Annotated in this window: 84 protein-coding genes and 1 riboswitch; of the genes, 44 read left to right on the plus strand and 40 right to left on the minus strand. The window is 70.1% G+C overall.

Annotated elements, in window-relative coordinates; translation table 11 throughout:
- A partial coding sequence (locus tag VH914_01795; GenBank protein HEX4489912.1) for a bifunctional diguanylate cyclase/phosphodiesterase occupies window positions 1-1351 on the plus strand: 1351 nt, incomplete at its 5' end.
- 257 nt (window positions 1352-1608) lie between these two features.
- Here the strand turns inward: VH914_01795 and VH914_01800 are convergent.
- On the minus strand, window positions 1609-3324 hold the full coding sequence (locus VH914_01800; protein HEX4489913.1) for a S8 family serine peptidase: 1716 nt from the start codon (window positions 3322-3324) through the stop codon (window positions 1609-1611).
- Window positions 3325-3472: 148 nt separating this feature from the next.
- A riboswitch (cyclic di-GMP riboswitch) is annotated at window positions 3473-3555 on the minus strand.
- 205 nt (window positions 3556-3760) lie between these two features.
- On the opposite strand from VH914_01800, the gene VH914_01805 reads away from it, so the two are divergent.
- The 5 genes from VH914_01805 to VH914_01825 are packed head-to-tail and all read left to right on the plus strand — an operon-like array spanning window position 3761 to window position 9633.
- Window positions 3761-4735: a DUF5666 domain-containing protein gene (locus VH914_01805; GenBank protein HEX4489914.1), complete on the plus strand. Its 975-nt coding sequence runs from the start codon at window positions 3761-3763 to the stop codon at window positions 4733-4735.
- Window positions 4736-4785: 50 nt separating this feature from the next.
- Window positions 4786-6066: a biotin/lipoyl-binding protein gene (locus tag VH914_01810; protein ID HEX4489915.1), complete on the plus strand. Its 1281-nt coding sequence runs from the start codon at window positions 4786-4788 to the stop codon at window positions 6064-6066.
- Window positions 6063-6767 (plus strand): ABC transporter ATP-binding protein, encoded by a 705-nt coding sequence (locus tag VH914_01815; protein HEX4489916.1) that lies wholly within the window; start codon window positions 6063-6065, stop codon window positions 6765-6767. Before VH914_01810 ends, VH914_01815 begins: the two co-directional genes overlap by 4 nt.
- The gene (locus tag VH914_01820) at window positions 6764-7999 is read left to right on the plus strand and encodes an ABC transporter permease (protein ID HEX4489917.1); all 1236 of its coding nucleotides are present in this window, start codon (window positions 6764-6766) and stop codon (window positions 7997-7999) included. Before VH914_01815 ends, VH914_01820 begins: the two co-directional genes overlap by 4 nt.
- Before the next feature lie 2 nt (window positions 8000-8001).
- Entirely contained in the window at window positions 8002-9633 is a 1632-nt protein-coding gene (locus VH914_01825; protein ID HEX4489918.1) for a biotin/lipoyl-binding protein, read from the plus strand.
- A gap of 3 nt (window positions 9634-9636) precedes the next feature.
- On the opposite strand, the gene gcvP is transcribed toward VH914_01825, so the two are convergent.
- From gcvP to VH914_01840, 3 genes are all read right to left on the minus strand, one after another.
- A complete protein-coding gene (gene gcvP / locus VH914_01830; GenBank protein ID HEX4489919.1) occupies window positions 9637-12501 on the minus strand; it encodes an aminomethyl-transferring glycine dehydrogenase in 2865 nt (954 codons plus the stop codon).
- A gap of 116 nt (window positions 12502-12617) precedes the next feature.
- Window positions 12618-14534, minus strand: a complete 1917-nt coding sequence (locus VH914_01835; protein ID HEX4489920.1) for an ABC transporter ATP-binding protein — start codon at window positions 14532-14534, stop codon at window positions 12618-12620.
- A 118-nt stretch (window positions 14535-14652) separates the two neighbouring features.
- On the minus strand, window positions 14653-16476 hold the full coding sequence (locus VH914_01840; GenBank protein HEX4489921.1) for an ABC transporter ATP-binding protein: 1824 nt from the start codon (window positions 16474-16476) through the stop codon (window positions 14653-14655).
- A 107-nt stretch (window positions 16477-16583) separates the two neighbouring features.
- Between VH914_01840 and msrA the strand changes: the two genes are divergently transcribed.
- From msrA to VH914_01855, 3 genes are read left to right on the plus strand one after another with little or no spacing between them, the layout of a single operon-like run.
- Window positions 16584-17234, plus strand: coding sequence for a peptide-methionine (S)-S-oxide reductase MsrA (gene msrA / locus VH914_01845; GenBank protein HEX4489922.1), 651 nt, complete (start codon window positions 16584-16586; stop codon window positions 17232-17234).
- A gap of 25 nt (window positions 17235-17259) precedes the next feature.
- Window positions 17260-18048: a glucose 1-dehydrogenase gene (locus tag VH914_01850; GenBank protein HEX4489923.1), complete on the plus strand. Its 789-nt coding sequence runs from the start codon at window positions 17260-17262 to the stop codon at window positions 18046-18048.
- Window positions 18049-18064: 16 nt separating this feature from the next.
- Complete coding sequence (locus VH914_01855) at window positions 18065-18976, plus strand: haloalkane dehalogenase (GenBank protein HEX4489924.1); 912 nt, start codon at window positions 18065-18067, stop codon at window positions 18974-18976.
- 254 nt (window positions 18977-19230) lie between these two features.
- Here VH914_01855 and VH914_01860 read toward each other — a convergent pair whose 3' ends face one another.
- From VH914_01860 to fdh, 4 genes are all read right to left on the minus strand, one after another.
- Window positions 19231-20307 carry a hypothetical protein gene (locus VH914_01860; GenBank protein HEX4489925.1) on the minus strand — a complete coding sequence of 359 codons (1077 nt, stop codon included), beginning with the start codon at window positions 20305-20307 and terminating at the stop codon, window positions 19231-19233.
- Between the two features lie 119 nt (window positions 20308-20426).
- Window positions 20427-21296, minus strand: coding sequence for an NrfD/PsrC family molybdoenzyme membrane anchor subunit (nrfD, locus tag VH914_01865; protein ID HEX4489926.1), 870 nt, complete (start codon window positions 21294-21296; stop codon window positions 20427-20429).
- Between the two features lie 32 nt (window positions 21297-21328).
- Complete coding sequence (locus tag VH914_01870; protein ID HEX4489927.1) at window positions 21329-22231, minus strand: 4Fe-4S dicluster domain-containing protein; 903 nt, start codon at window positions 22229-22231, stop codon at window positions 21329-21331.
- A complete protein-coding gene (gene fdh, locus VH914_01875) occupies window positions 22228-25440 on the minus strand; it encodes a formate dehydrogenase (protein HEX4489928.1) in 3213 nt (1070 codons plus the stop codon). Before fdh ends, VH914_01870 begins: the two co-directional genes overlap by 4 nt.
- A gap of 108 nt (window positions 25441-25548) precedes the next feature.
- Here fdh and VH914_01880 point away from each other — a divergent pair, with 108 nt between their 5' ends.
- The 3 genes from VH914_01880 to VH914_01890 all read left to right on the plus strand — a co-directional run bounded on the left by VH914_01880 (window position 25549) and on the right by VH914_01890 (window position 29046).
- The gene (locus tag VH914_01880) at window positions 25549-26733 is read left to right on the plus strand and encodes an amidohydrolase family protein (GenBank protein ID HEX4489929.1); all 1185 of its coding nucleotides are present in this window, start codon (window positions 25549-25551) and stop codon (window positions 26731-26733) included.
- A 373-nt stretch (window positions 26734-27106) separates the two neighbouring features.
- The gene (locus tag VH914_01885) at window positions 27107-27586 is read left to right on the plus strand and encodes a SigE family RNA polymerase sigma factor (GenBank protein HEX4489930.1); all 480 of its coding nucleotides are present in this window, start codon (window positions 27107-27109) and stop codon (window positions 27584-27586) included.
- Entirely contained in the window at window positions 27583-29046 is a 1464-nt protein-coding gene (locus tag VH914_01890; GenBank protein ID HEX4489931.1) for a serpin family protein, read from the plus strand. Before VH914_01885 ends, VH914_01890 begins: the two co-directional genes overlap by 4 nt.
- A gap of 9 nt (window positions 29047-29055) precedes the next feature.
- On the opposite strand, the gene VH914_01895 is transcribed toward VH914_01890, so the two are convergent.
- The gene (locus VH914_01895; GenBank protein HEX4489932.1) at window positions 29056-30021 is read right to left on the minus strand and encodes a TIGR03557 family F420-dependent LLM class oxidoreductase; all 966 of its coding nucleotides are present in this window, start codon (window positions 30019-30021) and stop codon (window positions 29056-29058) included.
- Between the two features lie 86 nt (window positions 30022-30107).
- Between VH914_01895 and VH914_01900 the strand changes: the two genes are divergently transcribed.
- The 3 genes from VH914_01900 to VH914_01910 are packed head-to-tail and all read left to right on the plus strand — an operon-like array spanning window position 30108 to window position 31271.
- Window positions 30108-30236 (plus strand): hypothetical protein, encoded by a 129-nt coding sequence (locus tag VH914_01900; GenBank protein HEX4489933.1) that lies wholly within the window; start codon window positions 30108-30110, stop codon window positions 30234-30236.
- Window positions 30233-30826: a PRC-barrel domain-containing protein gene (locus tag VH914_01905; GenBank protein ID HEX4489934.1), complete on the plus strand. Its 594-nt coding sequence runs from the start codon at window positions 30233-30235 to the stop codon at window positions 30824-30826. The genes VH914_01900 and VH914_01905 overlap by 4 nt, the downstream gene beginning before the upstream one ends.
- Window positions 30813-31271 carry a hypothetical protein gene (locus VH914_01910; GenBank protein HEX4489935.1) on the plus strand — a complete coding sequence of 153 codons (459 nt, stop codon included), beginning with the start codon at window positions 30813-30815 and terminating at the stop codon, window positions 31269-31271. The genes VH914_01905 and VH914_01910 overlap by 14 nt, the downstream gene beginning before the upstream one ends.
- Window positions 31272-31295: 24 nt before the next feature.
- Here VH914_01910 and VH914_01915 read toward each other — a convergent pair whose 3' ends face one another.
- Window positions 31296-32597 carry an SRPBCC family protein gene (locus VH914_01915; protein ID HEX4489936.1) on the minus strand — a complete coding sequence of 434 codons (1302 nt, stop codon included), beginning with the start codon at window positions 32595-32597 and terminating at the stop codon, window positions 31296-31298.
- Between the two features lie 192 nt (window positions 32598-32789).
- On the opposite strand from VH914_01915, the gene VH914_01920 reads away from it, so the two are divergent.
- From VH914_01920 to VH914_01930, 3 genes are all read left to right on the plus strand, one after another.
- The gene (locus tag VH914_01920) at window positions 32790-34451 is read left to right on the plus strand and encodes an acyl-CoA synthetase (GenBank protein HEX4489937.1); all 1662 of its coding nucleotides are present in this window, start codon (window positions 32790-32792) and stop codon (window positions 34449-34451) included.
- Between the two features lie 85 nt (window positions 34452-34536).
- Window positions 34537-34920, plus strand: coding sequence for a hypothetical protein (locus VH914_01925; protein ID HEX4489938.1), 384 nt, complete (start codon window positions 34537-34539; stop codon window positions 34918-34920).
- 149 nt (window positions 34921-35069) lie between these two features.
- Window positions 35070-35690: a hypothetical protein gene (locus VH914_01930; GenBank protein HEX4489939.1), complete on the plus strand. Its 621-nt coding sequence runs from the start codon at window positions 35070-35072 to the stop codon at window positions 35688-35690.
- Window positions 35691-35778: 88 nt separating this feature from the next.
- On the opposite strand, the gene VH914_01935 is transcribed toward VH914_01930, so the two are convergent.
- Together VH914_01935 and VH914_01940 are read right to left on the minus strand one after the other, a co-directional pair.
- Window positions 35779-35985, minus strand: coding sequence for a hypothetical protein (locus VH914_01935; GenBank protein ID HEX4489940.1), 207 nt, complete (start codon window positions 35983-35985; stop codon window positions 35779-35781).
- A gap of 13 nt (window positions 35986-35998) precedes the next feature.
- Window positions 35999-36382, minus strand: a complete 384-nt coding sequence (locus VH914_01940) for a MerR family transcriptional regulator (GenBank protein ID HEX4489941.1) — start codon at window positions 36380-36382, stop codon at window positions 35999-36001.
- An 80-nt stretch (window positions 36383-36462) separates the two neighbouring features.
- Between VH914_01940 and trxA the strand changes: the two genes are divergently transcribed.
- The 4 genes from trxA to VH914_01960 are packed head-to-tail and all read left to right on the plus strand — an operon-like array spanning window position 36463 to window position 38491.
- Window positions 36463-36795 (plus strand): thioredoxin, encoded by a 333-nt coding sequence (gene trxA, locus VH914_01945; protein HEX4489942.1) that lies wholly within the window; start codon window positions 36463-36465, stop codon window positions 36793-36795.
- A gap of 18 nt (window positions 36796-36813) precedes the next feature.
- Complete coding sequence (locus VH914_01950; GenBank protein ID HEX4489943.1) at window positions 36814-37776, plus strand: zinc-binding alcohol dehydrogenase family protein; 963 nt, start codon at window positions 36814-36816, stop codon at window positions 37774-37776.
- 2 nt (window positions 37777-37778) lie between these two features.
- On the plus strand, window positions 37779-38345 hold the full coding sequence (locus VH914_01955) for a nucleotidyltransferase family protein (GenBank protein HEX4489944.1): 567 nt from the start codon (window positions 37779-37781) through the stop codon (window positions 38343-38345).
- 5 nt (window positions 38346-38350) lie between these two features.
- The gene (locus VH914_01960) at window positions 38351-38491 is read left to right on the plus strand and encodes a hypothetical protein (GenBank protein ID HEX4489945.1); all 141 of its coding nucleotides are present in this window, start codon (window positions 38351-38353) and stop codon (window positions 38489-38491) included.
- A gap of 45 nt (window positions 38492-38536) precedes the next feature.
- Here VH914_01960 and VH914_01965 read toward each other — a convergent pair whose 3' ends face one another.
- A complete protein-coding gene (locus VH914_01965) occupies window positions 38537-39517 on the minus strand; it encodes an aldo/keto reductase (protein HEX4489946.1) in 981 nt (326 codons plus the stop codon).
- A gap of 100 nt (window positions 39518-39617) precedes the next feature.
- On the opposite strand from VH914_01965, the gene VH914_01970 reads away from it, so the two are divergent.
- The 4 genes from VH914_01970 (at window position 39618) to VH914_01985 (ending at window position 41421) form a co-directional block, all read left to right on the plus strand.
- The gene (locus tag VH914_01970) at window positions 39618-39830 is read left to right on the plus strand and encodes a DUF6457 domain-containing protein (protein HEX4489947.1); all 213 of its coding nucleotides are present in this window, start codon (window positions 39618-39620) and stop codon (window positions 39828-39830) included.
- Window positions 39831-39846: 16 nt separating this feature from the next.
- On the plus strand, window positions 39847-40311 hold the full coding sequence (locus tag VH914_01975; protein HEX4489948.1) for a 2,4'-dihydroxyacetophenone dioxygenase family protein: 465 nt from the start codon (window positions 39847-39849) through the stop codon (window positions 40309-40311).
- A 121-nt stretch (window positions 40312-40432) separates the two neighbouring features.
- Window positions 40433-40846, plus strand: coding sequence for a DUF5655 domain-containing protein (locus tag VH914_01980; protein ID HEX4489949.1), 414 nt, complete (start codon window positions 40433-40435; stop codon window positions 40844-40846).
- Between the two features lie 41 nt (window positions 40847-40887).
- Window positions 40888-41421: a hypothetical protein gene (locus tag VH914_01985; protein ID HEX4489950.1), complete on the plus strand. Its 534-nt coding sequence runs from the start codon at window positions 40888-40890 to the stop codon at window positions 41419-41421.
- Between the two features lie 107 nt (window positions 41422-41528).
- Here VH914_01985 and VH914_01990 read toward each other — a convergent pair whose 3' ends face one another.
- Both VH914_01990 and VH914_01995 read right to left on the minus strand, forming a co-directional pair.
- Window positions 41529-43055, minus strand: a complete 1527-nt coding sequence (locus tag VH914_01990; GenBank protein ID HEX4489951.1) for an ATP-dependent DNA ligase — start codon at window positions 43053-43055, stop codon at window positions 41529-41531.
- Between the two features lie 8 nt (window positions 43056-43063).
- On the minus strand, window positions 43064-43903 hold the full coding sequence (locus VH914_01995) for an enoyl-CoA hydratase/isomerase family protein (GenBank protein ID HEX4489952.1): 840 nt from the start codon (window positions 43901-43903) through the stop codon (window positions 43064-43066).
- Window positions 43904-43969: 66 nt separating this feature from the next.
- Between VH914_01995 and VH914_02000 the strand changes: the two genes are divergently transcribed.
- The gene (locus tag VH914_02000) at window positions 43970-45289 is read left to right on the plus strand and encodes an inositol-3-phosphate synthase (GenBank protein ID HEX4489953.1); all 1320 of its coding nucleotides are present in this window, start codon (window positions 43970-43972) and stop codon (window positions 45287-45289) included.
- Between the two features lie 70 nt (window positions 45290-45359).
- Complete coding sequence (locus tag VH914_02005) at window positions 45360-45899, plus strand: DinB family protein (GenBank protein HEX4489954.1); 540 nt, start codon at window positions 45360-45362, stop codon at window positions 45897-45899.
- On the opposite strand, the gene VH914_02010 is transcribed toward VH914_02005, so the two are convergent.
- The gene (locus tag VH914_02010) at window positions 45896-46660 is read right to left on the minus strand and encodes a Clp protease N-terminal domain-containing protein (GenBank protein HEX4489955.1); all 765 of its coding nucleotides are present in this window, start codon (window positions 46658-46660) and stop codon (window positions 45896-45898) included. The genes VH914_02005 and VH914_02010 overlap by 4 nt on opposite strands.
- Before the next feature lie 64 nt (window positions 46661-46724).
- Here VH914_02010 and VH914_02015 point away from each other — a divergent pair, with 64 nt between their 5' ends.
- Genes VH914_02015 through VH914_02025 form a run of 3 tightly spaced genes read left to right on the plus strand, consistent with a single transcriptional unit; the run spans window position 46725 to window position 49064 of the window.
- Window positions 46725-47111, plus strand: coding sequence for an MmcQ/YjbR family DNA-binding protein (locus tag VH914_02015; GenBank protein ID HEX4489956.1), 387 nt, complete (start codon window positions 46725-46727; stop codon window positions 47109-47111).
- Between the two features lie 47 nt (window positions 47112-47158).
- Entirely contained in the window at window positions 47159-47770 is a 612-nt protein-coding gene (locus tag VH914_02020; GenBank protein HEX4489957.1) for a winged helix-turn-helix domain-containing protein, read from the plus strand.
- On the plus strand, window positions 47751-49064 hold the full coding sequence (locus VH914_02025; GenBank protein HEX4489958.1) for an MFS transporter: 1314 nt from the start codon (window positions 47751-47753) through the stop codon (window positions 49062-49064). Before VH914_02020 ends, VH914_02025 begins: the two co-directional genes overlap by 20 nt.
- On the opposite strand, the gene VH914_02030 is transcribed toward VH914_02025, so the two are convergent.
- Window positions 48971-50005, minus strand: a complete 1035-nt coding sequence (locus tag VH914_02030) for an AI-2E family transporter (protein ID HEX4489959.1) — start codon at window positions 50003-50005, stop codon at window positions 48971-48973. The two genes, VH914_02025 and VH914_02030, sit on opposite strands and share 94 nt — an antisense overlap.
- 19 nt (window positions 50006-50024) lie before the next feature.
- Here VH914_02030 and VH914_02035 point away from each other — a divergent pair, with 19 nt between their 5' ends.
- Window positions 50025-51194 carry an AI-2E family transporter gene (locus VH914_02035; protein ID HEX4489960.1) on the plus strand — a complete coding sequence of 390 codons (1170 nt, stop codon included), beginning with the start codon at window positions 50025-50027 and terminating at the stop codon, window positions 51192-51194.
- A gap of 81 nt (window positions 51195-51275) precedes the next feature.
- Here VH914_02035 and VH914_02040 read toward each other — a convergent pair whose 3' ends face one another.
- From VH914_02040 to VH914_02075, 8 genes are all read right to left on the minus strand, one after another.
- Window positions 51276-52073 carry an enoyl-CoA hydratase/isomerase family protein gene (locus VH914_02040; protein ID HEX4489961.1) on the minus strand — a complete coding sequence of 266 codons (798 nt, stop codon included), beginning with the start codon at window positions 52071-52073 and terminating at the stop codon, window positions 51276-51278.
- Window positions 52070-52723 (minus strand): HAD family phosphatase, encoded by a 654-nt coding sequence (locus VH914_02045; GenBank protein ID HEX4489962.1) that lies wholly within the window; start codon window positions 52721-52723, stop codon window positions 52070-52072. Before VH914_02045 ends, VH914_02040 begins: the two co-directional genes overlap by 4 nt.
- A 166-nt stretch (window positions 52724-52889) precedes the next feature.
- Complete coding sequence (gene hutI, locus VH914_02050) at window positions 52890-54056, minus strand: imidazolonepropionase (GenBank protein ID HEX4489963.1); 1167 nt, start codon at window positions 54054-54056, stop codon at window positions 52890-52892.
- On the minus strand, window positions 54053-55399 hold the full coding sequence (locus VH914_02055; protein ID HEX4489964.1) for a formimidoylglutamate deiminase: 1347 nt from the start codon (window positions 55397-55399) through the stop codon (window positions 54053-54055). The genes hutI and VH914_02055 overlap by 4 nt, the downstream gene beginning before the upstream one ends.
- Window positions 55396-55971 carry a peptide deformylase gene (gene def, locus VH914_02060; GenBank protein ID HEX4489965.1) on the minus strand — a complete coding sequence of 192 codons (576 nt, stop codon included), beginning with the start codon at window positions 55969-55971 and terminating at the stop codon, window positions 55396-55398. The genes VH914_02055 and def overlap by 4 nt, the downstream gene beginning before the upstream one ends.
- On the minus strand, window positions 55968-57623 hold the full coding sequence (gene hutU / locus VH914_02065; protein ID HEX4489966.1) for a urocanate hydratase: 1656 nt from the start codon (window positions 57621-57623) through the stop codon (window positions 55968-55970). Before hutU ends, def begins: the two co-directional genes overlap by 4 nt.
- On the minus strand, window positions 57620-59137 hold the full coding sequence (hutH, locus tag VH914_02070) for a histidine ammonia-lyase (GenBank protein ID HEX4489967.1): 1518 nt from the start codon (window positions 59135-59137) through the stop codon (window positions 57620-57622). The genes hutU and hutH overlap by 4 nt, the downstream gene beginning before the upstream one ends.
- Window positions 59134-59532 carry a DUF1003 domain-containing protein gene (locus VH914_02075; GenBank protein HEX4489968.1) on the minus strand — a complete coding sequence of 133 codons (399 nt, stop codon included), beginning with the start codon at window positions 59530-59532 and terminating at the stop codon, window positions 59134-59136. The genes hutH and VH914_02075 overlap by 4 nt, the downstream gene beginning before the upstream one ends.
- Before the next feature lie 103 nt (window positions 59533-59635).
- Between VH914_02075 and VH914_02080 the strand changes: the two genes are divergently transcribed.
- The 3 genes from VH914_02080 to VH914_02090 all read left to right on the plus strand — a co-directional run bounded on the left by VH914_02080 (window position 59636) and on the right by VH914_02090 (window position 62503).
- Window positions 59636-60583: a pyridoxal-phosphate dependent enzyme gene (locus VH914_02080; protein ID HEX4489969.1), complete on the plus strand. Its 948-nt coding sequence runs from the start codon at window positions 59636-59638 to the stop codon at window positions 60581-60583.
- A gap of 109 nt (window positions 60584-60692) precedes the next feature.
- Window positions 60693-61688, plus strand: a complete 996-nt coding sequence (locus tag VH914_02085) for an ornithine cyclodeaminase family protein (protein ID HEX4489970.1) — start codon at window positions 60693-60695, stop codon at window positions 61686-61688.
- Window positions 61688-62503 carry an alpha/beta fold hydrolase gene (locus tag VH914_02090; GenBank protein ID HEX4489971.1) on the plus strand — a complete coding sequence of 272 codons (816 nt, stop codon included), beginning with the start codon at window positions 61688-61690 and terminating at the stop codon, window positions 62501-62503. Before VH914_02085 ends, VH914_02090 begins: the two co-directional genes overlap by 1 nt.
- A 299-nt stretch (window positions 62504-62802) precedes the next feature.
- Here VH914_02090 and VH914_02095 read toward each other — a convergent pair whose 3' ends face one another.
- Window positions 62803-63630, minus strand: coding sequence for an amidohydrolase family protein (locus VH914_02095; GenBank protein HEX4489972.1), 828 nt, complete (start codon window positions 63628-63630; stop codon window positions 62803-62805).
- Between the two features lie 64 nt (window positions 63631-63694).
- Here VH914_02095 and VH914_02100 point away from each other — a divergent pair, with 64 nt between their 5' ends.
- From VH914_02100 to VH914_02110, 3 genes are all read left to right on the plus strand, one after another.
- Window positions 63695-64939, plus strand: coding sequence for an amidohydrolase family protein (locus VH914_02100; protein HEX4489973.1), 1245 nt, complete (start codon window positions 63695-63697; stop codon window positions 64937-64939).
- Between the two features lie 83 nt (window positions 64940-65022).
- Window positions 65023-66381: a flavin monoamine oxidase family protein gene (locus VH914_02105; GenBank protein HEX4489974.1), complete on the plus strand. Its 1359-nt coding sequence runs from the start codon at window positions 65023-65025 to the stop codon at window positions 66379-66381.
- A gap of 60 nt (window positions 66382-66441) precedes the next feature.
- On the plus strand, window positions 66442-67584 hold the full coding sequence (locus VH914_02110; protein ID HEX4489975.1) for a multicopper oxidase domain-containing protein: 1143 nt from the start codon (window positions 66442-66444) through the stop codon (window positions 67582-67584).
- Between the two features lie 57 nt (window positions 67585-67641).
- On the opposite strand, the gene VH914_02115 is transcribed toward VH914_02110, so the two are convergent.
- Entirely contained in the window at window positions 67642-68679 is a 1038-nt protein-coding gene (locus tag VH914_02115) for a hypothetical protein (GenBank protein HEX4489976.1), read from the minus strand.
- A gap of 638 nt (window positions 68680-69317) precedes the next feature.
- Here VH914_02115 and VH914_02120 point away from each other — a divergent pair.
- Together VH914_02120 and VH914_02125 are read left to right on the plus strand one after the other, a co-directional pair.
- Window positions 69318-70166, plus strand: coding sequence for an endonuclease/exonuclease/phosphatase family protein (locus VH914_02120; GenBank protein ID HEX4489977.1), 849 nt, complete (start codon window positions 69318-69320; stop codon window positions 70164-70166).
- A 101-nt stretch (window positions 70167-70267) separates the two neighbouring features.
- A complete protein-coding gene (locus VH914_02125) occupies window positions 70268-71350 on the plus strand; it encodes a ResA-like WAxxUGC motif-containing protein (protein ID HEX4489978.1) in 1083 nt (360 codons plus the stop codon).
- 53 nt (window positions 71351-71403) lie between these two features.
- Here VH914_02125 and VH914_02130 read toward each other — a convergent pair whose 3' ends face one another.
- Window positions 71404-72270 carry an ABC transporter permease gene (locus tag VH914_02130; GenBank protein HEX4489979.1) on the minus strand — a complete coding sequence of 289 codons (867 nt, stop codon included), beginning with the start codon at window positions 72268-72270 and terminating at the stop codon, window positions 71404-71406.
- The gene (locus tag VH914_02135; GenBank protein ID HEX4489980.1) at window positions 72267-73217 is read right to left on the minus strand and encodes an ATP-binding cassette domain-containing protein; all 951 of its coding nucleotides are present in this window, start codon (window positions 73215-73217) and stop codon (window positions 72267-72269) included. Before VH914_02135 ends, VH914_02130 begins: the two co-directional genes overlap by 4 nt.
- A gap of 111 nt (window positions 73218-73328) precedes the next feature.
- Between VH914_02135 and VH914_02140 the strand changes: the two genes are divergently transcribed.
- A complete protein-coding gene (locus tag VH914_02140; protein ID HEX4489981.1) occupies window positions 73329-74252 on the plus strand; it encodes a TetR/AcrR family transcriptional regulator in 924 nt (307 codons plus the stop codon).
- Between the two features lie 42 nt (window positions 74253-74294).
- Here VH914_02140 and VH914_02145 read toward each other — a convergent pair whose 3' ends face one another.
- The 10 genes from VH914_02145 to efeO form a co-directional block, all read right to left on the minus strand.
- Entirely contained in the window at window positions 74295-75506 is a 1212-nt protein-coding gene (locus tag VH914_02145; protein HEX4489982.1) for a cytochrome P450, read from the minus strand.
- A 16-nt stretch (window positions 75507-75522) separates the two neighbouring features.
- On the minus strand, window positions 75523-76971 hold the full coding sequence (locus VH914_02150; protein ID HEX4489983.1) for an aldehyde dehydrogenase: 1449 nt from the start codon (window positions 76969-76971) through the stop codon (window positions 75523-75525).
- A 103-nt stretch (window positions 76972-77074) separates the two neighbouring features.
- Window positions 77075-77899: a phytanoyl-CoA dioxygenase family protein gene (locus VH914_02155; GenBank protein HEX4489984.1), complete on the minus strand. Its 825-nt coding sequence runs from the start codon at window positions 77897-77899 to the stop codon at window positions 77075-77077.
- Window positions 77896-78720, minus strand: a complete 825-nt coding sequence (locus VH914_02160; protein HEX4489985.1) for an SDR family NAD(P)-dependent oxidoreductase — start codon at window positions 78718-78720, stop codon at window positions 77896-77898. Before VH914_02160 ends, VH914_02155 begins: the two co-directional genes overlap by 4 nt.
- Window positions 78721-78727: 7 nt before the next feature.
- Window positions 78728-81145, minus strand: coding sequence for a phosphotransferase (locus VH914_02165; GenBank protein ID HEX4489986.1), 2418 nt, complete (start codon window positions 81143-81145; stop codon window positions 78728-78730).
- Between the two features lie 10 nt (window positions 81146-81155).
- Window positions 81156-82079 (minus strand): thioesterase family protein, encoded by a 924-nt coding sequence (locus tag VH914_02170; protein ID HEX4489987.1) that lies wholly within the window; start codon window positions 82077-82079, stop codon window positions 81156-81158.
- Window positions 82080-82091: 12 nt separating this feature from the next.
- A complete protein-coding gene (locus VH914_02175) occupies window positions 82092-82583 on the minus strand; it encodes a pyridoxamine 5'-phosphate oxidase family protein (GenBank protein HEX4489988.1) in 492 nt (163 codons plus the stop codon).
- 77 nt (window positions 82584-82660) lie between these two features.
- Window positions 82661-83041: an MmcQ/YjbR family DNA-binding protein gene (locus VH914_02180; protein ID HEX4489989.1), complete on the minus strand. Its 381-nt coding sequence runs from the start codon at window positions 83039-83041 to the stop codon at window positions 82661-82663.
- A gap of 70 nt (window positions 83042-83111) precedes the next feature.
- Window positions 83112-84365 (minus strand): iron uptake transporter deferrochelatase/peroxidase subunit, encoded by a 1254-nt coding sequence (gene efeB, locus VH914_02185; protein ID HEX4489990.1) that lies wholly within the window; start codon window positions 84363-84365, stop codon window positions 83112-83114.
- A gap of 1 nt (window position 84366) precedes the next feature.
- Window positions 84367-86361, minus strand: coding sequence for an iron uptake system protein EfeO (gene efeO / locus VH914_02190; protein ID HEX4489991.1), 1995 nt, complete (start codon window positions 86359-86361; stop codon window positions 84367-84369).
- A 154-nt stretch (window positions 86362-86515) separates the two neighbouring features.
- Here efeO and VH914_02195 point away from each other — a divergent pair, with 154 nt between their 5' ends.
- From VH914_02195 to VH914_02205, 3 genes are all read left to right on the plus strand, one after another.
- The gene (locus VH914_02195) at window positions 86516-87484 is read left to right on the plus strand and encodes an aldo/keto reductase (protein ID HEX4489992.1); all 969 of its coding nucleotides are present in this window, start codon (window positions 86516-86518) and stop codon (window positions 87482-87484) included.
- 215 nt (window positions 87485-87699) lie between these two features.
- The gene (locus tag VH914_02200) at window positions 87700-88920 is read left to right on the plus strand and encodes an amidohydrolase family protein (GenBank protein HEX4489993.1); all 1221 of its coding nucleotides are present in this window, start codon (window positions 87700-87702) and stop codon (window positions 88918-88920) included.
- Window positions 88921-88978: 58 nt separating this feature from the next.
- Window positions 88979-90259 (plus strand): hypothetical protein, encoded by a 1281-nt coding sequence (locus tag VH914_02205; protein ID HEX4489994.1) that lies wholly within the window; start codon window positions 88979-88981, stop codon window positions 90257-90259.
- Between the two features lie 77 nt (window positions 90260-90336).
- Here the strand turns inward: VH914_02205 and VH914_02210 are convergent, their stop codons facing one another.
- Entirely contained in the window at window positions 90337-91158 is an 822-nt protein-coding gene (locus VH914_02210; GenBank protein HEX4489995.1) for an LLM class flavin-dependent oxidoreductase, read from the minus strand.
- Window positions 91159-91268: the final 110 nt, after the last annotated feature.

Here is a 91268-nt window from a genome sequence, read left to right on the forward strand (position 1 = left end):
GAGCGTCACGCTGCAGAACGCGCGCCTCGTCGACCGGCTCCGGCACGAGGCGCTGCACGACAACCTCACCGGACTGCCCAACCGGGTGCTGTTCCTCCAGCGGCTCGCCGACTCGCTCGCGCGCCAGCGACCGACGGATCCCCAGATCGCGGTCATGTTGATCGACCTCGACCGCTTCAAGGAGATCAACGACACCCTCGGCCACGCGACCGGCGACCTCCTCCTGCAGGAGGTCTCGGCGCGTCTCCAGCGCGCGGCCGCCGATCGCGTGACCGTCGCCCGGCTCGGCGGCGACGAGTTCGCGCTGCTCGACCCGTCCCCGGGATCCGCGGGCGACGCGCTCGCGCTCACGCGGTCGCTGCGCGAAGTCCTGCAGCGTCCGTTCACGTACCAGGACCTCGAGCTCGAGGTCAGCGCGACCATCGGTCTCGCGCTCGCGCCGGTGCACGGTCGCGACGCGTCGACGCTGCTGCGGCGCGCCGACGTCGCGATGTACGCGGCGAAGAACACCGCGCCCGGCGTCGCGTGCTACGGCGAGAACCTCGACGAGCACAGCCCGCGCAAGCTCGCCCTCGTCGGCGAGCTGCGCAGCGTCATCGAGCACGAAGGCCTCGAGATGCACTACCAGCCGAAGGTCGACATGGCAAGCGGCCGCGTCATCGGTGTCGAGGCGCTCGTCCGCTGGCCGCACCCGGCCGAAGGCCTCGTGCCACCGGACGAGTTCGTCCCGATCGCCGAGCGCACCGGACTCATCGGGCCGATGACCGATTTCGTGCTGCGCACCGCGCTCACCGAGTGCCGGCAATGGCGCGACCGCGGCAACAACCTGTCGGTCGCGGTCAACCTGTCGGCGCGCAGCCTGCTCGACTCGGATCTCGTCGACGACATCGCGCGCGCGCTCACGCTCTCGGGCGTCGAGCCGTCGCGACTCGTGCTCGAGATCACGGAGACGAGCGTCATGTCCGACGCCGAGTACGCGATGCGCGTGCTGAACCGGCTTTCGTCGATGGGCTGCACGCTCGCAATCGACGACTTCGGAACCGGTTACTCGTCGCTGTCGTACCTGAAGCGACTGCCGGTCGACGAGGTGAAGATCGACAAGTCGTTCGTCCTCAACATGCAGGACGACGAGAACGACGCCGTCATCGTGCGTTCGATCATCGACCTCGCCCGCAACCTCGGCCTGCGCGTCGTCGCCGAAGGCGTCGAGACCGAGAGCGCGTGGGACGCGCTCGTCGCCATGGGCTGCGACATCGCGCAGGGCTACTACATCAGCCGTCCGCTGCCGAGCGCCGCGCTCTCCGCGTGGCTCACGACGGTGCGCGCCATCCCCGTCGGCGCCGGCCGCTGAGCTCGGACGCTCCGCCCACCTGAACGAGCCCCGTGCGTCGGTTGTTCACGCAGTCACGACCACCGGGCGGTCGCCCGTGCGGGCCGCCATCGCCGTTGGCGAGCAATGATTCCCCCGGAGCGGTACTGAAGGCGCGTCGAACGCGACGGCCGCCGCGACGAGCCCCGAGCGACTGAGCCCGGGCGCGACACCGGCTCGCAACGGCGGCGTTGCCGTTGCGAGCCGGATGTGCGAAACCCGGAGTCGAGCCGATGCGCTCAGTTCCAGGAGGAGCCGTTCCAGGACGAGCCGTTCCAGCTCGACCCGTTCCAACTCGAGCCGTTCCAGCTGGAGCCGTTCCAGCTGGAGCCGTTCCAGGACGACCCGTTCCACGAGGACCCGTTCCAGCTCGAGCCGTTCCAGCTCGACCCGTTCCACGAGGACCCGTTCCAGCTGGAGCCGTTCCAGCTCGAGCCCTGCCAGGTGTCCTTGAGGTTCACCGTGTCACCCATGTTCGTGGGCGTCGTCGGCACCGTCTGCGTGAGCTGCAGGCCGGGGTTGACCACCGCCTTGAGCACGTTGAGGGCGCCGTGGCCGTCGACGAACGGGTTGCCCACCGGGCCTGCCGTCGTCGTGCCGAGGAGCTGCGCCTTCACCTGGTCGGGCGTGATCGGGAACTGACCCTTGGCACCGGGCCAGAGCTTGCTGCTCTGGATCTCGAGCGCCGCCGCACCGCTCGTGACCGCCGCGCTGAACGACGTGCCCGAGCCCACGAAGTTGTTCTTGCCGATCTCCGCCGTCGAGTTCAGCGTGTCGATCGTCGAGCCGGGAGCCCGCAGGCTCACGACCGAGCGACCCGAGGTCACGAGGTCCGGCTTGAACCAACCGTCGGGGTTCGTCGGACCTGCGCTGCTGAACGGGCTCGTCTGCGCCTGGGTGGCGTCGGTCGAGCCGTTGTCGTCGAGCGAGCCGACCGTGATCGCCAGCGGGTCGTCACCGGGCGAGAGGATCGTGCCGTTGAACGGACCGGCGTTGCCGGCCGAGACGACGACCACGATGCCCGCCTGCCACGCCGTCTCGACCGCCTGGTCGAGCGGGTTCAGGACCGACGAGGTCACCGGGATCGCGCCGAGCGACATGTTCAACACCCGGATCTTGTAGCGGTCCGCGTTGTTGACGACCCAGTTGATGCCCTTGATCACGGTTGCGACGTCGGTCAGCCCGGAGGCACCGGCGACCTTCACCGCCACGAGGTTGGCGTTGGGCGCCTCCCCCATGTACTGGCCCTTCGACGAGGTGCCGGCGCCGGCGATGAGGCCGGCGACGAACGTGCCGTGGCCGTAGTTGTCGTCGTACGGGTTGCCCTCACCGCTGAAGTCGACGCCACCGATGACGTGCTTCAGGTCGGAGCTCTTCGTGATGCCGGTGTCGAGCACCGCCACGGTGACGCCGTTGCCGTCGATGCCCCGCGACCAGAGCGTCGTTGCTCCGGTGGTCTGGGGGAAGACGGCGGCGGGCGGCCGGGTCGGCGCCGGGTTCGGCGTCGCGGACGACAGCGTCGACACGGTCGACGTGAGCGTCGACGTCAGTGTCGACGTGAGGCCCGTGAGCGTCGAGCCGAGGGAGGCGTCGGCCATCGCGACGGGCAGGTTCGGCGTGACGACGACGGCCGGGTTGGCCTGGAGGGCCGCCAGCTGTGTCGGCGTGACGTTGGCGACGACGCCGTTCGCAGCGTCGAGGTCCGTGCCGTCCTGGCCGGTGGTCGCCGTGACGACGTTGTCGACGGCGTTCGTCTGGATCGAACGCACGGTGGCGTCGATGTCGTTCGCCGCCGGGTCGCCCGCGGTGGCTGCGTTGTAGGGGTCGGGGCGTACCGCGGCGGTCACGAGGACCGTCTGGCTCGGACCCGTGACCGTCGACGCTGACGGTCCGGGACCGGACGCGCCGGCCGGCGCCATGGTCAGGATGCCGCCGAGGGTGGCGACACCTGCCACGACGGCGACCCGCCGCTTGGCCCATTCGATTCCCCGGGGCGTGGAGACGCGGCCGCGATGGCCTCGCTCCGTACCTCCCGGGGACGACAGGGTGTCTCGCAAGTAACCCGCTCCTGTTTCGAGGGCGCTGAAAGCGCCGGCTGGGACTCGAACAGGACGCCGGGTTCGCCACTAGCTCCCTGCCGTCCAGGCGACCACATAAAGGCGGCAGATCTTCGCTTCGTCCGACCGACTCTTTGTCGGCAGGCAATTCTTCGGCCGCGCTCCGCGCGTGCTTGAGAACAATTTGAACAACTTTCTCACGCAGCGCGCGAACAGGCCGGAGGCCCGGATGCTCGGCAAGTCGCGGGCCGGTTCGCAGCCGGCTCTCAACCTGTTTCTCGATCATCGGCAACGTCCGGTGCACCCGCGCCGGCGCGCACAGGAGGCGCGACCGATGGACACAGCCGAGCCACCCGACGAGTCCGACCTCGAAGCCCTCGCTCCCCTCGCGGACGACACCGATGCGGTTGCAGCCGCGACCGGGGCGACGCCCGCCGAGCCGGCCGCGGCGGACGAGCCGGCCGTGCCACCGAATCGGCGACGACAGGCGGTCCTCGCCGCCGGCGCCGTCGTCGTCATCGCGGGCGCGGCCGCGTTCGGCGTCCACGCCGCGAGCGGCAGCAACGCGGGGGCCACCGCGAACACCGCCGCGACGAACGGCGCCCCGAACCCGGCGCTCGGCGGCTACGGCCCGGGCGGCAGCTCCCAAGGCCGCTTCGGCAACGGCAACGGCGCGTTCGGGACCGTCTCCGCGATCGACGGCTCGACGCTGACGGTCAAGGGCAACGACGGGACGGCGACGAAGGTCGCGACGACCTCGAGCACGTCCGTGACCAAGTCGGCCGACTCGTCGGTGGGCGCCGTCGCGGTCGGTGACCACGTCACCGTGGTCGGCAGCGGCTCGAGCACGAGCCTCGCCGCGCAGCGCATCACCGACACCGGCGCCACCGACCTCGGCGGCACCGGCTTCGGTGGCGGCACCTTCGGCGGTCCTCCCGGCGGCGGCAGCACCGACGGCCAGGCGCCGAGCTTCAACGGCACCCCGCCGGGCAGCGGGAGTAGCGGGAGCGCGCCGAGCACGCAGTTCGTGGCCCAGAGCGGGACCGTCAAGTCGATCTCCGGGTCGACGATCACGCTGACGACCTCGGCAGGCGCCGAAGTGACGGTCACCGCGTCCTCCTCGACGTCGGTCAGCCGCACGACGAAGAGCACCGTGTCGGCGCTCGCGGTCGGCGACTCCGTCAGCGTGATGGGCAGCACGAAGAACGGAACCCTCACCGCGACGTCGATCCGCGAGGGCGACGCCGGCGGGTTCGGGCGGGGCAACTTCCCCGGCGGCCCGCAGACCAGCCAGGGGCAGAGCTCCTGATGTGGCAGAACCTCAAGCGTCCGCGCGTCCGGGCGGTCGGAGCAGTCCTCGTGGTGGCAGTCATCGCCGCCGCGGCGTACGTCGGAGCGCGCGCGACCGCGAAGAAGTCGCCGGCGGCCGCCGCAACCTCGCGACTCGTGGCCGCGACCGTGGGCACGATGAGCCAGACCGTCTCGGCGTCGGGGACGCTCGCCCCCGCCGACACCGAGGATCTGAGCTTCTCGGCCTCCGGCACGGTCACCGCGGTGAACGCGAAGGCCGGGCAGAAGGTCGTGAAGGGTCAGGTGCTCGCGACGATCGACTCCGCGTCGCTCGCGAGCGCGGTGGTGCAAGCCGAGGCGCAGGTCACGGCCGACCAGTCGACGCTCGACGACGACGACGCCAACGGCGCGTCCTCGGCGCAGCTCACGGCGGACCGCGCCACCCTGGCGTCCGACCAGGCGCAGCTCGCGAGCGCCCGCACCGCGTTGGCGGGCGCGTCGCTGACGTCTCCGATCGACGGGGTCGTCTCCACGGTGAGCCTCACGGTCGGTCAGCAGCTCGGGAGCAGCGGCGCATCGGGCAACACGCCGAGCGGGAGCGACTCGGGCGCCGGCCCGACGGTCCCGGACGCGTCGTCGAGCGACGCGTCGAGCGCGCAGATCACGGTCGTGAGCACGAAGCTCGTCGTGAACCTCGACGTCGACGACACCCAGATCTCGCAGCTGAAGGTCGGTCAGAGCGCGACCGTCAGCCCGTCGAGCGCATCGAGCAGCGGGCGCAACGGGTTCGGCGGGCTCGGCACCTTCTCCTTCGGAGGGTTCGGCAACCGCGCCGCGAATCCGAGCGCCAACCAATCGAGCAACTCGTCCACCGGCAACTCGACGACCACGAACACACCGACGACGAGCACGACCGCGAAGGTGACGTCGGTCGGTGCGATCGCGTCGGCGAGCTCGGGTGTGGCGACGTTCCCCGTCGCGGTGACCGTCACCGGCGCGACGACGGGCCTGTACTCGGGTGCGACCGCGCAGGCGACGATCACGTACCACGAGCTCCAGAACGCGATCCAGGTCCCGACGCTCGCGGTGACGCAGTCGAACGGTCAGTCGTACGTCACCGTGTCGACGAACGGCAAGACCGTGAAGCGCGCGGTGACGACCGGCATCACGAGTGGCGGTGAGGTCCAGATCACGAGCGGGCTGAAGACCGGTGAGGAGGTCGTCGTCGCCACACCTGCGGCGACGCGTGGGAGCGGCAACGGCTCGAACAACTCGGGCACCGGCGGCACGTTCACCCCACCCGGCGGCGGCAACTTCACGCCGCCCGGCGGTGGAGAGTTCGGGAAATGAGCGGCGCGACGGTCATCGAGCTCGTCGACGTCGACAAGACGTACCGCGCGGGTCTGCTCGAGGTGCACGCGCTGCGCGCCGTGTCGCTCGTCATCCGCAGCGGTGAGTACCTCGCGATCACGGGACCCTCGGGCTCCGGCAAGTCGACCCTGATGCACATCATCGGCTGCCTCGACGTGCCGTCCGCCGGCAGCTATCACCTCGCCGGCGAGGACGTCGGCTCGATGAGCGAGGACCAGCTCGCCGACGTGCGCAACCGGCGCATCGGGTTCGTCTTCCAGCAGTTCAACCTGTTGCCCTCGCTGAACGCGTGGCGCAACGTCGAGCTGCCGCTCGCGTACTCGGGTGTGCCGCGCGCCGAACGACGCGACCGCGCGATCGCCGCGCTCGAGCAGGTCGGGCTCGGTGATCGCATCGAGCACCGCCCGGGCGAGCTGTCGGGAGGTCAGCAGCAACGCGTCGCGGTCGCGCGCGCGCTGGTGACCGAGCCCGCGCTCATCCTCGCCGACGAGCCGACCGGCAATCTCGACTCCGCGTCGACGCGCGACGCGCTGCGGTTGCTGCGCGACCTGCACGACGCGGGCCGCACGATCGTCCTCATCACGCACGAGCGCGACGTCGCCGCGGAGGCAAGTCGGGTCGTGCACATCCTCGACGGCGAGATCGCCGAGGACTCGGAGCTCGAGGTGGTCGCAGGATGAGCTGGCTCGACACCTTCCGCACCGGCTTCGAAGCGATCCGCACGCACCGACTGCGCTCGAGCCTCACGATGCTCGGCATCCTGATCGGGATCGCCGCGGTGATCCTCACCGTCGGTCTGGGCGAGGGCGCGCAGGCCGAGGTCCGCGGCGAGATCAACGCCCTGGGCACGAACCTGCTCATCATCTCGCCGGGCTCATCGACGAGCAGCTCCGGCGTGCGCGGCGGGTTCGGCTCCGCCTCGACACTCACGAAGTCCGACGCCGACGCGCTCGCGTCGAAGACGGTCGCACCCGACATCGAGGCAATCGCGGTGACGACGTCGACGTCGGGGTCGCTGACCGCGGGAACCACGAACTGGACGACGAGCGTCGTCGGCACCACCGACTCGTGGCTCCAGGTACGCGCGCGGAAGGTCGACACCGGCCGGTTCCTGAACGCCGCCGACGAGACGAAGTCGCGCGCGGTGACCGTGCTCGGCTCCGACACCGCGCAGGAGCTCTTCGGCGGCAGCGCGGCCGCGGTCGGACAGACCGTGACCTACAACGGCGTCCCGCTCCAGGTCATCGGCGTGCTCAGCCCTTCCGGTTCGAGCAGCAGCACGAACGACGACGACCAGGCGATCGTCCCCTACTCGACCGCGACCGAACGGCTCATCGGCGGCACCGCGCGCACGTCGGTCGGGACGATCTACGTCGAGGCGACGGGCTCGTCCACCCTGTCGGCCGCATACCAGGAGGCCGACCAGGAGCTGCTCCAACTGCACGGCATCACGACCGCGAGCGACGCGGACTTCACAATCACGACGCAGGACTCGCTCATCGACGCCGCCACGTCGGTCGACAAGACCCTGACCGTGCTGCTCGGCGGGATCGCCGGCATCTCGCTGCTCGTCGGCGGCATCGGCGTGATGAACATCATGCTCGTCTCGGTCACGGAGCGGATCCGAGAGATCGGCCTCCGCAAGGCGCTCGGCGCGCGACCGCGTGTCATCCGCCGCCAGTTCCTCGTCGAAGCCTCGACGCTCGGACTCGCCGGTGGTGTGCTCGGCGCCGCGCTCGGACTGATCGGCGCCAACGTGCTCCCGCACTTCATCTCGTCGCCGGTCGCGTTCTCCCCGACCGCGTCGGCCGGGGCGATCGCGGTCGCGATCGTCATCGGCCTCGCGTTCGGCGTCTACCCGGCGACGCGCGCCGCGCGCCTTGCACCCATCGACGCCCTGCGAACGGAATAGCGATGACGATCCGCCACCCCCGCTCCACGCGCGTCGTCGTGCGCACGATCGTCGTGCTCGCGATCATCGGCGCGATCGCGACCGCAGCGGTCGCCGCGACGGGATCGCACGGCACGACCTACCGCACCGCACTCGTCACGCGGGCGAACGTCGACGCTGCGCTGCACGAGACCGGCACGATCCAACCCGTCGACCAGGCGACGGTCGCGTTCCCGATCGCGGGGACGGTCGCGTCGGTCGCGGTGAAGCCCGGGCAGTCGGTGACGACGGGACAGACGCTCGCGACGCTCGACACCTCGTCGCTGCTCGCCTCACTCACCCAGGCCGAGGCGAGCCTCGCGTCGGCCGAGCTCACGCTCGACGAGGTGCGCAACGGCGAGCAGGTCTCCGGTGGGAGCGGCGGCGCGTCGCCGAGCGGGCACGACGCGACCGGCGCCACCGGCGCATCGAGCAGCGCGACGACGCCGACGACCGCGGCGGCGACCGCGAGTCCGTCGAATCCGTCGAACCCGTCGAACCCGTCGGGAAGCGGTGGCCGCGCGCTGCAAGCCGCGGAGCGCGCGGTCACTCAGGCGCAGCAGAAGGTGCAGGCTGCGCTCGGCGCCGCCCAGACCGCGGTCCAGCGCAGCGCGACCGCGTGCGCGTCGAGCCCGCCGACCACGACGTCGACCACCACCTCGACGACGACACCGAGCGCACCACCGGCGTCGAGTTGCGCGACCGCGCAGGCCGCGGCGCTGCGCGCGCTCCAGTCGGTCGCGTCGGCGGAGCAGGATCTGGCTCGCGCGCAGCAGCAGTTGAGCGTGCTCCTGTCGTCGAGCGCCGGCGGATCGAACGCCAACACCCCGTCGACCACGCCGGCCACGACGTCCACGACGACACCGAGCACGAGCGTCGACTACACCGACGCGCAGATCGCGTCCTACGAAGCATCCGTGACCGCCGCGGCCGCCGAGGTCACCGCGGCACAGCAGGATCTCGCGCAGGCGACGATCGTCAGCCCGATCACGGGCACGGTCGCGAGCGTCGGCCTCGCCGCCGGCGACAGCGTGGCGGCCGCGTCGAGCACCGCGAACGTCGTCGTGGTCGGCGACGGAGGCTACGAGATCGCGACGAGCGTCACGATCGCGGACCGGGCGAAGCTCAAGGTCGGCGACAGCGCGACGATCGTCCCCGACGGCTCGAGCGCGCCGCTCACCGGCCGGGTCGTCGCGATCGCCGTCGTCGAGTCGACGAGCAACAACACGAGCAGCTACGCCGTGACGATCGGCTTCACCGGCCGGCCGTCGGGACTGCGCAACGGCGCGTCGGCGGCGGTCACCATCGTCACCGCGCACACCGCGAACGCGCTGACCGTCCCGACCTCGGCGGTGCACTCCACCGGTGCTCTGCACACGGTGACGGTGATGACGAAGGGCAAGCCGGCCACCACGATCGTGCAGGTCGGCACCGTCGGCGCCACGCGCACGGTGATCACGTCCGGCCTAACGGCCGGTCAGGTCGTCAGCCTCGCCGACACCGGCGCGTCGATCCCGTCGTCGAACACGAACACGAGCACGAACAACGGCGGCACGTTCTCCAACGGCCTCGGAGGCGGCAACGGCCCCACCGTGGTCCAACAGTTCGGGAAGTGACGCCTACTCGTACTCGGACAGGGGTGGGCAGGAGCACATGACGTTGCGGTCGCCGTAGACGTTGTCGACACGGCTGACCGGCGGCCAGTACTTGTCGGTCCGCAAGGCGGCGACCGGGAACGCGGCCTCCTCACGCGAATAGGCGCGCGACCAACCGTCGGACACGACGTCGGCCGCGGGGTGCGGCGCGCCGCGCAGCGGGTTGTCGTCGGCGGCGAGCGCACCCGACTGCACGCGCGCGATCTCGGCGCGGATCGCGATCATCGCGTCGCAGAAGCGGTCGAGCTCGAGGAGATCCTCCGACTCGGTCGGCTCGATCATGAGTGTGCCCGCGACCGGGAACGACATCGTCGGCGCGTGGAAGCCGTAGTCGATGAGCCGCTTCGCGACGTCGTCGACGGAGACGCCCGCGTCCTTGGTGATCGGGCGCAGGTCGATGATGCACTCGTGCGCGACGAGGCCGCTCGCGCCGGTGTAGAGGACGGGATAGTGCGGCGCGAGCCGGTGCGCGACGTAGTTGGCGTTGAGGATCGCGACGCGTGTCGCGTCGAGCAGACCCGAGCCGCCCATCATCGTGATGTAGGTCCACGAGATCGGGAGGATGCCCGCGGATCCCCACGGCGCCGACGCGATCGCGCCCACTCCCGTCGCGGGACCGGCCTCCTCACGCAGCGGATGGTTCGGTAGATAGGGCGCGAGATGGGCGCGCACCGCGACCGGGCCGACGCCGGGGCCGCCGCCGCCGTGCGGGATGCAGAACGTCTTGTGCAGATTCAGGTGCGACACGTCGGCACCGAAGCGACCGGGCTTCGCGACACCGACGAGCGCGTTGAGGTTGGCGCCGTCGAGGTACACCTGGCCGCCCGAGTCGTGAACGAGCGCGCAGACGTCGGCGATCTGGTCCTCGTAGACGCCGTGCGTCGACGGGTACGTCACCATCAACGCGCAGAGCCGGTCGGCGTTGTCGACGACCTTCGCCTTGAGATCGTCGATGTCGACGTTGCCGCGCTCGTCGGTCTTCACGACGACAACCTGCAGTCCCGCCATCGCCGCGCTCGCCGCGTTCGTTCCGTGCGCGGACGCGGGGATAAGACAGACCTCGCGGTGGGTGTCACCACGCTCGGCGTGGTACTTGCGGATCGCGAGCAGGCCCGCGTACTCACCCTGGGAACCGGCGTTCGGTTGCAACGACACCGCGTCGTAGCCCGTGATCTCGCACAGCATGCGCTCGAGGTCGGTGATGAGCTCGGTGTAGCCACGCGCCTGGTCGATCGGCGCGAACGGGTGCAGCGACGCGAACTCCGGCCACGTGACCGGCAGCATCTCGGTCGTCGCGTTGAGCTTCATCGTGCACGAACCGAGCGGGATCATCGACCGGTCGAGGGCAACGTCGCGGTCGGCGAGGCGCCGGAGGTAACGCAGCATCTGCGTCTCCGACCGGTGCCGGTGGAAGACGGGGTGCGTGAGGATCTCGCTGGTGCGTTGCAGCGATTCCGGGAGCGCGTCGTCGACGCGCGCGTCGAGTGCGGCGACCGTCGCGTCGACGCCGAACGCGCGCCAGACGGACTCGACGATCGCGACCGTCGTCGTCTCGTCGAGCGTGATACCGAGGGTGGCCCTGTCGACGACGCGCAGGTTGATCTTCGCGTCGCGCGCCGCGCTCGCAATCGAATCGGCGCGTCCGGGCACCCGCACGGTGAGCGTGTCGAAGAACGCGTCGTGCACGACCTCGACACCCGCGTCGCGCAGCCCCGCGCCGAGGATCGCGGTGAGCCGGTGCACGCGCCGGGCGATGTGTTCGAGTCCTTCGGGTCCGTGATACACCGCGTACAAGCCGGCGATGACCGCGAGCAGCACCTGCGCGGTGCAGATGTTGCTCGTCGCCTTCTCGCGCCGAATGTGCTGCTCGCGCGTCTGGAGCGCGAGGCGCATTGCCGGCCGGCCCGCCGCGTCGACGGACACCCCGACGAGTCGGCCCGGCAGCGTGCGCTTGTGCTCGTCGCGCACTCCGATGAAGCCCGCGTGCGGCCCACCGAACATCGGCGGCACACCGAAGCGCTGCGCGGAGCCGACGACGATGTCGGCGCCGATCTCGCCCGGCGACCGCAGCAGCACCAGCGCGAGCAGATCGGACGCGACGGTCACGAGCACGCCGGCCTCGCGGCAACGCGCGATGAGCGCGGCGTCGTCGCGCACACGACCGCTGCTGCCCGGGTATTGGAGCAGCACGCCGAACGCGTCGTCGGGTACGAGCTCGCGGTCGGGATCGCCGACGACGATGTCGATGCCGAGCGGCTCGGCACGGGTCGCGACGACCGCGATCGTCTGTGGATGGCAGTCGGCGTCGACGAACAGCATCTGCCGCCGTTTCGGCGCGAGCCGCGCCATCATGCCCATCGCCTCGGCTGCCGCGGTGCCCTCGTCGAGCAGGGACGCGTTCGCGATCTCCATGCCCGTGAGGTCCGCGATCATCGTCTGGAAGTTGAGGAGCGCCTCGAGCCGGCCCTGTGAGATCTCGGGTTGATAGGGCGTGTACGCGGTGTACCACGCGGGGTTCTCGAGCACGTTGCGCTGGATGACGGGCGGCGTGAACGTGCCCGTGTAGCCGAGCCCGATGAGTGACGTGTGCACCTGGTTCGCGGCGCCGAGCGCGCGCAACCGGTCGAGCGCCTCGGCCTCGCCGATCGGATCGGCGCCGACCGCGGGCGACGGGTCGCGGATCGACGACGGCACCGCGGCGTCGACCAGCGCGTCGAGCGACTCGTAGCCGAGCGCGTCGAGCATGTGCTGCTGCTCGGACGCGTCGGGGCCGATGTGACGCCGCGCGAACCCCGCAGATTCGCTCGCCGACTCCAGCCCGCGTCCCATACGAAGCGCCGACGATAGTGCAGCGCGATTTGGTGCCTCTCACCCGCCCCGACCGGCCCCGGTGGTACTGCGTTGTCGGGGCATGGCCCGACAACGCAGTACCACCGAACGCGGGTTCAGGCGCTCGTTCCGTCGGCGCGCGTATTGCCGACCCAGCTCTCGTAGAGGCCGGCGTACACGCCGCCGCGGCCGACGAGCTCGGTGTGGTGTCCCCGCTCGACGAGCTCGCCGGCGTCGAACACGAGCACGAGGTCGGCGGCCTCGGCGGTCGACAACCGGTGCGCCACGCTGATCGTCGTGCGGCCGCGCGCGGCGCGGACGAGCGCACCCGCGAGCGCACGCTCCGTCTCCGGATCGACCGCGCTGGTCGCCTCGTCGAGGACGAGCAAGCCCGGCGCGCCCATCTGCGCGCGTGCGAGCGAGACGAGCTGCCGCTCGCCGACCGAGAGACTCTCGCCGCGCTCGCCGACCTCGGTGTCGAGGCCCTCGGGCAGCGCCGCGAGCCACCAGTCGAGACCGAGCGCGACGAAGGCGCGGTCGACGTCGTCGTCGGTCGCGCCGATGCGCCCGAGACGCACGTTCTCGCGGATCGTCGTGTCGAAGAGGAAGCCGTCCTGCGGAACGAGGCGGATGCGCTCGCGCCGTTCGACGGGCGCGACCGTGCGCAAATCGATCCCTCCGAGCTCGATCTCCCCCGCAGTGGGATCGGCGAGGCGGCACAGCAGCTTCGCGAACGTCGTCTTCCCCGAGCCCGTCTCACCGACGATCGCGACGTTCGCGCCGGCGGGGAGCTCGACGTCGATGCCGTGCAGCACGCGGCCGCCCTCCCGGTACGCGAACTCGACTCCCGAGGCGCGCACCGGCAACGGGCCGGGCGGCAGCGATTCCTGCTCGGGCGCGTTCGGCTCGACGACGTCGACGGGCACGTCGAGCACCGCGATCACCTTGCGCCAGCCTGCGATCGCGGTCTGCGTCTGGTCGAGGATCTCGCTGAGCTCGGCGATCGGGTTGAGGATCAGGTTCGTGAGGAAGAGGAACGCGACGACGTCGCTCACGTTGAGCCCGAGACTCCGGCCCTTGTACGCGGCGACGATCGTCACCGCCGCGATCGCGATCGAGCCGAACACGTCGCCGAGCGGGAACATCACGGCGAAGTAGAGCGCGGCGCGCATGTGCGCGTCGTAGAGCTTGCGGACGCGATCACGCATGCGGGTGCGGGCGCGGTCCTCGAGACCGTACGCGCGCACGACGGCCGCGCCGCCGATGACCTCCGAGATCTCCGACAGCATGTCGCCGGTGCGTTCGCGCGCGAGGTCGTACGCACGCAGCTGACCGCGCTGCAGGATTCGGAAGAGCGGGATCACCGGCAGATAGGCGACGATCACGACGAGCGCGAGCTGCCACGAGTAGACGAACATCACGATCAGCGTGCCGACGATGAGCGTGCCGTTCACGACCCACGACACCGCGCCCCACTGCGCGAACCGCGCGAGCGTCTCGATGTCGCTCGTGACACGCGAGACGAAGATGCCCTTCTTGGTCTCGGTGTGGTCGGCGAGGCTGAGCCGGTGGATGTGCTCGAACACGCGCACGCGGAGTCCGTAGAGCGTGTCCTCCGCCGCGTGCACGAGCCGGACGTACGCGATGCGGCTGAGCCACAGCGCGGCCGCGATGACCGCGACCGCGATCGCGGTCGCGCCGTAGACATACCCGGCTCGGAAGCCCGCGTCGTCGAGGATGCCGTGCTCGAGCACGAGCTGGATCAGGATCGGCACGATCAACTTGCCGATCGCGGCGATGACCGCGAACGCGAAGCTGACACGGATGCCGCGCCGCAACTCCGGACTGACGGCAAGCCCTCGGCGGACGACTGCGATCGCGCCGAGCGGCGGCAGCGGAAGGTCGTCGTCGAGCAGACCCTCGAGCTCGGGATGAGGATGACCGACGGCCTCGCGCAGCACGTCGGCGGGCGCGGCGTCGGACATCGCGTCGAACGCAGGACCCGCCGGCGGCTCCGTCGGTTCGGTCCGCATGGTCGCGCGCTCGCGCGAATCGGCACGGGCGTTCGGCCGTTCCCCGGGTTGACCGCTCGCCCGCTCTTCGCTGCCCGCCCGCGGCGTCATCGGGCCCGCTCCTCGTCGGCTTGGGCGCTCACGGTCGCATGCTCGCTCGGTCGTGGGCCGCGGCACGACCCATCTCGCCCTCGTCGCTCGCCTGCTCGTACGCCGACACCAGCGCCGCGTACTCGGGCACGTCGAGCAACTCCACGTGCGTCCCCGTCGCCGCGATCGCGCCACCGCGCAGGAAGAGCACGTGATCGGCCAGCGCGATCGTGGAGAGCCGGTGCGCAACCACGAGCGTCGTCATGTCGAGCTCGTCGCGCAGACCACCGAGGATGCGGGCCTCGACCGTCGGGTCGACGGCCGATGTCGCGTCGTCGAGGATCAGGAGTCGCGGTCGCCGCACGAGCGCGCGTGCGAGTGCGACGCGTTGACGCTGGCCACCCGAGAGCGTGACGCCGCGCTCACCGACGATCGTGTCGTAGCCGCCGGGGAGCTCGGCGATGAAGTCGGCCGCCTGCGCGATCTCCGCGGCGCGGTCGCGCGCCGCGAGGTCGGCATCGGAACCGACCGTGATGTTGTCGCCGATGTGATCGGCGAACAGGAAGGACTCTTGGAACACGAGCGAGACCGCACCGCGCAGCTCGGCGGGCGCGACCTCGCGTCCGTCGACACCGCCGATGCGCACGACTCCCTGATCGGGCGCGACGAGTCCCGCGACGAGATCGCAGAGTGTGCTCTTGCCCGAACCGGTCGCGCCGACGAGCGCGACGATCGCACCCGGCGCGATCGCAAACGAGCAGCCGGTGATCACGGGATCGCTTCCGGGATAGGCGAACCCGACCGCCTCCGCCGACACACTGAGCGCGCCGGCCGGCAGCGGCAGGGGCTTCGCGGGTCGCACCGCGGGCAGCGCCGCGAGGATGCGATCGACGCGCGCGATCGACACGACCGAACGCGGCAGCTCCTCGAGCAGGAACCCGACGACGCGCATCGGGAACGCGAGCAACGTGAAGAGGAGCATGACGGTCACGAGCTGACCGGGCGTCACTGCGCCCTGTGAGACGCGCCAGCCGCCGACCGCGAGGATCGCGACGCTGCCGAGGTTCGGCATCGCGTCGAGTGACGGCTCGAAGAACGCGCGCAGCTTCCCGACCTCGATCCGCTCCGCACGCAGGCGGTCGGCGGCGTCGGCGAGTCGCGCCTTCTCGAGCGCTTCGAGACCCAACGTCTTGACCGCGAGCGCGCCGTCGAAGCTCTCGTGCGCGATCGCCGACACCTCTCCGACGCGCTCCTGCACCATCGCCGCGGGCCGCTCCACCCGGCGCGTGTACGAGCGGTTCAGCACGAACATCGCCGGGAACAGCAGCAGACCGACGATCGCGAGCACCGGGTCGATCACGAAGAGCTCGACGACCGAGAAGAGGATCAGCACGATCAGGCCGATCGAGAACGGCAACGGATGCACGACCTCGGTCGACGCCTCGACGTCGATGTCGGCGTGCGCCATCAGCTCGCCGGTCGGGTGCGCGCGGTGGAACTCGAGCGGCACGTCGATGTACTTGTCGGTCACGTCGAGCCGCAGCGACACCTGCGAGCGGCGGGCCGTCATCGCCGCGAAGTACCGCCGCGTGACGACACCGGCACCGCGCAGCAGCGCGACGAGCACGACGAGGAACCCGTAGAACCACGCCGTCGAGTACGAGAGGTGCTTCGAGGAATCGAACGCGGGCGTGATCACCTTGTCGGTCACGCGGCCGAGCACGGTCGCGCCCGCGACCGACATGCCCGCGTAGACGACCGATCCCGTGACCGCCGTCGCGAACGGCAACGGGTGCATCGAGATGAAGCGCCGCAGCACGTGAACGCCCCGACGAAGCAGGCTCCGGCCCGCGCCCTCGGACTGCGCGTTCACGCGATTGCTTCCTCTCCTCGAGCTTCCACGACCCGCGCCGCCAGGCTGGGAACAGGGCGCGGGGGTTTACGATTGTACCGGCGCCACCGCGACCCTTCGGAGGGACAATGGCCCTGTTCAAGCGTGCATCCGCCATGGTCGACGAGTCCCGGGCGCTGCCCGGCCGGACCGAGGGGATGCCGGTCCCGGAACGCCACTTCGTCCTCGGGACCCCGCTCGAGCCGCCGTTCCCGGAGGGCATGGAGCGAGCGATGTTCGCGATGGGCTGCTTCTGGGGTGCGGAACGGAAGTTCTGGACCGAGCCCGGCGTGTACACCACGGCCGTCGGATACGCCGGCGGCTTCACGCCGAATCCGACGTACGCCGAGGTGTGCAGCGGCTCGACCGGTCACACCGAGGCCGTGCTCGTCGTGTTCGACCCGAAGGTCACGTCGTACGAGCGCATGTTGCAGGTGTTCTGGGAGAGCCACGACCCGACGCAGGGCATGCGGCAGGGCAACGACATGGGCACGCAGTACCGGTCGGGCCTCTACTTCTTCACCGACGCGCAGGAGCGCGCCGCGACCGCGTCTCGCGACCAGTACCAGGAGAAGCTGACGCAGTCGGGCTACGGCGAGATCACGACGGAGCTACGCGGTGCGCCCGAGTTCTATTACGCCGAGGACTACCACCAGCAGTACCTCGCCAAGAACCCGAACGGCTACTGCGGGATCGGTGGCACGGGCGTGAGCTGCCCGGTCGGCCTCGCCGCGGGCTGAGCCGCGCGCCTAGCGTGCGCGACTCGTGATCCTCGATCTGTTCAAGCTGACCGATCGCGTCGCGATCGTGACGGGCGCGGGCAAGGGCATCGGCGCGGGAACCGCGATCGCGCTCGCGGAAGCCGGTGCCGACGTCGTGGTCGCGGCCCGCACGCGGGACGACCTCGAGCGCACCGCGGCCGAGGTGCGCTCGCGCGGTCGGCGCGCGCTCGCAGTGCCGACCGACGTGACGCGCACCGACGAGCTCGAGGCGCTGGTCGCGGCGACGGTGTCGGAGTTCGGTCGCGTCGACATCCTCGTGAACAACGCCGGCGGTTGGCTGCCGCGGCCGATCATGGAGACGAGCGAGAAGGCGTTCGAGGCCGCGCACCGCTTCAACGTGACGTCGGTCTTCAATTTGGTGAAGCTCGTCGTACCGGCGATGGTCGAGCACGGCGGCGGTGCGATCGTGAACATCTCGTCGCGGGCCGCAAGCATGGTGCAGCCCGGCTTCACGGCGTACGGCTCGGCGAAGGCCGGCATGTCGTTCTTCACTCGCCTCGCCGCGCCCGAGCTCGCGCCGAAGATCCGCATCAACGCGATCGAGGTCGGCGGGGTCGAGACGTCGGGTCTCGCAATGGTGCTCACCGACGACTCCGTGCGGGAACAGCTCGAGGGCAACACACCGATGAAGCGCGTCGGCCAGGTCGAGGACATCGCCGCCGCCGTGGTCTACCTCGCGTCGCCGGCGGCGTCGTGGGTGACGGGCAAGATCTTCGAGGTCGACGGCGGTGTCGACCACCCCGCGTTCACGATTCCCACGCCCCCGCTGTAGCGGGCAGACTGCGCGCATGAAGAGCCTGCGCACTCCGGACGAGCAATTCGTCGACCTGCCCGACTTCCCGTTCGAGCCTCACTACGTCGAGATCGACGACGGCGACGGGGGCACGCTGCGCGTGCACTATCTCGACGAAGGTCCGGCGGGCGCGCCGCCGGTGCTACTCATGCACGGCGAGCCGTCGTGGTGCTTCCTGTACCGCACGATGATCCCGGTCATCACGGGCGCGGGCTACCGCGCGATCGCGCCCGACCTCGTCGGATTCGGTCGCTCCGACAAGCCCGCCCAGCGCACCGACTACACGTACCAGCGTCACGTCGAGTGGATGCAGCGCGCGGTGATCGACGGGCTCGACCTGCGCGACGCGACGTTCGTGGGTCAGGATTGGGGCGGCCTCATCGGCATCCGGCTCGTCGCCGAGAACCCCGACCGTTTCGCGCGCGCCGTCGCCGCGAACACGATGCTGCCGACCGGCGATCACCATCCCGGCGACGCGTTCCTCGCGTGGCAGAAGTTCTCGCAGGAGACGCCGAACTTCCACGTCGGCGGGATCGTGAAGGGCGGCTGCACTTCCGATCTCTCGGCCGAGGTGATCGCGGCGTACGACGCGCCGTTCCCGGACGAGACGTACAAGGAGGGCGCGCGGCAGTTCCCGCTGCTCGTGCCGACGTCGCCCGAGGATCCGGCCGCGCCCGCCAACCGGGCTGCGTGGGAAGTGCTGAACAAGTGGGAGAAGCCGTTCCTCACCGCGTTCTCCGACAAGGACGCGATCACGCGCGGCGGTGAGCGCGTGTTCCAGCACAACGTGCCGGGCGCCGCAGGTCGCGAGCACCCCACGATCACCGGCGGCGGCCACTTCCTGCAGGAAGACGCCGGGCCGGAGCTGGCGCGCGTCGTCGTCGACTTCATCGCATCGACCCGCTGACCGCCAGCCGCCCCTCTGCCCGGGCGCGGGTTCGCACGCGGCACGGGCTCCAGACCGGACCGGGAGCCTCCGGGGGGAAGGAAGCGGGCCGCGGATGGGCACTCGCGCCGCGTACGAGCCGACGCCGGCGACCGGGGTCGGACGGAGCAGAGGGATGTGGGAGGCCTGACTCCGCCCGACCGTCACGGTACGCCTACGACCGTCAGCGTACTTCATAAACCTGATCGGTCAAGTTGTATTTAGCGAAGCGTGTGTCAGGTCACCGTGAGGCAGCCCGCGCACGTCGCCCTGCCGCCGTCAGCGTTGACGACGGTCACGTCACGCACGCCGGTTTTCACGTGACGAGCGATCGTCACGGTGACTCCCCTGAGTCCTTGACTGCCGCTCGGCGGCGAGAGCGAGATGCCACCACCGCTCACGATCACCTTCGTGTTCTTGTAGAACGGCCCGCCCCGGATGTCGAGGGGCGTGCTCGACCCGCGAGGGGCTGAACTCGGGTCGATGCTCGAGATCGACGGACTCTTCGTCACGGTGAAGCACGCAGTACAACTCAGGGACCCGCTGACACTCGTGATCGTCGCGGCCGAGTCGCCCAAGGTCGCGCCCGCGTCGACGACGACGTGCGCGATGAGCTTGTTGGGGCTGACGACCCGGGAGACTGACGCACTGATCCCAGGCGTTGCGAAAGCGATCGTGCTGGAGCCGGTGAAGCCGCTCCCGTAGAACGTGACGTTCGTCGACGAGCCCTGCGCGCGGTAGCCCTGCTCGATGCAGAGCTTGCTCGGATCGAGCAAGCTCACGGAGACGCGTGGCCCCGTCGCCTTCGTCAAGACACTCTGGGTGTCGTCGGGACCGGCAACAACACTCGTGTCGGCATACGAGATGCGATACGTGCCGGGATGACAGCGGGCCCGGAAGGTTGTGTTCGCCAGATGGATGTCGCCGGTCACGGTCGAGGTGCCGAAGACCGCGAGCACCAGATCCGTGGCCCCGCCGCCGCCCTGGTTGATGAAGGGCGACATCGGGCTGCTCGTGGCGTCCGATCCCATCCAATAGTTCGTCGGCGGGTACTCGAGGTCCGCTTCGACCACCTGCGCGTCGTCGTGCGCGATCTTCATGCGTTGCTCGAACGTGAACTCCGAGCCCGGCTGGACCGTCATCTGGCTCGGCACCGAGTAGATCCGTGCGTTCGGCACGGCCGCGGGCGCGGCGCCCGCCGGCGGCGCACTCCCGACACCAACCAGGCCGAGCATCGCCGCGGCGGCGACCGGAACGACCCAGAACCTCGCGCGCCCGCGCCGCAACGCGTTCGACCACAAACGTTGACCCACAACAGCCCCTTTGCGAAAGCGAGCGTCAGCTGGCGACGGTCGCGGTCCCACTTTCCCGTGTGCCGAGAGGCTGCATCCAAGGCGGTGCGCTGTCAACCACCGCCGAGGAAAAGCGGGAATCAGATCCGCGCGCGCTGCGGGACGACGACGTACTTCGGGTCACGCGCCGATTGCGTGCCCGCGGCCGTGATCGCGAACCGTTGCAGTGCCGCGCCCGTGAAGACGAGCGCCGCGCCGAGACGGCGCGTCACGCGCGGAACGAGCAGCGCAGCACCTGCGACCGTCGTCGCGCGCGCGGCCGTCTCGAGGCGCGCGGCCTCGCCTTCCTCGTACACCTCGCCGATGAACGAACCGAGTCGCTTGCGCATCGCCGCGACCGCGCCGATCTCCGCGATCGCGCCGAGCAACGCGAGCCGCGTCGCCGCCTCGGGAACGCGACCCGGCGGCGCGACGAGCACCGCGGCCGCGCCCGCGCTCGCGGCCGTACCCGCGGCGAACACGAACGGCAGCTCGCGGTACGCGTCGTGCCAAACAGGCACCGCGGTGTCGGCAACCAACACGCCCGTGTACGTCGCGATCGCGGGCGCGAGGCCGGCGGCGACGACGCTTCCGACGCGCGCGACACCGGTCAGTCCGATCTCGTCCGCGAGCGCTGCGGCGCCGACTGCGGGTCCGTACGCCGTGAGCAACCAGGTGCCCATGTTCATGGGCGACGACGGTCGGAACACGCGCAGCATGTGATGGAAGCGGTCCTGCCGACCGAGGTCGGCGACGAGGAAGCCGGCCCCGGCGGCGATCGCGACCAACGCGGTTGCCCGAGCGCGGCGCGCGCCTCGCCGATCGCCGGACCACGCGAGCGCCTCCGCGAGCAACGACGAGCCCGCGGAGACACCACCCACGAACATGTACGCGGGGATCCAGTGCTTCCACACCGGCGTCTTCAGGACCGGCCGGTCGTAGTACGTCCGGAACTCGGCGGGCGGAACCATGGCGCGCTCGCCGCGACCGCGGCCGCGCGGGCTCATCGCCGGCGCCCGGCGACCGCGGCGGTGAGGCCGACGAGCGCGACCGCCGCACCCGCGGCCGCCTTCCACATCGCGCGCACGTCGCGCGTCGTCACCACGGGGTCGGGCGGGAGCCGGTACACCTCGGGGTCGTCGAGCAGCAGGAAGAACGCGCCCATGCCGCCGACGCCGTCACCGTCGTCGTCGCCGTAGAGGCGCGCCGCGGTGACCCCGCGACCGTGCAGCGTCTCGACGCGGTCGCGCGCGCGCTCACGCAGCTCTGAGAGCGGACCGAACTGGATCGACTTCGTCGGGCACGCCTGCGCGCACGCGGGCTCGAGACCGACGTGCAGCCGGTCGTAACACAACGTGCACTTCCACACGCGACCGTCGGCGTGGCGCTGGTCGATGACGCCGAACGGGCACGCGGGCACGCAGTATCCGCAGCCGTTGCAGATGTCCTCCTGCACCACAACCGTGCCGAACTCCGTGCGGAACAGCGCGCCGGTCGGGCACACGTCGAGACACGCGGCGTGCGTGCAGTGCTTGCAGACATCGGAGCTCATCAACCAGCGGAAGCCGTCGTGCGTTTCGGGCGGCGTCGCCGGCAACGCGTCGAGGTCCACCTCGGCGACGAGGTCGCGCGCCTCGGTCAGGCCCGCGTCCTGACCGCCGAGAGGTATCGCCTGCTCGATGAACGCGACGTGGCGCCATGTGCTCGCGCCGAGCGTGCCGGTGTTGTCGTAGGAGCTGTCGAGGAAGACGAGGCCGTCCTCGGGGACGTCGTTCCATTCCTTGCAGGCGACCTCGCAGGCCTTGCACCCGATGCAGATCGACGTGTCGGTGAAGAAGCCGACGCGCTCCCCCGGAGCGTCCCATCCCGCGGCGCGCGCGGGATCGGCCAACGGACGTGCGCTCACGTGCGGATCCCGGCCTTCCGGCGATAGCGCTCGACGAATGCGAGCAGTGCGGGTCCACGCGGTCGTCGTCCGGCGACGATGTCGCACGTCGCGGCCTTGACCTCCTGGATGTGCACGTTCGGATCGAGCGCGAGTGCGAACAGATCGTTCGCGGAGTCGCCCGTCGACAGACCGCGCTGACCCCAGTGGTACGGCAGCCCGACCTGATGCACGACCTGGCCCTGCACCGCGAGCGGCGCGACACGATCCGTCACCTTCACGCGCGCCTCCACCGCGGTACGCGCGGTCACGATCGTCGCCCACCCGCCGGATGTGAGATCACGCAGCTGCGCGAGCTCGGGGCTCACCTCGCAGAAGAACTCGGGCTGCAACTCGGCGAGGTGCGAAACGTTGCGACTCATGCCGCCCGCGGTGTGGTGCTCCGTGAGTCGGTAGGTCGTGACGACGAACGGGAACACGTCCTCGCCGGCGTGACCGTTGGGCGGGTTGTAGTCGTTGCCGCGCGCGTCGAACGTCTGCACGGTCGGGTTCGCGCGCTGTCCGTACAGCAGGTTGCGGAACGGCGACTCGTAGGGCTCGTAGTGCGTCGGGAACGGGCCGTCCATCACACCCGCGGGCGCGTACAGCCAGCCGCGCCCGTCGGCCTGCATGATGAACGGCTCGTCGCCCGCGATCGCGGCGCCGCCCTTTGCGTCGTCGGGCGGCTCGTAGTCGGGGGGTCGATCGGCGACGAAGTCGGCGACGTCCGGTCCCTTCCACTTGCCTTCGTCGGCGTCCCATTCGACGTAGCGCTTGCGATCCGACCAGGCGTTCCCGTCGGGATCCGCGGACGCGCGGTTGTAGAGCATGCGACGGTTCGCGGGCCATGCCCAGCCCCACTCCGGCGCGACCCAGCTCTGCTCCGACCCCGGCTTGCGTCGCTTCGTCTGGTTCACGTCGTCGGCGTAGCAACCGCAGTAGATCCAGCAGCCGCACTTCGTCGAGCCGTCGGCCTTCAAATCGGTGTACGACGACAGCGCCTTGCCGTCGGCGCCGGTTCCGTTGACCTCGCGCAGCACCGCGTCCGCGCTCGGCTCCGCGATCTCGCCCTCGGTCGGGTAATCCCACGTGAGGTCGAGCAACGGCCGGTCGCGCGGATCGGTCGACGACGCGAGCTTCTCGCGCAGCACGCGGCCGAGGTGGAACGCGAACCACAGCTCCGAGCGCGCGTCACCGGGCGGATCGACCGCCTTGTGGTGCCACTGCAAGAGGCGCTGCGTGTTCGTGAACGTGCCGTCCTTCTCCGTGTGCGCGGCCGCAGGCATGAAGAACACCTCGGTGGCGATGTCCTCGGTGCGCAGCTCGCCGGTCGCGATCTCGGGCGCGTCGTGCCAGAACGACGCGCTCTCGATCTCCGAGAAATCGCGCACGACGAGCCACTCCGCGGCCGCGAGCGCGAACCGTTGGAGCTTTCCGTTCGCGGAGCCGACCGCCGGGTTCTCCCCCATCACGAAGTAGCCGTGGACCTTCTGCTCGATCATGTCGAGCGTCGTCTGATACGTCGAGTGATCGCCGGTGATGCGCGGCAGGTAGTCGTAGCAGTAGTCGTTCTCGGCGGTCGCGGCGTCACCCCACCACGACTTCAAGAAGCTCACCATGTACGTGTCCATCGCGCCCCAGAAGCCGCTCTTCGAGGCGGAGCGGTCGATGTACTCGTCGAGCGTGTCGAGCTCGGGGTGCGGCATCGGCAGGTACCCGGGGAGGATGTTGTAGAGAGTCGGGATGTCGGTCGAGCCCTGGATCGACGCGTGACCGCGCAGCGCCATGATCCCGCCGCCGGGACGGCCGATGTTCCCGAGCAACAACTGCACGATCGCGGCGGTGCGGATGTACTGCACACCGACGGTGTGCTGCGTCCACCCGACCGCGTAGCAGAACGCGCCCGTGCGATCCGGACCCGACGCGTCGCACAGCGTCTCGGCGACGCGCAGGAACACGTCGCGCGGCACGCCGCACGCGTCCTCGACCGCCTCGGGCGTATAGCGCGCGTAGTGACGCTTCAGCAGTTGGAACACGCAGCGCGGATCGGTGAGCGACGGATCGAGGTGCTTCGGACGTCCGGACATGCCGCCGTGGCTGCCGTGGCGCTCGCCTCCGGCGGCTTCGTTCTCGGTGTGCAGCTCGCGCTCGCCGGCGGCCGCGAGCTCTTCGCCGGCGTCGCGGTACTGCCAGCTCGACGTGTCGTACGTGTTCTTCTCGGGATCGAATCCCGAGAAGAGACCGTCGAGGTCTTCGGTGTCGAGGAAGCTCTCGTCGACGATCATCGGTGCGTTCGTGTAGCGCTCCACGTACTCGCGGAACTCACGACCGTTCTCGAGGATGTAGTTGACGATGCCGCCGAGGAACACGATGTCGCTGCCCGCGCGCAACGGCACGTGCAGGTCGGCGACTGCGCTCGTCCGGGTGAAGCGAGGATCGACGTGGATGATCGTCGCGCCGCGCTCCTTCGCCTCCATCACCCACTGGAACCCGACCGGATGGCACTCGGCCATGTTCGAGCCCATGATCACGATGCAATCGGAGTGCTGGAGGTCTTGCTGGAAGGTGGTGGCGCCACCTCTCCCGAACGATGTCCCCAGACCGGGGACGGTGGAGGAGTGTCATATGCGCGCCTGGTTCTCGATCTGGATCGCGCCGAGCGCGGTGAAGAGCTTCTTGATGAGGTAGTTCTCTTCGTTGTCGAGCGTCGCGCCGCCGAGGTGCGCGAAGCCGAGTGTGCGGCGCAGCGGCTTACCGTCGTCGTCGGCGTCCTGCCAGCCGCGCCGGCGTGCGTCGATCACGCGGTCGGCGATCATCTCCATCGCCGAGTCGAGTGAGAGTTCCTCCCACTCGGTGCCGTGCGGACGCCGGTACTTGACGCGGTACTCGCGTCCGGGGCCGTTCACGAGCTGCCGGGTCGCGGCGCCCTTCGGACACAAGCGGCCGCGCGAGATCGGGCTGTCCGGGTCGCCCTCGATCTGCGTGATGCGACCGCGCTCCACGAAGACGCGCTGCCCGCAGCCGACCGCGCAGTACGGGCAGACCGACTTCACGACGCGATCGGCGTCGGCGGTGCGCGCGTGCAGCGAAGCAGAACGCGGCGACTGCGCGGTGGGACCGAGGCCGCGCGCGTCGCGCGTCATCAGCTGCTGGACGACGGGCCACGACGCGAGCCGATCTCGCACTCCCATGCGTCCCCCCTTACCCCGTCGCGTGCTCATGTACCGCCCGCGGCGACGCTAGCCAGCGGCACCACGCGCCCTCGGGACGCCCGCGCCGCTGACGGTAACGTTCCAACCGTGAACGACCTCGATTTCAAGGCCTTCGACGCCGACAATCACTACTACGAGGCGATCGACGCCTTCACCCGGCACCTCGACCCACGCGTCGGGCCCCGCACCGTCCAATGGTGCGAGATCAACGGGCGGAAGTACCACGTCGTCGGCGGGCGCGTGAGTCACGCGGTCGTGAACCCGACCTTCGACCCGATCGCGATGCCCGGCGCGTTGCACGACTACTTCCGCGGCAACCCCGAGGGTCGCAGCCCGCTGGAGATGCTCGCCGAGCGCGAGCCGATCCGACCCGCGTACCGCGATCGGGACGCCCGCATCGTCGCGCTCGACGAGTTCGGCCTCGAAGCGGTGTGGCTGTTCCCGACACTCGGTGTGCTCTACGAAGAGTTGCTCGTCGACGACATCGACGCGATCGGCATGGTGTTCCGCGCGTTCAATCGCTGGCTCGACGAGGACTGGGGCTTCGCGTACCGGAACCGCATCTACGCGGCGCCGTACCTCTCGCTCGCCGACGTCGACTGGGCGGTCGAGGAGCTCGAGTGGGCGCTCGGTCGCGGCGCGCGCGTCGTCGTGCTGCGTCCCGCGGCAGTGCACACCGCGACCGGACCGCTCTCCCCCGCCAACGAGCACTTCGATCCGTTCTGGGCACGCGTGCAGGAAGCGGGCATCACGGTCGTCGTGCACGCGGGCGACAGCGGGTACACGACGCACGGCTACGCGCGCGACGGCTTCGGTGCCGGCTTCGACGGTGGCGGTTGGCGGCCGTCGATCAAGGGCTTCAACATCGAACGCGCCGCGTACGACTTCCTCATCACGCTCTCGTTCGAGCGGATGTACGAGCGCTTCCCGGGGCTGCGCATCGCGTCGGTCGAGAACGGGTCGGAGTTCCTGCCCGACCTGTTCCGCAAGTTGCGTCAGACCGTCTACAAGATGCCGGGCTACTTCCGCGAGGACCCGGCCGAGTCGTTCCGGCAGCACGTGTGGATCAACCCGTTCTGGGAGGACGACGTCACCGAGACGGTCGCGCTCATGGGCGCGGACCGCGTGATCTTCGGCTCCGACTGGCCCCACATCGAGGGCATGCCCGAGCCGCTCGACTACCTGCCCGAGCTCAAGTCGTTCGACGACGACGAGAAGCAGCTCATCCTCCGCGACAACGCCCGCGAGCTCACCGAGCTGAAGCCCGCTTGACGCACGGACGCGTCCGGCCTCACGGTCGCCGACGAGTCGTTTGGTTGGCCGTCAATACCGCTGAGAGGTACTGAAGGCCAACGAAACCACGAACCTCGCCCGGCGAAGGCGTTGACATGGTTCGTGCCACCGCGACTGAGCGGCACGACGTGGTCGATCGTGAGCTGCCGCTTCTTGACGCCGAACTCGACGCCGCGGTACCAGCATCGGTCTCCGTCGCGCTCGCGCGGCCGGGCCACCGCCAGCGTGCCGGGCGCCACCCCGAAAGCCCCCGCTCTTGGCCGAAGTCTGGCAAGAGGATGAGACAGCGACTCGCGACATCGCAACGGATCGGTGGCGCCGGGCGTCTCAGACGGTGATGGAGCATGTGGCGGTGACCGTCGAGGCTGACGTCCCCGAGCCGCGGCCCGAGCGGGCGGGCTTCGACGACTTCTGCCGGGACGCGTACGCGCCCATGGTGCGGATGGCGTTCCTGCTCACGTCGTCGATCGAGACCGCCGAGGACCTCGTGCAGGACGTCTTCGCGCGCGCCTACCCGCGCTGGTCGACGATCAGCGAGCCTTCCGCGTACGTGCGGCGCGCGGTCGTCAACGCGTGCCACTCGCATCATCGACGGCGGTTTCGTGAGCGCGCACACCGGCCGAGCACACCCGACGCGATCGAGCTCGAAGCCGACGAGCTGTTCGACGTGCTCGCCACGCTCCCCGCGCGGATGCGCAGCGCGATCGTGCTCCGGTACTACCAGGACCTCGCCGAGAACGACATCGCCGAGATCCTCGGTTGCGCGCCCGGCACCGCGCGCTCACTCATCCACCGCGGCCTCGCGCGTCTCAGGACGGTGATGGAACCATGAACGATTCCGAAGACAAGCTCCGCACCGCATTGTCGGCGCGCGCCGCGAGCGTGCGCGTCGACGATCCCGCGCCGAAGGTGCGGCACCGCATCGTCGTGCGCCGGCGCCGGCGCCGGCAGCGACTCGCGTTCGGTGGCGCCGCGCTCGCGTTGGTCGTCGCCGTGGGAGTGCTGGTGCCGATCGTGAACAACGACGGCCATCACGCCTCGACGCCTGCAGCCGCGCCGCGCGGCAAGGCGGCGTCGCCCGGCGTCCTGCGCTCACAACTCGTGCGCGACACGCGACCCGCGGTGCCGGCGAGCGCGGTCAAGCAGCTCACGACCGCGAGCGCGCAGACCGCGCTCGACCTGTACCAACAGCTCGCGAAGACGCCGGGCAACGTCTTCTTCTCGCCGTACAGCATCGAGACCGCGCTGGGCATGGCCGCCGCGGGCGCGCGCGGCCAGACGCTCGATCAGATGCTCGCGGTGCTGCACAACCGGCTCTCGCCGGCGCAGTTCCAGGACGCGACGAACGCGCTGAACCTCTCGCTGCTCGGGCCGCGCACTCTGCCGGGCGAGTCGGCGTCGGGTCAGCCGTTGCGGCTCGAGATCGCGAACTCGGAATGGGGTCAGTCGGGCTACCCGATCCTGAAGTCGTTCCTCGACCAACTCGCGCGCAACTACGGCGCCGGCCTGAACACCGAGGACTTCGCGGGCCACAACGATGCCGCGCTCGCGGCGATCAACAGCTGGGTCGACGCGCACACGCACGGCAAGATCAAGCAACTGCTCGACTCACTCGACCCGGCGACCAAGCTCGTGCTCGTGAACGCGGTGTATTTCAAGGCAAGTTGGGCGCTTCCGTTCGTCGCGAGCCTGACGAAGACCGGATCGTTCACCACCACGAGCGGCGGTACCGTGAGTGCTTCCTTCATGAACGGAGAGCCGGATGGCTCGTACGCCTCCGGGCCCGGATGGCGGGCCGCCGAAATTCCGTACCTCGGGGGCGCGTCGATGACGATCGTGATGCCCGACGCGGGATCCTTCTCGGCCTTCGACCGATCGTTCGATGCGTCGATCCTGACGAAGGTCATCGACGGTCTCCAGCCGTTGACGCTGCAACTCGCGCTCCCGAAGTTCCGGATGACAGATCGGGCCGCGCTCCACGACGCCCTGACAGCGCTGGGCATGACCGACGCGTTCAACGGTACGGACGCCGATTTCTCGGGAATCACGAACCCGTCGAAGCTGCATATCTCGGAGGTCGTGCACCAGGCGACGATCACGGTCGACGAGAAGGGCACCGAGGCCGCGGCGGCAACCGCGATCGGCTTCCAGGCAACGTCTCGGAGAGTAGGACCGACGGTCACCTTCAAGGCCGACCACCCGTTCCTCTACTTCATCCGCGACACGAAGACCGGGACGATCCTCTTCATGGGCCGCGTCACCGACCCGACGCAGACCTCGACGCAGCAGTAGCGCCCGCCCTCACAACTCACGCAGGCGCGGCAACAGCTCGCGTTCGGACCACTCGAGGAACTCGGTTTGCGTGTCGCCGCCGATCTGCACGACCGCGACATCGGTGAACCCGGCGTCGACGAACTTCTTGAACGCGTCGACGTGGCGGTCGACGTCGGGCCCGCACGGGACCTGCTCGGCGACCTGGTCCTCGGTCACGGGCTCGGACGCCGCCGCGAAGCTGCGCGGGTTCGGCAGCTCGGCCATCACCGGCCACCCGCCCGTGAACCAACGGAACTGCTCTCGCGCGCGTTTGCGGGCACGCCCCTCGTCGGTGTCGTAACACAAGCCGACCTGCCCGATTCGGCGCTTGCCGCGTCCGCCTGCGGTGTCGAAGCGATCGCCGAGCGACGCGTCGGGTGCGACCGCGATCATCGCGTCGGCGTGCTCACCCGCGAGCGCGCAGCTCTTCGCGCCGGACACCGCGATGCCGATCGGAGGCGGCTCGTCGGGAACGTCCCAGACCTTCGCGTGACGCGCGTCGAGATGGCGACCCTCGTAGTCGACGACCTCGCCGGCGAGCAGCGGCCGGATGATCTCGACCGCGTCGACGAGCATCTCGTGGCGCACGTCGACCGGCGGCCATCCGATGCCGACGATGTGCTCGTTGAGCTGCTCCCCCGCGCCGAGGCCGAGCAGGAAGCGACCGTCGGAGAGGATCTGGATCGTCGCCGCCTTCTGCGCAACGACCGCGGGGTGATAGCGCATCGTCGGGCACGTCACGTACGTCATCAATCCGATGCGACTCGTCGCGTGCGCGACCGCACCGAGCACCGACCACACGTACGGCGAGTGCCCCTGCTCCTCCAGCCACGGGAAGCAGTGGTCGCTCGCGGCGACGAAGTCGTAGCCCGCCGCCTCGGCGCCGATGGCATCGGCCACCAGCGCCTTCGGAGCGGACTGCTCGCCCATGATCGTGTAGCCGATGCGCACCATGGGCGCGCTCTACCCGGAGCGACGCGGAATCGACACCCCGACAACGCACGCATGACCGCGGCGGGTCGCGGGGTACCGCACGGCGAGTGACAACCCTGATCGTGATCCTCATCATCGTCGTGCTGATCGCGCTCGTCGGCGCCGCGACGTTCCAACGCAAACGGCGCGCCGGCGGCGTGATCGCCGCGAAGCCGAACCGTGGACGCCGGCGATGACCGGGCTCCTCCTCCGTGGAACCGATCTGAACGGACTCCCGGTCGTGAGCATCGCGACCGGTGACGCGCTCGCCGAGATCAAGGACATGGTCTACAGCCCCGACTGCGCGCAGCTCCTGGGATTCACGCTGAACAAGCGCGGGTTCTTCGGCAGCCCACTGCGCGAGACGCTCGCGTACACGAACGTCGCCGCGGTCGGGCGCGACGCGGTCATGGTCGAACACGACGACGTCGTCGGCGCCGACGACCACGGGCTCGGCGAGATCGTCGGCGCAGCCGCGGGTCGGAACGTGCTCGGCGACGAGGTGCTCACCGACGACGGGCGCCGGCTCGGAGTCGTCACCGACGTCGTGGTCGACGTCGCGAGCGGCGACGTCGTCGGGTACGAGCTGAAGGGCGACGAGAACCTGCAAGCCCACGCCGGCCGTCCGATGCTCGTGCCGATTCCGGCGACGCTCGCGGTATCGGGAACCGCGCTCATGGTGCCCGCCCAGGTCGAGCCCTTCATCCGCGACGACCTCACCGGCTTCGGTGCGGCCGTCGACGAGTTCCGCGACGAGCTTCCGAGGACTTCCGATGCTGCTGAGTGAGACGTTGGGTGAACGCATCGTCAGCAAGGCGAGTGCCGAGACGCTCGGCTCCGCCGACGGTGTGATCGTCGACCCGGAGTCGCCGCGCATCGTCGCGGTGCGCACGGGCAAGGGTCGCAAGGCGCGCGTGATCCCGTGGGAGACGCTGTCGGGAGTCGGCGACGCCGCGGTCGTCGTCGAGCAGGACGACGCGGTGCGCGAGCCCAGCGAAGGACGTGAGCACGATCAGGCAACCGACGCGGTCAAGGTGCTCGGTGGGCTCGTCGTGTCCGACCGCGGCAACGAGCACGGCACGATCACCGACATCGCGTTCGACGCCGCGAGCGGTGCAGTCGAGGAGATCCGAACGTCGCGGTCGACGACGATCATCGGCGAGCGGATCCGCTCGATCGGGCACTACGCGTGGATCGTCACCGCGGCCGACGACGAGCTCGGCGGGCTCTGAGCGCGCCCGATCAGAGTCTCGGAGTCAGGGTCGACAGAGATACCGGTCGATCACGCGGTGCATGTGCGCGACGTTGCCTTCCTGGCGCGGGTTGAGCCGCAGGCCGTCGAAGTCGCGTGACTTCATGCCCGTCTGCACCTCGAGCATGTTGTCGTAGTCCTGCGTGGTGATGACACCCCAGTCGTGCTCGTGCCAGTCGGCGAAGAACTTCCGATTGAGCGGACGCGGCTCCCGCCCGGGCGCGGGCCACTCGAGCACCCACGTGTCCTTGATCGACGAGTCGGGATCGAGACCGTTGGGGCGGACGCGGAAGAGGATCGCACTGCCGGGATAGATCGGGCCGACGAGGTTCGGGAACCAGTACACGTCGTCGGCGCTCGTCATGAGCTCGTCGCCGAGCTCGCTGACGTCGAGCCCCCGCTTCGCGAGCAGCTGTTTGCGCCGGCGCTGGAACTCGGCGAGCAGTTGATCGGGCGGTGTCGACGCGCGCACTTCTTCGACGAGCGCGCGCTCTTCCTTCAAGAACGCGCCACCGAGCCCTTCGACGAGGCCGCTCAGGATCGCGCCGCTATCGATCTCGTCGTCGCGGAGCCCGAGGCGCGGGCTCGGCGTGAGCGCGCGGCGCGCCCCCTCGAGTCGTCCGTAGCGCGCGTGCGTCTCGAACTGCTCGTATTCGATGCTGACGTCGTCGGTCCACGCGAGCAGCTGCGGGTGCGTGCCCTGCACGTGGTAGCCCTCGTTGAACGCGTCGACGACGACCTTCCAGTTCGCGGGCAGGATCGTCGTCAGGTAACCCCGGAAGCGCATCTGGTCGAGGTGGTAGCGGTCGAGCAGCTTCGGGATCGGGTGCAGGAAATCGAGCAGCGGCTCCGCGTCGCGGTCGGCGTTGACGAACACGAAGCCGCCCCACGTGTCGACGCGCCACCCGGCCAGGTGCAGTCCGTCGGGCAGGTCGGTGAACTCGTGCCGGTCGACGACTTCGACGAGCTCACCGTCGAGCGCGTACCGCCACGCGTGATAGCGGCAGCGGATCTGACCGTCGCCGAAGTTGCCGGTTCCATTCGCGAGCCGGGTGCCGCGGTGCAGGCAGTGGTTCGAGAGCGCTCGGATCGCGCCGTCGTCGCCGCGGACGACGAGAATCGACTGATCGCCGATCGTGTACTCGAGGAAGTCGCCCGGATTCGGGACCTCCTCCTCACGACACGCGACCTGCCAGACCCGACTCCAGAGCCGTTCCATCTCGAGCTCGACGAACGCGCTCGACGTGTAGCGCGCCTTCGGCACGACGCCGTCCGGCCGGACGAGCAGCGAGGTCACATCGGTCATGAGATTCGTTCCCGCAAGAGCGGCCGGGTCGCTTGGCGGCCCGGCCGAGCCGGAGACTGAGGCGTCGAGGAGGGCGAGCTTGCGAGCCCGACCATGAGTACAGGCAGAATCCGGATTGTATGGGCACTGAGCGGATGCGCGGTCGGTCGGCAACGGTGGGTAGTCCCGTGCCGAACGAGTGAAGACGCGACCATGAGCACGGGGTCGACCTTCAACTTCGCCGACTGCTTCGAGCTCGTCGCCGACACCGTGCCCGACAGGATCGCGATCGTCTCGGGCGACCGCCGCCGCACCTACGCCGAGGTCGACAACCGCACGACTCGGTTCGCGCATGTGCTCGCCGACGCGGGCGTCGGGATCGGCGAGCACGTCGGCCTCTACCTCCACAATCGCGGCGAGCACCTCGAGGCGATGCTCGCCTGCTACAAGCGCCGCGCGGTCCCGATCAACGTGAACTACCGCTACGGCCGCGACGAGCTGCGCTACCTGTTCGACAACGCCGACGTCGTCGCGCTCGTCTACGGATCCGAGTACCGCGACACCGTCGAGGCGCTGCGACCGCAGCTGCCGAAGTTGCGGGTTCTGATCGAGGTGGGCGACGCGCCCGCGAACGACGCGATCGCGTATGACGACGCGATCGACGCGGCCGGCACGACGCGCGCGTTCACGCCCCGCTCCCCCGACGACCACTACGTGCTCTACACGGGCGGAACGACCGGGATGCCGAAGGGCGTCGTGTGGCGGCAGGAAGACATGTTCTTCGCGACGCTCGGCGGCGGGAATCCCGGTGGTCTGCCGATCACGAAGCCCGACGAGATCATGCAGACCGTGCTCGTGAACACGTCGCAGCGACTCACACCGTTCCTGCGGCCCGGCGACCCCGAGCCCGAGCAGTTCGTCGTGCTCGCGCTCGGCCCGCTGATGCACGCGAGCGGGCAGTGGTCGTCACTGGGCACGCTGCTCGCGGGCGGCACCGTCGTCATCTACACCGAGCCGAGCATCGACATGGCGCGCGTGTTGACGCTCGTCGAGCGCGAACGCGTCGTGATGCTCACGCTCGTCGGCGACGCGAGCGCGCGCCCGCTGCTCGCGGCGCTCGACGCGCACCCCGGGAAGTACGACACGTCGTCGTTGCAATTGCTCGGCTCGGGTGGCGCGATCCTCTCGGCCGAAGTGAAGCAGCGGCTGCTCGACGAGATTCCGAGCGTGATCGCGATCACCGAGGCGATCGGCTCGTCGGAGTCGCCGGTTCAGGCGGTGGCGGTCGCGCGACGAGACGGCGAGCAGCGCAAGACGCTGCGCTTCGACGCGCGCGAGACGACGATGGTCGTCGACGACGACCTGCGACCGATCGCGGCGGGTTCGGGCAGCGTCGGCCGGCTCGCGACGAAGGGGCGCGTGCCGCTCGGCTACTACCGCGACGAGGAGCGCAGCGCGCGCACGTTCGTCGAGATCGACGGCGCGCGCTGGGCGCTGCCCGGCGACATGGCGACGGTCGCCGCCGACGGCTCGATCCAGCTGCTCGGCCGCGGGTCGATGTGCATCAACACCGGCGGCGAGAAGGTGTACCCCGAAGAGGTCGAGGCGATCGTGCGTCAGCACCCGGCGATCGTCGACGCGGTCGTCGTCGGTGGTCCCGACGAGCAGTACGGGCAGCGCGTCGTGGTTGTCGCGGCGGCGGACGCGTCGAGCCCGCCACCGACGCTCGAGGAGCTGCGCGCGCACTGCCGCGAACACCTCGCGGGCTACAAGTTGCCGAAGGCGATCGTGCTCGTGGATCGCGTCGAGCGATCGCCGGCGGGCAAGCCCGACTACCGCTGGGCGACCGCCGTCGTCACTCGCGCGTCGCAATGAGGTCGTAGGACCAACGCGCGATCGCATCGCGCGCCGGCGACTCCGGACACTGGGCTCCCAATACCGGAACCCAAGGAGTCCAGCCATGCACAAGCTCTTCGCCACCGTTGCGGTCGGCGCGCTCGCCGCGATCGCCGTCCCGGGGGTCGCGTCGGCCAAGGGCGGCCCCGGCGTCACCACCAAGGGGCACTGCTCGGCGCGCAGCGAGTCGAAGGTCAAGGCCAAGACCGACGACGGCCGCATCGAGACCGAGTTCGAGGTCGACCAGAACGTGAACGGCGACACGTGGAAGGTCGTGCTCCGCGACAACGGGATGGTGGTCGCTCGGGGCAAGGCCACGACCGCGGCGCCGAGCGGCTCGTTCGAGTTCCGCCGGACGATCGCCGACCGGTCGGGCCAGGACGTGATCCGTGCCAAGGCCATGAACCTGAAGACCGGCGAGACCTGCAAGGCGTCGGTCTCGCTCTGACCGCGGCCACGGGTGGGAGTCGGCCGCGCCGGCCCCCATCCAAGCGGATGTTTCAATTCGTGGGCAAACGTTCACTCTCCGTGGTTTATCCCGTGATCGACGCGGGTAGACGCGTCGTCTCGGCCGCGACGACCTGGGAGGAACCCGCGATGAGAAACACGCTCCGCCGCAGCCTTGCGGCATGCTCGATCCTCGCTCTCTCGGCGCTGGCGGTGACGCCCGCGGGGGCGACGGCCGCCAAGCCGACGAAGGATCCGACGGTCCCGTTCGACTACGTGATCCACGCGACGACGACCCTGAAGAAGCTCAACCAGACCGTGACGATCCCGGCCGGTGAGTTCAAGGGCACGATCGACATCGTGACGTCGAAGCTCACGGGCACGATCTCGCTGCCGCCGGCGAAGTCGACGGTGGCGATCGCAGGTCTGCCGCTCGCGACCGCGACGTTCAAGACCGTCGAGGTCGGTCCCGTGACCGGCAAGGTCGACTTCAAGAAGCTGACCGCGACCGCGACCTCGGTGTTCAACATCCAGATCCCGAGCGTGACGCCGACGGGCCTGTCGTTCGTGAACCTCGTGGGCAATTCGTGCACGACGTCGACACCGGTGAGCGTGACCATGACCGGGTCGCTCAAGCCGCCGTTGAAGTTCACCGGCACGTTCACCGTGCCGCCGCTCAAGACGTGCGGCGCGGCGACTCCGGCGCTCAACCTCGTGATCCCCGGACCCGGCAACACGTTCAGCGCGACGGCGACCACGAAGACCAAGTAGCGCGCACTTCAGCTCGTTCGAAACCGACGGCGCCGCGCTTCCCGCTCGCGGCGCCGTCGGCGCGTCAGCCGGGACGCGACCGAGAACCTCAGAGCGCGCGCAGGATGAGCCACCACGACGCGAGCCCGTGCTCGCACCAGCCGTCGGGCACGACGAGGCATGCATCCGGCGCGCGGCACACACCGTCGGCGACCCACTCCTCGAGCTCGTCGACGTCGGGCGGCGCCCATCCGCTGTGGTGCTCGAACCACTCGTGCGCGTTGGCGATCGCCTCGTCCGCGCTCGTGGGCTGCACGTGCACTCGCCGGTCAGCCGGCGACGTCGAGCGTGACGCAGTCGGGACCGCCGTCGACGCACTCGGCGACGAGCTGCGCGAGCCGCTCGCGTCGCGCTTGCTGTGCTTCGAGGTCTGCGTCGAGGCGCGTGAGCTTGGCGCGCGCGGCCGCGAGCACGCCGTCGGCGCAGCCCGTGTCGGCCGCGGGCAACAACTCGCGGATCTCGGTGAGCGTGAAGCCGAGATCCTTCGCGCGCCGGATCAACCGCAGACGGGCGATGTCGCCTTCCGAGTACTCGCGGTACTCGGAGCCCTGCCGCACCGGCTGACGGATCAGCCCGCGCCGCTCGTAGTACCGAACGGTCTCCACGTTGACGCCCGCCTCGCGGGCGAGGCTCCCGATCGTGAACGCGCGCACCGAGCAACGGTACCGGCCGTACCGCGGTACGGAGTCAAGCCCTTGACTCCGTACCTACGAACGGGCCGTACGGTCGCCCCATGACGATCACCAACTTGAACGACCAGACCTTCGAAGAGTTCGTCCAGGGCGCCGAGCGGCCGCTCCTCGTGGAGTTCAGCGCCCGCTGGTGCGGTCCCTGCAAGATGCTCGCGCCGGTGCTCCGCGGGCTCGCCGCCGACCAGGCCGGCGAGCTCGAGGTCGCCGAGATCGACGTCGACGACAACCCGTACACCGTCTCTCGCTATCGCGTGATGTCGATGCCGACGCTCGTGCTCTTCGTCGACGGTGAGGAGCGCGCGCGACTCGTCGGCGCCCGAGGCAAGGCGCACCTCCTCCAAGACCTCGCGGAGCACCTGTCGTCGCGGGTGTAGGTCCGACAGAATGCGGTGATGAAGGCTGCCGTCTATTACGAGACCGGATCGCCCGACGTCTTTCGCTACGAGGACGTTCCCGATCCCGAGGTGTATCCCGGCGGGGTCGTCGTCGCGATCGAGGCGATCAGCATCGAGGGCGGCGACACGCTGAACCGCGCGGGCGGCGAGATGGCGACGGTGCCGCACATCGTCGGATACCAGTGCGCGGGCACCATCATCGAGGTCGGCGAGGGCGTGACCGATCGCGCGGTCGGCCAGCGTGTCGTGTGCACGAACCTCTGGGGCTCGCATGCCGAGCGCATGGCCGTGCCCGCGGTCATCACGTGGCCCGTGCCCGACGGCGCCGACCTCGTCGCGGTCGCGTGCGTGCCGGTCGCCTTCGGCACCGCCGACGACTGCCTCTTCGAGTTCGGGCGTTTGAAAACCGGCGAGACGGTGCTCGTGCAGGCGGGCGCGGGCGGCGTCGGCGTGGCCGCGATCCAATTGGCGAAGCGCGCGGGCGCGACCGTGATCTCGACCGCGTCGAGCGCGGACCGGCTCGAGCGCCTCGTGCCGCTCGGGATGAGTCACGGAGTGAACTACACCAACGACGGTTGGGTCGACGAGGTGCGCGCGCTCACCGATGGGCGCGGTGTCGACCTCGTCGTCGACTCGGTCGGCGGGCGCATCCTGCAAGGCAGCGTCGCGTGTCTCGCGTATCGCGGACGCGCGATCACGGTCGGCAGCGCGGGTCGCGATCCGCAACCGTTCGACGTCGGCGTGCTCGGCGGCAACAACCAGTCGATCACGGGTGTGTTCCTCGGCGCGGAGATCACGACCGAGCGCGTGCAGAAGATGATCGCCCACCACATCGACGACGTCGCGGCCGGGCGGCTCACGGTGATCGTCGACCGCACGTTCCCGCTCTCGGAAGCCGCGGCCGCGCACGCGTTCCTCGAGAGCCGTCAGGCCGTCGGTCGCGTCGTGCTCATTCCGTAGCGGTGGAGCGCGTCGACGAGCTGCGCGCGATCCTGCACGGGTCGGATTGGTTCTGCCGCGTGCTCGCGAACGTCGCTGCGCTCGATCTGCCCGACTGCTGGGTCGGTGCGGGCGCGGTGCGCGACCTCGTGTGGGACGTGCGCTTCGGCGCGGGCTTCGACCCCGCGGACATCGTCGACGTCGACGTCGTGTTCTTCGACGGCGGCGACCTGTCGGCCGAGCGCGAAGAACAGGCCGAAGCCGCGCTGCGCGTCGCCGACCCGTCGGTGAAATGGGACGTGAAGAACCAGGCTCGCGTGCACCTGTGGTTCGAGGCGCGCTTCGGCGCCCCGGCCGAGCCACTCGCGTCTGCGTTCGAAGGGGTCGCGACGTGGCCCGAGCGCGCGAGCGCGGTCGCGGTCCGGCTCGACGGCGAGGACGAGATCGACGTGCTCGCCCCGTTCGGGCTCGACGACCTGCTCGACGGCGTATGGCGCCGCAACCCGACGCGTGTCACAGAACGGGAATGGCAGGCGCGGCTCGACCGGAAGCAGCCGGGGCGACGCTGGCCGGCCGTGACCGTAGTGTGAAACCGATGCTCGCGATCTCGGCCGATTCGCAGCGCGTGCTCGCCGAGCAGACCGCACACCTCGATCCCGACGTGCGCGACGGCATCGTCGGGCGTAACACCGCGCGTCTCTACGGGTTGGATGCGACCGACGGCATCGAAACCTGAGGCGTCAGGAGCGACGAGCGAAGCGAGTGCGACCAGAAAGCGACATCAGCTGAAGCGCGCGCGGTTGGTCATCAAGATCTCGTCGATCTTGTGAAGCGCGTCGGCATCGAGCTTCGCGAGCACGTCGAGCGCGCCGAGGTTCTCCGTCACCTGCGCGGCGCGACTCGCACCGGTGATGACGGTCGACACGTGCGGGTTGTGCGCACACCACGCGATCGCGAGCTGCGGGAGCGAGCAGCCGAGCTCGTCGGCGAACGACTTGAGCGCCCGCACCGCGTTGTTCGTTCGCTCGTCGCGCAGCGTGTGCTGCAGCCACTCGTAGCCTTCGAGCGCGCCGCGCGAACCCTCGGGAATGCCGTCGACGTACTTCCCCGACCACAATCCCGAAGCGAGCGGGCTCCACGTCGTGAGACCGAGGCCGATGTCGTCGTAGAGGCGCGCGTACTCCTGCTCGACGCGGCGCCGGTGCGTCAGGTGGTACTGGGGCTGCTCCATCACCGGCTTGTGCAGACCCTGACGGTCGGCGATGTCCCACGCGGCGCGGATCTCGTCCGGGCCCCACTCCGACGTGCCCCAGTAGAGCGCCTTGCCGCTGCTGACGATGTCGGACATCGCCCACACCGTCTCCTCGATGGGGGTGTTCGGATCGCCGCGGTGGCAGAAGAGGAGGTCGACGAAGTCGAGCCCGAGCCGCTCGAGCGATCCGTCGATTGCCTGCATGAGGTACTTGCGGTTGAGCGTGTTCTGCATGTTCGGGGCTTCGTGCAGGCCCCAGAACAACTTCGTCGAGATGACGTACGACCAGCGCGGCCAGCTCATCTCCGCGATCGCGGCGCCCATGATGCGCTCGGACTCGCCGCCCGCGTACGACTCCGCGTTGTCGAAGAAGTTCACGCCGCCGTCGTACGCGGTCTCCATGCAGGCGCGCGCTTCCTTCACGCCCATCTGGTCCTTGAACGACACCCACGATCCGAACGAGAGAACGCTGACCTGCAGTCCCGAACCACCCAACCGTCGATATTCCATGCGCGGCACCCTATAGGAGCGCGTACGCGGTCAGTCCCTGCGCGGGCGGCGCGGTCCCTGCCGCGAAGTGCAGGCACGCGACCATCGGTATCGTCGCCGCATGGACGGACATCAGTGGATCGAGGCGTTCGCTCGGGAGCTCGGCGTCGACCCGCCGAGCGCGACGCTCGTCGATGAGTTGCTCGCGCTCGCGGGCGAGGCCGCGCACGCGTCGGAGCGCACCGCCGCGCCGATCACGTGCTACCTCGTCGGCAAGGCGGGCGTCGACGTGGAGACCGCCCGGCGCGCGGCCGCTACCGTTTCCGCGACCTGACAGGGGGAGACGAGCGATGACGATGATCGAGATCCCGACCGCGGTCCACCGCGGCGACGACGAGCTGCCGTGGGTCGACATCGGCGACGGCTCGCTCCTCAAGGTGCTCCACATCAAGGAGCGCGAGGGACTGTGGGTGATCCGCAATCGCTTCTCCCCCGGCTACCGCGTGCAGACGCACAAGCACACCGGCCCCGTGTTCGCCTACACCGAGAGCGGCGCGTGGCGGTACCTCGAGAGCGACTTCGTGAACACCGCGGGCTCGTACCTCTACGAGCCGGCCGGATCGGTGCACACGCTCGTGGTGCCCGAGGAAAACACCGAGCCGACCGACGTGTTCTTCGCGATCAACGGCGCGAACTTGAACCTCGACGCGAACGGCAACGTCGAGAGCGTGTACGACGCGACGCTGATCCTGCAGTCGTACTACCTCATGTGCGAAGCCGCGGGTCTGCCGCGCCCACCCGTCGTCATCGACTGAACTTGTTGGTCGCACTCGCTGCGCTCGCCGCTCCTGACGCCTCAGGCTCCGGGTCGGACCCGAATCCGGCGGCGTCGCACAGCGACCCGCCCGTTCCTGCGGGACCGTAGGTTCTGCGGCCATGGTCTGGACGTGTCCGGACTGCGACCGTCAGTTCGCGCGCACGCGGCAGGGGCACGAGTGCGCGCCCGCGATGACGCTCGCGGAGTACTTCTCCACCGGGCCACCGATGGAGAAGCCGATCTTCGCAGTGGTTCTCGCGCACCTCGAGTCGCTCGGACCCGTGCACGTCGAGCCGGTGTCGGTCGGCGTGTTCTTCAAGCAGCCGCGGAACTTCGCGCAGCTACGTCCGATGACGCGCTGGATCGCGTTGTCGTTCTCACTGAACCGGCGCGTCGACCACCGGCTGATCAGCCGCAAGCCGCTCGCGCACGGCGGCCGCTACTACCACGTCGTCAACCTGCGCGAACCCGATGATCTCGACGCCGAGATCAAGGGCTGGCTCTCCGAGGCGTACTTCGACGAGGGCCGATAGGCGCGCGTAGCGTTCGCCGCGGGCGCGATCGGGAGGTCTCCATGCTCTACGCATTCGGCTTCGAACGGCTCGGCGTCGTCGCGGGCGACCTCTACTTCGTCGATCCCAATCCCGGGAAGAACCAGGAAGGGCCCGAACAGGGCGTGCGCGTCGAAGTGCGGATGCTCGCGCCGGGCGAGCTGCGCGGCTCGATCTACTCGGCGCGACCGATCGCGGTCGACCGGGCGATCTGGCGCGCCGACCTGCTCGAATCGGTCGACAACCCGGGTTCGCTCGACCGCGCGCACCATCACCCGCGTTTCACCGGTTGGGAACCGGGCTCGCGGAAGTTCGTGAAGGACATGACGACGAACCCGGTCGCGTTCGTCGGCAAGTACCTGGCCGACGTCGAGGGACTGCTCGACGCGGCCGGCGTCTCTCCCGACGAGCTCGGTGCCGACGACGCCGAGCAACTGCGCCGCGCGGTGCCCGACATCATGGACGCGGTCCGTCGTCTGCTCGACGGCGTGCGCGCGGGTCAGCTCGCCCGCCCGCCCGACGACTCCGTGGCGTCGGCGCGCGTCTCGTGGCTCTGAGTTCTCTGGTCGGGCTCGCAAGCTTCGCCCTCCCACGCCTCAGTCTGCGGCTCGGGCCGGCCGCGCTGCGACCCGCCCGTTCTGGCGCGAACGCCCCTCACGCGGCTCTACGGGAGGAGGGCGCGGACGGCGTCGATGGTGTCGGCGTCGGCGGGTGACTTGTCGGGGCGGTAGCCGCGCACGCGGGCGAACCGCAGCGCGACTCCGCCCGGATAGCGCGTCGACCGTTGCACTCCGTCGAGCGCGATCTCGACCACGAGCTCGGGGCGCACGTACACGACGATGCCTTCCTGCTCGGTCGCGAGCTCCTGGAACTTCTCGGTCTGCCACGTGAGCAGCGCGTCCGTGAGTCCCTTGAACGTCTTGCCGACCATCACGAACCGGCCCGTCGTCGACGGATCCCGCGCACCCAGATGCAGGTTCGACAGCCAACCCTGCCGCCGGCCGTGGCCCCACTCCGCGGCGAGCACCACGAGGTCCAACGTGCGGACCGGCTTCACCTTGCGCCACGCCTTGCCCCGACGGCCGGCCTCGTACGTCGACGTCAGCGCCTTCACCATCACGCCTTCGTGCCCCGCCGCGAGCGATTCGGCGAGAAAGGCCTCCGCGGCCGTCGGGTCCGAGGTCACGATCGACGGGATCACGCAGCCGGCGGCGACGCGCTCGAGCACCGCGCGCCGGTCCGACAGCGGCGCGTCGAGCAGATCGACGCCGTCGGCGCGCAGGCAGTCGAAGAAGAACGCACGTAACGCAGTACCACCGGGGAGGTCCTCGGTGTCGGCGGTGCCGAAGCGGCTCATCGTGTCCTGGAATCGGTGCGGACGGTCGTCGTCGGCGACGCCGATCGCCTCGCCGTCGAGCACGAACTCCGTCGAGGAGAACGCGAGCACCGATTCCACGACCTCGGGCAACCGCTCGGTGACGTCGTTCAAGTTGCGCGTGAAGATGCGCACCTCCGACGCCGAGCGGTGCACCTGCACGCGCGCGCCGTCGAGCTTCCACTCGACCGACGACGGGCCCGTCTCCGCGAGCGCGGCCTCGACCGACGGCGCGCTCCCCGCGAGCATCGGGAGCACCGGTCGCAGCACTTCGAACTGCACCGCGTTCAACGCGTCGACACCACCCTCGAGTGCGACGCGCGCGGTCGCACCGAGATCACCGCTGCGCATCGCGGCGCGCCGCACGGTCGCACCGTCGACGTCGGCGGCACGCGCGATCGCGTCGAGCATCAAACCTTCGAGCGCGCCCTGACGGAGTCCGCCCGTGAACAGCGCGCGCACGAACTCGGCCTCCGATTCGGTCGCACGCCCGAGCAACCGCGACAGCCGCTCGCGTCGCGCCGCTTCCGAGCCCGCGCCTGCGGTCTCGCCGACCGCGACCACGGTGTCGTCGAGCTCGCGCAAGGTGATCGACGGTGTCGCGACATCACCGATCGGGATCGACCCGATCGTCGCCCACCCCACGCCGATGCGACCCTGGCGCGGCACGCCGGTCAACAGGCCGACCGCGATCTCCACCTCGTCTCCCGCGTCGCGCAACTGCGCGAGCAACTCGGCCAGCGCCGCGATCTTGGCGTTGCGCGACCGCGTCGACGCGACGGAAGCAGAGGTCGCGACGACGTCGGCGAGCAGCATCTAGGGCACTAGCGGATGCGGGGCTCGATGCGCTGGCCGCCCGCAAACTGCTCCTGCCCGGCCGAGATGCTCGCGGGGTCGCTGCCGATGCGGATGATGTAGTCACCCATCTTCAGCGCCTGCTGCCGCGAAAGCTCGAGCGCGGTCCACAGCGCGCGCACACCACCGGCAGTGGCCAGCGGAGGCGCCGACGCGATCGCGTCCGCCGCCCACTGCGCGCGCTCACGCAGATCGGCCAGCGGCACGACCTCGGACACGAACCCGATCTCGTACCCGCGCTGCGCCGACATGCGCTCGTGGTTGCCGAGCAACGTGATCCGCATGATCTCGTGGAACGGCATCTTCTGCATGACGTGGATCGGCTCGAACACCGGTGTCATGCCGTAGGTGACGTGCGGGTCGAAGAACGTCGCGTTGTCGGACGCGATGATGAACTCGACCTCGCCGAGCATGTAGAACGCGCCGCCGCACGCGATGCCGTTCACTGCCGCGATCACGGGCTTCCAGAGGTCGCACGACTTCGGGCCGATCTCCTCACCCGGGTCGTCGAACATCCACGGCGAGCCGCCGAAGCCGGTGCCCGACTGCTGCTGCTTCTCGGGATCGGGATAGCCCTCGCCCATCGTCTCCATGCGGTCGATGCCGCTGCAGAACGCGCGCTCCCCCGCGCCCGTGAGCACGACGACGTTCACGTCGCCGTTGCTGCGCAGCGACCGCCAGCAGTCCTTGAGCTCGCGGCGCATCTGGATGTTGAACGCGTTGTGCACCTTCGGACGGTTGAGCGTCACCCACGCGACGCCGTTGTCCTGCTGCTCGTAGGTGATCATCTCGTAGTCGCGGTCGGCCATGGCGGCGATCGTACGTTCGACCGTCGCCGGCACGCCAAGGTGCGGACCCGCGCGTACGCTCGACCCATGCCTCAGACCCCCACGATTGCTCCCGCCGTTGGCCGACTCGGTGTCCTCACCGTCGGTCTCGGCGCGGTCGCGACGACACTCATCGCGGGTACCGAGCTCGCGCGCCGCTCGATGGCCGCGCCGATCGGCTCGCTCACGCAGCTCGCGACCATTCGTCTCGGCAAGCGCACCGACCAGCGCGCGCCGCTCATCCGCGACTTCGTTCCGCTCGCCGATCTCGACGACCTCGTCTTCGGCGCGTGGGACCTCTTCCCCGACGACGCGTACACCGCCGCCGCGCGCGCGGGCGTGCTCGACGTCGGCCGTCACCTCGAGCCGATCGCCGACGCGATGCGTGCGGTGCAGCCGATGACGGCGGCGTTCGACCCGTACTACGTGAAGCGGCTCGACGGTCCGAACGTCAAGGACCGCAGCAGCAAGCGGGCGATGCTCGAAGGCATCCGCGAGGACATCGGCAAGTTCCGCGACGACAACAAGGTCGACCGCATCGTCATCATCTGGTGCGGGTCGACCGAGATCTTCATCGAGCCCGGCCCCGCGCACGCCGACCTCGACGCGTTCGAGAAAGCGATCGACGCCGACGACGAGACGATCGCGCCGTCGATGCTCTACGCCTACGCCGCGCTCGAAGCCGGCATCCCGTTCATCAACGGCGCGCCGAACCTCTGCGTCGACACACCCGCGCTCGCCGACTATGCGGTCGCGCAGCGTGTGCCGGTCTGCGGCAAGGACTTCAAGACCGGCCAGACGCTGCTCAAGACGGTGCTCGCGCCGATGTTCAAGGCCCGCATGCTCGGTGTCGCGGGCTGGTACTCGACGAACATCCTCGGTAACCGCGACGGCGAGGTGCTCGACGATCCCGAGAGCTTCAAGACGAAGGAGGAGTCGAAGCTCGGCGTGCTCGAGCACATCCTCCAGCCCGAGATGTATCCCGACCTGTACGGCGACATGTACCACAAGGTGCGCATCAACTACTACCCGCCGCGCGGCGACAACAAGGAAGGGTGGGACAACATCGACCTCGTCGGATGGCTCGGCTATCCGATGCAGATGAAGGTCGACTTCCTCTGCCGCGACTCGATCCTCGCGGCGCCGCTCGCGCTCGACCTCGTGCTGTTCAGCGACCTCGCCCAGCGCGCCGGTCTGAGCGGCGTCCAGGAGTGGCTGAGCTTCTACTTCAAGTCGCCGCAGACGCCGCCGGGCCTGTATCCGGAGCACGACCTGTTCATCCAGCAGTCGAAACTGAAGAACACGCTGCGCTGGATGATGGGCGAGGAGCAGATCACCCACCTCGGCATGGACTACTACATCGATTAGTTCCGCTCCCGCGCGCGCTCGGATCCTCCGAGCCGTTCCCGACTCCGGGTTTGACCCGTACGCTCACGCGATGCGCCACGAGCTGTTCGTCGGCTGGTTCGACTTCTACCGCGCCCGAACCGACGAGCGCCTCGCGGGGCTGACCGACGCCGAGTACCTGTGGGAGCCGGTACCCGGTTGCTGGAGCATCCGGCCCGGCGAGTCCGGCTGGGTGTTCGAGGGCTCCGGCTCCGACCCCGACCCCGCGCCGGTCACGACGATCGCATGGCGGCTGGTGCACGTGAGCGCGTCGCTGCGGGAGCACTGGGTGCGCGCGGTCGCGTTCGAGCGCGGCAAGGCCGACTGGTTCCCACCGACCGAGGTGCCCGCGACCGCCGCCGACGGGATCGCGATGTTCACGCGCGCGTGCGAGCAGTGGCGCGCCGACATCACGAGCATCGACGACGCGCGCCTCGACGAACCGCTCGGTCCGGAAGGTGGACCGTTCGCCGACGAGCTCGTCGCGACGTTCGTCGAGCACATCCACGACGAGCTGATCCACCACACCGCGGAGATCGCGTTGCTGCGCGACCTCTTCCGCGCAGCCGCTGGCGCGCCGCTCGCGCGCTAGTTGTCGCCGGCGTCGAGGCGGCGCTCGATCGCTTCGACGCGCCGCATGATCGAGTCGAGCGCATCGGGCGGGGGTGGCGAGCCGGCCTTACGGGCCTGCACGAACCCCGCGAGCGCGCTCGTGACGGCGCGCCGCGCGACTGCGGGCTCGACACCGAGATCGCGCAGCACGCGACCCGCCGCGCTGTCCGGCTCGGCGACCATTCCGAGGAGGAGGTGCTCGCAGCCGAGGTAGTTGTGCGCGAGGTCGATCGATGCCTCGAGCGCGGAGGCGAACGCCTGCTGCGCAGGCACCGTGAGCGGCGGCCACCCGGTCGACCCGGTCGCTTCGGTCGCGGCCGACGTCGGCGCGGCCTCGGCGACCGTCGACTGCTCGATCGCGGTCCGGAGGTCGTCGAGGTCGACGAGCAACGTCGGCAGCACGCCGAGCGCGAGGTTGCCGCCCTCGGCGAGCAGGCCGAGCAGGAGCTCACGGGTACCGACCCGGCCGTCCGGTCCGGCGGTCTCACCGGCGAGGTCGACGACGTGGCGCAACCGGGGCGTCATCCGCCCGCCGACGCGGTCGGCGAACCGGGTCGAGCGGGACGCATCGAACGCGGGATCGCGCATGGAGCGGATGGCCCGGCGGGCGGTACCCACGGAGCGCACCGCCTCCGCCAGCGCGAGCTGGCAGATCTGCGAGACCGGCACGTTCGCGGTCTTCACCGCCGCCGCCAGGTCGTCGGGCAGGTAGACATTGATCTTCGGCATGACACCCTCCATCTATAACCCCTTTCAGGGTTATAGATCCGGGCGGGACCCGCGGTCAAGGGGCAGAATGGGCGCCGTGGCCCGACCGAGCGACGTCCGGCGCATCGCACGCTCGCTGCCCGAGACGGTCGAGGGCGAGGATGGGTTCGGCTTCTCCGTCCGCACCGGCACCAAGGACAAAGGCTTCGCGTGGGTGTGGCGCGAGCGCGTCGACCCCGGGCGGGCCCGGGTCCCGCAGCCGAAGGTGCTCGTCGTGCGGGTCGCCAACGGCGCCGAGAAGGAGGCGCTCATCGCCTCCGATCCCGAGAAGTTCTTCACCGAACCGCACTACAACGGCTATCCCGCGGTGCTCGTCCGCCTCGCCGCGATCGGGGTGAAGGAGCTGCGCGAGCTGCTCACCGACGCCTGGCGCACGCAGGCGCCGAAGGCACTCGTGAAGGACTTCGACGCCGGTCGTCGATAACCAAAGGAACCTTTGCAAAGGGTTGCTTGCACCCGTAGCCTGCCGGCGTGCCGCGGGACGCCAACGACGACCGGATCCGCAAGGTCGAGATCGACGCGCGGAACCTCCGCGGCATCGCTCATCCGGTGCGCGTCCGGCTGCTCGCGTTGCTGCGCTCCGAGGGACCGTCGACGGCGACCCGGCTCGCCGCGCGCCTCGGCCTGAACTCGGGCGCGACGAGCTACCACCTCCGTCAGCTCGAGACCTACGGATTCGTCGCCGAGGACGCGGCGCGCGGCACCGCGCGCGAGCGCTGGTGGCGGCCGTTGCACGATTCGACGCTGGCCGCGCCGGCCGACCTGCTGCAGGGCGAGACGTCCGAGCTGGGCGAGGAGTACCTGCGCGCGCTCGCCATGTTCGCCGCCGACGCGACGCTGCGCGCGGTCGACGAGTGGGGCCGCCGGCCCGAGACCTGGCGCGACGTCGGCACGTTGAGCGACTACGCGCTGCGCCTCACCCCCGCCGAGCTCGACGCATTGCTCCAAGACCTCTTCGCGGTCCTCGACCGCGCGCGCTGGCACGACGCCGACGACGCGCCCGCCGACAGCCGACCGGTCACCGTGCAGCTGCAGGCGTTCCCGACCCCCGGCACGATCGACGATGACGCCGTCGACGGATGAGCCGCGCCGCACCCGCGCGCCGCTGACCCGTTACCTCGGCGCGCTCGCGATCTCACTCGCGGGTACCGAGCTCTCGCTGCTCGCGCTGCCGTGGTTCGTGCTCGTCACGACCGGCAGCGCAGCCCGCACGGGCGTGATCGCGGCGTGCGAGATGGCGCCGTACGTCGCGGTGCAGGTGCTCGGAGGTCCGCTGATCGACCGGATCGGTGCGCGCCGGGTCAGCGTCACCTCCGACCTCGCGAGCGCACTGGTCGTCGGCGCGATCCCCGCGCTGCACGCGATCGGCGCGCTGCACTTCGACGTGCTCGCGGGCCTCGTCGCACTCGCGGGTGCAACGCGCGGGCCGGGCGACTCGGCGAAGTCGACGCTCGTGCCGGACGTCGTCGCGCGCGCCGGCGTGCGCACGGAACGCGTCACCGGGCTCGTCGGCGCGGCCGAACGCATGGCCGGAACGGTCGGCCCCGCGTTCGCGGGAGTGCTCATCGCCTGGCGCGGGCCGCTCGCGGCGATGACCGTCGACGCGGTGACGTTCGCGGTGTGTGCAGTGCTCATCGCGACGCTGCACCTCTCGCGCGTCGCGACGCCGAGCGAGACGGACCACGGCTACACGCGCGCGCTGCGCGCCGGTTTCACGTTCCTTCGCAGCGACCCGCTCCTGCGCGCGATCGTCGCCGTCATCGCGACGACGAACCTCCTCGACGCGGCGATGTTCTCGGTTCTGCTGCCGGTGTGGACACGCGATCACGGCCATGGGCCCGCCGCGATCGGCCTGATCGCGAGCGCGTTCGGCGCGACGGCCCTCGCGGGCAGCGTCGTCGCCGCCGTCGCCGGCCATCGACTCCCGCGCCGCGTCATCTTCGTCGTCGGCTACCTCGTCGTCGGCATCCCCCGCTTCGCAGTCCTCGCGCTCGGCGCGCCGTTGAGCGTCGTCGTCGCCGTGCACGTGCTGGCCGGATTCGGCGCGGGGTTCCTCAACCCGATCACCCACGCGATCACGCTCGAACGGATCCCCGCCGAGGCGCTCGGGCGCGTCACGAGCCTCATCGAGGCACTGACGTGGTCGGGCATCCCGCTCGGCGGTCTCGTCGGCGGCGCTTTGATCGCGGCGGCCGGCCTCGCGTCCGCACTGTGGGTCTGCGGTGCCGTCTACCTCGCCGCGACGATCGCGCCCGCGTTGCGGCCCGCGTTCCGCGAGATGGATCAGCCCGTCTCGGGTTCGAGGCTCGCGGCCTGCAACACGGCGACGAGCAACACCGCGATCGCGCTCCCGAAGACCGCGCCACCCATGCCGTAGACGCGGTAGCCGATCACGATCGTGAACACGAGGACGAGCGGTCCGACGTAGAGGCTGTGGTTCACGATCTCGGGCTGCGTGATCCAGATGTGCACGAGCTGCAACCCGACGAAGATCGCGAGCAGCACGCCCGCGCGTCCGAAGGACTGCAAGCCCGCGGTGATGAGCAGCGCGGGCACCGACCCGAGGATCACTCCCATATAGGGCACGATCGAGATGAAGGCGACGACCAGCGCGAGTGGAGTCGGCGCGGGGACGGACAGCAGGCGCAGCACGATCCAGGTGACGACGCCGTACGCCAGTCCTTGCAGGACACTGCCGACGATGTAGTGCTGCCACCGGCCGAACGCGTCTGCCGCGATGTGCTCGACGCGCGTGCGTCGGACGGGATCTCGTATCTGTTCGCCGGCCGCCGTCGCCATGCGCGGCCCCCACGACAGCACGAAGATCGTGAGGATCGCGCACACGAAGTACGTGCCCGCGCGACTCGCGGCCTTGCCCGCGAGCTTCGTCGAGCGCTTGCGCAACGTCTTCACCGCGTCGGTGACGCGCTGCTCGAGGTCGAAGTCGCGCGCGGCCCGACCGAAGCGCTTCGACTGCTCGATGTTGTGCGCGGCCTTGGGCGCGGCGTCGTAGAGCCGCTTCGACTGCACGTCGAGGTCGTGCAGCACACCCCAGAACACGAACCCGACGGTCGCCGCCGTCACCAACAGCACGAGGAGCAGGGCGAAGATCCGGCGCATGTGCTGTGCGGCGCGTTCGACGAGCGGCGCGAGGAAGCTCGCCGCGATCACCGAGGCCACGGCCCATCCAAGGGGGCGGCGCGCCGCCACGATCACGCCGCGCATCAGCACGACCAGCACGATCAGCCCGAACGCGAGGGCCACCGTCCGCCCGCTGATCTCGACGTCGGTCGCGAGGGACCGCGTCTCGCGTGCCATTGATCCGTACAGTAACGACGTGGCCGCTGGCGACCGTGGCAATCCGCCGACCACCGAGACCGCGGCGCCCGCGGGTGCCCGAGCGCCGCGGCGCTTCGTCGTCACGATCGCGCCGACATCGGTGCTCGCCCTCGTGATCGCCGCGGTCGCGGCGCTCTTCGTCTTCCCGATCGTGCGGCCCGCGGCGACGGGCCTGACGCACATCGCGATCGGCATTCTGCTCGGTCTCGCGCTGTTCCCGATCGTCGTCTCGGTGCGCGAACGCCTGCACTGCCGGCACACGTTCGCGGTGCTGCTGGTCGGCAGCGCGGTGCTGCTGTTCGCGGTGCTCGTCGGCATCGTGATGGGCCCGCCCGCGGTGACGCAGGCGGAGAAGTTCGGCCGTCAGCTTCCCGAGACGATGCGCGGGCTGTATCACCTGCCGGTCGTCGGAGGGCGGCTGAAGAAGGCCGACGCCGCGGGCACCGTGCAGCAATGGGTGAAGGACCTGCCCGCACGGGTGAACTCGCAGACGGTCTCCGACGTCACGCGCTCGCTGCTCGGCGGCGCGGTTGCGCTCGTCACCGTGGTGATCATCGCGCTCGCGGTCCTGCTCGACGGCGAGATCTTCGTCCGCCGCGTGCGCGGACTCATCCCCGAAGCGAATCGCGAGCGCGCCGACGAGATCGCGGGCATCTTCTACCGCGTGATCGGCAAGTACTTCGCCGGCTCGCTCGTCGTCGCGGTGCTCGCGGGCATCTACATCCTCGCCGTCGGTCTGGCGTTCGGTGTGCCGCTCGCGCCGATCGCCGCGCTCTGGATGGTGATCACCGATCTCATCCCGCAGGTCGGCGGCTTCCTCGGTGGCGCGTTCTTCACGCTGCTCGCGGTGAGCCAGAGCGTGACGATCGGCCTCGTCTGCCTCGTTCTCTACCTGCTCTACATGAACCTCGAAAACCACGTGATCCAGCCCGCGATCGTCGGCGAGGCCGTCGACCTGTCACCGCCGACGACGATGCTCGCCGCGCTCGTCGGCGGCGCCGCGGGCGGCATCCCGGGCGCGCTCTTCGCGACTCCGCTCGCGGGCGCAGTGAAGCAGCTCTATCTCGAGTTCCGATTCGGGCACACGACACTCGACGAGCGATCGCGCCGTCAACGAATTCAGCAGATGCTCGAGAAGCGGCGCCGCAAGTCCGCGCCGTCGAGCTGAGCGCGAGCGGAGAGTGTTGAGCACGCGGCCCGACGATCTCCCGTCCCGCGTCATGCAGGGCGGGCGCGCGAGCCCGACCGATCAGAAGCGCGGCGCGCGTTTCTCGCGGTGCGCAGCGAGTCCCTCGCGCGCGTCGGGGCCGCCGAACCCGTAGAACTCGAGCGCGAGCGACGCGTCGAACACTGGCTCCATCATTCGGTACCAGTGGTTGAGCGTGTGCTTCGTGAAGTGCAGCGCGTCCTGCGCGCCCGCCACCATCGACGTCGCGATGGCGAGCGCGCGCGCCTGCACGTCCTCGTCGTCGGGGATGCAGAGCGAGACGAGCCCGATGCGCTCGGCTTCCTCGCCCGTGAGCGGTTCGCACGTGAGCAGGTGGTACTTCGCCTTCGCCATCCCGCAGAGCAGCGGCCAGCAGATCGCGGCGTGATCACCGGCCGCGACACCGAGTCGCGTGTGACCGTCGATGATGCGCGCCGAGCGCGTCGTCACGGAGATGTCGGCGAGGAGCGCGGCGACGAGTCCCGCACCGACCGCCGGGCCGTGGATCGCCGACACGATCGGCTTCGAGCAGTCGATGATGTTCACGACGAGGTCGCGCGCCTCGCGCAGCACGCGCGTGCGCGCCGAGTAATCGGTGACGATCTCGTCGATGAGGTCGAAGCTCCCGCCCGCCGAGAACGCCTTGCCCGCGCCGGTGATGATCGCGACGCGCGTGTCGGGATCCCGGTCGACCGCACGCCAGACCTCGGCGAGCTCGCGGTGCATCTCGGTGCCGACCGCGTTGAGGCCGGGCCCGTCGAGCACGATCCGCAGCACCGAGTCGGCCGGGCGCTCGAAGCGCAGGCTCCGGAAGTCGGCGTACGGATCGGCGGTGGTCATACGGCCCTCCCAGAGCTGACGTCGAAGTCACGCAGCGACTCGACGACGCGCGCCTCGTCGGGCCACGTGCAGAAGCGCGTCACCGCGCACGGCACGACGACGACGGACATGCCGGCGACCATCGCGGCTTCGTAGCCCGGCAACGAATCCTCGAACACGATGCAATCCGACGGTGCGCGATCGAGACGACGCGCGGTCTCGAGGTAGATGTCGGGCGCGGGCTTGCCGTGCGCGACCTCGGCGGCGGTGACGATCTCGGCGAACCGGTCGAGGATGCCCGCGTGACCGAGATGACGATCGAGCTTGACGCGTGGACTGCCGGTCGCGATCGCGATCGGCCAGCCCGCCGCGTCGGCGGCGTCGAGGAGCTCGACGACTCCGTCGCACAGCGGCACCTCGTGCCGGCGGGCTTCGATGATCTCCCACGCGACGACGTCGAGCTCGTCGGAATCGGTGTCGGGCCCGACGTGCGTGTGCACCCACTCGGCCCACAACGCATCGTTCACGGGACCGGTCGACCCCATGAAGGTCGCCATGCTCTCGATCGTGACCGCGACGCCGCGCGCCTTGAGCACCTCGATGAGGACCTCGGCGACGAGCGCCTCGGTGTCGGCGAGCAACCCGTCGTAGTCGAAGATCAGCGCCGGCACGGTGGGCACTGTATTTCCCGGTCGCACTCGCTCCGCTCGCCGCTCCTGACGCCTCAGCCGCAGCCTCGGGCGGCCCGCGAAACGACCCGCCCGTCCCCGCGAGAACGCTGGGCCTAGCGGTCGCACTCGCTCCGCTCGCCGCTCCTGACGCCTCAGCCGCCGCGCCTTACGGGTGTAGCGCCCCGCGCTCGACAACGGTGTGTACGAGCGGGACGCCGGGCCGGTACACGAGGTGGGTGTACGACGGCGCGTCGAGCACGACGAGGTCGGCCCGCGCGCCGGGGGCGATCCGGCCGAGCTCGGGCCGCTGGAGTGCGGTCGCGCCACCGAGGGTCGCCGCCGCGAGCGCTTCCTCTGCGGTCATGTGCATCTCGCGCACGGCGAGCGCGAGGCAGAACGCCATCGACGTCGTGTAACTCGAGCCGGGGTTGCAGTTCGTCGCGATCGCGACCGTCGCGCCCGCGGCGAGCAGTCGGCGCGCGTCGGGATAGGGCTGGCGGGTCGAGAAATCCGTCGCGGGAAGCAGCGTCGCGACCGTCGCACTGCTCGCGAGCGCGTCGACGTCGGCGGCGCCGAGGTGAGTGCAGTGGTCGGCGGACGCGGCGCCCATCTCGACCGCGAGCTGCACGCCCGGACCCTCACCGAGCTGGTTCGCGTGCACGCGCAGCCCGAGGCCCGCGTCGCGACCGGCGGCGAGCACCGCGCGCGACTGGTCGCGGTCGAAGGCGCCGACCTCGCAGAACACATCGACCCAGCGGCACTCGGGCGCGCAGGCCGCGAGCATCTCGCCGCAGACGAGCGCCACGTAGTCGTCGGCGCGGCCATCGAACTCCGCGGGGACGACGTGCGCGCCGAGGAACGTCACGTCGTCGGTGACCGCGCGCGCGATCTCGCAGGAGCGCCGTTCGCCTTCGACGTTCAGCGCGTAACCCGACTTCACCTCGACGTGCGTGATGCCGGCGCGGCGTGCTTCGGCTCGGCGCGCCGCGGTGAGCGCGGTCAACTCGTCGGTGCTCGCAGCGCGGGTTGCATCGGTGGTGACGCGGATCCCGCCGGCCTCGTAGTCGTGGCCGGCCATGCGTTGCGCGAACTCGTCGGCGCGGTCGCCGGCGAACACGAGGTGCGTGTGACTGTCGACGAAGCCGGGGATCACGCAGCGACCGTCGGCGTCGACGCGCTCGTCGGCTGAGAGCGTGCCGGCCGCGCCGACGGCGACGACGTGTTCGCCTGCGACCGCGACCGCGGCATTCCGAACGATTCCGAGCGGACCGGCGCCGAGCGCGGGGTCGTTCGTGACGAGGAGCCCGATGTGGTCGACCACGAGCGAGCTCATGCGCGGACCGCGGCGATCGCGGTCGCCAGCTCGCGTTCGACATCGAGCTTCACGTGCTGTCCGTCGCGGACGACGACGCCGCCGGCGACGACCACGTGCTGCACGTCGGCCGCGGTCGCAGCGAACACGACCGCGTCGAGCAGCCGGCCAGGGTGCGAGCCGGCGAGGCGGACGCTGTCGAGCGCGACGGTCGTGAAGTCGGCCGGCGCACCCGCGGCCAGGCATCCGCCGTCCGCCCAGCCGAGGCTCTCGTAGCCCGCAGCGGTCGCCGCGGCGAGCAACGCGGCTGCGTCGTGCGTGCCGCGCGTGCCCGACACCAACCGCTCGTCGATCTCGACGGCGCGCGCCTCCTCGAACGGGTCGATGACCGCCTGCGAGTCGGTGCCGATCGCCAACGACGCGCCCGCCGCGCGGAGCCGGCTCGCAGGACCGACACCGTCGGCGAGGTCGCGTTCGGTTGTCGGACAGAAGCAGCACGTCGCGCGCGCGGCACCCAGCCCCGCGATGTCGTCGTCCGTGAGGTGCGTCGCGTGCACGGCGGTGAACCGCGCGTCGAGCGCGCCGGCGTCGGCCAGCACGGCCGTCGGTGTGCGCCCGTAGGCAGCCCGACACGCCGTGTTCTCGGCCGGCTGCTCGGACACGTGCGCGTGAAGCGGCGCGCCGTGTGCGGTCGCCCATGCGACCACGCGCTCCTGCGCGACCGGATCGACGGCACGCACGCTGTGAATCGCGGCACCGATGGCGACTCGAGGACCCGCGAGCGAGCGCAACGCGTCGACTCGCGCCGCCCACCCGTCGGCGTCTTCGTCGGCGAACCGCCGCTGCACGCCGGCGAGCTCGACGACGCGCCCTCCCGCGATCCCGCCCTGCAGGTAGCACGTGTCGAGCAGCGTGATCCGGATGCCGGCATCGGCCGCGGCCGCGACGAGCGCGGCGCCCATCGCGTTGGGATCCGTATAGCGCACGCCGTCACGGTCGTGGTGGAGATAGTGGAACTCGCCGACAACCGTGATGCCCGCACGCGCCATCTCGGCGAAGGTCGCGCGCGCGAGCGCGCGGTACGAGTCGGGATCAAGGCGCTCCGCGAGCGCGTACATCTCGTCGCGCCAGCTCCAAAAGGTGCCGCGGCGGCTCGTTTGCGCGACGCCGCGCAGCGCGCGATGGAATGCGTGCGAGTGCGCGTTCGCGAAGCCCGGGAGCGTGACGCCGCGCAGGATCGTCGCGTCGGCAAACGCCCGCTCCATCGTCACGTTCGTGATCAGGTCGCCGTCGACCTCGATGAGGACCCCCGCGTCGACCGAGTCGCCGCCCAGCCACGCGTACTCGCACCAGTACGTCGTCACGACCCGACGCGTGCCACGAACTCGGTGATACGGGCGACGAACGCGTCGCGGTGGAAACGCTCGAACTGCTCCCACGTCGTGAGCGTGCGGGGGTCGCGCACGCGGTCGACGAAGAGCACACCGTCGAGATGGTCGAGCTCGTGCTGGAACGTGCCCGCGGTGAGCCCGCGCTTGATCTCGTCGTGCGGGTTGCCATCGCGGTCGAGATAGCGCACGCGGATGTTCACCCTGCGCTCCACGGTGCCGCGCAGGTCGGGCACCGACAGGCAACCCTCGTTGATCTCGACCGTCTCGTCGTCGAGCGCCTCGATCACCGGGTTGACGACGACGGTCAGCGGGATCCGCGGCTTGTACGGATAGCGGGGGTTGTGCTCGACCTCGATCACCGCGACGCGCACCGTCTCGTGCACCTGGTTCGCGGCGATGCCGGCACCGCCCGCGGCACGCATCGTGTCGATCAGGTCGTCGACGAGTCGCTGCATCTCCGGGGCGCGCAGCTCCTCGACCGTGATCTCGCGCGCGCGTTCGCGCAACACCGGATGGCCGATCGTCGCGATCGGTCGCGCGGTCACGAGCCGTCGCCTTCCGTCATCGGGATGCGCACGCCGCGCTCGGCCGCGACCTCGGACGCGCGCTCGTAGCCCGCGTCGGCGTGACGGATGACGCCGGTGCCGGGGTCGGCCGTGAGCACGCGCTCGAGCTTCTCCCCCGCGAGGTCGGTGCCGTCGGCGACGCACACCATGCCCGCGTGGATCGAGCGGCCGATGCCGACGCCGCCACCGTGATGGATGCTCACCCATGTCGCGCCGGACGCGGTGTTCACGAGCGCGTTCAGCAAGGGCCAGTCGGCGATGGCGTCGGAACCGTCGGCCATCGCCTCCGTCTCGCGGTACGGAGACGCGACCGAGCCCGAGTCGAGATGGTCACGTCCGATCACGATCGGCGCCTGCACGGCGCCCCGCCGCACCAGGGCGTTGAAGCGCGCGCCGAGTCGCGCCCGCTCGCCGTAGCCGAGCCAGCAGATACGCGCCGGCAGGCCTTGAAACGCGACGCGCTCGCGAGCGAGCGCGATCCAGCGCGCGAGACCGTCGTCGTCGGGGAACTCTTCGAGCACCGCGGCGTCGGTCGCGGCGATGTCGGCGGGATCGCCCGACAGCGCGACCCACCGGAACGGGCCCTTGCCCTCGCAGAACAGCGGGCGGATGTACGCGGGCAGGAAGCCGGGGTACGCGAACGCACGCTCGAAGCCGCCGGCGCGCGCCTCGGTGCGCAGGTTGTTGCCGTAGTCGAACACCTCGGCGCCGGCGTCGAGGAAGCCGACCATCGCCGCGCAGTGCACGGCCATCGCGTCCCGAGCGCGGCGCGTGTACTCGGAGGGATCGTCGTCACGGAGGCGCGCGATCGCTTCGTCGCTCAAGTCGTTGGGCACGTAGCTGAGCGGGTCGTGCGCGCTGGTCTGGTCGGTCACGATGTCGGCGCCGAAACCCTGTTCGAGCAGCCGCGGCAGTGCGTCGGCCGCGTTCGCGCGCACGCCGACGCTCAACGCCCGCCGCTCTGATCGCGCGCGTTCACAGCGCGCGACCGCATCGTCGAGATCCGACGCCTCTTCGTCGAGGTAGCGCGTCGCGATGCGGCGCGCGATGCGGTCGCCGTCGACGTCGATGCACAGCGCGACCCCGCCGTTCATCGTCACTGCGAGCGGCTGCGCGCCACCCATGCCACCGAGCCCCGAGGTGAGCGTGATCGTGCCCGCGAGCGTGCCGCCGAAGCGGCGGCGCGCGATCTCCGCGAAGCACTCGTACGTGCCCTGGAGGATGCCCTGCGTCCCGATGTAGATCCACGAGCCCGCGGTCATCTGGCCGTACATCGTGAGGCCGAGGTGCTCGAGCCGGCGGAACTCGTCCCAGGTCGCCCAGTCGGGCACGAGGTTCGAGTTCGCGATCAGCACGCGCGGAGCCCACTCGTGCGTGCGGAACACGCCGACCGGCTTGCCCGACTGCACGAGCAGCGTCTCGTCGCCCTCGAGCGTTCGGAGCGTCCGCACGATCGCGTCGAAGGCCTCCCAAGAACGCGCCGCGCGTCCCGTGCCGCCGTACACGACGAGGTCCTCGGGCCGCTCCGCGACCTCAGGATCGAGGTTGTTGTGGAGCATCCGCAGCGCGGCTTCCTGCGGCCACCCCTTGCACGAGATCTCGCCGCCGCGCGGCGCTCGAATCGTCCTCATGACAGCGTCCCTACCACGCCCTCGACGGCGCGCAGCACGGTGCCGTCGACGACCATCGCCTCGACCGCCGCAAGCTCGGGCGCAAGCCGGCGGTCGGAGCCGGGTCCGTCGACGCGTGCCCGCAGAGCCGCGAGCGCGGCCCCCGTGCCCGCCGCGGGTGCGAGTGGCGCGCGCAGGTCCAACCCGCGCGCCGCGCACGTGAGCTCGACGGCGAGGATGCGCGCGACGTTCGCGAGGACGCGTCGCAGCTTGCGTGCCGCGCCCCACGCCATCGAGACGTGGTCTTCCTGCATCGCGCTCGTCGGCAGCGAGTCGACGCTCGCGGGCGCCGCGAGCCGCCGGTTCTCGGCGACCATCGCCGCCATCGTGTACTGGCCGATCATCATCCCGGAGTTCACGCCCGCGTCGGGCGCGAGGAACGGTGGGAGCCCCTGCGAGCGCGTCGCGTCGAGGAGCCGGTCGACCCGGCGTTCCGCGATCGCGCCGACCTCGGCCGCCGCGATCGCGAGGAAGTCGCATGCGAACCCGAGCGGCGCGCCGTGGAAGTTGCCACACGACTCGATGCGACCGTCGGGCAGCACCATCGGGTTGTCGATCGCCGAGACGAGCTCCGCGCCGGCGACGCGCCGAGCGTGGTCGACGGTGTCGCGCGCCGCGCCGTGCACCTGCGGCGCGCACCGCAACGAGTACGCGTCCTGCACCCGCAGGTCGCCGACGCGGTGACTCATGACGATCGCGGACCCGCCGAGCAGCGCGCGCAGGTTGGCCGCGCTCGCGCGCTGACCCGGCTGCGGCCGCAGCTGCTGGAGATCATCGGCGAACGCGCGATCGGTGCCGAGCAGCGCCTCGACCGTCATCGCGCACGCGATGTCGGCGACGCGCAACAGGTCGTCGAGATCGTGCAGCGCGAGCAGGAGCATGCCGAGGATGCCGTCGGTGCCGTTGACGAGCGCGAGCCCTTCCTTGGCGAGCAACGTCACCGGTTCGAACCCCGCGCGCGCGGCCTCGACGATGTGGCCGTCGCGGTCGACGACCTCGCCCTCCCCGATGAGCACGAGCGCGACGTGCGCGAGCGGCGCGAGGTCGCCGCTGGCGCCGAGCGATCCGTGCTCGGGCACGATCGGCGTGAGCCCGCGGTTCAACAGTTCCAGCAGTGTGTCGACGAGCAGCGGACGGGCGCCGGAGTACGCCATCGCGAGCGTGCGCGCGCGCAGCAGCATCATCGCCCGCACCACTTCGCGTTCGACCGGCGGTCCCATCCCGGCCGCGTGCGAGCGGATGAGCGCGCGCTGGAGCTCCTCGCGCCGCTCGGGCGGGATCACCGTGTTCGCGAGCGAGCCGAAGCCGGTCGACACGCCGTACACGGGCTCGTCGGAACGCGCGTGCGCGTCGACGAGGGCCGCGCTCGTCTCCATCTCGCCGCGCGCCGACGACGCGAGCCGCACCGGTTCGTCGTGCCGCGCGACCGCGACGACGGCGTCCGCCGTGAGCCCGGTGCCGGTGAGGTCGATCACGACTGGCCGAGCACCTTCGCGTGCACGGCCTTCGTCAGCTCGTGGATCTCGCGGGTGAGGTCGGTGTTCGTCTTGAGCTCCTGCTCCTGCTCGGTGAAGTCACGGTCGGCCTTCGCCTGCTGGAACTCCGCAGCACGGTTCTGCCCGATCATGACGAAGGTCGAGAGGAAGATCGCCTCGAGCGAGACGACGAGGGTGAGCTTCGGCCACGGGTTCTTCTCGACGAAGATCATCCAGACCGCGAACACGATCGCGTGGATGTAGACGAAGTTCATCGATCCCGCGAAGGAAGTGATCGCGTCGGCGACGCGCAGCTGGATGTTGGCGTAACGCCGTTCCCTGTGCTCGACGATCACCGGGTTGTGCGTGACGTTCGGGTCGAGCTTGATGGCCACGAATCTTCCTCTCGTCGTCCACCGCGGGACCAGTGAACCCCAGCGCCGGGCGCGAACGGCGGCAATCGGGCGGGCCCGAAGGCGGCCCGGGCAGACTGTTCCCGTGCGGACCGTCCGAGTACCCGACGCGAGCGCGATCACACGCGCGCTCGAGGTGGTGCGCCAGCACCTGGCGGTCACTCCCGTGGTTCCCGCGCCGGCGCTCGGCGCCGACGTGTGGCTCAAGCTCGAGACGCTCCAGCCGACCGGCTCGTTCAAGGTGCGCGGCGCGCTCGTGGCCGTCGGTGCCGCGGTCGAGCGGGAGCCCGACCGACCGATCGTCACCGCGTCGGCCGGCAACCACGGGCTCGGTGTCGCGTTCGCGGCCTCACGGCTCGGCGCGCAGGCGACGATCGTCGTGCCCGAGAAGGCCTCGCCCGCCAAGCTCGCGGCGCTCGAACGCTTCCCGATCACCCTCGTGCGGCACGGCGACTCCTACGACGACGCGGAACGCCACGCGCTCGCGCTCGCCGACGCGGGTGCGTTGTTCGTGTCGCCCTACAACGATCCCGATGTGATCGCGGGTCAGGGCACGATCGCGCTCGAGCTGCGTGCGCAGATCCCCGCGCTCGCGACGATCGTGACGCCGATCGGTGGCGGCGGGCTCGCGTCGGGGCTCGGTCTCGCGACGCACGGCACGTCGACGCGTGTGATCGCGGCCGAGGCGTCGCAGTCGCCCGCGTTCCGCAGCGCGCTCGACGCGGGGCACCCGGTGACGGTTGCCGTCGGCGCGACGCTCGCCGATGGACTCGCCGGCAACCTCGAACCGGGCTCGGTCACGTTCGACCTCGTGCGCCGCGACATCACCGACGTCGTGACCGTGTCGGAAGACGAGATCGCCGACGCGATGCGGTTGCTCGTGCGCGAGCACGGCGTCGTCGTCGAAGGGTCGGCCGCGGTCGCCGCCGCTGCGGTGGCGACGGGCCGTGTCCCCCTTGCCGACGGACCGGTCGCGATCGTGCTGACCGGTCGCAACGTCGCGACCGCGACGCTCGCGCGCGTGCTGGGCTGATGGTCGCGCTCGCTGCTCCTGACACCTCAGCCCTCGACTCGGGCCCGAATCCGGCGGCGTCGCGAAGCGACCCACCCGTCCCGGCGAGAAGCTCGCCCGGCGTCAGCCGATGCTCGTCCTGACCCGCGCCGACGTCGAGTCGGTCCTCGATCTCGACGCGCTGCGCGACGCGGTGGCGGCGGCGTTGCGGGAGCTCAGCGTCGGCTCGCCGTCGATGCCGCCGAGGATCGCGGCCGAGACCCCGTCCGGCGGGCTGCTGGCGGCGATGCCGGGTTCGTTCCCCGAGCTGGGCGCACTCGGCGCCAAGCTCGTGGCGGTCTTCCCGGAGAACGTCGATGCGCCGACACATCAAGCCGTCGTCGTGCTCTGCGACCCGCGCACCGGCACACCGATCGCGCTGGTCGACGGCACCGCGATCACCGCGGCGCGCACCGCCGCCGCTTCGGCCGTGGCCGCGCAGCACCTCGCGCGTGCCGACGCGACCGTCCTGACGATCCTCGGGACCGGAGTGCAGGCGCGCGCCCACGCCGATGCGATCCCGCGCGTCTGCCCGAACCTGCGCGAGCTGCGAATCGCCGGCCGCTCCGCACCCCGTGCGACCGCGCTCGCGCGTGAGCTCGACCGGCTCGACCGGCTCGACGGGCTCGATCTCGCGATCACCACGACCACTGATCTCGCGACGGCGATCACGGGCGCCGACATCGTGTGCGCGACCACGCACTCGCCCGACCCCGTCGTGCGGCGCGAATGGTTGCGTCCCGGCGTGCACGTGAGCTCGGTCGGCTTCAACACCGCGGGACGCGAGGTCGACGCCGACACCGTGCGCCACGCGATCGTCGTCGTCGAATCACGCGCGGCCGTGCTCGCGCCGGTGCCCGCGGGCGCGAACGAGCTGCTCTGGGCGATCCGCGACGGTGTGATCACCGCCGATCACATCCACGCCGAGGTCGGTGAGCTCGTCGCGGGCACGCGTCCCGGCCGCACGAGCGCCGACCAGATCACGCTGTACAAGTCCGTCGGAGTCGCGGCGGAGGACCTCGCCGCCGCGCAGCTCGTCGTAGATGCCGCGCGAGCGGGCGGCATCGGATCGGAGATCGCGTTCTGATGCCGAAGGTCGAGCTTCCCGACGTCACGATCGACTACGAGATCGAAGGCGACGGTGATCCGATCGTGCTCGTGTGCGGCTGCACGCAGCCCGCGCTCGCGTTCCGCATCGGTATCGGTCCCGCGCTCGTCGCCGCCGGCTACCGCGTCATCACGTACGACAACCGCGGTGTGCCGCCGTCGTCGGCACCGCCGGCGCCGTATTCGGTCGGGCAGATGGTCGACGACCTCGTCGGGCTCCTCGATCACCTGGAGCTCGAGCGCGTGCGCGTCGCCGGACATTCGATGGGTGGCTGGATCGCGGAGACGCTCGCCGCCCGTCATCCCGAGCGGGTCCGCGCCGCCGCGCTCATGGGCAGCTGCAATGTCGCGACCGAGTGGGAGAAGGCGATCACGACCGTCGAGCGCGATCTTGCGCGCCTCGACGTCGAGCTGCCGCGCCTCTTCTTCGCGTGCGAGACGCTGCGCTACCTGCCGAACTTCGACCTCCAGGACGACGCGATCGTCGGCGCGTGGCTGTCGATGATCGGTGATCAGCCGCCGCTCGCGAACCCCGGCCGGCTCGGTCACTACGAGGCGTGCCTCGCGTGGTCACTCGACCTCGAGCGCACGCGCGTCTGGCCCGACATCAGCGTGCCCTGCCTTGTGCTCGCGTTCGAGCACGACGTCGACTCACCGCCCGCGCACGCGCGCGCCGCCACCGCGCAGATCCCCGGCGCGCGCTACGCGGAGATCCCGAGCTCGAGCCACCTCGGCATCTTCACGCATGTCGACGCGGTCGCGAGCGAGCTCGTCGCCTTCTTCGCTCGCGTCTGAGCGCGACAGACAGCGCTCAGCGATCCGACGCCGAACGGTCGCACGCACGCGACCCTTCGGCAACGAGTCGGGTGCACGATGACCTCACGAAAACGAAAGGGAGGTCGCTGATGTCCCGATCCGCACTTCACTCCACCGAGCGAGACGCCGGAGCCGCCACCGGCGGAGCTCGTCCCCCGCCTCGCCCCGCGTGACACTCCGCCAGGGACGGCGAAGCTGCGGGCACAACGGCGTGCCCCACGCTTCCTTCCCCTCGCTACTCGGGCGGCCGCAGAGCGATCCGCCCGTTCCTGCGACACCTACTTCGCGGTGCGATCCAGCAGCCGGCGGGCGGCACCTCCGAGGAAGAGCGCCAACGCCTCCTCGTCGAGCGGCAGCTCCCGCGCCTCCGCGAGGGAGCGCCGCATGGGGAACCACGGCTCGTCGCTCCCCCAGATCATCCGGCCGCGGAACGCCTTGGTGCTCATGAACTTCACGAGGCCGGGGTCGAAGTACTTCGGCGCGTACGCGGTGCACGAGAGGTACAGGTTCGGCCACTTGCGCATGTAGTTCATGAGCAGCTCTTCGTAGGGGTGGCCCATGTGCGCGCCGATGACGACGAGATCCGGAAAGTCGATCAGCACGTCTTCGAGCAGCTGCGGGTGCTGCACGCTCGAACGCACCCGCGGTCCGGGCACGCCGACGTTGATGCCGACCGGGATCCCGAGCTCCTCGCACACCTGGTAGATCGGGTAGTGGCGCGCGTCGTTGATCGGCACCTGCGTCGCGAGCGGTGTGACGCGCACCATCGCGAAACGCGGGTGCTCGGCGAGCCCGCGAATGCGCTTCACGTCGCGCGTCGGACGCAGGCGGTCGCTCACCACCGCGCACACGAGGAAGCGGCCGGGGTGCGCGTCGGCGACCTCGAACATCGCCTCCGGCCCGCCCTTGACGAGGCCGGTCGTGAGCACGCCGGTGGCCACGCCCTGCTCGTCCATCACCCGGAGCAACGCCTCGACGCCGACCCCCTCGCTGCCGTCGCCGCCGAGGTAGCCGGGGATGTGCGCGTTCTCCTCTTGCCCGAGGAACTGCGCCGCCGACTTCGGCGTCACGAGGTTGACCCAGATGTCCAGAACGTCGGCGCTCATTCGCTCGCTCCTCGGCGTCCGCCGCTTTCGCCCGTCATGAGTTGCTGACGCTAGCGTCAGGTTTGTGAGCGCAGCAACGAAGACAACGAGCACGCAGGACCGCGACGCGACCGGCGGTCCACTGCCCGACCGCTACGTCGTCGTCTCCGCCGACTGCCACGCCGGCGGCTCGATGGACCAGTACCGCGAGTACCTCGACGCGAAGTACACCGAGTCGTACGACGCGTGGCGCGGGAAGTACTCGAACCCGTTCCGCGACCTGCAGGGCAGCAGCCGCAGTCGCAACTGGGACACCGATCGCAGAAACCGCGATCTCGAAGCCGACGGCACGGTCGCCGAGATCATCTTCCCGAACACGGTGCCGCCGTTCTTCCCCACCGGTGCGCTCGTCGCCCGCCCGCCGACGAAGGACGACCTCGAGCTGCGCTGGGCCGGTCTGCGGTCACACAACCGCTGGCTCGCCGACTGGTGCTCGCAGCAGCCGCAGCGCCGCGCCGGCATCGCGCAGGTCTTCGTGAACGACATCGACGCCGCGATCGCGGAGGTGCGCTGGGCCCACGAGCACGGGCTGCGCGGCGGGGTGCTGATCCCCGGCGTTCCCGACGACACCGAGCTGCTCCCCTACTTCCGGCCCGAGTACGACCCGTTCTGGCGGGTCTGCGAGGAGCTCGGGATGCCCGTGAACTACCACTCGGGCAGCGGTCACCCCGACTACGGCGACGCGCCCGCGTCGGGTGCGATGTGGCTCATCGAGACCGGCTGGTTCGCGCACCGCGCGTTCTGGCAGGTGATGATGGCCGGCGTCTTCGAGCGCTTCCCGAACCTCACGTTCGTGATGACCGAGTCGGGCTGCTCGTGGCTGGTCGAGATGCTGCGCATGCTCGACGGATTCCACGCGCAGATGGCGTTCGGCCGCATCGGCGAGCTGAAGTTCGACAAGGACAACCGGCTGCCGCGCCCGCCGAGCGAGTACTTCAAGCAGAACTGCTACGTCGGCGTGAGCTTCCCCGGAGCCATCGAGGCGAAGGGCATGAGGAAGCTCGGCATCGACAACATGATGTGGGGCAGCGACTACCCGCACCACGAAGGCTCGACGCCGTTCTCGCGCGAGCTGCTGCGGCTCGGCTTCCACGACTGGTCGGCCGACGACTTGCAGACGGTGCTCGGGCGCAACGCGGCGAAGGTCTACGGCTTCGACCTCGACGTCCTCGCACCGATCGCGAAGAACGTCGGACCGACGGTCGAGGAGCTGCGGGTCCCGCTCGACGGCACGCCCGACGGCGCGACCAGCCCCGGCTTCTACCGGTAGCGGTCGGAGTGCGACGAGAAAGAACCGACCGGTAGCGTCGCGCGGGCGCGCGGTCGAGAGGAGCAGGTCGAGAGGAGCAGTTCGTGGCGGACAGAGATGCCGACGTGGTCGTCGTCGGCGCCGGCTACGCCGGGCTGACCGCGGCGCGCGACCTGATCGCCGAAGGCGCGAGCGTCGTCGTGATGGAGGCGCGCGACCGGGTCGGCGGTCGGGTGTGGACCCGCGCGACGGAGGACGGCACACCGATCGACGTCGGCGGCGCGTGGATCGGACCCGGCCAGGACGCGGTGTACGCGCTCGCGAAGGAGGTCGGCGTCGGCACGTATCCGACGTGGTCGAAGGGCGAGACGGTGCTCGTCTCGCCGGGCGGCACGAAGCGCTACAGCGGCAACTACCCGAACATCAACCCGATCGCGCTCGCGAGCCTCGGCCTCGCGATCTCGCGACTCGACAAGATGGCCAAGCAGGTGCCGCTCGAGGACCCGTGGAACGCGCCGAACGCCGCACTGTGGGACGGTCAGAGCGCGGGCACGTGGATCGACTCGAAGGTCAACATCGCGAGCAAGGACGCGCGCGACCTCGTCGCGTCGGTACTGCGAGGACTCTGGACGTCGGAGCCGTCCGAGGTCTCGCTGCTGCACACGCTGTACCTCATCCGCTCCGCGGGCGGACTCAACAAGCTCGTCGGCGTCGAAGGCGGCTACCAGCAGGACCGCATCAGCGGCGGCGCGCAGCTCATCGCGGAGCGTCTCGCCGACGCGCTCGGTGACGCGCTGCTGCTCGAGACGCCGGCGCGCGAGATCGAGCAGGACCAGCACGGCGTCACGGTCTGGGGCGACGGCCTCGAGATCCGCGCCGAACGCGTCGTGGTCGCGATTCCGCCCGCGCTCGCGGGACGCATCCACTACGAGCCGATGCTGCCGAACGCGCGCACACTGCTCACGCAGCGCACGCCCGCAGGATCGATCATCAAGATCGCGGCCGTGTACGACGAGCCGTTCTGGCGTGCCGACGGCCTGTCCGGGCAGACCGTCGCGCCGGATTCATTGGTGGAGCTCACGCTCGACGCGTCGCCCGAGACCGGCGCGCCCGGTGTCATCGCCGCGTTCGCGTTCGGTCCGCGCGCGAACACGCTGTCGACCTACGTCGACGCGCAGCGCCGGCAGTTCGTGCTCGCCGCACTGGTCGAGCGTTTCGGTCGCAAGGCGTCGGCGCCGCGTTACTACGAGGAGCACGACTGGTCGCGTGAGCGCTGGACCGAGGGTTGCTATCTCGCGCACCTTCCGCCCGGCGTGATGACGCAGTTCGGCGCGGCGCTGCGCGCGCCCGTCGGACGCGTGCACTGGGCGGGCACCGAGACCGCGACCACGTCGCACGGCACGATCGACGGCGCGATCCGCTCGGGCAAGCGCGTCGCGGCCGAAATCGTCGCAGCCGAGTAGTCGACCGCGGGCCTGACTCGCGGGCACACTGCACGGGGCAGCGGGCGAGAGGAGACATGGGTGGGCGGCCACGAGCACGACGACACGCGCGACGACGAAGACGCGCGCGACACAAAGGGTGGGTTCACCCGCCGGCGGCTGCTGCTCGGCCTCGCGGCCGGCGGCGCGGCGGGCACGCTGCTCGGCAGCGGCGTCACCCAGCTCGCGGCGGCCGGCGGCAAGCCGTCGGGCGCCGCCGCGCAGTTCATGGGCCCACCGCCGGCGCTCTCGAACACGCCGCAACTGCGTGAGTACTGGCTGCAGGCCGAGTCGTTCCTGCACGACCTCGCACCGAGCGGTCGGAACGACATGATGGGCACGCACGTGCTCGGCAGCCAGTTCTGGGCGCTCGGGTACCGCGCCTACACACCCGGATGGGGCAAGGTGCTGCCGGGCAACGACGACATCGGCGCGAACGACGGCATCCCCGGCCCGACCCTGCGCGCCGCGGTGGGCGACAAGGTGCGCGTGCACCTGCGCAACGCCGACACGCATTACGGCTGGCCGCACTCGCTGCACTCCCACGGGTGGATGTACACGCCCGCGAGTGACGGCGCATGGACCTATGTGCATCTCGACGCGCCCGGCGTCGCGATCGCGCCGGGCCATCACTACACCTACGAGTACACGGTTCCGCCCGACTCGGTGGGCACGTGGCCGTACCACGACCACTCGACGCCGCGCATGATCATGCCCAACGGCACGACGATGGACGACGACGGCGGCATGGGCACGATGGAGCTCGGCGCCCAGCTCGGCCTCATCGGCACGATCGTGATCACCGACCGGCACACCAAGCCCGTCGACCGCGAGATCGTGCTCTTCATGCACGACATGTACCAATCCGACGTGCCCGCGCTCTCGCAGGACTTCGACTGCTTCAACGGTCGCGCGTTCATCCCGAACACGCCGGAGATCCACGTGAAGGTCGGCGACCGCGTGCGCTGGCGCATCGCCGCGCTCGGCGCCGAGTTCCACGCGTTCCATCTTCACGGGCACCGATGGAACAACGGCATCCGCAACGTCGACAGCGAGATCCTCGGCCCGTCGACAACGCTCGACATCGAGTACACGGAGAACAACCCGGGCGAGTGGCTCTACCACTGCCACGTGGTCGACCACTTCGCGGGCGGCATGGTCGGCTGGTACGTCGTCGACAAGTAGACGCGAAAACGGCCCCGTCCGGAGACGGGGCCGTTCGCGATTCGGAGCTCGCCTACGTCAGGAGCACTTCTTCGCGGGCGTGCGGAACGTGCCCCCGCTCGAGTACCAGCCGTTGGCGCCGATGCTCGGCTTCTGGTGGTAGAACCAGCTGAAGAACGCCAGCTCCTGCAGGTGGTAGGTCTTCCCGTTGATCGTGTCCGAGATGATCGTGCCACTCAGCGGGTCGCCGGTTTCGAGGTTCGCCTGGCAGCCGCTCACCTGACCGATGTGGCCCCACGGCTTCGTCGGGTTCACGACGTTCGGGTCGTTCATCCACTCGGAGACTTCGTGCGTGAGCGCCGAGACGTCGGCGGTGCCGCTGAAGTCGCCGGTGTTGTCGTAGTTCGCCACGCCGAAGGTCTGGAACTTTCCGCCGTTCGTGAAGGTGTCGTGGAAGCCGAGAACGCAGCAGTTCGACGGCGTGCCCTGGTACATCACGACGTTCTCGAGCAGGAACAGCGGGAACACCGTGGTCGCGTTCGGGATGTTCGGGATCAGCGTGTTCTTCACCAGATTCTCGAACCAGCTGATCTCCATCGCGCCGAGCTTGCCGTTCGCGCAGGGCGCCGTCCCTTCGGCCGAGTCGGCCGCGGGGACGTTGACCGTCACCGTCGGCATCGTCGTGAGCGGCAGCTTCACGTGGTAGCCGGGGTTGATCGCGCCCGGCTTCGTGAACTTGTAGAACTCCTCACGCTGGAAGGCGTCGTCGTACGTCGCCTTGCCGAGCGGCACGCCCTGGCTCGCGGACCAGTTCTGAGCGACGAACACGGGCGACTTCTGCGTGCGCGAGAGCGCGGTCGCGGAGTCGCAGCTGTTCGCGGCGGACGGGTCGAACACGTCGCCGTTGGTGAGGTGGATCCGGAGCGGCACCAACACCGTCTTCACCGTCGTGCTCGGCGTCGCCTGGTGGATCGACGGGTCCTTGCCGACCATCGTGTAGGTGAAGGTCGACGTCCCGTCCTTGACGCTGTTCGTCCACAGCGGGATCGACGCCTTGGCGCTCGCAGCCTTGATCGCGTTGACCTGCGCCGCCGAGCGCGGAGGCGCCCAGTCCAAGCGAGCGTGCTTGATCGTGATCCTTCGCACGGCCGCCGGTGCTGCGCTCGCGTTGGCCGCGAACGCCAACGAGGCGAATGTCGCGAACGCGGCCGCGCACGCGACGAAACGAGATGATCGGGACACGAGGCGCCCTCCACTGGTACCCGCGAATGAGCCCGCCCCACCCGCTCGAGTGCGGCGCAGTCTTACCAAACGCAGCCCGTCCCGTCCATGACCCTGCCCGTCAGCAAGCAGCCGATCGTCGACCGGCGCGTCCGCCGCGCACGGCTGCTCGGCGCCGAAGACGCCCGGCGCGCGCAGCTCGGATGAGAGCATCTGGCGCGCGAGCACCAGCGCATCCTCGAGCAGCTGAGTGTCGGAGACTTCCTGACCGGTCGCCCGTGCGAGGTCGACGCGTGCGTGGCGACGTCGAAGTTCGCGATGTTCAGCGCGATCGTCGCCGGCATCTCGCCGAACGGAAGCTTCACCGTCTTGCCCATCGCGCCGGGCCGCGCGAACGCCGCGAGCGCGCTCCGAGAACCGGCTGCAGCATCTCGAGACCTTCCACGGCGTTCCCCTTCGCGTGATCCGACGGCTTGTCGCGCGGTCTTCGCCGTGGCGCGGCGTCTCGGATCACCGCGCGGCATGATCCTCCGATGGCCATCGAATACGACGCCGGCTACGGACGGCTCGTCGACACAACCGTGCGCGTCGCGACCTGGAACGTGTGGGGCCGCTACGGGCCGTGGGAGGCGCGGCTCGCCGCGATCACCGAGACCCTGCGACGCGTCGACGCCGACATCGTCGGGCTCCAAGAGGTGTGGGAAGACGACACGCGCAGCCAAGCCGCGGAGCTCGCGGCCGCGCTCGGCTACGAGGGTGTCGTGTACGCCGCCAACCTCGAACGTGACGGCGCGCGCTCGGGCAATGCGGTGCTCGCCCGCTGGCCGATCCGCGCGCACGAGGTGCACACGCTCCCCCGCGTCGCCGGTGACTTCATCGACGAGGAAGGCGAGGAGCGGCTCGTCGTGCTCGCCGAGGTCGACGGGCCGCGCGGTCCGATCCAGATCTACTGCGCGCACCTGAGCTGGCGCGCCGACCACAGCGCGATCCGTCAGGAGCAGGCGGCCGCGATCTGTCGCTTGGTTCGCGAGCGACGACCGCGATCGTTCCCGGCCGTGCTCCTCGGCGATCTCAACGCCGGCCCCGACAGCGACGAGCTGCGCATGCTCACCGGACAACGCACGGCCGCGGTACCGGGCGTCGTGTTCCGCGACGCGTGGGAGGCCGCGGGCAAGGAGGGTCGCGGCGCGACCTGGTCGAACGTGAATCCGTTCGCCGCCGCGAGCCTCGACCTCGACCGCCGCATCGACCACATCCTCCTCGGCGCACCGAAGCTCCACGGGTGCGGGCAACCGCTCGCGACCGGGCTCGCCGGCGACGAGCCCGTCGACGGCATGTTCGGCTCCGACCACTTCGCGGTCGTCACCGACCTGCGCTACTGAGCAGGCGAGCGTTCGGCGCCGAACCCCAGCCGAAGCACCGTGCCGCGACGAGCGACCCCTGCGACCAGGCGCGCTGAGCAGGGCGCGCGTAGCCTCCGACCGTGATCCTCACCGAGCTCGCAGTCGACGCCTCCACGTTCGAGGCCGGGACCGGGTGGGCGCTGAAGCCCGAGGGCGCGTGCAAGGGCGGCCGGCAGGCACAGGTCTGCGTGCCGCTGCCCGACGACGCGCGCACGGGCGACGGTCGCGTCGACGTTCGCGTCGTCGCCGAACGACTCGGCATGCCGATCGTCACCGACGCCGAGCGCGGCCTCACGGCGCTCGGTCCCGAGACGGCGCTCACCGGTCGGGCGCTCACGACCGCGGTCGCACCCGAGCTCGAGCTGCCCGACGCGAACGGCCGGCCGTTCCGGCTCTCGAGCCTGCGCGGCAAGAAGGTGGTGCTCCTCGCCTGGTCGTCCTGGTGAGGCTGCCGCTTCGACCTGCCCGGGTGGCAGGCCCTGCGCACCGAGTTGCACCCGAAGGGTGTGGAGATCGTCACCGTCGCGCTCGACGTCGACGCTGAGGCGGCCCGGCCGTTCATCGAGGCCGCGCAACCCGAGCACCCGTCGCTCATCGACTCCGCGCACGTGATCGACGAGAAGTTCGGTGTCGTGAACGTGCCGAACGCGTTGTGGATCGACGAGGACGGCACGATCGTGCGGCCTGCCGAACCCGCATCTCCGGGCGCGAACGAGGCGCTGGAGTCGTTCCGAACGATCGACCTGTCAACGGTGCCGCCCGATATCGCCGACGTGCTGCGCGAGGCGCGCAAGATTCGCAGCGAGCCCGAGCGCTACGTCGCGATGGTGCGCGACTGGGCCGAGCGGGGCGCGGCGAGCACGTACGCGCACACGCCCGACGAGGTGATCGCGCGTTCGCAACCGCGTTCGATGGACGAAGCGCGCGCCGCCGCCGAGTTCGACCTCGGCCAGCACCTGCATCGCCATGGCGACCACGCCGGCGCGATCGTCCACTGGCGCGAGGCGCATCGCCTCTATCCGTCGAACTGGACGTACAAGCGCCAGGCCTGGAACTTCGAGGACCCCGTCCGCCAGGGTCACACCGACGCGTACGACGGCTCCTGGTTCGAGGACGTCAAGCAGATCGGCGCCGAGAACTACTACCCCGAGCTCGTCGACTGAGCTTGTCGGTCGCGCTCGCTCCCGCGAGCGCGACCAGCTGGCACAGGCGGCGATCAGTCGGAGGTGCGGGCGCGGTAGCGGTGGAGCGCGCCGGGCACGGCGATCGCGAGCACGACCGCGCAGTAGAGGATCGCGGCGGGCACCGGGTGATCGATCGGCCACATGTGCTTCGTCACCGGAGCGAGCGGGTTGCCGAACAGCGTGCGGGTCGCCGCGACGAGCACGCTCATCGGGTTGATCGTCGCGATCCACTGCAACACGTTCGGCAGCGTGTTGATCGGCACGAACGCGCTGCTGAGGAACGTGAGCGGGAACACGAGCATGAACGCGACGCCCATCACCGCGTCGGGTGAGCGCACCATCAACCCGATCCACGTGCCGACCCACACCATCGCCGACGCGAACGCGAGCAACAGCACGATCGCGCCGAGGAACTCCGGCACGCTCGTGTGCGGACGCCAGCCGACCAGCAGACCGGCACCGAGCAGCACGACGATCGACAGCGCGAGGCCCGCGAGCTCGGCGAGGTAGTGACCGAGCAGGTACGCCATGCGCGTCGCCGGGAGTGAACGAAACCGGTCGATCACGCCTTCCGTGAGGTCGGTCGCGATCGAAGTAGCCGGACCGACGAGACCGAACGTGAGCGACTGGATCAGGATCCCGCCGATCAGGTACTCGCGGTAGTTGCCGCCCTTCACCGCGATCGCGCCGCCGAACACGTACGCGAACAGCAGCACGAACATGAGCGGCTGTGCGGTGACGTCGAGCAGCTTCTCGGGGATCTGCCGGATGTGCTCGAGGTTGCGGCGCGCGAACACGAGCGAGTCGCGCCACGTCGTGCGCCAGCCCGCCTGGTACTGACGGTCGAGATCGCGCGTCTCCGGCGCGAGCACTTCTTCGGGAACGAGCGTGGTGGTCATGCCGGCACCTCTGCGGGGGTACGGGAGCGGCCGGAGCCGGTGAGCGTGAGGAAGACGTCGTCGAGGCTCGCCTGCCGGCGGTTCAGATCGACGGCGTCGATACCCGCGTCGTCGAGCGCGCGCACGACGTCGATGATGCGCGTGCCCTCGTTGATCGGCGCGGTGACGATGAGCACGTCCTCGTCGAACGTCGGGTCGTTGGCCGCGAAGCGCGCCAGCGCGCCCGCCGCGGCGACGAGCTCCGACGACGCCGACACCTTCACGTCGACGCGGTCGTTGCCGATGCGGGCCTTCAGCTCGTCGGGCGTGCCGTGCGCGACGGCGCGCCCACGATCGAGCACGACGATGTCGTCGGCGAGCCGGTCGGCCTCTTCGAGGTACTGCGTCGTGAGGATGAGCGTCGTGCCGTCGCGGACGAGCTCGCGCAGCAGGTGCCAGAGGTCACCGCGGCCGATGGGGTCGAGTCCGGTCGTCGGCTCGTCGAGGAAGAGGACCTGCGGCCGGGCGACGAGGCTGGCCGCGAGGTCGAGGCGCCGGCGCATGCCACCCGAGAACGTCTTCACGAGCTTCGTCGCCTCGCCGCTCAGGTTGAGCAGCTCGAGCAGCTCGTCGGCGCGCTGTCGGGATTCGCGCTTCGACAGGTGATGGAGCCGGCCGATCATCTCGAGGTTCAGCCGGGCGCTGAGCAACCCGTCGACGGTCGCCTCCTGGTTCGCGACGCCGATGCGGCTGCGCACGGCCGCGGACTCGGCGACGACGTCGAAGCCGGCGACGCTCGCCCGGCCCTCGCTGGGCGACGAGATCGTGGTGAGGATCCGCAGCGCGGTGGTCTTGCCGGCGCCGTTGTGGCCGAGCAGGCCGAGAACCGAGCCCCGGGGCACCTCGAGGTCGAGGTCCCGCAGGGCCCAGAGGTCGCCGAAGCGCTTGCCGAGTCCTTCGGCGCGCACCCCGGCGTCATCAGGGCGGTGGGTGGACATGAGCGGCCTTTCGGGGGGTTTCGTAGGGTGTACCGAGACCCGGTACGTCGTACGATGAACTTTAGCAGTACGCTGTACGACGTGGCAACCGAAAATCCCCGCCGCCGGCCGCGGCCCCGTCCGCTGCGGGCACCCGCAGCGGAGCAGAACGACGAAGTGCTGAGCGACGCGCTGCGGCAGTTCGTCGTCGACACGGTGAGCGAGAAGATCGCCGAACAGACCCAACGCCAGACCGACAAGATCGTGGCGAAGGCCGCACGACACGCGGAGCGTCTCGACAAGCTCACCGAAGGTCTCGACGCGCTCGACGTCTGGAAGCGCGCCGAGCCCGGTCGCCGTCAGTCGCGCTTCACGCGCGCCGACATCGCCGAGGTCGCGTTGCGCATCGCCGACAGCGACGGACTCGACGCGGTGTCGATGCGGCGCGTCGCGTCGGAGCTCGGCGCGGGAACCATGACGCTGTATCACTACGTGCGCACGAAGGACGAGCTCTTCGCGCTCGTGAACGACGCGATCATGGCCGAGATCGTCGTGCCCGACGACGCGCCCCTCCCTGCGCACTGGCGCGATGCGATCACCGTGATCGCGCGGCGTTCACGCGATGCGCTGCGCAAGCACTCGTGGATGTTCGACATCGCCGACGAACCGTCGGTCGGTCCCAACGCGGTGCGGCACTTCGACCAGTCGCTGCAAGCCGTCGCTTCGGTTCCCGGTTCGCTCGCCGACAAGCTCGACGTCCTCACCGTCGTCGACGAGTACGTGTTCGGCTTCTGCACGCACGAACGCAGCTCGTTCCACGACGTCGACGACGACTCCGAGATGATCGAGTACGTCAAGGAGCTCGTGGCAACGGGTGAGTACCCGGCGCTCCAGAGGATGATCGACGAGCACGGCCTCGAACAGCTGTGGGCGCAGATCGAGGGCCACGCGCACGACGACGCCCGCTTCGACCGCAACCTCGCCCGTCTCCTCGACGGCGTCGAACGCGACCTCACCGCCCGTTAGTGGTACTGCGTTGCCCGGCGATATGCCGGCAACGCAGTACCACTACGGAGCCGTGGGCGTGAAGGGCACGACTTCGTAGCCGCGGACGGTGCTGGTGTGCACCCAGCGGAGACCGTCCTCGTCGATGTCCCAGGCGGGGAACCGCTTCAGCGTCTCCTCGAGCGCGACGCGCGCTTCCAACCGCGCGAGCGCGGCGCCGAGACAGAAGTGCGGGCCGTAGCCGAACGACGCGTGGCGGCTGAACGCGCGGCGCACGTCGAAGCGGTCGGCGTCGGGGTACTCGCGCTCGTCGCGACCGGCGCTGCCCGTGAGCAGCGCGATCTTGCAATCGGCGGGGATCGCGACGCCGTGCAGCTCGACCGGCCGCGTCACCCAGCGGGCCTGGATCGGCGACGGCGCCTCGTAGCGCAGCAGCTCCTCGATCGCGTTCGGCAGCAGGCTCGGGTCACCGACGAGCAGCGCGCGCTGGTCGGGGTTGCGCGCGAGCAGCACCGACGCCCAGCTGAGCAGGCGCGCGACCGTCTCGTTGCCGGCACCCGAGAGCAGACCGATGAACGCGAGCAGCTCCATGTCGTCGAGCCGGCGCGGCTCGCCGTTCTCGACCATCTCCGACCGGAGCAGCGCGGTGATCATGTCGTCGGGCGGATCGGCGTCGGAGCGGCGCGCGTTGATGATCTCGAGCCAGTAGCTGTAGAGATCGATCACGCCTTGGTTGCTCGACAGCGTCTCCCCCGGCTCGATGTGGAGCATCGCGTCGGTCTGCTGCCGGACCATGTCCTGATCGCCTTCGGGCACGCCGAGCAGTGACCCGATCACCATCGCCGGCAGCTTCGCCGCGAACTCCTGCACGTAGTCGAAGCTGCCCGCGCCGACGAGGGGGTCGAGGTACAGCGCGACGAGGTCGCGGATGCGAGCCTCGAGCGCGGCGACGCGCCGCGGCGTGAACGCGCGCGAGACGAGCGCGCGCAACAGCGTGTGGTACGGCGGGTCCTGGAAGATCATCGGCGCGAACGTGTCGATCGGTCGGTCGATGAGCTCCAGCACCGTGCCGCGCGCCGACGAGAACGTCTCGACGTCGCGCGACGCGTCGTACACGTCGTCGAAGCGGCTCAGCGCGAAGAAGCGGTACTGCTCGTTCCAGTAGACGGGCGCGCCGTCGCGCATCCGCTTCCAGATCGGATGCGGATCCGCGTCGATCGCGTAGTCGTACGGGTCGTAGATCAGCTCCGACCCGTACGACGCGACGTCGGTCATGTCGACGTTGGTGGGATCAGCCGGCGGGCGGCGCGACGATCGACTTCAGCTCGAGGTACTCCTCGAGGCCCTCGCGGCCGAACTCGCGACCGATGCCCGACGCCTTGTAGCCGCCGAACGGGGCGATGAAGTCCATCGTGTACTGGTTCACGCCGAACGTGCCGGCGCGTACGCGGCGGCCGAACTCCATGCCCTTGTCGATGTCGGCCGTCCACACCGAACCGGCGAGGCCGTACTCGCTGTCGTTCGCGATGCGCAGCGCTTCCTTCTCGTCGTTGTACGGGATCACCGCGATCACGGGACCGAAGATCTCCTCGCGCGCGATGCGCATGTTGTTGTCGACGTTCGCGAACACCGTCGGGCGGACGTACCAGCCCTTCTCGGTGCCCTCCGGACGCCCGCTGCCGCCGACGGCGACCTTCGCGCCCTCTTCCTGGCCGAGCGCGATGTACTTCTCGACGCGCTCCTGCTGACGTTCCGCCACCAGCGGACCGATCTCGGTCGTCGCGTCCGACGGGTCGCCGACCTTCATGGCGCCGACCATCTCGGAGAGCGCGCCGACGACCTCGTCGTAGCGCTGCTTCGACGCGAGGATGCGGGTCTGCGCGACGCAGGCCTGCCCGTTGTTCATCAGCGACGCGAACTTGAGGCCCTGCACCGTGGCGTCGAGATCGGCGTCGTCGAGGATGATCGCGGCCGACTTGCCGCCGAGCTCGAGGCTCACGCGCTTGAGCTGCTCACCGCAGATGGCCGCGATCTTGCGGCCCGCCGCGGTCGAACCGGTGAACGCGACCTTGTCGACGTTCGGGTGGCGCACGAGGTGCTCGCCGACCTCACGACCCGCGGGCACCACGCTCACGACACCCTTCGGCACACCGGCCTCTTCGAGCATCGAGCAGACGACGAGCGCGTCGAGCGGGGTCTCGGGCGCGGGCTTGATGACGATCGAGCTGCCCGAGAGGAGGGCGGGCGCGAGCTTCGACATCGTCACGAACTGCGGCACGTTCCACGGCACGATCGCGGCGACGACGCCGACACCCTCGTGACGGACGAGCACCTCGGGCGCGAGGGTGCCGGGACGGCGCTCCTCCCACTCGAACTGCTGCGCGACGTTGATGAACGAGCTCAGCATCATCCACGGCGCGGGCGTCTGCGCGAGCTGCGAGAACGAGATCGGCGAGCCCATCTCGTCGGTGATGACCTGCGCGAGGTCCATCATGCCCGCCGCGTAGATCTCGGCGAACTTCTGCACGACCGCGATGCGCTCGGCGGGATCCGCCTGGCTCCAGTCGCCCTCGTCGAACGCGGTGCGAGCCGCGGCGACGGCGCGGTCCATGTCCTCCGCCGTGCCGTCGGGCGTCCGGCCCACGAGCTCCTCGGAGTGGGGCGAGACGACGTCGATGGTGCCCTTGCCGGTCGAATCGACCCACTCACCACCGATGAACAGCTGCTTGAACTCGAGCACGATTCGACTCCTCTCGCGGATCCTCCCGCGGAGGCTAGTGGCCGGTTTGGGGTAGGCGAAACCTGACGTTCAGGCTGCGCGTCGCGGCGCGACCGTGTGACCGTCAGCCGTCGTAGAAGAACGGGTCGTGGAGACCGATGAGGGCGCGCTCGCGCGGCGTGGACGCGCGGGCGACGGCCTCGGGCGCGCACTGGTTCGCGTCCGCCGTCGTGCGGATCCGCTGCGCGATGTCGCGGCGCGCGTAGTGCGCCTGCAGGAAGAATCGGCCCCGGCCACCATCCTGCGCGGGCAGGCCCCGGTGCCACGCGTCGGAGACGAAGAGACACACATCGCCCGCCTCGACCTCGAACACCTGCGGCGGTCGGCCGTCGTAGGTGATCTCCTCGCCGCCCTTGATCCGGCCGTACGGAGGCAACCGGCCCGAGCGATGGCTGCCGGGCACGACCGCGGTCGGCCCGTCGGCGCGCGCGCAACGGCTCAGCATCAGATGACCGGCGACCGCGAAGACCGGATACGGGATCGCGTCGGGCCATTCGACACCCTCGGAGCGCGGCACGTGCGGACCCGCGTCGCAGTGCCACGGACCGCCCTTGAAGTCGGGCGGGTTCCTCCACGCGGTGTTCGCGATGACGTGGCAGTCGTCGCCGAGCAACGGCTCGATCACCGCGAGGATGCGCGGGTTCGCGATCGCGCGCTGACACGCGGCGCTGCGGTTGAACATCTCGTAGCGGAACTCGTCCTTGTCGCCGCGTGAGCGCTCCGACGGGAACGCGTCGAACGCGGCGTCGATGTCGGCGCGCATCGCGTCGATCTCGTCGCGATCGAAGACACCGCGCAACAAGGCCCAGCCGTCACGCTCGAGCTGCGCGCTCTCCACCGGCGCGTCGCCGTCGTAGACACCCAGGTTCTTCATCACGCGCGTGATCACGATGCGACCTCCCTTCCGTCGAGCGCCCGAGCCGTGATGCCGAGCTCCGCGAGTAGGTCGAGGCTGACGTGCAGACCGCCGGTGCGCTCGGGCGGGCAGTCGCACAGCGCGAGCGTCGCCTCGACCATCGTCTCCATCGGTTCGATCGCCTCGGGACCGACGATGTCGCCGACGAGCACCTCCGCACCCTCGCTCATCACCGCGGCGCGCGGCTCGATCGTGTTGATGCGCACGCCCGTGCCCTGGAGCTCGACCGCGAACGCGTGCGTGATGCGATTCAACGCGGCCTTCGTCGCGCCGTACACGCCGATCACGCCGTTGACGCCGCCGCTCCGGTACGGCGGACCCGGCGCGAGGCGCGCGGTCGCGCTCGACAGGTTCACGATCCAACCCTCGCCGCGCTCGATCATCCCGGGCAGCACCGCCTGCGCGAGATCGATCGGCGCCTCGACGTTGACCTCGAACATCATGCGCCGCCGGCGCAGCGGATAGTCGAGCGTCGACTGGTACACCGCGGCGGCGCCGTTGTTCACGAGGATGTCGACGCGGCCGTCGAGCACTTCGAGCGCGCGCGGCACGATCGTGGCGCGGCTGTCGGCATCGGCGAGGTCGGCCACCACGGCCTCGACCGTCGTGCCGTACGCGCGGCAGCGCGCGACCGTCTCGTTCAGGCTACCGGCGAGGTGATCGTGCCGGTCGAGCGTGCGCGCCGCGATGACGATCGACGCACCCTCGGCCGCCAACCGTTGCGCGAGCGCGGCGCCGATGCCCCGGCTGGCACCGGTGACGATCGCGTGGCGGCCGCGGAGCCGGTCCGGCACGCGCGCCTCAGGCCCAGTACGAGCCGTCGAGCATGCGCTCGAGCAACGTGCGGAACATCACGAGGTCGTCGGGGTCTTCGGGCTTCTCCATGATCCCGTACGCCATCCCGCGCGTGCTCGTCCGCAGCGACACGACGGCGAACCGCAGCGCGGCGAACACCTCGAACCAATCAAGCGGTCCGAGCAACGTGTTGGTCATCCGCTCGTAGGTCTGCTTCACCTCGTCGCGCTGCATGAAGTCGGGAATGCCGGGCAGCTCGAACTTCTCTGCGAGGTCGTCGAAGAAACGATGCAGGAACACCATCCACGCGACGTCGATCTCCGCGGGGCCGACCGTTGCCATCTCCCAGTCGAGCACCGCGACCGGTTGGAAGTCGCGGTAGAGGATGTTGCCGATGCGCGCGTCGCCCCAGTTGAAGACGGTCGGGCCCTCGTCGGGACGATGCGCGTCGAGCCATGCGAACGTGCGCTCGATGAGCGGGTACGTCATGCCTTCGCGCGCCCAGTCGTAGTACCACCGCTGGTAGCCGAGCTGCTGGTCGAGCGCGGAGGTGCCATGGTCCGGCTGCGCGAGGAACGCGAGGTCGTGCGTCGCCGGCGTGATCGCGTGCAGCCGCGCGAGCACGCTCACCGACGAGTCCTGCAGCGTCTGCCGCTGCTCGGGCGTGGCGTCCATCATCCAGCCGCCGAACACGTAAGGCGGGATGTCGGGAGGTGCGTCGCCGTGGACGCGCCGCATCACGAGGAACGGCGTGCCGACCCACTTCGAGTCGCCCTCGTACCAGACGACCTCGGGCGCGGGAACGTCGGTGTCGGCGCGCACGAGGTCCATGCAGCGGCGCTGGAGCTCGAGGTCGTACTGCGGGAAGACGGGATACACCTCGGGCAGCGGCGCGAGGCGAGCCGCGTACTCCTCACGCGCGCCGTCGCGCTCGACCGCGAAGAGCACGGTCTCGCTCGACATGCCGTTCCCCGGCGACGCGACGTCGACGACGGTCGCGTCGGCGCCGACGTTCTCGGCCGCCCACTCCGTCAAGGCGCCGCGGATCTCGTCGAGGTCGCGACGCCACGGCGTCCCGAACTCCTCCATCTCCTCCGACATCACCATCCCCCCTCGGTCGCGCAGAGTAGTGGTCGTCGTGGAAGCGGTCCGGCGCACGTAGTCGACGAGGCACGGATCGGCGGCGCGTGCGACGCCACCGATCTGCGAAGGGATCGGATGCACGCCATCGAAGCGCGGGCGCAGCTCGTAGGTCGCGACGAGCCGGTCGACCGCACGACCGATCGCCGAGAGCGAGAACCGCGTCGCCGGGCACCGGTGCGAGCCGTGACCGAACGTCGCGACGACCTCGCGTGCGCCGAGCGCATCCTCGTCGCGGAGCCGCCGCCCGACCCAACGGTCGGGATCGAAGCGATCGAAGCCCGGCAACGCCGTCGTGTTCGTGAGCGGCAGCATCGTCGCGAGGATGACGTTCGACGCGAGCGCGTACGTCGTCGCGCCGTCGTCGACGGTGCAGGCGCGCAGCACCGACCGCATCATGATCGAGCGCTGGCCGATGCGCACCGCTTCGAGCGCGCACCGGTCGAGCAATCCGGCTTCTGTGCCCGCGACCAGACGCGCGTGCACCGCGGGATCGAGCAGGACGAGGCACAACGTCCAACCCAGCGCCGCGAAGAGGTTCGTCATCGTCGCGACGTGGAGCAGCACCACATCGCCCGTGATGCCACGCGTGCGTACGTCGCCTTCGACGTCGTCCCAGCGGCGCGCGATCTCGGAGAGGAAGCCGTTGTCGCCGCCCGCGCTCAGGCGCGCCGCGACCGCAGTCTCGAGCCGAGCGAGCGCCGCACGCTCCGACTCCTTCGTGTCGTCGCGGCCGGCCATGCGCTCGGGGTTGACGAACGCCTCGGCGCCGTCGAGCTGCTCGAGATCGGCGATCAACGGGTCGAGCCCCGGCGGTGCGGCCGCGGTGTCGCCCATCCAGCAGCCGAGCGCGAGCCGGTGACCGAGCCGGCGCGCGAGCGCGAACGCGTCGAACGTGCCCGCGTCGCCGAGCTCCTCGATCTGGCGCGCGATCGCGACATCGAGATGGTCGAGGTAGTGCTCGACGTCCTGCGCGCCGAAGAGATCGTGCGCGAACGTGCGCCGTTCGAGGAACAGCTCGTCGGGAAGCTTGCGCAGCAACATGCGGTAGTCGGCGAGGCCCTTGCTCGCGACCCGCTCGGGAAGCGCGTAGAGCTGCTCGAGCGCGCGCGGCGAGAACACGAACAGGTAGCGGTCGGATCCGGAGTCGACGACGAACGTGTCGCCGAGCTCGCGGCGCGCCGTCGCGAGCGCGGCGACCGGATCGGGCGCGGCGGCGTCGTCCCACGGGAACGTGATCGGTGCGCGCGGCGGCTCGGGATCGATCGCCGGCGCGTCGCTCATCGCAGCTCGTTCATCCGTGCGCGTTCGGTACGTGCAGCTGGTCCGGCGTCGGTGGCCCGTCCGGGAAGCTGAAGAACATCAGCTGCGTGCCGTACGCGACGAGCCCGCTCTCGGGATCCCACAACTCCATCTCGAGCGCGGCGTAGCCGTCGCCCGCGCGCCGCGCGGAGTTGTGCGCGAGCAACCACTCGGATCGCCACTCACCGAGGATCTGTACGTGGAGATCGGCGCTCGGACTCAGCCACACCGGCCGATCACCGCGCTCGCCGACGCGCTCGCCCACCGCGCCCGGCATCGTGTCGCACAACGTCACCAGGCCGTGCGGGTCGAGGTGTCCGTCGGCGAGCCGGGGCGCCTCGTCGAACCGGTACCACGACGACCGCTCCGACGACGTCGGCTCGTGCTCCTCCCACGGCGCGTGCCCCTCGACCGATCGCCCGTCCACGAAGTCCCAGTACGGGAAGTGGAACCGCAGGTCGAGGTTGTCGGGATCTTCCGCCGGGTCCGCGGCGGTGCGGAACGAGCGGCACTCCTCGGGCGGCGGCGCGTCGGGCATCGAGCGGTCGGTGAACTCGAAACCGGGACGCGACGCGCCGAACACCGCGATCGCCGTCGTTCCCGCGGCTTCACCGGGGTTGCGCACCGTCGCGGTGAGCTGCGAGATCGAACGACCACGACGGATCACACCGACGTCGATCTGCACCGACCCCGCCCGCACCTGGCCGGCGAACACCACGCTCACCGAGCGCAGCTGCTGCTCGGGATGCGCGAGCCGCGCCTCCATCGCGCGCGTCGCGACGACGGTGACGATTCCGCCCTGCGGCAGCATCGGCGCGTTCCAGTCGGGACTCAGGAACGCGTGGTACCGACCCGGCCGCGCGCGATCGGCAACGACTGCGGTCTCGCGCACGAACTTCGAATCGGCGCGCGCCACGGCGTCGAGCGTCTACTCCGCCGGCGCAGTCGACGGCAGGCCGAGCTTGCGGTGGTCCCAGGAGACGACGCGGTCGACTTCGACCTTCACGACCACGCGCTTGTTCAACATCACCTCGACGAAGGGCTTCATCGCTTCCGAATACGGGCCCTGGTAGCGCTCGAAGACGCTGATGCCGAGCTCGAAGATGCGGTCGGGCTCGTCGACCTCGACGATCTCGACCTTGCCGACGAGCTCGACGCCGCGCAGCTCCTCGTACTTGTCGCCGTCCTCGACCATGCACGTGATCGTGTTGTTGCGGCGCAGGTTCAGGACCTTCTGCGACTTCGCCTTGGTCTCGAACGCGATCGCGCCTTCGAGGAAGCCGTACCACATCGCCACCACATGGATCGTGTTGTCGTGGTTCATCGTCGCGAACGACATCGTGCGCCCTTCCTGCAGGAAGGCGGCGATCTCGTCGTCCGACATCTTGATGATGTCGCGCTGCTTCACCCCATGACCCATCTGCGGCTGCGCCACGTGACCCTCCACTGTCGACCGAGCGTCATCTTGACCGCTGCGCGCCGGCAGGCGCCAAGAGCTCAGCCCGCGGCGTCGTGCTGCGCGAGGACCTTCTTCGGCGCGACGAGGCGGAAGCCGTCCTCGACGATGCCGGCGACCTCGTCCCAATCGACGTCGCGGTCGAGGCGCACGCCGACCCAGCCGCGCGTTCCCACGTAGGGCGGCACGAAGAAGCGGTCGGGCTCCTCGTCGACGAGCGTGGCCTGCACGCCGTCCGGCGCCGCGCACCAGATCGCGAGCCGGCCGTCGCCGTGGTGATCGTCCATGAACATCACGAACGTCTTCTTGCCGCCCGCGAAGAACGTCGGCGCACCGTGGCTCAGGCGTTCCTCGGTCTCCGGGAATGCGAGACAGATCCTGCGAACACCCGCGAGCGCGCGTTCCGTGTCACGGCGCGTCATGGTCGCATCCGCATGAGCTCACGCGGTCGCCGCGCACTCGTCCCGGTTGTTGCGGCGGCTCCAGCCGGCGTCATGCAGAGAAGAGTGTCTCACCGATGTCGTGGCCGCGTTGGACCCCGGGCGGCACCGCGAAGATCGCGCTGCCGTTGTGCTCGATGTACTCGTTGAGCGCGTCCTCCAGCGCGAGCTTGTGCTGGAGCGGCACGAACTGCGTGCGGGGATCGCGCATGTACGCGAGGAAGAACAACCCCGCGTCGAGGCCGGCGGTGACGGGGTTCACGCCGTCGGTGAACGAGTAGCCGCGCCGCAGGATGTGATGTCCGCGGTTCGTCGACGGCGCCGCGAGCCGGATGTGCGCGGTGTCCGGGATCACGAAGTTGCCGTCGGCACTCCGTGCGTGCAGGTCGACCGCGTCGTGCTCCTGCTTCGAGCCGATCGGCGCGCCCGTCGACTTCACGCGCCCGATCACGTGCTCCTGGTCCTCGAGGAAGTCGCGATCCCACTGCTCGATGCGCATGCTGATGCGACGCGCGACGAGATAGGAGCCACCGCGCATCCACGCGGGCTTCTCGTTCGGGCCGACCCAGACCTGCGAGCTCATCAGCGCGCCGTCGTCGCCCTTGACGTTGTTCGTGCCGTCCTTGAAGCCCAGCAGGTTGCGGGGCGTGTCCTGGCTCGAGCTGGTGCTCGACGTGCGCCCGAAGCCGAGCTGCGTCCACCGCAACCCGACGACGCCCTTGCCGATACGCGTGAGATTGCGCAACGCGTGGAAGCAGACGGTCGGGTCGTCGGCACAGACCTGGATGCAGAGATCACCACCCGACTTGTCGGGGTCGAGGTTGTCGCGCGGGAACGCCGGGAGGTCGATGAGCGCGTTCGGGCGCTTCGCCGCGATCCCGAAGCGGTCGTGACCGTTCTTCTCGAACAGCGTCGGACCGAACCCGAACGTCATCGTCAGCTGTGCGGGTTGGAGGCCGAGGGCCTCGCCGGTGTCGTCGGGCGGCGCCGCGAGCACGTCGTTGCGGCCGATCTCGTTGCCCGCGGCGAAGCGCGCGCTCGCCTCCGTCCAGTCGTGGAGCAGACCGACGAGGTCGCCACGCGTCGCGTCGAGCACGTCGAACGCGCCGAACAGCAGCCGGTCCTGCGCGGGCGTCGCGATTCCGGCCTGATGGTCGCCGTAGAACGCGACCGCCCCGCCCGGCGACGCGCTCGACGAGCTCGTCTCCCAGAACGTCGACTTGCCCGCGAGGGTCGCGCCGACGCCCGCGGCCCCGGCGATGCCGAGGCCGCCGACGAACTTGCGGCGGCTGATGCGCTCCCCCACGTCAGGCGACGATCTGCTCGGCGACCTTCGACAACGGCTCCGCGGCCGCTTCGATCGAGAGCGCGACCGCCCGCGTCTGCGACGCGGTGAGCGCGGTGTAGAGCGCGTAGCCGTCGCCCTGCTTGTAGGGCGCGAGCGCGGTGTCGACCGCCGCGAACCGCGCGTCGATCTGCGACTTCGTGACCGGCGAGCTCTTCGGCAGCAGCGCGGCCACCGAGTCGAACGCGACGCGCGCGCCGTCGACGTTCGCCGCGAGGTCGACGAGGTCGAGGTGCGAGTAGCGCTCCTCCTCGCCCGAGATCTTCGACGTCGACGCCTCGTTGAGGAGCTCGACCGCACCGTTCGCGATCGTCGCGGGCTCGAGCTTCACGGTCTTCACGACGCGGTCGAGCTGCTTCACGTCGGTGACGAGCTTCTGCGCGACCGGCCCCATACCCGAGAGGTCGTTCTTCGCGTACAGCGCCTGCTCGATCTTGTGGAAGCCGCCCCATTGACTCGCGGGCACGTCGTTGGCGCGCGCGTCGATCCGGGGATCGAGATCACCGAACGACTCGGCGACCGGCTCGATGCGCTCGTACGGCGCGCGTGCCGGACCGTACGCGGCCTTCGCCGCGGCCACGTTGCCGGCCACCACCGCGTTCGCAAACGTCGTGGTGAGCGTGACGAGCTGGTCGGCCTGCTGCTCGAGGTACTGGCGGTACTGGTTCACCGCGACCGTGCGCGCGGCAACGTCGGCGACGGGTGTGGTGGTCGCCTTGCCGGTGACGGTGAGCGCGCCCTTGCCGTCGTGATCGGTGCCGCCCGGGCACGAGAGCGCGAACGTGCCGGGTTGCAGGGTCACCGAGAACGAGCCCGACAGCCCCGGCGGCACGTTCTCGACCTCGGCGACGATGCGGTCGCCCTTGTCGAGGATCTCCATCTCGGAGATCGCGCTCGCGTCGTCGTTGCTCACGTCGAACTTGGTCGGACCCGCGGGCAACGAGAGCTTCGACGGGCTGCAGCCTGCCTTCACGAGCTTGATCGCGACCGTCTTCACGTTCTTGGCGCCCGCGCCGCTCGATGCCGACGAGCCGCAGGCGCCGAGCGCGACGACCGCGGCCATCGCCGACGCGCCGATAGCCGTGCGCGTCGCGACCGATGGCCGCGCGCGCGTCCGCTCGACCGGCCGCCCACTGCTGCTCGAGCCCGACGTGCGGCGCGACTTGGGCCAGAGGACGAACAGCGACATCGGCACGACGTAGACGAGCCAGCCGAGCACCTCCGCGATGACGGGGCGCACCTGCACGCCGAGCATCCCGGTGAGCAGCGCGGACCGGATCGAGCCGGGCCCGACGAAGCCGGTGAGGTTCAGCACCTGGTGCTGACCCGAGTTGAGCCAGCCCGCCTCGTGCGCGGTGTGTGCGGCCGTGGCCACGAGGCCGGCGGCGACGAGCACGAGCACGAAGCCGGTGAACCGGAAGAAGCGGTCGAGGTTGATCCGCACGCCGCCCTTGTAGATGCCGAAGCCGATCGCGATGGCGACGAGGACGCCGAGCGTCGCCCCGATGCCCGCGGCCGCGGGATCGCTGGATCCCTGGAAGGCGGCGAGCAGGAACACCGCGGTCTCGAGGCCTTCGCGCAGCACCGCGAGGAAGGCCATGAAGACGAGCGTGCCGACCGAGCCGCCGACGAGCGCGGCCGCGGCCTTGCCCTCGAGGTCGTGCTTCAAGCCGCGGGCGTGCTTGCGCATCCAGATGATCATCCAGGTGACCATCGCGACGGCGGCGAGCCCGACGACGGTCTCGAGCCCCTCCTGCTGACGCTGCGGCAGGTTCTCCTCGGTGATGCGGAGCGCGATCGCCGCGCCGGTGCACAGCACGACGGCGAACCCGACACCGAGCCACATCCAGCGCATCACGTCGCGCCGGCCCTGTTGGATCAAGAAGGTGGCGATGATGCCCACGATCAGCGACGCCTCGAGCCCTTCCCGCAGGCCGATGACAAAGGTGGGCAGCACGCCGGGCCTCCCTGGTCCGTGATTAAGTTAGGTTGCCCTTAGTCTGAAGGTGCGAAACCCGATCCGTCAAGTCGGTCATCGCGTACCGGAGCCCCGTGGGGCGGACGTAGGGTCGGCCGACCGACACGAGATCCAGCCCCGCGAGGAGATCCCCATGCGCTACCGCCGACTCGGACGCACCGCGCTGCGCGTGAGCGAGCTGTGCCTCGGCACCATGAACTTCGGGCCGCTCACGACCGAGGCCGACGCCGGCGTCGTGATGGACCGCGCGCTCGAGCACGGCATCAACTTCTTCGACACCGCCAACCGCTACGGCGGCGACAAGGGTCCGGGCGCGACCGAGGCGATCGTCGGGCGTTGGCTCGCGCAGGGCGGCGCGCGGCGCGAGAAGGTCGTGCTCGCGACGAAGGTCTTCGGCCCGATGACCGAGTGGCCCAACGACGGCGGCCTCTCCGCGCGCCACATCCGCGATGCGTGCGACGCGAGCCTGCGCCGGCTGCAGACCGATCACATCGACCTGTACCAGATGCACCACGTCGACCGGCACGCGCCGTGGGACGAGGTGTGGCAGGCGATGGAGGGACTCGTCGCCGCGGGCAAGGTGATCTACGCGGGCAGCAGCAACTTCGCGGGCTGGCACATCGCGCAGGCGAACGAGACCGCGAAGCACCGCAACTTCCTCGGGCTCGTCAGCGAGCAGAGCCTCTACAACCTCGCGTCGCGCACGGTGGAGCTCGAGGTGCTGCCCGCGTGCAAGGCGTACGGGCTCGCGATGATCCCCTGGAGTCCGCTGGCGGGCGGGATGCTCGGCGGCATCATCAAGGCCGAGTCCACCGGCCGGCGCAAGAACCTCAATCCCCGTTACGAGGCGATGCGTCCGCAGATCGCACGCTGGGAGGACTTCTGCGAGCAGCTCGGCGAAGCGCCCGCCGCGGTCGCGCTCGCGTGGCTGCTCGCGCAGCCGGGTGTCACGTCACCGATCATCGGCCCGCGCACGCTCGAGCAGCTCGAGGGCGCGTCGCTGCGCGCGACGCAGATCACGCTCGAGGAGGACGCGCTCAAGGAGCTCGACGCGATCTTCCCCGGCCCCGGCGGTCCCGCGCCCGAGGCGTACGCCTGGTAAGGAGCGGGCGCGCGGTCAGTCCGAGACAACGCCGAAGCGCCGTGCCGCGACGAGCAAGCGCGCGACCGTGCTGGTGACTCGCACGGCAACCTGACGGTAGCGTCAGGCACGTTCTGACGTGACGACGGCAGCGGCGAGCGAAGCGAGCAAGCGACCGGGCCCACTCCCGTCCCGCGTGCGGAGCGGCGAGCGCAGCGAGTGCGACAGGAGTTGCAGTGATCCCCAAGATCGTCAGCGTCGACGACCACGTCGTCGAGCCCGCGCACGTGTGGCAGACGTGGCTCCCCGAGAAGCACCGGGAGAAGGGCCCGCACGTCGAGCGCAAGCGCTGGGGCCCGTTCGAGCACAAGCCCGGCGCGAAGTACGGGAACCACGAGGACCCGAACGGGCGCTGGGGCGACGCGTGGTACTTCGAGGACCGGCTCATCTACGTACAGAAGCGCTTCGTCGCGATCCCGCTCGACGCGACGCCCGACGGCGACGTGTCGCGGTTCGACCGCACGAAGATGGTGATGGAAGCCGTCACCTACGACGACATGCGCCCCGGTTGCTACATGGTCGAGGAGCGCATCAAGGACTTCGAGCTCAACTGGGTCGACGGGTCGCTCCCCTTCCCCACGTTCCCGCGCTTCTGCGGCCAGACGTTCTACGAGGCCGACGACAAGGAGCTCGGGCTCGCGTGCGTGAAGGCCTACAACGACTGGATGGTCGAGGAGTGGTGCGCGCCGTCGCGCGGCTTCAACATCCCGCTGTGCATCATGCCGTTGTGGGACGTCGACCTCGCGGCCGCCGAGATCCGGCGCAACGCGGATCGCGGCGTGCGCGCGTTCTGCTTCAGCGAGCTGCCGCACCACCTCAAGCTGCCGACGATCCACAGCGGCGGTTGGGACAAGGTGTTCCAGGTGTGCAACGACACCGGCGTCACGCTGTGCATGCACATCGGCTCGTCGTCGACGAACCCCGCGGCGTCGCCCGACGCACCCGGCGGTGTGGGCGGCACGCTCGCGTTCAACAACTCGATGGCGTCGCTCGCCGACTGGCTGTTCTCCGGCAAGCTCATCGAGTTCCCGAGACTCAAGCTCGCGTACTCGGAAGGCCAGATCGGCTGGATCCCGTACGCGCTCGAGCGCGCCGACACCGTGTGGGAGCAGCACGACAGCTGGCAGCACTCGAAGGAGCGCATCCCCGAGCCGCCGTCGAGCTACTACTACGGCCGCATCTTCGGCTGCTTCACCGCGGATCACCACGGGCTGCACTCGCTGCCCGAGGTCGGTGAGGACAACATCTGCTTCGAGACCGACTACCCGCACACCGACACGACGTGGCCGAACTCGAAGGAGTACGTCGAGAAGATGCTCGCCGGCTTCGACGACAAGGTCGCGTACAAGGTGCTGCGCGGCAACGCGATCAAGATGCTCGAACTGGATCGGGCGTAGTGGTGCTGCGTTCTCCGGCGATACGCCGGGAACGCACTACCACGGACGAGGAGGTCCGATGATCGGCACCCGCACACGACGCGCGCTTCCCGCCGCGTTCGTGGTCGTCGCCGTGCTCGCGCTGCCTGCGAACGCGGGCGCGGCCACGCAACCGACCGTTCACTCGGTACGGACCGGCGGCGCGGTCGCGCTCTCCGACACGGGCGGCGCGCCGACGACGATCGAGTCGCTGCTCGTGCCGCGCGGCTCGTGGACCGTCACGGCGAACGTCACGGCCGTCGACTTCGGCTCCGGTGACTTCGTGCGCTGCACGTTGCAGAAGAACGGCGCCGGGTTCGACGGCGGCGCGACCACCTACGTCGACGACACGGTCGCCGATCTTACGAACGCCGGCGTGGTGAAGACGACGGCCGCGGCGACGACGATCGCGTTGGTGTGCCAGCACGACCACAACGCGCCGAACCCGTCGCAGTTCTACCTCGACCCCGGCGCCACGCTCACGGCCGTCGAAGGGGGCCCGATCCGGAGCGCGGCGGCCGCCGCATCGGCGGGCCCGAACGTCGTGCAGAAGCGCACGCCCGCACAGACCGCGCTCAGCCCGGACACGTCGACACTGGTCGAGCAGCTGCGCGTCCCCGCGGGAACGTGGGCGTTCCACACCAACCTCTCGGTCGTGAACTTCGGGGACTTCGACTTCGCGGGCTGCGAGCTCTTCGGGCCGACAGGGACCGGCGACGTCGGGGAGCAGCAGGTCGTCGTGGGCGGTGATCCGGACGTCGTCGTCAGCAACATCGCGATGCAGGGTGCGCGCACGTACGCGAAGGCGACGACCGTCAAGCTCACCTGCAGCGCGGCGTACACCGACAGCGTCTACGTCGACCCGGGCGCGACCGTGATCGCGACCCGCGTCGCGCCCGCCGACGTCGTCTTCGACTTCGACACCAAGGGCGTGCTGTCGGACACCGGCGGCGTGACCACGACCGTCTTCCACCGGTCGATGCCGGCGGGCGCGTGGCGCGTCTCGAGCGCGCAGACGGGCGAGCTGTCGAACCCGAACCACAGCATCGGCGGCGGTACCGACTTCGTCCGCTGCGGCCTGTACGCGGGCGGCACGCGGATCGACGGCGGCGCGACGACGCGCATCTCGACCGGCACCGGCGGCGGCAACTACGAGCAGATGATCGTCGAGTCCGGGACGCGCACCGCGAAGAAGCCGTGGACGCTCAGCGTCCGGTGCTCGCACGACGCGACGATCGCGACCGGCTCGCACTGGGTCGTCTTCTCGGCCAGCCCTGTCGTCGCGATCCGGCAGGGCCCCATCGAGTCGTCCGTCATCTGAGCCTGAGCCCTTCGGTGCCCTCCGTGGTACTGCGTTATCGGCGCATAGCGACGTAACGCAGTACCACTGACGCGGGTTCAGCGCGCGAGGAACCTCTTCGCGAAGGCTTCGACCTTGGGGCGGCCGTCGGGGGGCCAGCCGCAGACGAGGTAGCCGAAGCCCGCGGCGGTCCACTCGTCGATCGTGCGCCCGATCGCGTCGAGGTCGTCCTCGAGCGAGAGTGATGCGGCGCGCAGGATCGCCGACGGATCGCGACCCGCCTGCTCCGCGAGCGTGCTGATGCGCTGCGACTTCGGTCCGAGGTACTTCGGCGGGCCGAAGCAGTGCCACACGTCGGCGTAGCGCGCTGCGATCGGCATCATGCGCTTCTCGCCCGATGCACCGATCCAGATCGGCGCGTGCGGCTGCTGCACGCAACGCGGGAACAGCGTCGCGTCGTGGACTTGGAAGTGACGGCCCTCGAACGTGAAGTTGTCGGTCGTGAGCAGACCGCGCACGATCTGCACCGCTTCCTCGAACGCGTCGACGCGCGCCTTGAGCTCCGGGAACGGGATGCCGAGCTCGTCGTGCTCCTTGTCGAACCACGCGGCGCCGTACGACAGCTCGAGCCGACCGTTCGACGCGTGGTCGATCGTGATCGCCTCGGCCGCGAACACCGCGGGGTGGCGATACGTCATGCCGGTCACGAGGATGCCGAGCCGCACGCGCTCGGTGATGCCACTCCACGCCGCGAGGGTCGTCATCGCCTCGAAGCACTCGCCCGGGCCCTCGCCGTACATCGGCTGGAAGTGGTCGAAGCCCCAGATGCCGTCGAAGCCGAGGTCGTCGGCGAAGCGGGCACGCCCCGCGTTCTCCGACCACGACATCCGCTGCTGAGCAATGTCGATCCCGAATCGCATCCGCGCGTTGTATCACCGCGCCGGACGCGACGGCAACGAACCGCCCGGTGCTGACGCCCGCCGCCCACCACGAGTTCGGTGGACGGCCGGGCGTCATCGCCGGGGGGCGA

It is taken from the genome of Acidimicrobiia bacterium, assembly GCA_036271555.1.
In the GTDB taxonomy this organism is placed as follows: Bacteria; Actinomycetota; Acidimicrobiia; order IMCC26256; family PALSA-610; genus DATBAK01.

Bases quoted from the DNA above. Each gene is read 5' to 3' on its own strand.
- VH914_01805 (HEX4489914.1), top strand. From the start codon at position 3,761: ATGGACACAGCCGAGCCACCCGACGAGTCCGACCTCGAAGCCCTCGCT.
- VH914_01815 (HEX4489916.1), top strand. From the start codon at position 6,063: ATGAGCGGCGCGACGGTCATCGAGCTCGTCGACGTCGACAAGACGTAC.
- VH914_01820 (HEX4489917.1), top strand. From the start codon at position 6,764: ATGAGCTGGCTCGACACCTTCCGCACCGGCTTCGAAGCGATCCGCACG.
- VH914_01825 (HEX4489918.1), top strand. From the start codon at position 8,002: ATGACGATCCGCCACCCCCGCTCCACGCGCGTCGTCGTGCGCACGATC.
- gcvP (HEX4489919.1), bottom strand. From the start codon at position 12,501: ATGGGACGCGGGCTGGAGTCGGCGAGCGAATCTGCGGGGTTCGCGCGG.
- VH914_01835 (HEX4489920.1), bottom strand. From the start codon at position 14,534: ATGCGGACCGAACCGACGGAGCCGCCGGCGGGTCCTGCGTTCGACGCG.
- msrA (HEX4489922.1), top strand. From the start codon at position 16,584: ATGGCCCTGTTCAAGCGTGCATCCGCCATGGTCGACGAGTCCCGGGCG.
- VH914_01855 (HEX4489924.1), top strand. From the start codon at position 18,065: ATGAAGAGCCTGCGCACTCCGGACGAGCAATTCGTCGACCTGCCCGAC.
- nrfD (HEX4489926.1), bottom strand. From the start codon at position 21,296: ATGGTTCCGCCCGCCGAGTTCCGGACGTACTACGACCGGCCGGTCCTG.
- VH914_01890 (HEX4489931.1), top strand. From the start codon at position 27,583: ATGAACGATTCCGAAGACAAGCTCCGCACCGCATTGTCGGCGCGCGCC.
- VH914_01895 (HEX4489932.1), bottom strand. From the start codon at position 30,021: ATGGTGCGCATCGGCTACACGATCATGGGCGAGCAGTCCGCTCCGAAG.
- VH914_01905 (HEX4489934.1), top strand. From the start codon at position 30,233: ATGACCGGGCTCCTCCTCCGTGGAACCGATCTGAACGGACTCCCGGTC.
- VH914_01910 (HEX4489935.1), top strand. From the start codon at position 30,813: ATGCTGCTGAGTGAGACGTTGGGTGAACGCATCGTCAGCAAGGCGAGT.
- VH914_01915 (HEX4489936.1), bottom strand. From the start codon at position 32,597: ATGACCGATGTGACCTCGCTGCTCGTCCGGCCGGACGGCGTCGTGCCG.
- VH914_01920 (HEX4489937.1), top strand. From the start codon at position 32,790: ATGAGCACGGGGTCGACCTTCAACTTCGCCGACTGCTTCGAGCTCGTC.
- VH914_01925 (HEX4489938.1), top strand. From the start codon at position 34,537: ATGCACAAGCTCTTCGCCACCGTTGCGGTCGGCGCGCTCGCCGCGATC.
- VH914_01930 (HEX4489939.1), top strand. From the start codon at position 35,070: ATGAGAAACACGCTCCGCCGCAGCCTTGCGGCATGCTCGATCCTCGCT.
- trxA (HEX4489942.1), top strand. From the start codon at position 36,463: ATGACGATCACCAACTTGAACGACCAGACCTTCGAAGAGTTCGTCCAG.
- VH914_01950 (HEX4489943.1), top strand. From the start codon at position 36,814: ATGAAGGCTGCCGTCTATTACGAGACCGGATCGCCCGACGTCTTTCGC.
- VH914_01960 (HEX4489945.1), top strand. From the start codon at position 38,351: ATGCTCGCGATCTCGGCCGATTCGCAGCGCGTGCTCGCCGAGCAGACC.
- VH914_01965 (HEX4489946.1), bottom strand. From the start codon at position 39,517: ATGGAATATCGACGGTTGGGTGGTTCGGGACTGCAGGTCAGCGTTCTC.
- VH914_01970 (HEX4489947.1), top strand. From the start codon at position 39,618: ATGGACGGACATCAGTGGATCGAGGCGTTCGCTCGGGAGCTCGGCGTC.
- VH914_01975 (HEX4489948.1), top strand. From the start codon at position 39,847: ATGACGATGATCGAGATCCCGACCGCGGTCCACCGCGGCGACGACGAG.
- VH914_01980 (HEX4489949.1), top strand. From the start codon at position 40,433: ATGGTCTGGACGTGTCCGGACTGCGACCGTCAGTTCGCGCGCACGCGG.
- VH914_01985 (HEX4489950.1), top strand. From the start codon at position 40,888: ATGCTCTACGCATTCGGCTTCGAACGGCTCGGCGTCGTCGCGGGCGAC.
- VH914_01990 (HEX4489951.1), bottom strand. From the start codon at position 43,055: ATGCTGCTCGCCGACGTCGTCGCGACCTCTGCTTCCGTCGCGTCGACG.
- VH914_01995 (HEX4489952.1), bottom strand. From the start codon at position 43,903: ATGGCCGACCGCGACTACGAGATGATCACCTACGAGCAGCAGGACAAC.
- VH914_02000 (HEX4489953.1), top strand. From the start codon at position 43,970: ATGCCTCAGACCCCCACGATTGCTCCCGCCGTTGGCCGACTCGGTGTC.
- VH914_02005 (HEX4489954.1), top strand. From the start codon at position 45,360: ATGCGCCACGAGCTGTTCGTCGGCTGGTTCGACTTCTACCGCGCCCGA.
- VH914_02010 (HEX4489955.1), bottom strand. From the start codon at position 46,660: ATGGAGGGTGTCATGCCGAAGATCAATGTCTACCTGCCCGACGACCTG.
- VH914_02025 (HEX4489958.1), top strand. From the start codon at position 47,751: ATGACGCCGTCGACGGATGAGCCGCGCCGCACCCGCGCGCCGCTGACC.
- VH914_02030 (HEX4489959.1), bottom strand. From the start codon at position 50,005: ATGGCACGCGAGACGCGGTCCCTCGCGACCGACGTCGAGATCAGCGGG.
- VH914_02040 (HEX4489961.1), bottom strand. From the start codon at position 52,073: ATGACCACCGCCGATCCGTACGCCGACTTCCGGAGCCTGCGCTTCGAG.
- hutI (HEX4489963.1), bottom strand. From the start codon at position 54,056: ATGAGCTCGCTCGTGGTCGACCACATCGGGCTCCTCGTCACGAACGAC.
- hutU (HEX4489966.1), bottom strand. From the start codon at position 57,623: ATGAGGACGATTCGAGCGCCGCGCGGCGGCGAGATCTCGTGCAAGGGG.
- VH914_02085 (HEX4489970.1), top strand. From the start codon at position 60,693: ATGCTCGTCCTGACCCGCGCCGACGTCGAGTCGGTCCTCGATCTCGAC.
- VH914_02090 (HEX4489971.1), top strand. From the start codon at position 61,688: ATGCCGAAGGTCGAGCTTCCCGACGTCACGATCGACTACGAGATCGAA.
- VH914_02095 (HEX4489972.1), bottom strand. From the start codon at position 63,630: ATGAGCGCCGACGTTCTGGACATCTGGGTCAACCTCGTGACGCCGAAG.
- VH914_02120 (HEX4489977.1), top strand. From the start codon at position 69,318: ATGGCCATCGAATACGACGCCGGCTACGGACGGCTCGTCGACACAACC.
- VH914_02130 (HEX4489979.1), bottom strand. From the start codon at position 72,270: ATGACCACCACGCTCGTTCCCGAAGAAGTGCTCGCGCCGGAGACGCGC.
- VH914_02145 (HEX4489982.1), bottom strand. From the start codon at position 75,506: ATGACCGACGTCGCGTCGTACGGGTCGGAGCTGATCTACGACCCGTAC.
- VH914_02165 (HEX4489986.1), bottom strand. From the start codon at position 81,145: ATGAGCGACGCGCCGGCGATCGATCCCGAGCCGCCGCGCGCACCGATC.
- VH914_02175 (HEX4489988.1), bottom strand. From the start codon at position 82,583: ATGGGTCATGGGGTGAAGCAGCGCGACATCATCAAGATGTCGGACGAC.
- VH914_02180 (HEX4489989.1), bottom strand. From the start codon at position 83,041: ATGACGCGCCGTGACACGGAACGCGCGCTCGCGGGTGTTCGCAGGATC.
- VH914_02195 (HEX4489992.1), top strand. From the start codon at position 86,516: ATGCGCTACCGCCGACTCGGACGCACCGCGCTGCGCGTGAGCGAGCTG.
- VH914_02205 (HEX4489994.1), top strand. From the start codon at position 88,979: ATGATCGGCACCCGCACACGACGCGCGCTTCCCGCCGCGTTCGTGGTC.
- VH914_02210 (HEX4489995.1), bottom strand. From the start codon at position 91,158: ATGCGATTCGGGATCGACATTGCTCAGCAGCGGATGTCGTGGTCGGAG.